The sequence below is a fragment of the Streptomyces sp. NPDC000594 genome (assembly GCF_040299965.1).
Taxonomy (GTDB): Bacteria; Actinomycetota; Actinomycetes; order Streptomycetales; family Streptomycetaceae; genus Streptomyces.
Window position 1 is genome coordinate 1 of sequence record NZ_JBEPCY010000013.1, and the last position, 112338, is coordinate 112338.

The 112338-nt window shown below is 72.6% G+C and carries 109 protein-coding genes (1 of these 109 only partly in view); 38 read left to right on the top strand and 71 right to left on the bottom strand.

All coding sequences use genetic code 11. The annotated features are described in order from the left end of the window. Window positions 1-262: 262 nt before the first annotated feature. Window positions 263-616: a membrane protein insertion efficiency factor YidD gene (yidD, locus tag ABT354_RS19335; RefSeq protein ID WP_351495276.1), complete on the top strand. Its 354-nt coding sequence runs from the start codon at window positions 263-265 to the stop codon at window positions 614-616. Window positions 617-653: 37 nt separating this feature from the next. On the opposite strand, the gene ABT354_RS19340 is transcribed toward yidD, so the two are convergent. The 4 genes from ABT354_RS19340 to ABT354_RS19355 all read right to left on the bottom strand — a co-directional run bounded on the left by ABT354_RS19340 (window position 654) and on the right by ABT354_RS19355 (window position 4107). Further along, the gene (locus tag ABT354_RS19340; protein WP_351495278.1) at window positions 654-1511 is read right to left on the bottom strand and encodes a hypothetical protein; all 858 of its coding nucleotides are present in this window, start codon (window positions 1509-1511) and stop codon (window positions 654-656) included. Between the two features lie 304 nt (window positions 1512-1815). Next, window positions 1816-2136, bottom strand: coding sequence for a hypothetical protein (locus ABT354_RS19345; protein ID WP_351495280.1), 321 nt, complete (start codon window positions 2134-2136; stop codon window positions 1816-1818). 67 nt (window positions 2137-2203) lie between these two features. After that, window positions 2204-2677, bottom strand: coding sequence for a GNAT family N-acetyltransferase (locus ABT354_RS19350; protein ID WP_351495282.1), 474 nt, complete (start codon window positions 2675-2677; stop codon window positions 2204-2206). After that, a complete protein-coding gene (locus tag ABT354_RS19355; RefSeq protein ID WP_351495284.1) occupies window positions 2674-4107 on the bottom strand; it encodes an NsdA family TPR-like regulatory protein in 1434 nt (477 codons plus the stop codon). Before ABT354_RS19355 ends, ABT354_RS19350 begins: the two co-directional genes overlap by 4 nt. A 179-nt stretch (window positions 4108-4286) precedes the next feature. Here ABT354_RS19355 and ABT354_RS19360 point away from each other — a divergent pair, with 179 nt between their 5' ends. After that, complete coding sequence (locus ABT354_RS19360; RefSeq protein WP_351495286.1) at window positions 4287-4793, top strand: NUDIX hydrolase; 507 nt, start codon at window positions 4287-4289, stop codon at window positions 4791-4793. Here ABT354_RS19360 and ABT354_RS19365 read toward each other — a convergent pair. Then, window positions 4753-5454, bottom strand: a complete 702-nt coding sequence (locus ABT354_RS19365) for a PIG-L deacetylase family protein (protein ID WP_351495288.1) — start codon at window positions 5452-5454, stop codon at window positions 4753-4755. The two genes, ABT354_RS19360 and ABT354_RS19365, sit on opposite strands and share 41 nt — an antisense overlap. A 99-nt stretch (window positions 5455-5553) precedes the next feature. Here ABT354_RS19365 and ABT354_RS19370 point away from each other — a divergent pair, with 99 nt between their 5' ends. Beyond that, window positions 5554-6606, top strand: a complete 1053-nt coding sequence (locus ABT354_RS19370) for an acyltransferase (RefSeq protein WP_351495290.1) — start codon at window positions 5554-5556, stop codon at window positions 6604-6606. Window positions 6607-6635: 29 nt separating this feature from the next. Here ABT354_RS19370 and ABT354_RS19375 read toward each other — a convergent pair whose 3' ends face one another. Genes ABT354_RS19375 through ABT354_RS19400 form a run of 6 tightly spaced genes read right to left on the bottom strand, consistent with a single transcriptional unit; the run spans window position 6636 to window position 12874 of the window. After that, window positions 6636-7598, bottom strand: coding sequence for an aldo/keto reductase (locus ABT354_RS19375; protein WP_351495292.1), 963 nt, complete (start codon window positions 7596-7598; stop codon window positions 6636-6638). Further along, window positions 7595-8509 (bottom strand): NAD-dependent epimerase/dehydratase family protein, encoded by a 915-nt coding sequence (locus ABT354_RS19380; RefSeq protein WP_351495294.1) that lies wholly within the window; start codon window positions 8507-8509, stop codon window positions 7595-7597. Before ABT354_RS19380 ends, ABT354_RS19375 begins: the two co-directional genes overlap by 4 nt. Window positions 8510-8531: 22 nt before the next feature. Beyond that, on the bottom strand, window positions 8532-9161 hold the full coding sequence (locus tag ABT354_RS19385; protein ID WP_351495296.1) for an HAD family hydrolase: 630 nt from the start codon (window positions 9159-9161) through the stop codon (window positions 8532-8534). After that, window positions 9148-10728, bottom strand: coding sequence for an AMP-binding protein (locus ABT354_RS19390; RefSeq protein WP_351495298.1), 1581 nt, complete (start codon window positions 10726-10728; stop codon window positions 9148-9150). The genes ABT354_RS19385 and ABT354_RS19390 overlap by 14 nt, the downstream gene beginning before the upstream one ends. Continuing rightward, window positions 10725-11822 (bottom strand): acyl-CoA dehydrogenase family protein, encoded by a 1098-nt coding sequence (locus ABT354_RS19395; protein ID WP_351495300.1) that lies wholly within the window; start codon window positions 11820-11822, stop codon window positions 10725-10727. Before ABT354_RS19395 ends, ABT354_RS19390 begins: the two co-directional genes overlap by 4 nt. Window positions 11823-11854: 32 nt before the next feature. Next, entirely contained in the window at window positions 11855-12874 is a 1020-nt protein-coding gene (locus ABT354_RS19400; protein ID WP_351495302.1) for an NAD(P)H-hydrate dehydratase, read from the bottom strand. A 63-nt stretch (window positions 12875-12937) separates the two neighbouring features. Here ABT354_RS19400 and trpD point away from each other — a divergent pair, with 63 nt between their 5' ends. Then, window positions 12938-13996, top strand: coding sequence for an anthranilate phosphoribosyltransferase (gene trpD, locus ABT354_RS19405; protein ID WP_351495304.1), 1059 nt, complete (start codon window positions 12938-12940; stop codon window positions 13994-13996). A gap of 8 nt (window positions 13997-14004) precedes the next feature. Here trpD and ABT354_RS19410 read toward each other — a convergent pair whose 3' ends face one another. Further along, window positions 14005-14880 (bottom strand): nucleoside-diphosphate kinase, encoded by an 876-nt coding sequence (locus ABT354_RS19410; protein WP_351495306.1) that lies wholly within the window; start codon window positions 14878-14880, stop codon window positions 14005-14007. 555 nt (window positions 14881-15435) lie between these two features. Here ABT354_RS19410 and ABT354_RS19415 point away from each other — a divergent pair. The 4 genes from ABT354_RS19415 to ABT354_RS19430 all read left to right on the top strand — a co-directional run bounded on the left by ABT354_RS19415 (window position 15436) and on the right by ABT354_RS19430 (window position 19578). Further along, window positions 15436-16824 (top strand): tetratricopeptide repeat protein, encoded by a 1389-nt coding sequence (locus ABT354_RS19415; protein WP_351495308.1) that lies wholly within the window; start codon window positions 15436-15438, stop codon window positions 16822-16824. 57 nt (window positions 16825-16881) lie between these two features. Then, entirely contained in the window at window positions 16882-17874 is a 993-nt protein-coding gene (locus tag ABT354_RS19420; protein ID WP_351495310.1) for a tetratricopeptide repeat protein, read from the top strand. Window positions 17875-17952: 78 nt separating this feature from the next. Beyond that, the gene (locus ABT354_RS19425; RefSeq protein ID WP_351495312.1) at window positions 17953-19062 is read left to right on the top strand and encodes an NUDIX hydrolase; all 1110 of its coding nucleotides are present in this window, start codon (window positions 17953-17955) and stop codon (window positions 19060-19062) included. 87 nt (window positions 19063-19149) lie between these two features. Continuing rightward, entirely contained in the window at window positions 19150-19578 is a 429-nt protein-coding gene (locus ABT354_RS19430; RefSeq protein WP_351495691.1) for a GFA family protein, read from the top strand. Between the two features lie 82 nt (window positions 19579-19660). On the opposite strand, the gene ABT354_RS19435 is transcribed toward ABT354_RS19430, so the two are convergent. The 35 genes from ABT354_RS19435 to ABT354_RS19605 form a co-directional block, all read right to left on the bottom strand. After that, entirely contained in the window at window positions 19661-20443 is a 783-nt protein-coding gene (locus ABT354_RS19435) for a PIG-L deacetylase family protein (RefSeq protein WP_351495314.1), read from the bottom strand. Continuing rightward, window positions 20440-21348 (bottom strand): hypothetical protein, encoded by a 909-nt coding sequence (locus tag ABT354_RS19440; protein ID WP_351495316.1) that lies wholly within the window; start codon window positions 21346-21348, stop codon window positions 20440-20442. Before ABT354_RS19440 ends, ABT354_RS19435 begins: the two co-directional genes overlap by 4 nt. Beyond that, window positions 21345-22388: an NUDIX domain-containing protein gene (locus ABT354_RS19445; RefSeq protein WP_351495318.1), complete on the bottom strand. Its 1044-nt coding sequence runs from the start codon at window positions 22386-22388 to the stop codon at window positions 21345-21347. Before ABT354_RS19445 ends, ABT354_RS19440 begins: the two co-directional genes overlap by 4 nt. Continuing rightward, window positions 22385-23461, bottom strand: a complete 1077-nt coding sequence (locus tag ABT354_RS19450; protein ID WP_351495320.1) for an NUDIX domain-containing protein — start codon at window positions 23459-23461, stop codon at window positions 22385-22387. Before ABT354_RS19450 ends, ABT354_RS19445 begins: the two co-directional genes overlap by 4 nt. Before the next feature lie 35 nt (window positions 23462-23496). After that, complete coding sequence (locus ABT354_RS19455; RefSeq protein WP_351495322.1) at window positions 23497-24873, bottom strand: phosphotransferase; 1377 nt, start codon at window positions 24871-24873, stop codon at window positions 23497-23499. After that, window positions 24867-25778 (bottom strand): NUDIX hydrolase, encoded by a 912-nt coding sequence (locus ABT354_RS19460; protein ID WP_351495324.1) that lies wholly within the window; start codon window positions 25776-25778, stop codon window positions 24867-24869. Before ABT354_RS19460 ends, ABT354_RS19455 begins: the two co-directional genes overlap by 7 nt. Before the next feature lie 45 nt (window positions 25779-25823). Continuing rightward, complete coding sequence (locus tag ABT354_RS19465; protein ID WP_351495326.1) at window positions 25824-27098, bottom strand: MFS transporter; 1275 nt, start codon at window positions 27096-27098, stop codon at window positions 25824-25826. Between the two features lie 55 nt (window positions 27099-27153). Further along, entirely contained in the window at window positions 27154-29148 is a 1995-nt protein-coding gene (locus ABT354_RS19470) for an ABC transporter ATP-binding protein (protein ID WP_351495328.1), read from the bottom strand. A 397-nt stretch (window positions 29149-29545) separates the two neighbouring features. Continuing rightward, the gene (locus ABT354_RS19475) at window positions 29546-32287 is read right to left on the bottom strand and encodes a DEAD/DEAH box helicase (RefSeq protein WP_351495330.1); all 2742 of its coding nucleotides are present in this window, start codon (window positions 32285-32287) and stop codon (window positions 29546-29548) included. 90 nt (window positions 32288-32377) lie between these two features. Next, window positions 32378-33673: an MFS transporter gene (locus ABT354_RS19480; RefSeq protein ID WP_351495332.1), complete on the bottom strand. Its 1296-nt coding sequence runs from the start codon at window positions 33671-33673 to the stop codon at window positions 32378-32380. Then, the gene (locus ABT354_RS19485) at window positions 33670-34989 is read right to left on the bottom strand and encodes a hypothetical protein (RefSeq protein WP_351495334.1); all 1320 of its coding nucleotides are present in this window, start codon (window positions 34987-34989) and stop codon (window positions 33670-33672) included. Before ABT354_RS19485 ends, ABT354_RS19480 begins: the two co-directional genes overlap by 4 nt. After that, on the bottom strand, window positions 34986-35156 hold the full coding sequence (locus tag ABT354_RS19490; RefSeq protein WP_351495336.1) for a hypothetical protein: 171 nt from the start codon (window positions 35154-35156) through the stop codon (window positions 34986-34988). Before ABT354_RS19490 ends, ABT354_RS19485 begins: the two co-directional genes overlap by 4 nt. Window positions 35157-35302: 146 nt before the next feature. Beyond that, window positions 35303-36187: a hypothetical protein gene (locus ABT354_RS19495; protein WP_351495338.1), complete on the bottom strand. Its 885-nt coding sequence runs from the start codon at window positions 36185-36187 to the stop codon at window positions 35303-35305. Then, window positions 36184-36807, bottom strand: coding sequence for an NUDIX hydrolase (locus ABT354_RS19500; protein ID WP_351495340.1), 624 nt, complete (start codon window positions 36805-36807; stop codon window positions 36184-36186). Before ABT354_RS19500 ends, ABT354_RS19495 begins: the two co-directional genes overlap by 4 nt. A 448-nt stretch (window positions 36808-37255) precedes the next feature. Next, a complete protein-coding gene (locus tag ABT354_RS19505; RefSeq protein WP_351495342.1) occupies window positions 37256-38305 on the bottom strand; it encodes a DUF6624 domain-containing protein in 1050 nt (349 codons plus the stop codon). Beyond that, on the bottom strand, window positions 38302-40176 hold the full coding sequence (locus ABT354_RS19510; protein ID WP_351495344.1) for a glycoside hydrolase family 15 protein: 1875 nt from the start codon (window positions 40174-40176) through the stop codon (window positions 38302-38304). The genes ABT354_RS19505 and ABT354_RS19510 overlap by 4 nt, the downstream gene beginning before the upstream one ends. A gap of 118 nt (window positions 40177-40294) precedes the next feature. Beyond that, window positions 40295-40786 (bottom strand): hypothetical protein, encoded by a 492-nt coding sequence (locus tag ABT354_RS19515; protein ID WP_351495346.1) that lies wholly within the window; start codon window positions 40784-40786, stop codon window positions 40295-40297. After that, window positions 40783-41604 carry a hypothetical protein gene (locus ABT354_RS19520; protein WP_351495349.1) on the bottom strand — a complete coding sequence of 274 codons (822 nt, stop codon included), beginning with the start codon at window positions 41602-41604 and terminating at the stop codon, window positions 40783-40785. The genes ABT354_RS19515 and ABT354_RS19520 overlap by 4 nt, the downstream gene beginning before the upstream one ends. Continuing rightward, window positions 41604-42353: a hypothetical protein gene (locus ABT354_RS19525; protein ID WP_351495351.1), complete on the bottom strand. Its 750-nt coding sequence runs from the start codon at window positions 42351-42353 to the stop codon at window positions 41604-41606. The genes ABT354_RS19520 and ABT354_RS19525 overlap by 1 nt, the downstream gene beginning before the upstream one ends. 107 nt (window positions 42354-42460) lie before the next feature. Then, the gene (locus tag ABT354_RS19530) at window positions 42461-43168 is read right to left on the bottom strand and encodes a helix-turn-helix transcriptional regulator (protein WP_351495353.1); all 708 of its coding nucleotides are present in this window, start codon (window positions 43166-43168) and stop codon (window positions 42461-42463) included. Beyond that, window positions 43165-43647, bottom strand: coding sequence for a hypothetical protein (locus tag ABT354_RS19535; protein ID WP_351495355.1), 483 nt, complete (start codon window positions 43645-43647; stop codon window positions 43165-43167). Before ABT354_RS19535 ends, ABT354_RS19530 begins: the two co-directional genes overlap by 4 nt. Then, window positions 43647-44705 carry an NUDIX domain-containing protein gene (locus tag ABT354_RS19540; protein WP_351495357.1) on the bottom strand — a complete coding sequence of 353 codons (1059 nt, stop codon included), beginning with the start codon at window positions 44703-44705 and terminating at the stop codon, window positions 43647-43649. The genes ABT354_RS19535 and ABT354_RS19540 overlap by 1 nt, the downstream gene beginning before the upstream one ends. Window positions 44706-44753: 48 nt before the next feature. Further along, window positions 44754-45161, bottom strand: coding sequence for a hypothetical protein (locus tag ABT354_RS19545; protein WP_351495359.1), 408 nt, complete (start codon window positions 45159-45161; stop codon window positions 44754-44756). A 49-nt stretch (window positions 45162-45210) separates the two neighbouring features. After that, on the bottom strand, window positions 45211-45654 hold the full coding sequence (locus tag ABT354_RS19550) for an NUDIX hydrolase (protein WP_351495361.1): 444 nt from the start codon (window positions 45652-45654) through the stop codon (window positions 45211-45213). Next, complete coding sequence (locus ABT354_RS19555; protein ID WP_351495363.1) at window positions 45651-46805, bottom strand: hypothetical protein; 1155 nt, start codon at window positions 46803-46805, stop codon at window positions 45651-45653. Before ABT354_RS19555 ends, ABT354_RS19550 begins: the two co-directional genes overlap by 4 nt. Beyond that, window positions 46802-47194: a hypothetical protein gene (locus ABT354_RS19560; RefSeq protein WP_351495365.1), complete on the bottom strand. Its 393-nt coding sequence runs from the start codon at window positions 47192-47194 to the stop codon at window positions 46802-46804. The genes ABT354_RS19555 and ABT354_RS19560 overlap by 4 nt, the downstream gene beginning before the upstream one ends. Before the next feature lie 107 nt (window positions 47195-47301). Beyond that, window positions 47302-47646, bottom strand: a complete 345-nt coding sequence (locus ABT354_RS19565; RefSeq protein WP_351495367.1) for a hypothetical protein — start codon at window positions 47644-47646, stop codon at window positions 47302-47304. A 103-nt stretch (window positions 47647-47749) separates the two neighbouring features. Next, a complete protein-coding gene (locus ABT354_RS19570) occupies window positions 47750-48937 on the bottom strand; it encodes an acyl-CoA dehydrogenase family protein (protein WP_351495369.1) in 1188 nt (395 codons plus the stop codon). A 38-nt stretch (window positions 48938-48975) separates the two neighbouring features. Next, window positions 48976-49509, bottom strand: coding sequence for a GAF domain-containing protein (locus ABT354_RS19575; protein ID WP_351495371.1), 534 nt, complete (start codon window positions 49507-49509; stop codon window positions 48976-48978). Beyond that, window positions 49506-50078: a GTP-binding protein gene (locus ABT354_RS19580; protein WP_351495373.1), complete on the bottom strand. Its 573-nt coding sequence runs from the start codon at window positions 50076-50078 to the stop codon at window positions 49506-49508. Before ABT354_RS19580 ends, ABT354_RS19575 begins: the two co-directional genes overlap by 4 nt. Then, window positions 50065-50451 (bottom strand): DUF742 domain-containing protein, encoded by a 387-nt coding sequence (locus ABT354_RS19585; protein ID WP_351495375.1) that lies wholly within the window; start codon window positions 50449-50451, stop codon window positions 50065-50067. Before ABT354_RS19585 ends, ABT354_RS19580 begins: the two co-directional genes overlap by 14 nt. Further along, window positions 50448-50882 carry a roadblock/LC7 domain-containing protein gene (locus tag ABT354_RS19590; protein WP_351495377.1) on the bottom strand — a complete coding sequence of 145 codons (435 nt, stop codon included), beginning with the start codon at window positions 50880-50882 and terminating at the stop codon, window positions 50448-50450. Before ABT354_RS19590 ends, ABT354_RS19585 begins: the two co-directional genes overlap by 4 nt. A gap of 47 nt (window positions 50883-50929) precedes the next feature. After that, on the bottom strand, window positions 50930-52546 hold the full coding sequence (locus ABT354_RS19595) for an ATP-binding protein (protein ID WP_351495379.1): 1617 nt from the start codon (window positions 52544-52546) through the stop codon (window positions 50930-50932). A gap of 385 nt (window positions 52547-52931) precedes the next feature. Further along, window positions 52932-53822 carry a DUF6302 family protein gene (locus tag ABT354_RS19600; RefSeq protein ID WP_351495381.1) on the bottom strand — a complete coding sequence of 297 codons (891 nt, stop codon included), beginning with the start codon at window positions 53820-53822 and terminating at the stop codon, window positions 52932-52934. A 49-nt stretch (window positions 53823-53871) separates the two neighbouring features. Beyond that, a complete protein-coding gene (locus tag ABT354_RS19605) occupies window positions 53872-54264 on the bottom strand; it encodes a hypothetical protein (protein ID WP_351495383.1) in 393 nt (130 codons plus the stop codon). 621 nt (window positions 54265-54885) lie between these two features. On the opposite strand from ABT354_RS19605, the gene ABT354_RS19610 reads away from it, so the two are divergent. Further along, window positions 54886-55350, top strand: a complete 465-nt coding sequence (locus ABT354_RS19610; protein WP_351495385.1) for an ATP-binding protein — start codon at window positions 54886-54888, stop codon at window positions 55348-55350. An 8-nt stretch (window positions 55351-55358) separates the two neighbouring features. Beyond that, complete coding sequence (locus ABT354_RS19615) at window positions 55359-56345, top strand: aldo/keto reductase (RefSeq protein ID WP_351495387.1); 987 nt, start codon at window positions 55359-55361, stop codon at window positions 56343-56345. Here ABT354_RS19615 and ABT354_RS19620 read toward each other — a convergent pair. The 8 genes from ABT354_RS19620 to ABT354_RS19655 are packed head-to-tail and all read right to left on the bottom strand — an operon-like array spanning window position 56338 to window position 63359. After that, complete coding sequence (locus tag ABT354_RS19620; protein ID WP_351495389.1) at window positions 56338-57078, bottom strand: 2'-5' RNA ligase family protein; 741 nt, start codon at window positions 57076-57078, stop codon at window positions 56338-56340. The two genes, ABT354_RS19615 and ABT354_RS19620, sit on opposite strands and share 8 nt — an antisense overlap. Before the next feature lie 9 nt (window positions 57079-57087). Beyond that, complete coding sequence (locus ABT354_RS19625; protein ID WP_351495391.1) at window positions 57088-58389, bottom strand: tetratricopeptide repeat protein; 1302 nt, start codon at window positions 58387-58389, stop codon at window positions 57088-57090. A gap of 38 nt (window positions 58390-58427) precedes the next feature. Further along, window positions 58428-58949: an NUDIX domain-containing protein gene (locus ABT354_RS19630; RefSeq protein WP_502983453.1), complete on the bottom strand. Its 522-nt coding sequence runs from the start codon at window positions 58947-58949 to the stop codon at window positions 58428-58430. After that, complete coding sequence (locus tag ABT354_RS19635; RefSeq protein WP_351495393.1) at window positions 58946-60205, bottom strand: NsdA family TPR-like regulatory protein; 1260 nt, start codon at window positions 60203-60205, stop codon at window positions 58946-58948. Before ABT354_RS19635 ends, ABT354_RS19630 begins: the two co-directional genes overlap by 4 nt. Before the next feature lie 27 nt (window positions 60206-60232). Then, complete coding sequence (locus ABT354_RS19640) at window positions 60233-60694, bottom strand: PPC domain-containing DNA-binding protein (protein WP_351495395.1); 462 nt, start codon at window positions 60692-60694, stop codon at window positions 60233-60235. Between the two features lie 30 nt (window positions 60695-60724). After that, window positions 60725-61732, bottom strand: coding sequence for an asparaginase (locus tag ABT354_RS19645; protein WP_351495397.1), 1008 nt, complete (start codon window positions 61730-61732; stop codon window positions 60725-60727). Window positions 61733-61764: 32 nt separating this feature from the next. Further along, complete coding sequence (locus ABT354_RS19650; RefSeq protein ID WP_351495399.1) at window positions 61765-63231, bottom strand: transcriptional regulator, XRE family protein; 1467 nt, start codon at window positions 63229-63231, stop codon at window positions 61765-61767. Further along, window positions 63228-63359 (bottom strand): hypothetical protein, encoded by a 132-nt coding sequence (locus tag ABT354_RS19655; RefSeq protein WP_351495401.1) that lies wholly within the window; start codon window positions 63357-63359, stop codon window positions 63228-63230. The genes ABT354_RS19650 and ABT354_RS19655 overlap by 4 nt, the downstream gene beginning before the upstream one ends. A gap of 209 nt (window positions 63360-63568) precedes the next feature. Between ABT354_RS19655 and ABT354_RS19660 the strand changes: the two genes are divergently transcribed. From ABT354_RS19660 to ABT354_RS19675, 4 genes are all read left to right on the top strand, one after another. Next, window positions 63569-64459: a helix-turn-helix domain-containing protein gene (locus ABT354_RS19660; protein WP_351495403.1), complete on the top strand. Its 891-nt coding sequence runs from the start codon at window positions 63569-63571 to the stop codon at window positions 64457-64459. Beyond that, the gene (locus tag ABT354_RS19665) at window positions 64456-64698 is read left to right on the top strand and encodes a DUF397 domain-containing protein (protein ID WP_351495405.1); all 243 of its coding nucleotides are present in this window, start codon (window positions 64456-64458) and stop codon (window positions 64696-64698) included. Before ABT354_RS19660 ends, ABT354_RS19665 begins: the two co-directional genes overlap by 4 nt. Window positions 64699-64855: 157 nt before the next feature. Further along, on the top strand, window positions 64856-65455 hold the full coding sequence (locus ABT354_RS19670; RefSeq protein ID WP_351495407.1) for a hypothetical protein: 600 nt from the start codon (window positions 64856-64858) through the stop codon (window positions 65453-65455). A 1-nt stretch (window position 65456) separates the two neighbouring features. Continuing rightward, window positions 65457-65720 (top strand): hypothetical protein, encoded by a 264-nt coding sequence (locus tag ABT354_RS19675; protein ID WP_351495409.1) that lies wholly within the window; start codon window positions 65457-65459, stop codon window positions 65718-65720. Between the two features lie 424 nt (window positions 65721-66144). Here the strand turns inward: ABT354_RS19675 and ABT354_RS19680 are convergent, their stop codons facing one another. The 6 genes from ABT354_RS19680 to ABT354_RS19705 all read right to left on the bottom strand — a co-directional run bounded on the left by ABT354_RS19680 (window position 66145) and on the right by ABT354_RS19705 (window position 72583). Further along, window positions 66145-67488: an NsdA family TPR-like regulatory protein gene (locus ABT354_RS19680; protein WP_351495411.1), complete on the bottom strand. Its 1344-nt coding sequence runs from the start codon at window positions 67486-67488 to the stop codon at window positions 66145-66147. A gap of 223 nt (window positions 67489-67711) precedes the next feature. Further along, window positions 67712-69658, bottom strand: coding sequence for an ABC transporter ATP-binding protein (locus ABT354_RS19685; RefSeq protein ID WP_351495413.1), 1947 nt, complete (start codon window positions 69656-69658; stop codon window positions 67712-67714). Between the two features lie 156 nt (window positions 69659-69814). Continuing rightward, on the bottom strand, window positions 69815-70240 hold the full coding sequence (locus tag ABT354_RS19690; protein WP_351495415.1) for a lasso peptide biosynthesis B2 protein: 426 nt from the start codon (window positions 70238-70240) through the stop codon (window positions 69815-69817). Continuing rightward, window positions 70237-70482, bottom strand: a complete 246-nt coding sequence (locus ABT354_RS19695; protein ID WP_351495417.1) for a hypothetical protein — start codon at window positions 70480-70482, stop codon at window positions 70237-70239. The genes ABT354_RS19690 and ABT354_RS19695 overlap by 4 nt, the downstream gene beginning before the upstream one ends. 50 nt (window positions 70483-70532) lie before the next feature. Further along, window positions 70533-72308 carry an asparagine synthase-related protein gene (locus ABT354_RS19700; protein WP_351495419.1) on the bottom strand — a complete coding sequence of 592 codons (1776 nt, stop codon included), beginning with the start codon at window positions 72306-72308 and terminating at the stop codon, window positions 70533-70535. A 101-nt stretch (window positions 72309-72409) separates the two neighbouring features. After that, window positions 72410-72583 (bottom strand): hypothetical protein, encoded by a 174-nt coding sequence (locus ABT354_RS19705; protein ID WP_351495420.1) that lies wholly within the window; start codon window positions 72581-72583, stop codon window positions 72410-72412. A gap of 643 nt (window positions 72584-73226) precedes the next feature. On the opposite strand from ABT354_RS19705, the gene ABT354_RS19710 reads away from it, so the two are divergent. Further along, window positions 73227-74231, top strand: a complete 1005-nt coding sequence (locus ABT354_RS19710) for an XRE family transcriptional regulator (RefSeq protein WP_351495422.1) — start codon at window positions 73227-73229, stop codon at window positions 74229-74231. A 249-nt stretch (window positions 74232-74480) separates the two neighbouring features. Here the strand turns inward: ABT354_RS19710 and ABT354_RS19715 are convergent, their stop codons facing one another. Further along, on the bottom strand, window positions 74481-75896 hold the full coding sequence (locus tag ABT354_RS19715) for a helix-turn-helix domain-containing protein (protein WP_351495424.1): 1416 nt from the start codon (window positions 75894-75896) through the stop codon (window positions 74481-74483). Between the two features lie 474 nt (window positions 75897-76370). Between ABT354_RS19715 and ABT354_RS19720 the strand changes: the two genes are divergently transcribed. The 7 genes from ABT354_RS19720 (at window position 76371) to ABT354_RS19750 (ending at window position 85132) form a co-directional block, all read left to right on the top strand. After that, window positions 76371-77471 (top strand): hypothetical protein, encoded by a 1101-nt coding sequence (locus tag ABT354_RS19720; RefSeq protein WP_351495426.1) that lies wholly within the window; start codon window positions 76371-76373, stop codon window positions 77469-77471. After that, a complete protein-coding gene (locus ABT354_RS19725) occupies window positions 77468-78382 on the top strand; it encodes a hypothetical protein (RefSeq protein ID WP_351495428.1) in 915 nt (304 codons plus the stop codon). Before ABT354_RS19720 ends, ABT354_RS19725 begins: the two co-directional genes overlap by 4 nt. After that, entirely contained in the window at window positions 78379-79293 is a 915-nt protein-coding gene (locus tag ABT354_RS19730) for a hypothetical protein (protein WP_351495430.1), read from the top strand. Before ABT354_RS19725 ends, ABT354_RS19730 begins: the two co-directional genes overlap by 4 nt. Beyond that, window positions 79290-80102, top strand: a complete 813-nt coding sequence (locus tag ABT354_RS19735; protein ID WP_351495432.1) for an IolE/MocC family protein — start codon at window positions 79290-79292, stop codon at window positions 80100-80102. The genes ABT354_RS19730 and ABT354_RS19735 overlap by 4 nt, the downstream gene beginning before the upstream one ends. Before the next feature lie 10 nt (window positions 80103-80112). Next, on the top strand, window positions 80113-81192 hold the full coding sequence (locus ABT354_RS19740; protein ID WP_351495434.1) for a phosphotransferase enzyme family protein: 1080 nt from the start codon (window positions 80113-80115) through the stop codon (window positions 81190-81192). A 71-nt stretch (window positions 81193-81263) separates the two neighbouring features. Then, window positions 81264-83993, top strand: coding sequence for a Gfo/Idh/MocA family oxidoreductase (locus tag ABT354_RS19745; protein ID WP_351495436.1), 2730 nt, complete (start codon window positions 81264-81266; stop codon window positions 83991-83993). After that, window positions 83990-85132 (top strand): hypothetical protein, encoded by a 1143-nt coding sequence (locus tag ABT354_RS19750; protein WP_351495438.1) that lies wholly within the window; start codon window positions 83990-83992, stop codon window positions 85130-85132. Before ABT354_RS19745 ends, ABT354_RS19750 begins: the two co-directional genes overlap by 4 nt. A 180-nt stretch (window positions 85133-85312) precedes the next feature. On the opposite strand, the gene ABT354_RS19755 is transcribed toward ABT354_RS19750, so the two are convergent. The 4 genes from ABT354_RS19755 to ABT354_RS19770 all read right to left on the bottom strand — a co-directional run bounded on the left by ABT354_RS19755 (window position 85313) and on the right by ABT354_RS19770 (window position 90452). Next, window positions 85313-85891, bottom strand: coding sequence for a P-loop nucleotide/nucleoside kinase family protein (locus ABT354_RS19755; protein WP_351495440.1), 579 nt, complete (start codon window positions 85889-85891; stop codon window positions 85313-85315). Window positions 85892-86187: 296 nt separating this feature from the next. Continuing rightward, window positions 86188-87537, bottom strand: coding sequence for a hypothetical protein (locus ABT354_RS19760; protein WP_351495442.1), 1350 nt, complete (start codon window positions 87535-87537; stop codon window positions 86188-86190). Continuing rightward, on the bottom strand, window positions 87534-88655 hold the full coding sequence (locus tag ABT354_RS19765) for a ParA family protein (RefSeq protein ID WP_351495444.1): 1122 nt from the start codon (window positions 88653-88655) through the stop codon (window positions 87534-87536). The genes ABT354_RS19760 and ABT354_RS19765 overlap by 4 nt, the downstream gene beginning before the upstream one ends. 1002 nt (window positions 88656-89657) lie before the next feature. Then, window positions 89658-90452, bottom strand: coding sequence for a hypothetical protein (locus tag ABT354_RS19770; RefSeq protein WP_351495446.1), 795 nt, complete (start codon window positions 90450-90452; stop codon window positions 89658-89660). 428 nt (window positions 90453-90880) lie between these two features. Between ABT354_RS19770 and ABT354_RS19775 the strand changes: the two genes are divergently transcribed. Next, entirely contained in the window at window positions 90881-92104 is a 1224-nt protein-coding gene (locus ABT354_RS19775) for an IS30 family transposase (RefSeq protein WP_502983454.1), read from the top strand. Window positions 92105-92187: 83 nt separating this feature from the next. Here the strand turns inward: ABT354_RS19775 and ABT354_RS19780 are convergent, their stop codons facing one another. From ABT354_RS19780 to ABT354_RS19795, 4 genes are all read right to left on the bottom strand, one after another. Next, a complete protein-coding gene (locus ABT354_RS19780; protein ID WP_351495448.1) occupies window positions 92188-92811 on the bottom strand; it encodes a phosphatase PAP2 family protein in 624 nt (207 codons plus the stop codon). Continuing rightward, window positions 92808-93980 (bottom strand): MAB_1171c family putative transporter, encoded by a 1173-nt coding sequence (locus ABT354_RS19785; RefSeq protein ID WP_351495450.1) that lies wholly within the window; start codon window positions 93978-93980, stop codon window positions 92808-92810. The genes ABT354_RS19780 and ABT354_RS19785 overlap by 4 nt, the downstream gene beginning before the upstream one ends. Window position 93981: 1 nt before the next feature. Further along, window positions 93982-94674 carry a hypothetical protein gene (locus ABT354_RS19790; RefSeq protein WP_351495452.1) on the bottom strand — a complete coding sequence of 231 codons (693 nt, stop codon included), beginning with the start codon at window positions 94672-94674 and terminating at the stop codon, window positions 93982-93984. Between the two features lie 219 nt (window positions 94675-94893). Next, on the bottom strand, window positions 94894-95409 hold the full coding sequence (locus ABT354_RS19795) for an XRE family transcriptional regulator (protein ID WP_351495454.1): 516 nt from the start codon (window positions 95407-95409) through the stop codon (window positions 94894-94896). Window positions 95410-95837: 428 nt separating this feature from the next. On the opposite strand from ABT354_RS19795, the gene ABT354_RS19800 reads away from it, so the two are divergent. From ABT354_RS19800 to ABT354_RS19870, 15 genes are all read left to right on the top strand, one after another. Further along, a complete protein-coding gene (locus ABT354_RS19800; RefSeq protein WP_351495456.1) occupies window positions 95838-97385 on the top strand; it encodes a SpaA isopeptide-forming pilin-related protein in 1548 nt (515 codons plus the stop codon). A gap of 188 nt (window positions 97386-97573) precedes the next feature. Next, window positions 97574-98203 (top strand): hypothetical protein, encoded by a 630-nt coding sequence (locus ABT354_RS19805; protein ID WP_351495458.1) that lies wholly within the window; start codon window positions 97574-97576, stop codon window positions 98201-98203. 8 nt (window positions 98204-98211) lie between these two features. Then, window positions 98212-99201: a bifunctional lytic transglycosylase/C40 family peptidase gene (locus tag ABT354_RS19810; RefSeq protein ID WP_351495460.1), complete on the top strand. Its 990-nt coding sequence runs from the start codon at window positions 98212-98214 to the stop codon at window positions 99199-99201. 83 nt (window positions 99202-99284) lie between these two features. Then, the gene (locus ABT354_RS19815; protein WP_351495462.1) at window positions 99285-99599 is read left to right on the top strand and encodes a DUF8827 family protein; all 315 of its coding nucleotides are present in this window, start codon (window positions 99285-99287) and stop codon (window positions 99597-99599) included. Between the two features lie 10 nt (window positions 99600-99609). Beyond that, on the top strand, window positions 99610-100380 hold the full coding sequence (locus ABT354_RS19820; RefSeq protein ID WP_351495464.1) for a DUF8175 domain-containg protein: 771 nt from the start codon (window positions 99610-99612) through the stop codon (window positions 100378-100380). Next, window positions 100358-102202, top strand: coding sequence for a hypothetical protein (locus ABT354_RS19825; protein ID WP_351495466.1), 1845 nt, complete (start codon window positions 100358-100360; stop codon window positions 102200-102202). The genes ABT354_RS19820 and ABT354_RS19825 overlap by 23 nt, the downstream gene beginning before the upstream one ends. Beyond that, window positions 102202-103737 (top strand): SCO6880 family protein, encoded by a 1536-nt coding sequence (locus tag ABT354_RS19830; protein ID WP_351495468.1) that lies wholly within the window; start codon window positions 102202-102204, stop codon window positions 103735-103737. Before ABT354_RS19825 ends, ABT354_RS19830 begins: the two co-directional genes overlap by 1 nt. Next, window positions 103734-105146 carry a putative type IV secretion/conjugal transfer ATPase gene (locus tag ABT354_RS19835; protein ID WP_351495470.1) on the top strand — a complete coding sequence of 471 codons (1413 nt, stop codon included), beginning with the start codon at window positions 103734-103736 and terminating at the stop codon, window positions 105144-105146. Before ABT354_RS19830 ends, ABT354_RS19835 begins: the two co-directional genes overlap by 4 nt. A 14-nt stretch (window positions 105147-105160) precedes the next feature. Beyond that, window positions 105161-105454, top strand: a complete 294-nt coding sequence (locus ABT354_RS19840; protein ID WP_351495472.1) for a hypothetical protein — start codon at window positions 105161-105163, stop codon at window positions 105452-105454. Further along, window positions 105451-106428, top strand: coding sequence for a hypothetical protein (locus tag ABT354_RS19845; RefSeq protein WP_351495474.1), 978 nt, complete (start codon window positions 105451-105453; stop codon window positions 106426-106428). Before ABT354_RS19840 ends, ABT354_RS19845 begins: the two co-directional genes overlap by 4 nt. Window positions 106429-106433: 5 nt before the next feature. Further along, on the top strand, window positions 106434-107915 hold the full coding sequence (locus ABT354_RS19850) for a type IV secretory system conjugative DNA transfer family protein (protein WP_351495476.1): 1482 nt from the start codon (window positions 106434-106436) through the stop codon (window positions 107913-107915). Continuing rightward, the gene (locus tag ABT354_RS19855) at window positions 107908-108432 is read left to right on the top strand and encodes a hypothetical protein (RefSeq protein ID WP_351495478.1); all 525 of its coding nucleotides are present in this window, start codon (window positions 107908-107910) and stop codon (window positions 108430-108432) included. Before ABT354_RS19850 ends, ABT354_RS19855 begins: the two co-directional genes overlap by 8 nt. 65 nt (window positions 108433-108497) lie before the next feature. Continuing rightward, window positions 108498-109280, top strand: coding sequence for a hypothetical protein (locus ABT354_RS19860; RefSeq protein ID WP_351495480.1), 783 nt, complete (start codon window positions 108498-108500; stop codon window positions 109278-109280). A 31-nt stretch (window positions 109281-109311) separates the two neighbouring features. Further along, window positions 109312-109746, top strand: a complete 435-nt coding sequence (locus ABT354_RS19865; protein ID WP_351495482.1) for a hypothetical protein — start codon at window positions 109312-109314, stop codon at window positions 109744-109746. 6 nt (window positions 109747-109752) lie between these two features. After that, entirely contained in the window at window positions 109753-110976 is a 1224-nt protein-coding gene (locus ABT354_RS19870) for a nucleotidyl transferase AbiEii/AbiGii toxin family protein (RefSeq protein ID WP_351495484.1), read from the top strand. A gap of 163 nt (window positions 110977-111139) precedes the next feature. Here ABT354_RS19870 and mobF read toward each other — a convergent pair whose 3' ends face one another. Next, a protein-coding gene (gene mobF / locus ABT354_RS19875) for a MobF family relaxase (protein WP_351495486.1) crosses the window boundary here: on the bottom strand, window positions 111140-112338 show its end. It continues 3811 nt past the right edge of the window; only the last 1199 of its 5010 coding nucleotides appear in the window; its start codon lies beyond the right edge, outside the window; it ends in the stop codon at window positions 111140-111142.

Genomic DNA, 112338 nt, shown 5'->3' on the forward strand with positions numbered 1-112338 from the left:
GGTAGAGCGACGAAGGAGCGGGCCGGCGAGGACACGCACCGAACGACCTTGCACGCAGCCCCCCGACCCCCAAAATCGAAAAGCAGGGAAGGCGAGATCCCGTACGGACGCCGAGGACGGACCCGCCCGTCTGGCCGGCGACGTCACCCCCTTACGATGCCGCGACCAGGCGAAACGAGGGGGAGTCATGGCCCGACGGGGCGCAGACCGGCAGCGGCGCGGCCACGGGGATGAGGAGGACGAGGGCTGCTGCATGACGTGCATGGACACGTACGTGGCCTACTGCGGTCCCTGCCCGCTCAAGATGATCTACGCCCTCACCGCCGCCGTCCGGCTGTCCGCCAGCCACGGGCCCGCCCCGGTGGACGCCGCGGCGCCGCGGCCCACCGGCCGGGTGGCCGGCACGCTGTACGGAGCGGTCCACCACTACCGCACCCGCATCAGCCCCACCAAGCCGCCGTGCTGCCCCTACACCCCGAGCTGCTCGACCTACGCGATCAAGGCCCTCCACCAGCACGGGGCGGTCAGAGGCGTCCGGCTCATCGCGGGGCGGCTTCTGCGCTGCCGCCCCGGCGCGGCCCGCCGCCGGGGCGGGCGCGACCCGGTCCCTCGCTGACCCGGGCGCCCGTCCCGTCGGCTACCGGCGAGCCCTGTCAGGCGGGGTGGTGCCGAGCGTGCCGCGCGGCCGCCTCGCGCCACCACTCCTCGCGCAGCCCGGGGTCGCCCTGGACCTGTTCGCAGAGGTCCGCACCGCCCTCCGCGCTCCCGGCGAGCGGCGCCAGGAGATGGGGCAGGTGCGCGGACAGGCGATCGGCGTACTCGCCGTCGCCGAGGAGGATCACGTCCGCGTCGGCCAGCGCGTTGTCCGCGACCACGCGGGCGGTCCGTTCCGGATCGGCCGCGTGGTCGTCGCCGATCTCCACGATCAGAGCCCAAGCGGTCAGGGCCTCCGCCGCGAGGCGCAGCGAAGGCGGCGCCGACGGCTGGGACCGGGCTGCCGGGATGATGACGACCCGGCGGCGGCCCACGGTGATGCCGCAGCGCTGGCGCGCGTACTCCCGGCCCGCGGCCGTCAGGTACAGCGGCCTGCGGGCCTCGGCGACGGGCAAGCTCCGCTCGCCCGGGAGGCGTCCGTAGTCCCCGTACTCCTCCTCCCGCAAGGCGTTGAGGGTGGGCGCGCGGAAGCACGCGTCGCGCGGCAGCGGATTCGGGTCGTGGTAGCCGGGGAGACGCTGGTCCGGGCGCAGGGCGGCCGCCTGGATCGCCGCGTGCTGGGTCTTGGGAAGGAGTCGCGGCAGTGCGGGGTCCTCCGGAGGGTTGCGGCGCAGCCACTCGGCTGCCGCTTCCTGGCCGTCCCGGGTGATCCGGTAGGGGCCTCCGGGGTGCTCACGGACGATCAGGCTCTCGCGCCGCAGGCGTACGAGCGCTGCTCCGGCGCCGGAGACAGCCCCGTCGTCACCGGCGGCCAGCAGGATCGCGGCCCCGGTCGGGGTAAGCAGTTCCTCTGTCATCCGGAAACCCGGGAACTGGCGGGGGCTGCGGTGGTCACGATTTCCTCCTCGGCTGGTGTGCGTGGTGGCCGACCAGGACTTGCCCTCCCTGATTCGACATGCATTATATTACCACCATGTGCGGGGCCGATGTCCGGCACGGGGCCTGCTGGAGGACTGTGTCCGCGTCCGCCAGGGACTGCCCCAGGTGTTCGGCACGCAGCTTGTCACGGTGGTTCATCGCACGCGGAGGTGTCTCTCCTCATCCAGTCCGGGGTTCTGCCGGGATTGAGCCGGTCCAGGGCGGGTGGCCCTGGGGTGATGGTTACTCGGTGCGCTGCCGCTGGTGGGTGATCAGCTTTTCGGCGAGGCGCTGGGCCGTGTCCCCGGTGGGCTCGCCGGGCTTCTCCTCGTACAGGCACCACACGTAGCGGCCGTGGCTCATGACGAAGTGGTCTTCCGGGCCTGCTCGCCAGGCCCGGTTGGCGCCCCGGAAGCCGCTGTCCTCGCCGGTGAGACGGTCCAGGGTCTCCTGCACGTCCAGACGGGCCGCCTCGTAGATGAGGTCACCGGGTCCGGAAGTGAACTCGGCTGCCTGGCCCGGCTTTTGGGCTCCGAGGTCGATTGCCAGATGGTTCCAGGTCATGGGGATGACTTTAGGGCCCGGGTAGGTCCTGTGATGCGGTGACGGCGCTGCCGGGGCCGTCTGAAGGTCACAGCAGTTTGTGAAGCGCGCGGTTGACCGAGGGGTTGCGGCCCTTGCGGTAGGAGGGGACGGGGCTGTAGCCGGCGGAGTGGTAGAGCGCGAGGGCGGCGGTGTTGCTGACGCCGGTTTCCAGCAGGATGCGGGTGGCGCCGCTGTGCCGGGCGTCGTGTTCGAGTCGGGTGAGGAGGTGCTGTCCGAGGGAGAGTCCCCGGGCCTCCGGTTGTACGTACATGCGTTTGATCTCGGCTGTACGGCTGTCGATCAGGTGCCATCCGCCGCAGGCGACGGGCTCCGTCGCGGGGTGGATGTGGGCGAGGAGGAAGAGCCCCCGGGGTGGTGCGAATTCTGCGGCCGGTGTGTCGGCGGGGTCGTCGGCATAGCCGTAGAGGGATGTCTGTTCGGCGTGGAGCTGCCGCATGAGCCGGTGCGCGTCGGGGTGGTCGTAGGGGACGACCGAGAGGTGGGGGTGGGGGTCGGTCATGGGGTTGATACTGCCCGTTCCAGGGCCTGGATCGCAGTGGCGCGGTCGGCTGAGCACAGGTGCCGCCGGGCGTGCCGGCCGAGCTGGGTGAGCAGGAGCCGGCAGCGGACCGACTGGACGTGGGGGAGCCGGTCGGCGACGGTGGTGAGGGACTGTGCGGTGGCGTGGGGGTCTTTGCTGAGGAGGCGGGCCCGGGCGAGGTGGATGGAGTGGAGCAGGGCGGAGCGCCGGTAGGCGGAGGTCTGGTGGGCGAGGGGGGAGAGGAGTTCGGTGGCTTCGGCCAGCAGGCGCCGTGCGCGGCCGGGGTGGGCGGCGGCGAGGTCGACGAGGGCCTGGCCGGACTCGGCGGCGACCTGCTCGGCGGTGAAGTAGTAGAGGGACGGGGGGTCTGCGGGGCTTCGGCGCTGGAGGAGGGTGTGGCACTGGTCGGTGGCCCGGCGGAAGTTGTCGATGTCTCCGGCGCTGGCGTGGGCGGTGGCCAGGCGTCCCAGGGCGCGGGCGCGGACGAGGGGCAGGCCGCGGGCGGTGTGCTCGACGGCTGCGGCGGCGAAGCGCAGCGCTGTGTCGGGCTGGGCGTGGGCGGCGTGCTGGTAGGAGAGCATGCCGAGGACGTTGGCGACGGTGTCGTGGTCGCCGGCGGCGCGGGCGAGGCGGATGGCGAGGAGCTGGTAGCGCTGGGCGGCGGCGGTGAGGTCGGCGTCGAAGGCCATCCAGCCGGCGAGCTGGGCGTGTCCGGCGGCGGTGCGCAGGAGCCGGGTGCCGGTGTGGGCGTCGTAGCGGCAGGTGCGCAGCAGGTGGATCACTTCGCCGAGGGCGAGGCGGACGTGGCGCTGGGACAGGGGGCCGCCGCCGGTGCGGTCGTCGAGCCGGCGCAGGGAGTGGAGCTGGTCCTCAAGGACGTCGGCTAAGGGGGGTGGTACGCGGTCCGGTCCGCTCGGGCGGGGCGGGGGCGGGGTGGTGTCGTGGTGGGTGGCGTCCCAGACGGCGGTGGTGAGGCGGTCGGGCGGGGCGGGGTGGGCGGTGATGTGCTGGTCGGGGCTGGTGACCCAGGCGGCGGTGGTGTCGAGGACGGCGGGCAGGGTCCGGGATCCGAGGAGGTGGTCGGTGGCGGTGGGTTCGGTGACGGGCTTGTGGCCGGGGCCCCACAGGGCGGTGGTGCACGGGGTGCCGGTGGCTTCGGTGAGGACGGTGGTGGTCAGGCGCCGTACGACGGGTGAGCGGGGGGTGGATCCGCGGAGCCAGCTGTAGGCGGCGGTGGGGTGGAGCCGGGTTTCACCGGCGGCGTCGAGTCGGGGGTTGAGGGCGCGGATCAGGTCGCGGGGTGTCCAGCCGGCCTGGTCGAGGGCGGCGGCCAGGAACTGGTTGTGGCGCGGGGCGGGTGTGGTGGCGGTCGGCGGGTGCGACCGGGGGACTCGGGGAGTCGTCGTCACGGTGGCGAGGCTAGGCCGGTTGACGGGCGGGGGCGGGTTTTCACGGCTTTTCACACGGCCTCCTCGAAGCTCGCGTTCTTCACGGTCTGCCGGGTCGCGGGGCTGGCGGATTCTGCGGTGTGCTGGGGGACGGCCCGCGGCGCCGCCAGGGCCGGTCGGCGCACTCCCAGGGGGCTCTCATGACACCCGACTTCGTCATCCGGCTGCGTGAGCGGGTGGGCAGTGACCATCTGCTGTGGCTTCCCGGGGTGAACGCCGTGGTCCGTGACGGAGAGGGCCGGGTGCTGCTGCACCGGCGTTCGGACACGGGCGAGTGGTCTCTGCTGAGCGGCATCCTCGACCCCGGGGAGGAGCCCGCCGACGCTGTCGTCCGCGAGGTGTTCGAGGAGACCGGGGTCCGGGTCGTGGTGGAGCGGCTGGCCGGGGTCACCGTCTCCCCGCGGGTGCGGCACCCCAACGGGGACCGCGCCCAGTATCTGGAATTGGTGTTCGCGTGCCTGCCGGCCGGCGCCGGGCAGGCGGCCCGGGTCAACGACGACGAGTCCGTCGAGGTCGGCTGGTTCGACCCCGACGGACTGCCGCCGGTGCGCGACAGCGTCCGGGAGCGGATCGCCCTGGCACGGTCCGGCCGGGAGCGGGCGTGGTTCACACCACCGGGGGCCGCGGCGGCTGACGGTGGCGGATGAGCTCGAACGCCTCCGCCTCGGGCACCCCAACCTGCGCGCCCCGCACCGCCGTCTGGGCGTCGAGGGCGCGGGTGGAGCGGGTGTGGGGCCAGGGCCGCATCTCGGAGCCGTACACCGCCAGGGCCCGGCGTTTCAGCTCTGCGGCTTCGGGCGTCAGCGTCTGGAACCAGGTGGGAGAGAAGACGCGTCCGCATCCCCACTCGGTGGCCGAGCGGACCTCGAAGGCGAGGACGGTCCGCACGGTGCTGCCGGGCTGGGGCCGGGTGGCGGCGGCCACCGCTTCGGCGGTGAGGCGGTGGTCGTGGCTGAGATCGGCGGTGCTGTGGGTGTAGACGACGGTCGGCGCCCAGGCGCGGACGGCGTCCTCGACGGTCTGGGTGATGGCCAGACGAGGGACGGTGTCGAAGGCGTTGTCGGGGAAGTCGGCCAGGCGCAGTTCGGCCCTGTAGAGGCCGGCGACCTTGCGGGCGCTGTCGGCGCGGTGCGCCCGGACCTGATCGTCGCCGGTGGGACGGCTGGTGGCGGAGTGGCTCAGGATCAGGGTCATCAGCGGGTCGCCGGCCAGGGTGTGGACGGCGAGGGTGCCGCCCGCGCCGAGGATCTCGTCGTCGGCGTGCGCCGCGACGGCCAGCACGCGCTCGGGCCGGTGGGTGTGGTCCACAGTTCGCTCTCCTGGGGGTTCGGGGCATCGTGCCCGTTGCTGAAAGGAAGGGGGATGTGCCGTGTTCGGTGGTCGGAAGTCTGAAAGGAAGGCCGGAGGATGACGACGGACGAGAACTTCCCGAGAATGGTGTTCCGGGTGGGGCGGCGGCGGATCGGGGAGGGGGTGCGGATCGGCGCGGGCACGGTGATCGTGGCGGACGACCTCGTGCTGGAGGACGGGGCGAGCATCGGGGAAGGCTGTGATCTGCGCTCCGCCCGCCTGCGTCTGGGGCGCGGGGCGGAGATCGGCGCCTCGGTGCGGGTGTTGGTGGCGGACCGGTTCACCGTGGGCGCCGGGACCCGGGTGGATACCGGGGCCGGGGTGGTCTGCCGCGAACTCGCGGTGGGGGACGGCTGCTATGTGGGGCAGCGGTGGCGGGTGGGGGCCGGGGCGTCGATGGAGGAACGGTCCAGGCTCACCGTGGGGGACCGGTGCCAGATCGCCCCGGACGTCGTCTTCAACGCGACCGAGCCCATCACGATCGGGTCGGACGTGGGGATCAGCGCCGACGTGGCGATCTGGACCCACGGCTACCACGCGGGACACTCCGTACGCGACGGGCACACCGCGGCCTTCGAGGGTGTGGTGGTGGAGGACGGGGTGTGGCTGGGCTTCCGGTCGGTGCTGCTGCCCGGCGTGCGGGTGGGCGCGGGAACCGTCGTGGCGGCGACGGCGACGGTGACCTCCTCCCTCCCGCCCGGGGTGCTGGCGGCCGGAGTCCCCGCGAAGGTCAAGCGCACCCTGCGGCCGCGCGCACTGACCGCCCCGGAGCGCGCTGAGGCGGTCGGAACGCTGCTCGCCGGGTGGCTTGAGCGCCTGGCCTACAAAGGACTGGCCGTCGACGGCGGCGAGGGGACGTGGACCGTCGCCCGGGGCGGTCGGCGGTGGAGGGTCCGTCATCTGCCCGCGGGGGGCGGCGAGGTGGTCGTCGACCCGGCTGCGGGGATTGCGGCGGTGTTCGCGTTCGGCGAGCCGCTGTCCGTTCAGGGCGAGCTGGACGAACTGGGTCACGACTGGCGGGACTTCTGCCGCCGGGCTACCTGGCTCTTCCCCTATGCCGGGAACTCGACCGGGATCGTGCCGCACCGCTTCGCCCGCCTCCTCGACTGACCCGCCCCCGCTCCGGCGGCCGGTCCGGGTCACGCTTCGTTCCCGGCCAGGTGGGCGCACAGGTCCGGGGACAGCCGACCGGCCCGCCCGGTGTCGGTCATGACGCTGGTGAGCTGGCGGATGCTGGTGGGCCCGATGACGGGAACGACGTGGGCCCGGGTGGCGGAGCGCAGGTAGGCGAGCGCGAGAGCGGTACCGCTGACGCCGAGCCGCCGTGCGGCGGCGCGGAGCCGGATGCGGCGCCCGGCGTTGCCCAGGGTGTCGTAGGTGGTGGTGTGGTGAGCGTGGTGGCGTCCGCTGTGCCGGTCGGCGAGATATCCGGCGGCCAGCGTCCGGTAGGGCATGACGACCAGCCCGTACTGCAGGGCGAACGCGAGGTGTTCGGGGTCGGCTTCGGTGAGCCAGGGCTCCGGACACCGGGTGGTGCGGCGGGCGAGGCTCCACAGCGGCTGGGTGATCCGCGGCCCCGTCCGGCCGGCCCCGGCCGCGTAGGCGCACCAGGCGTGCAGCCGGGCGGTGGTCCAGTTCGACGCCCCCACCCTCACCGTGGTGCCGGTTTCGATGAGGTGTTGGAGGGCGTCGGCGACCTCCCCGACGGGGACGGCCGGGTCGTCGCGGTGCAGGACCAGAGCGGCCGGCGGCGCCCCGAGGCGCTCCGTGGACTGTTCGGCGGAGCGGATCAGATGCTCCGGCCGCAGATCCGCCTGTCCGGGCCGGGCCGGGTCGAGCCCGGCCTTGGTCACGGTATACATCCGGGCGCCGGTCGTGGCGAGCCACCGCCCGATCAGCTGCTCGGCCCGCGGCCCGCTCGCGGTGGGGCCGTAGGTCGGGGCGGTGTCGAGGACTCGTCCGCCCAGGTCGTGGAAGGTATCCAGCAGCTCGAAGACGCGGCGGGCGGACAGGGCGGATCCGAACTCGAACGTCCCCAGCGCAAGCCCCACCGCCCCGTCGCCCGGGAACCCGGTGCCCTGGGGTGGGGTGGGCCGGTTCACCGGGTGCCCGCGGGGACGGTGAGGGCGCGGCGCAGGCGGTGGGTGTCGGCGAGGGCGTCGGCCAGGGGCCGGTGCGGCAGGGGCCCGTAGACGCGGGTGAAGCGGGTCATGTCGGCGGTGAACGAGGGGATTTCGTTGGGCCGGCCCGCGGTGTGCCGGATACCGGCTGCGCTGCCGGTGAGCGTGAGGATCGCGTCGGCGAGGTCCCGGATCGAGGTGGCGCGGCCGGAGCCCGCGTTGACGACGGGCAGGAGACGGTCGCGGTCCAGGATGCGGGTGAGCATGGTCAGGGCGTCGTCGATGTGGGTGAAGTCGCGGGCCTGGAGCCCGTCGCCCTCCACCGTCAGGGGGCGGCCGGCGGCCGCGGCGTCGAGGAACGCGGGCACCACCGCGTCCGCGCCCTCGGCGGGGCCGAAGGTGTTGAAGAAGCGGACGACCCCGATCTGCCGGCCCGCGGGCAGCAGCGGCCGGCATACGGCGGCGAGGTGTTCGGTGGTCCGCTTGCCCACCGCGTAGGGGGAACGGGGGGAGCAGGCGGTGCGCTCGGTGAGCGCACCGGAGCGCGGGCCGTAGACCTCGCAGGAGGACGCCAGCAGCAGACGCCGCGCGCCCGAGGCGCGGAAGACGTCGATCATGTGCCGGTCGACGGCGGTGTTGTGCTCGAAGGCGCCCGGCAGGAACGAGCCGGGGACGGACTTGTGCGCGGCGAGGTGGACGACGGTGCCGAACGGGTCGAGGTCGGCGGCCTGAAGGGTGCGGACATCACGCTCCTGGAGCCCGCCGGGGGGCGGGCACAGGGAGGGGACGGACAGGTCGTCGACCGCGGTGACCTTGATGCCGGCGGTGCGCAGGTGGTGGGTGAGGGCGGAGCCGATGAAGCCGGCCGCGCCGGTGATCAGAACAGGATCCATCCGAGAAAGCCCCGATCAGGGTTCAGAGGGTGGTCAGGAAGGCGGCGAGCTGGTCGGCGCCGGTGTAGTGGTGGGAGGCGATTCCCAGCCGTCCGGCGTCGGTGGTGACGGAGGCGATGTCGTCGGCGAGGACCAGGGAGCTGCGCGGGATGTGGTGGAGGTGGGCGACGTGGTCGAAGAACGCCACGCGGGGCTTCGTGGTCCCGATCTCGTGGGAGCAGATCACCGCGTCCAGGACGGTGAGGTCCTCGCGGTACAGGTCGCGCCAGAACGGGGCGTGCAGCGCGTTGGTGTTGGAGACGCCGACGACCGCACGGAAGGTGTCGCGCACCAGGGAGGAGCTGAGCAGGGCGGTGAGGCGGGTGTCGACGCCCTGGTAGATCGCGTTCCAGCCGTCCGTCATGTCCCGGTCCGTCAGGGTGAGGCCGAGGCGGTGGCGCAGGTGGTCGAGATAGGCGGGCGGGGTGATCTCGCCGCGTTCGAAGGCGTCGAACGGCCCGTCGATCTCCCACGCGGTCAGCAGCCGCTGCGGGTCGTCGCCCGCCAGGCGGGCCCAGTGCTCCAGGGCGCGGATGAAGGAGTAGGAGAAGAACACCCCGCCCATGTCGATCATCAGGACCCTGGGGGTGGTGTGCGGGTCAGGCGCGGGCATGGCGCTCCTCGGCAGTGACGTCGGGGGTGGGGTGGGGGAGGAGGTGGGCGTAGCGGTCGGTGATCTTGTCGCGGCGGGGTTTGCCGGTGGCGGTGACCAGGCCGGTGCCGGCCCACGGGTCGGGCAGGACGAGGACGGTGTGCAGATCGGCCCACGGCAGCGCCCCGGATTTCTGCGCGCGGGCGACGGCCGCGAGGAGGTCCCGCTCCAGGCCGCGGACCCTGTCGGGCGGCCAGTGGGCGGTGCCCGGTGCGGAGACGAGGGCGACGGTGTGGGGCAGCTGGTGGCCGGTGACGCAGGCGTGGTCGACTCCCGGGCGGGCGGTCAGGAACGCTTCGAAGGGTTCGGGGCTGACCAGGCGGCCGCGGGCGGTCTTGAACGCGGCGGACAGCCGGCCCGCGAGCACGATCTGCCCGTCCCGCGTCTCGGTGGCGCGGTCGCCGGTGTGCCACCAGCCGCCGGTGGTGACCGGACGGGTACGGGGCCAGCGGGTGACGTACCCGGGGGAGAGGTGCGGGCTGCGGATCAGCAGCTCCCCGCCGTCGCCGACCCGATGGGCGGCCGTGACCGGGATACCGAGGTGCGGGGCCGTGGTGTCGGGTTGGTGGTAGACGGGCACGGTGGTCTCGGTCGCCCCGTACGCCCCGGCCACCCGCAGTCCGGCCGCCGTCAGGGTGCGGGCGGTGGCGGGGGCGAGGGCGGCGGCGCCGTTGACCGCGAGGGCGATCCCGCCCACCGCCGTCCGCAACTCCGCACCGCCCGCTTCCTCTTCGGCGGTCAGGGCGTGGGCGAGGCGGGTGAGGGTGTGGGGGACGCCGAGGAGGACGTCGGGCCGGTGCCGGACGATCGCGCCGGTGAGATCGTCGGGGCCGGCGGTGTGGACGGTGGTGCCGTACAGGCACATCAGGCTGTGGCCCATGATGCGCTGGGCGATGTGGGAGACCGGCAGAGACGCCACGGTCCGCTCCGGCCGGCGCGCGGCGCTGGGCCAGTGCCGCATCCAGGCGGTGATGCCGTCGGTGAGCGCCCGGTCGGTCACCACCACCCCGCGGGGGGCGCCGGTGGTGCCGGAGGTGAACACCACGGCGGCCGCCGTACTGCTGCGGGCGCCTGCCCAGCGCCGGGCCTGCTTCCGCAGCGAACTCGCCCTTGGCGGCAGCTGTGCGTCGAGGTCCTCGGCGGTGACCGGATGGACGGGTATCCCGGCGGTGCGGGCGGCCTCGACCACCTGGTCGTCGTGTCCGGAGAGGGTGTCGAGGACCGCGGCCGGGCGGAGGGACCGGAGCACCGCGCGGGCCTGGCCGGCGGTCAGATGCTCGGGGACGACGGCGGGCACGGCCCCGGCGAACAGGACGGCGAGGTCGCAGGCCGCGAACAGCGGCCCGCCCGCGGTGCGCAGCAGGACGGTCCGCCCCTCGCACCCGCCCGCCCGTTGAAGGAGGCGGGTGAGGTTCCCGGCCCGGGCCAGGAGACCGGCGAACGACCAGGCCGTTCCGTCGGGCGCGGTGACCGCGATCCGGTCCGGGTCCTGGGCGAGGAACCGCTCCAGCAGCCGGGAGGCCGTCACAGGTCCTCCGCCGCGGTACCGGACAGCAGGTACGCGCCCGCGAGCTGCCGCCCGCGGCCGGCGACCAGGGCGTGCCGGGAGATCACCAGGGCGTCCCGCCAGCAGCCCTCCACCTCGCTGGCGCGGTGGACGGCCGCCGACCCGGCGGCCTCGAACAGCGTCCGGCACACCGACTCGGCCGTCTGCGCCATATGGCAGCAGGCGGCCCGCAACCGGGCCCGCTCCTCCTCCCCGACCGGGCCGTCCACGGCAGCGGACCAGGCCGCCGCCGTGGTCCGTTCCAGCAGACCGGACGCGGCGGCCAGCTGCGCGCCGGCCTGCGCGTACGCGTCCTGGGCACCGCCGAGCCGGGCGAGCGGCCCGTCAGCGTGCCGGGGCCGCACGGCGGGGGCGAGGCGGGCGAAGGCGTCCAGGGCACGCTGCCCGGCGGCCTCGGCGACCGTGGCGATCGTCGCGGCCATCAGCCCGTACAGCGGGAACCGGTACAGCGGATCGTCGACGAGCGCGGGCCCGGTGAGCAGGACGCTGTGCCCGGCGGGCACCGTGGTGTCGCAGCTGACGGAGCAGGAGGCGCTGCCGCGCAGCCCCAGCGCGTCCCAGTCCTGATGGACCGTCACCTCCTTGCGGGGGAGCAGGAACCAGACCGGGCTCCCGCCGTCCGGGGTGCGGGCGGCGAGCGCGAGGAGCGACGCGTGCTCCGCGCCGGTCACCAGCGGCCACCGGCCCGACAACCGCAGCACGCCCCCGGCCTCGCGGATCGTTCCGGCCGGCAGGGACGATCCGGCGATCACCGGCCGCACCCCGCCGCCGAGAACGGTCCGGGCGGTGGGCTCGTCCAGGCGGGACAGGAACGCCCCGGCCGGGGCGTGGACCGCGGCGGCCCATCCGGCGGACGGGTCCGCGTACGCCACCTGCCGCACCGCATTCAGGATCTGCGGGACCGCCGACTGTAATCCGCCGTACACGGCAGGCAGCGCGGCCGTGGCGATCGCGCTGTCGGACAGGTGCTGCCACACCGACGGGTGAAGGGTGCCTCGTCGTTCGCCGTGTTCGCGGTGCTCGCGGGCGGCCGCGCACAGCGCCGCGGTGTCCATGGCCCGCCCAGTAGTGGGGGAGAGGAGAGGGGTCATCGGTCACGGTCCCATCGCTCGGAGAAGGACAAAGGCATAGGAAAGGTGAGGAGTCGGGTCAGGGTGTGGGGGGTGTGGAGGTCGCGTACGGGGCCGGTGAGGGCGGTGATCAGTTCGCCGGGCAGCCAGCCCGGACCGGCGCGGGCGGCGAGACGGGCCCCGGCGGTGCCGACCAGGTGGCAGGCGAGCGCGGCGGCTTCGGCGGGCGGAAGATTCTGGGCGAGCAGGCCCGCCGTCACTCCGGCGACGACGTCGCCGCTGGAGCTCTTGGCCAGGGACGGGTGCCCGGCCCGCACCCGGAGCAACACCCGGCGGGGGCCGATCACCAGGTCGTGGGGGCCTTTCGCGGTCATCACCGCGCCGGTACGGCGGGCGAGCCCGGCCAGCGCGGCGACCGGCACACGGCCCTCGCGGCTGGCCGTGTTCTGGGTGAGTCCGACGGCTTCGGTCCGGTTCAGCAGCACCACGTCGGGAGCCAGTCCGGTGATCCGGGCGATCCCGTCCGGGCCGCCGCCGAGATGCCCGTCGACGACCACTCCGACCGGGCCCGCCGCCGCCCGCGCCGCGGCGAGCGCGTCCAGGACCGGACCCGGCTGCGGGCTGCCGCCCAGCCCGGGGCCGATCAGCCACACCACCCGCCCCCGCGCCCCCGACCGGGCCCGCCCCGCCAGCAACCCTTCGGTGACCTCCGCCAGCAGCCGGATATCCCCTCCGCCGAGTTCCGGGCCCGGCACCGTCAGCAGGTGCATCTCCAGGGCGGCCGCGCCCGCCGCCGGGCCCGCCGGGGCGAGGACCCGGACACCGTGCGCCCCGGCCCGCAGCGCCCCCAGCCCGGCCAGGAAGGGCGGCGCACTGTAGGCCGAGGATCCGCCGACCACGATCACCTGCCCGCCGTCGCCCTTCACCCCGCCCTGAGCCGGCAGACGCCACCTCGCCGCGGTGCGGCGCGCCCACCACCGCCCCGCGACGGTCACCCGGCGGCCCGCCGCCTCCCCGGATCGCGTAATGGGCCGCACCCCGGCGCGGGGGTCGATACGCTCAACACCACCGCCCGGACCATCTGTTGTGAGGGAACCGCTGTGACCGAGCCCGCCCGATCCTGGCCGCGCCTGCTCGCGGCCCTCCTCGCCGGACGCGACCTGACCGCCGGCGACACCCGCTGGGCGATGCGGCAGGTCATGGACGACGCGGCCGCCCCGGCCGAACTCGCCGGTTTCCTCACCGCCCTGCGCGCCAAAGGCGAAAGCGCTCCGGAACTCACCGGCCTGCTGGACGCCCTGATGGAACGCGTCGTGCCGCTGCCCGGCATCAACGGCGCCGACGTGGTCGACGTCGTCGGCACCGGCGGCGACGGCGCGCACACCGTCAACGTCTCGACGATGTCGGCGATCGTCGTCGCCGCCACCGGAGCCCCGGTCGTCAAACACGGCGGCCGTTCGGTGTCCTCCAAGGCCGGGTCCGCCGACGTCCTCGAAGCCCTCGGCCTGCCCCTGACCCTCACCCCCGCCCAGGTCGCCGCCTGCGTGACCGAGACGGGGATCGGGTTCACCTTCGCCCCGGTCTTCCACCACGGTCTGCGGCACGCCGCTCCGGTCCGCAGAGCGCTCGGGGTGCCGACCGCGATCAACTACCTCGCCCCGCTCACCAACCCCGCCGGTCCCGCGACCGCGCTCGTCGGCTGCTCCAGCCACGTGCTCGCCCCCCACCTTGCGACGGTCCTCGCCGCCCGGGGCACCCGCGCGTGGGTCGCGCGCGGCGAGGACGGCCTCGACGAGATCACCTGCGCCGCCCCCACCCGCCTGTGGATCGCCGGCCCGCACACGGTGCGCGAAACGGTCCTGGACACCGCCGGCTTCGGCCTCGCCCGCGCCGGAGCGGACGCGCTGCGCGGCGGTGACGCCGCCTACAACGCCACCGCCGTCCACCGCGTCCTCGGAGCAGAACGGGGCGCCGCCCGGGACGCCGTCCTCGCCAACGCCGCCGGAGCCCTCGCCGCCCGCACCCCCGACGCCGACCCGCGCGACGCGTTCGCCCACGGCCTGGACACCGCCCGGGCCGCCATCGACACCGGAGCCGCCGCCACCGTGCTGGACCAGTGGATCAAGCTCGCCCAGTCCCTCACCGGCCACCCGGCCTGACCGGCCGGTCACCGTGCCGTCCCGTCGTTCAGCTGCGGCACCTGCCGCGCCCACCCGCGCACCGCTCCCCAGCGCCGCGCCGGATCCGGCGCGCGCAGGTCCCGCATCAGACGGGTGAAGTCCCGCTCCCGCCCGCCGCCCGATCGCACCGGCGACCCGGTCATCTCCGCAGAAGCGGGGCAGGCGGACCGCACCGCCGCCACCGGCGGCCCCAGCACCCCCGAACCCCGCCCGACACCGCTCGCGCCCCGGCAGGCCGCGGCGACCAGCGCAACCCGTTCCTGCCAGGGAAGGAACACCGCCAGCTCCCGCACCACGTCCGCGCCGTCGTCGCTGGTGTGCACCATCGTCAGGATCCGGTTCTCACTCCCGGCCACCGACCGCAGCGAGTCCCCCGCCCGACCGGCCGGGTCGTTGCCGCCCTTCAGCCGGGTCAGCCGCTCGGCCGGCCGGCCCCCGGGGTGCCCGTAGAGCACCAGCAGTCCCGGCCCCAGCTCCGCCACCGCGTCCAGCAGCAGCAGCCGCTCCGCCGTGGCCCGTTTCAGCTGCCACCACCACAGCCCCCGCACTCCCGCCCGGTCCAGCACGACCGGCCGCGCCGCCCGGACGACGAACCCGTCCTCCTCGATCCGCACGAGCACCCGCTCCAGCCCGCCGGACGCCACCAGATCCGGCCGCAGCCACACCAGCCCGGTCTCCGTCGCGAACGTGTACGCGCCCGCCTCGCCCAGCAGCCCGCACAGCGACGCCCACCCCTCCCGCACGAAGGGATCGAGGCCGTAGACGGCGTGCTTGTCCGTACTGTTCGTCAGCCGCTCCAGCGCCGGGGCTTGTAAGTCGGCCCACACCGCCTCCGTGTTCACGGTCGCGCTGCTCGAAGTCATCACCACGCCCGTCCTCCCCTCCGGCCGGTCCCGGCCTGGACCACACCCAGGCGCCCGGGCCAAACCCGGTGCCGAGCGCGGACACCAGAACACAGCGCCCGCGCGCCGCACGGCACCCGGCCGGGCGTGAACGTCGTGAACATCCCGGCCGGCGTGCGAAGCGCCGAGAACACGCCCCACCCCCACGCCGCCCGCGCGTTCACCGGTCCGCTTCCGCGGACCGGCGCACCACCGGACCTCTGCTTCCCTCGGAGATGACCTGTCGTCACCGCGCCTCCCTCACCTGGTCGCAGCCCCGCCGCAGCGGCTGAACGAGTCCCCGGCCGGCGCACCGCAGCACACGGCGGCCCGGACGGCCCCCGCCTTCCGGGGCTGCCCCGCCTTCCCGGCCGGGGGACTCACAGGAAACCGCCGGACCCGCTGCGGCAGGAGGGCACACGAGGGGGCATACACATCGCAGAGAGGCTGCGCTCCGTGGGCCCCTGCCTCTACGCTCGAAACCCGGACGGGGAAACGACCGACCACCGGGGCGCCGCCTCGTGAGAGGGGTCCGAGATGCCCGCGGAACACCGCCGGCCCAGGAATCCGAACCGCGACCTCGAACAGCTCCTCGACGCCGCCGCCATGAGCAGAAAAGGACTCGCCAAACGGGTCAACGACCTCAGCGCACTGGCCGGAACTCCACGGGGATACACCCATACGAGTGCTTCGAACTGGATAGACCGCGGGATGATCCCCCGCCCGCCCGTGCCCGCCCTGATCGCCGCCACGCTGGGGGAACGGCTCGGGCGCCGGGTCACCCTCCACGAGATCGGCATGGGCGCGCCGGACACCTCGGGCCCGGACATCGGATTGGATTTTCCCCGGGACCCCGAAGAAGCACTCCGCAACGCCGCCCAGTATTGGAGCACCGTGGACCGCCGAACCCTCCTCACCCGCAGCGGCCCCTTCGCCGTCGCCGCGTTCACCAGCCCCGTCCACCGGTGGCTCGCCGACCCCGCCGACCCGCCCACAGCGCGAGAGGACGGACGGCGCGTCGGACGCGCCGACCTCGACGAGCTGTGGGACGCAGCCGAGGAAGCCCGCCGCTGGGACTCCAAGTACGGCGGCGGGAACTGGAAATCCAGCTCGGTCCTGGACTGCCTCCAGCACCGCGCAGCCCCCCTGCTCCGCGGCTCCTACACCGAGCACATCGGCGCGGAACTGTGCACCGTCACCTCCGAACTCGCCCGGATCGCGGCCTGGTCAGCCGTCGACATGGGCCAGCACGACGCGGCACAGCGCCACTTCATCCAGGCCCTGCGCCTCGCCCGCAGCGCCGGCGACGTCCAGGCCGGCTCCTACGTGCTGGCCACCATGGCCCTGGCCAGCTTCCTTCGCGGCCACACCGCCGAAGCGATCGACATGGCCGAAGGCGCCTACGAACGGGCCAAGCACCAGGCGGCGCCGCGCGTCCTCGCGTTCGCGAAACTTGCCGCCGCGCGCGCCTACGGCCGCGCCGGGGACGCCAAGCGCGCCATCACCGCCCTGGCGGCCTCGGAGAGGCTGCTGGACTCCATCCAGCTCCACACCCGCGACCCCCAGTGGCTCACCTACCTCACCCACGCCCGGCTCAGCACCGACGCCACCGAGATCCACCACCACCTCGGCAACCCCCAGGCCGCCCTGCGCTGGAGCCGGCAGGCCCTGCCGATGCCCGCCGGCGTCTACACCCGCGCGGTGGGCCTGCGCACCGCGGTCGTCAGCGCCACCCACCTCCAGGCCGGCGACCTCGACCGCGGCCTCGCCCTCGGCGAACGCGCCGTGGACATCCTCGGACAGGTCCGCTCCGCCCGAGCCCACGACTACATCCGCAACATCAACCACGCCCTGCAGCCCTGGCAGAAAGACCAACGCGTCACCGCCTTCCTGACCACGAGCAACCAGGCGCTCGCCGGAGCATGACACCCCAGGCCACCCGGCCAAGACTCCCCCTCCGCCCCCGCCCGTCCGGGAAGGTGAATGAACCCCGTGAAACGCCGCTCCGCCCTCGCCGCCATCAGCGCCGCAGCGCTCGCCCCCCTCGCAGCCGGCACCGCCCCGGCGCACGCCACACCACTGGGCCCCACGGACATCACCGACCTCGAGTCAGCCGTCCACACCTACAGCGCCCAGTACTCCACCCAGCCCCCGCACACCCTGCGGACCGCAGTGGCCGCCCACCGCCGCCACGCCCGCACCCTCCTGCGCGAACGCCGCCATACCCCGCGCCAAGACCGCGAACTGGCCCACCACGCGGGCATGCTCACCGTCACCGCCGCCTGGATCGCCCACGACCACGGCCACCGCCCACTCGTCCAGCAGCTCTGCGACGAGGCCCGCGAACTCGCCGACCGCGCCCGCGCCCCCCAGGTGGCCGCGTGGGCCGAGGACGTCCGCGCCACCGACGCCCTCTACGCCGGACACCCCCGCCACGCGCTCACCGCCATCACCCGCGGCCTCGCCACCGCACCCCGCGACAGCCACGCGGCAATCCGCCTCACCGCCCAGCTCGCCCGCGTCCACGCCCGGCTCGGCAACCGGTCGGCCTTCACCGAAGCAGCCGCCGCAGCGCACCGCCGCCGCGCCGCTCTACCTCTCCACGGCGCCGGGCTCTTCGCCGTCGACGCCGTCCGGATCATCTCCTACGACGCCTCCTCCCATCTCTGGCTCGGCGACCACGAACGCGCCCGCACCGCTGCCACCGAAGCCATCACCCATTACCAGGCCACACCCGGCCCGACCCGCGCGCCGACCCGGCTCGCCATCGCCCAGCTCGACCTCGCCACGGCCCAGACAGCGCTCAGCGAACCCGAAGCAGCCATCGCCACCGCCCGCCAGGCCCTCACCGGCGACCGGACCGTCCAGTCCGTCCGCGGGCGTGCCCGGCAACTCGACGCCCACTTGCACCGGCACCACCCTGGCCTCCCCCTGGTCAGGGACTTCACCGAGGAAGTCCGCGCCCTCGGCGTCTGACAGGGCCGCGCCCGCACCGTGCCCGCACCGGAAGCCCGAGAGGGATTGGGCGCTGCCGGATCCGGGGAATGAAGGGCCATGGCGCCAACAGAAGAACGGGTCCACGAGAACGCGTCCGCTCGGATCTCGCACGCGCAGTACGGGGCATCGCGTACGGACGCGGCACTGTGGGCGGGCGTCTCCGTCCTGATCACGGACACCTCCGGCAGGATCCTCCTGCAGTCCGTCGACTACCGGGACGTCAAGCTCCTGCCCGGCGGGGCCGTCGACCCTGGCGAGCCGCCGTCCCACGCGGCGAGGCGCGAGCTTCTGGAGGAACTCGGGATCGACCAGCCGGTGACCCGCGGGCTCGCCGTCGACTGGGTGCCGTCCACCACCCCCGGCTTCCACCCGGACACCCGATTCCCCGGCGAGATCCTCCACGTCTACGACGGCGGTACCTGGAACGCCGACCGCATCGCGGCGATCCGCCTCCCCGACAGCGAGATCACCGCCGTCCACTGGATCGAACCCGCCGAGCTGAACCGCCACATGGAACCGGGCGACGCCCGCCGGGCCCTGTCCGCCCTCCGCGCCCGGATCGACGGAACGACCGCCCTGCTGGAAGACGGCACGCCGACCACACCCGGGGTCCTGGACCGGCTGGAAGTCCTCCGTACCGCCCGCAAGCCCCAGCGCTGGCCATGGAGAGACAGTCCGATGCCGCCCGGACTGCCCCCGACGCAGTCCTGGGGCTGGCTCTTCGCCCCGGACGGCCGCGCGCTCGTCCTCATCGGCCTCGACACGGGATCCGCCTGCCTGCCCGGCGGAACGCTGGAGCCCGGTGACGGCGGTGATCCGGCGGCGGCGCTCCGCAGGGAAGCCCTTGAGGAGGCCCACGTGGAGACCGGTGAACTGATCGGCCTCGGCCACCTCCACGACGACAGCGCCCCCGGCGGCCGGCCTCGGGCCCGGATCCGGATGGCGGGGCGGATCATGTCCTTCGGCCCTGAACGCCGTGACCCGGTCTCCGGCCATTCCTATGCCCGTCTTCTGGCCACACCCGAGCAGATCCGGGAGCTCTTCGACTGGGGGCCGGAAGGCGTCCGTCAGCTCGACGCTGTCCACACCGGCCGTGAACGGCTCGGCCTGCCCATGGCGGCCCGGCAGCCGTTCACCGAACTCCCGCGGTCCGGGGAGCAGCTGTAGGCCCCTGCATTTCGCCCTCTGTGTCACCAGGTGGGCGATGACACACTGGGAACGCCAACTGCACTGCAGAACAAGAAAGATGCGCTGATGAACGATACTTCCGACATTGCTGCCGTCCGTGCCGGTGGGTGTCACTGCGGGAAGATCCGGTTCACCGCCAGGGGCGTGCCGGACTACCCTCACACCTGCAGTTGCCCCGACTGCCAGAAACGCGGCGGCTGCCCCATGATGTCGTGGGTCGCCTTCCCTCTCGACGGCTTCACCTGGACCGGCCAAAGCGGCGAGCCGAGGTGGTACGACACCTTCCCCGGCGAGACGAAGCGAGGTTTCTGCCCCGACTGCGGCAGCCACGTCGCCGCCCACGACTACGGCGACACCTGGATGGGCGTCAACCTCCCCGCCCTCGACCATCCCGACGGCGACGACCTCGTCCCGGTGAACCAGTCCTTCCGCGACACCGCGGTGACCTGGCTTCCCCAAGTCCCCGACACCCAGCAGCACACCAGCGCCGGCTGACCCCCCGGCCCTGCGAGCCGACCAGCCACCGGACCCGGGCCCGAAGCGCCCTCGCCTGAGCAACCGCGCAAGCACGGCGGGGTCAGAGCTCCCGGAGACGGACGGCGCCCCCGCCGGGGGCCGGCCCGATGCGGGTGTAGAACTCGGTGCCCAAGATCCGCGTCCGGGTTTCCTCGTTCAGGCGGTCCAGGAGGGCGGGCAGCGGCCTCGGCCGCTCCAGCTGACTGCGGTGCGCGCGGACCGCCCGCCACTTCCGTCCCACCTCGGGCGTCACGTCGACCGCCGCGGTAACGTACGCGTCCGGGACGGTCAGCAGGCTCTTCCCCACCCCGGCCAGCAGCGGCGCGAGATCACCGACGCCGGAGTCCGGGTGCGTCGCCGCATACAGCGCGCCCACCGTCCACGGCTCCCCGGCCTCCGGATGGAGGGCGCCGAGAGCGGCGGCTTCGACCGCGAGGACGGTGACCTGGTGGGTGCGCCGGTGGTCAGGATGCCCGGTCATCTGCCCCAGTGCGTCGTGTCCGATGACGATGTCCGGCCGAAATCGCCTGATCTCGGCCACGAGCCGGCCGACCACATCGTCCAGCGGCGCGTCGACCAGCCGGGTACTTCCGGGCGCGGCGTCCGGATTGCGGGCATCGCCGTAGCCGAGCATCCGCGGCGGTCCGGCACCGAGAACGGCGAGCGCGTCGGCGAGTTCGGCGGCGCGGGGGCTGTCCTCGGCCCAGGTGGCGGTGACGACGGCGGTGCGCGCTCCTCGGTCGGCGTGCCGGGCGAGGACGCCGCCGGCGAGCAACGACTCGTCGTCCGGGTGCGCGAACACCCCCAGCACGGACGGGAGCGACGGGGGCGTGGAAGAGGTCACGGTACGGGGTCCTGTCTCGCAGAAGGAGCCGGATGCGGCGGGACGGGAACGCCGGTGAGCTGTTCGGCCCAGGACGCCAGAAGCGACCCGAGGTTCGGGTGGACGCCCCGGGAAGAGGCTTGGAGAAGTTGCCCGAGTGCGACCAGCTCTCCGATACGGCCCTCCGGGGTGTCGAGGATGTGGGCGAACTCGTGCCGGATCCGGGCGGCGACCGCCGGTGTGGGCAGGGAGTATGCATGAAGAATGCCCAGGTCGTAGCCCACGGGAAGGCGGCCCCAACCCTCCCAGTCCAAGATCGTGAGGACTGGGTGGGTGAGGTTCGCCCAGTGCACGTCGGCGTGTCCGGTGGTCCAGGCGGTGACCCTGATGGGCGGGATGCCGAGGAAGCGCTCGAAGTTGCGGTCGATCCAGCTCTGCCGCACTGCCGCCCGCTCCGTCGGCACGCGCGCGAGGATGCCGAGGGCGGCCTTCAGCTCCGCCCACCAGGCGTCCGGCAGCACAAGGCCTCGGTCGAGAACTGGGGTGCCGGAGGTCACGGTTGGGACGGGGATGTACTCGGTGAGTTCGGCCCGGTAGGCGTGGCCGCCATCGGTCCAGTCGAGCACGTCGTGAACACGGGGCCGGGGCACCGACCGCGGCACCAGCGTGTCCGCCAGGACGTTGCCCTCCCACAGCTTCCCGCCCCGCTTGTCCTGCGGGGCGCTCACCACGCGAAGCCAGCGGTTGGCGGCCCGGCGGGACAGGGTGCGGCCCTGCCACCCCCACACCTCCCGCCCCCGCACGGTCACGCCGAGGGTGCGGGCGGCCAGGGCGTGGGCGCGCCGCATCCGTACCCGGTCCGCGTGCTCCTTCGGCGCGGTGAACACTGCCACCGCACTGCCCGGGGTCTCCGCCGGGGTGCTCATGACCGCGCTCCGGGAACGGGCGGCCGGATGCCCGGAGCCGACGGTCCGGTACCGGACCGTTCTCCGGCGGTCGCCGGCTCCGCACCGGAGTACGGGCCACCGGGCGGGGAGCTGGTGGTCCGGGGCGGGGTGCGCAGGGGGTAGTGGCGGGCCGGGGGGTGGTCGATGGGCAGGTCGGGGCGCCACAGGGTCAGGCACTGGGCGCTGGGGATGAACAGGCCGTCCGGGAGGGCGTCGAGGGGGTGCCAGCGCCAGGTGCCGACCTTCTCGCCGGGCTGGTCGGAAGGTTCACCGGACCAGGTGGTGACGAGGGCGGCCACGGTCGCCCGGGGGACGCCGACGGCGGTGTCGAGGAGCAGCCCGAGGAGGTGGACGTCGTCCTCGCGGGCGGTGAGCCCGGTTTCCTCGGCCAGCTCGCGCACCACCGTCCTCTCCAGAGGCTCATCCGGCTCGACCGCGCCACCCGGCAGCTCGATCGCGCCGCTCCGGTGCCGTCCGAGGAGTACCCCGGCCGGGCCGTGGACGATGACCCCGACGCCGAGCGCGGCGTGGGCGACGGGCGGCCGGCCGGTGCGCGGCCGGGACGACACCCGGAGACCGGTCTCCGGCGAGGACGGGGTGGTGAGAGCGACGTGACGGCAGATGAGTTCGAGGGTGGTGGCGGCCATCCGCAGCCGGGGCATCGTCTCCGGCCGGAACCACCGCAGCATGACGCCCTCCGTCAGCCGGAGCCTGTCCGGGTCGCCATCCCAGCGGCCGGTGAAGATCTGGATCGGCACCGTCGTGGTGCCGTCGGCGCCGGTGGCGTACTCGACGGCGAAGGGCTCCAGCGGGCCGGGGTCGAGCCCGGCCTCCTCGCGCAGTTCCCGGCGGACGGTGTCCTCCAGGCTCCGGTCACCCGGTTCGCGTCCGCCGCCGAGCAGCGACCACGCGCCCGGCTCCCAGATACCCGGGACGTCGTCCCGCAGATGCAGCAGATACTCGCCTTCGCTGTTGCGGAGGAGGGCGGAGGCGTTCACCGGCAGGAGGCCCCGGGTCATGAGCCCTCCACCGGGAGACGCAGGGGCGGGTCGATGGCGAGCGGGTAGGAGGTGACCGGCGGCAGGCCGGGGATGATCCCGGGCCAGATGGCGTCCAGCGCGTGCGCGGCCGGGGTGAACACCTCACCCGCGGTGTCCAGGGTGTGCGGGGCGTGCCACTCCCACCGTGTGAACAGGGCCGGTTCGAGAAGGGTGGGGGTCCCGGTCCAGGCGGTGACGCGGACCACGGCGGTCAGCCGCGGCACCCCTGCGATGGAGTCGAGGAGCATCGTCACCACGACCGCGTCGTCAGGTGCGGCGACCAGCCCGGTCTCCTCCGCCAGTTCCCGTACCGCCGCGGCGGCGAGACTTTCCGATCCCGTGCTCTTCCCGCCGGGCAGCTCCCACGGGCCTTGGGCGGACCGGCCGAGGAGAACCCGGCCGGTGCTGTCGGTGACCACGGCCAGGGCACCGATCAGGGCGTGCCCGGCAGGTGTGCCCTTCTCCACCGCCCTCGTGCCCGCCGGCCGAGGGCCGCGCAGGATCAGCATGGCGAGCCCGTCCGCGTCCATGCGTTCGGCCGTCTCCCAGCCCTCACTCAGCAGAGCGATCTCGTCCTCGTCGAGCGCGATGTCCCGCCGGTCCTCCGGAACGTCCTCGGCCGTGGGGGTGATGACCACCAGCGCGCCGCCGGGCCGCAGCCGCTCCCCGAACTCGCGCAGCACCCGCGTGCGGTCGTTGAGGAACGGATACACGAGCCGGAGCGTGATCAAGTCGTACCCGTCGAGGTTCAGCCCGGCCGTGTCGTGCTCGATGTCCAGCACAAGCCGGCGCACCCGCCCGTCGCCGGGATGGTCCTCGCGGGCCCTGGTGTGAGCGCTGGCGGCGAAGTCCACGGCGTCCACCCGGTAGCCGACTGAGGCGAGATGGGCGGCCAGCTCACCCGTGCCGCTGCCCACGTCCAACGCCCGCCCACCTCCGGCCGGGGCCGGAACGCGCGCGGCCAGCAGCGCCCGCTCACGCTCACCGAGCGGCCGGAAACCCTCCCTGCGGGCGAAGTGCCCCTCCCACTCGTCCTGTCTCACATAACCCATGGCACTCCTCTTGCTCGGTATGTCCTGGTCGGGGGTCAGGTGGTGCGGCCGGCGCGGAGCCGCACGAGGGTCCGCAGCCCGCGCTCGGCCAGCTCCGGGTCGTGGTGGCGGGCGCCGTACTGGATGCCCGAGACGGCATCCAGCATCGACTCGACCGCGAGGTGCTGCTCCTCCGCACCGGTGAGCGGGCGCCCGTACCCCGCGGTGAACGCCTCGTGCAGATCGGGCCTGTCCGCCCAGGAGTCCGCGAGGCGGACGAAGTCCCGTACCGCCGGGCCTTCCTGGGCACGCTCGAAATCGACCACCCGGACGGCGTCGCCCTCTCCGAGGAGAAGATTGCGCGGCTGGAGGTCGCCGTGGGTCGGGACCAGGTCGAGGGCGGGCAGCCGGGCGGCCTTCTCCGCCACGGTGCGGATGAACGCCTCGTCCCCGGGGACGAGGCGGGTGCGGGCACCGACGAGGTGCCGCTCCAGCTTGCGCAGCGCCGCCGGGGCACCACCGGTCCCGGGCCGGGGCGGGGCGCTCGCGTGGATCAGGGCGGCGAGGCGTCCGATCCGGTGGAAGACCCGCCGCTCCCGGCCGGGTTCGAGGACGGCGCCGTACAGCGGCCGGCCGGGGACCGCGGTGAAGACGACGGCCCGCAGCCCGGGGTCGGCCGCGACCAGCCGGGGCGCCGCCGCCCCCAGAGCGGGGACCCAGGACCGGTACGCGGCCGTCTCCCGCTCCTGGAAGCGGTCGGACTGGTGCACCTTCACGCACCACGTCCCGCCCGTGGTGGTGCGGGCGCGCCAGACACGGCTGTCTTCCCGGGCCCAGGACAGGTCCGTCCAGGAGGTGACGCGGCCGACCGCCCGCTCGGCGAACTCCCGCACCGCCGGCGCAGGGCCGCCCGGCTCCGGGGAGCCGATCGCTTCCAGCCGGTCCGCGTCCGGGTCGTAGACGATCGCGTCGATGGGATCCTGGAAATGGACCGCCAGCGGGGCGCCAATCCGGTAGGCGTCGAGTCCGGCGCGGCAGTACGCGACCATCGGCACGGGCAGGGCGTCCAGCGGATACCAGCCCATCGCGTCGCACACGGCCAGCTCCCGCACCGCCGGAACGCCCTCCCACCGCCGCACTTCGAACAGCACCCCGATCCGGGAGCCGCCGTGCGGAGCGCGGTGATGGACGGTGACCGCCGCGCGCACATCCTCGCGGGCGATGACCACGCCCGTCTCCTCGGCCGCTTCGCGGATCACCGCGGTCACGACGTCCTCGTGCGGCCCGTCGAGCTTCCCGGACGGAAGATGCCACAGCCCCGCGGCGTACACCGTTCCGGCCCGTCGGGACAGCAGCACCTCCGGACCGAGGGCGGTGTCGCGGCGCAGGACCAGATGGACATCGACCGGCTCCCGGTACACCCCCGTCACCATCCCAGCTCCGTGCAGGCGCGGCCGGCGGCGATGCCGTCGATCGCCGCGCGGGTGTAGGGGACGAGGTCGTCCGGGAGCGCTTCGCGCGGCCACCACTCCCAGACGGTGGTGCACTCAGGCTCCATGACCTGCGGCTCCCCCTCCCAGCGCCGGGCGCGGAAGAAGAGCTGGAGCCGGGGCGCGGCACCCGGGGCGCCGGGCATGTGGACGGTGTGCACCAGAGTGAGGTCGGCGGGGTCGATGGTGAGTCCGGCTTCTTCGCGGGCTTCGCGGACCACGCAGTGCCGTACCGGTTCGCCGTCGTCGACGTGCCCGGCCAAGGTGTGAAGCAGGTCCGCGCCGAAGGCGGCGTCCGGGTGGCGCCTGCCCAGCAAGACGTGGCCGTCGCGCTCCAGATAGAGGTGCCCGCCGACGATGTGGAGCGCGGTCCTCGGCCGGCCGGGGGCCGGCGCGGCCGAGGGCCAAGGCCCGGGCCCCGTACCTGGCTGGGCCTGGTGGAGGTCGATGACCTCCTTCGTCCACGGACACATCGTCAGCCACCGCATCGTGGCGGCGTCGAACCAGCGGTACATGATCCCTTCGGTGACGGGGATCGTGTCGGCGTTCCCGTCCCAGGTGCCGAGGTAGACCTGGATCCGGCTCCTGGTGCGGCCGTCGGGTGCGAGGGTCTCGACCACGGTGAACGGCACGAGGTCCTTGAAGGCCAGTCCGGTCTCCTCCATCAGCTCCCGCTCGACCGCGCGCCGGGACGGCTCTCCCTCCTTCCGGTTTCCGCCCGGGATGCTCCAGGTTCCGGGGTCGCAGATCCACGGCTTGTTGGCGTCGCGCAGATGCAGCAGATACTGACCGGCCGGGTTGACCAGCAGCGCAGCGGTGCCGAGGGGTTCAAGGGAATCGTCGGACACGGGGTTGCCTCCTCCAGGGGGATGAACGTACGGACGGGGTGGTGGTCACGGGCGCGCCTTCTCCACCGCGGCGGCCTGCCCGCCGGGCAGGGGCATCGCGGCCAGGTACCGGACGGGCGAGCACCACAGGACCAGGACGGGCACGGCCGACACCACGACGCCCGCGGTGAGCACCGCCGGGACGCTTGACACGGCCACGAGGGCCCCGGCGGCGAGGGCGGCGAACGGTCTGGTGCCGGTGATGAGCCAGGTCGAGGTCTGCTGCGCGCGGCCCTGGAGCGTGGGAGGGCAGATCGCCTGCCGTACGGAACGCTGCGTGCAGCCGGCGCACGCCGCCCCCGCCATGTGCACGGCCCCGGCGGCGGCCAGAACTGCGATCCAACCCGGCCCCGAGTGGGCCAGCAGCAGCGGCAGGTGCGCGAGCGGACAGAGGGCGAACCCGGCCAGCAGCACCCGCCCCGGTTGGTGGCGTGCGACGAGCCGGGGCGCGGCCAGCGCCCCCGCGAACGCCCCCAGCGCGGACACCCCCATGATCACCCCGAGGCCGGTCGTCCCCATGTCCAGCGCGGTGAGGAGGTGGTAGGCCCAGAAGGTGGAGACGAGCCCGGCGCCGGCGCTCGTGATCACGAGGGCGAGGACGAGGATGCGGGCGAGCGGGGTGCGGGCGGTGTAGGTGAGGCCCTCGCCGATCTCCTGGACCAGGGACCGGCGTTCGGCCGGGGGCGGTCCGGGTGCGGGGCGCAGTCGGGTGGCGCACCACGCCCCCACCAGGTAGGAGACGGTGTCGGCGATCAGTGAGCGGGCGGGGCCGAGGGCCGCGACGAGCGCCGTACCGAGGTAGGTGCCCGCGCTGTCCGCGACGGCGAACGTCGCCCCGACCTGCGCGTTGGCCCGGTGCAGTTCGCCGGGGGCGGCGAGCTGGGGGACGAGGGCGATGGCGGCGGCCTGGTGGAGTACCCCGGCCGACCCCGTGGCCACCGTGACCGCGTACAGCACCCCCATCGACAGGGCGTCGAGCGCGGCGGCGACCGGAACGGCGGTGACCGCGCCGGCCGCCGTGAGGTCGGACCAGATCATCAGATGCTTTTTCGACGTGCGGTCGGCGATCACCCCGGCGGGCAGGGCCAGGACGAACGCGGGCAGATGGTTGAGGGCGGCGAGGACGGCGACCTGGCCGGGTGTGGCGTCCAGGTGGAGGATGGCGAGCGCCGGGAGCGCGACGGCGGACACCGCGCTCCCGGCGAGGCTCGCCGATTCACCCCACAGGTAGGCGGTGAACCCGCGCCCGGGGGGCGGTGCGGCGGCGGCCTGGTGTGTCACCGGTGGGCTTCTTCCGCGAAGGTGCCCACCCGGGGCGGGATTCGGGGTTCCGGGATCACGTTTCCTCCGCCCCGGCCGGTGCTCCCTGATATCCGGACGCTTGAAGGGCGAACATCTGCGCGTATTCGCCCCGCTTCTTCATCAGCTCGGCATGTGAGCCCGACTCCACGATCTTCCCGCCGTCGAAGACGTAGATCCGGTCGCATTCGACGACGGAGGCGAGCCGGTGGGAGATGAGGACGGTGATCTGCCCGGGCCGCCGGGTGCCGCTGAGGACGGCCTGGTACACCGCGTGCTCGGCGCGGGGGTCCATGCTGGCGGTCGGCTCGTCGAGGAGGAGGACGGGCGCCTGTTTGTAGAGGCCGCGGGCGACCGCGATCTTGGCCCACTGGCCTGCGGAGAGTTCCTGGCCGCCCGCGAACCGTTTGGACAGCAGCGCCTTCCAGGTGCCGGGCAGGGAGGCGATGACGGTGTCGGCGCCGGACGCGACGGCCGCAGCGTGGGCTTGTGCGGGCTCGGCGGTGGTGATCGTGCCCCGGGAGACGGCGATGTTCGCCAGCGCGGTGAAGGGCAGGTGGATCGGGTCCTGGAGGACCATGGCAACCTGCTGGTGGAGCTGGACCGGGTCCAGTTCGCGCGCGTCCGTCCCGTTCCAGGACACGGTGCCGGCCGTCGGGTCGTACAGCCCGGCGATCAGTTTCGCGCAGGTCGACTTGCCGGACCCGTTGGCGCCGACGAACGCGATCGTCTCCCCGGCCCGGAGGGTGAGGTTGATGCCGTCGAGGGCGGGGGTGTCCTTGCCGGGGTAGGCGAAGGTGACCTCGTCGAGCCGGATCTCCTCCACTTCCTGCGGGGCGGGGAGACCGCCGGTACGGGGCAGCCGGGTGCGGCAATGGGCCTGCACGGCTTGCAGGTCCGACACCCACAGCGCGTTCTCGAACACGAGATGAGCGAGATTGACGAACGTCGTCAAGGACGCGCGGCCGGACTGGATGGCCAGGACAGCCCCGGCGCCGACCGCGAGGGGGATCCAGCCGTCCAGCAGCATCAGGCACAGTGCCGTGTAGGTGAGCCCGGCGCCCAGCCCGCCGAAGGCGCGCCCGGCGAGGGTGACGCGGGCCGCGCTGACCCCGAGCCGGGTGTCCTCGGAGGCGATCTTCTCCGCGATCCGCCGGTGCTCGTCCAGCAGCGCGTCCTGGGAGGTGGTCGAGCGCAGCTCGGCGGCGGAGTCCTGGTCGAGCAGCAACCAGGTGAACACCCGCAATCGGCGCTGCATCGCGTTCCACCTCATGTAGGAGTGGAAGCGGTCCCGGGCCGAGCGTACGGCGGCGGCGCCGACGGGGAGGACGGACAGGGGGAGCATGAGGATCAGCAGGGGGTGGAGCACGGCGAGAACGCCCGCGGTGGCGACGATGTCCAGAGCGGCGGCGGCGACCGCGACGACGTTCCCGACGATCTGCCGCGCGTAGAACAGGCCCCGGTCGGAGGCGCGGTGGACGGCGTCGTGCCACTCGGGGTCCTCGACGGCCTCCAGCCGCACCCGCCCGGCCAGCGAGTAGAACTCCGACTCCAGCGTGATACGGATCTTCGGTGTGAGCCGCGCCTCGGTGGCGGCGACCCCGGCCTCCAGCAGCGCCCGCAGCGACAGCAGGGCGACGACGAGGCCCAGCTGGGGGACCGCGGCGCGGATCCGGTCGGGCGTGGGCCCCGCCCCGAACAGTTCGCGCAGGACACCGACCGAGGCCACCAGCCCGAACGCGGCCATCGCCGCCGACGCGAGCTGGAGAACGACCACCAGCACGGTGGCACGGCGGTCGGCACGCCACGCCAGAGCGCCGACCTGCCGCACGATCTGCGGCAGCCGGCCGAGGATCTGACCGACGCTCGCCTTCGCGGACGCCCCGTCATGGAGCGCCCAGAACGCCGTCGTCATCCCGTCCGTCACATCGCCGTCGTCGTCCGGGCCGGCGGGAACCCGCGACGGCGGCAGGCCCAGCCCCTTGGAGCCCCGCGGGCCGGGAACGGTGCTGTTCACCACGCTCTCGCTCACCGGCGGGCTCCCTCGGCCGCCACGCCCTGACGTTCTGTTCCTGCTCGGTTCGTGGACTCCACGTATTGCTCCTGGTCCGGTGCGGGATGGGTGTGACGGGCGGTCTCCGGGGTCGGGGGATACCGCTGGTGCGGCGGCATCCGGAACAACGAGACGGGGACCTGTTTCGAACACACGTGTTTCGGTCGGCAACCTCTTCCGGCGGTGCTGGGGAGCACGGTGCCGGGGGTGTCCGGGGCCGTGTCCCGCCTGGTCCGCATGGAGAGGGGGAGTTGGCCGAAACGCCGTTCTTGCGGGCCGGGTCCCGGCGCGGTGCCAGCAGGCCGGTGTCGCGGGGCGTGCCGGGGCCGGGGACACAGCAGGAGCGCCGGCGGGTGACGTAGGCCGGGGCGGCTGGTCACGTCGGCCATCGCATGCCGATCTTCGTGAGTGCCTTGATGCGGTTCACCGAGAGTTTTCCCTTGAGGAAATCGGTCCGCTGGCGGCTGAGCCAGGAGCCGAGCCGCAGTTCTCCCGGGGGGCCGGTGACATGGCTGTGGGGGATTCTCAGGTGCCGGTGGGTCCGGTAGAACGCGGTGGCGGCGGCCAGATGTACTTCCCAGGTCCCTTCGGTCACGCTCCAGACCATGCCCAGGGCGTCGAGTTCCGCGATTCTCCCGGCGGTCAGCTTTCCGCGGATGCGGCGGTCCCGGACTTTCGAGATCCAGGCCCCGAGATTGAATTCCTCGCCATCGCCGTCACGTATCACATGGCGCGCCGGAACGCTGATGTTCTTGAACTCCGCGTGATAGGCGCGCGCGGCGGCCATGCCCCGCTGCCAGGACCGTTCGTGTGTTCCCATCAGCTTCACGCCGAGTCCTTCGAGCGCCGCCGCGCGCTCCGGGCTGAGGGTTCCGTTCTCGATCTCGGCGCGCTGCCGGGACAGCCATGCTCCCAGGTCGAGATCGCCGTCCGGGAGCTGGACGGTGTGGTGTGCCGGGAGGTCGAGGTGGCCGTGACCAGCGTGGAAGGCGCGTGCGGCTTCGAAGGAGCGGCGCCACTGGTCCTCCCACTTGTTCCAGATCATCCCCAGCGCGTCGAGGTCGGCGATCCTCTCCGGGGACAGCTTCTTGTGCTGCTCCCGCTTTCCTGCCAGCCAGGCCCCCAGCGGGAAGCCCTTCTTGCCCCTGCCGTCCGTTTCGACGTGATCCCGGGGGACACGAAGATGGCCGTGGCGCTGGTGATATCGCCGCGCCGCCTCGATTCCCTTTTTCCAGTCCTCGTCGAAGACCGCCCAGATCATGCCCAGTTCATCCAGCTTCTTGTGCTGCTCCTTGCTGAGCTTGTTCTTCCGGGACCGGAGATTGTTGATCCATCCCCCGAGCGCGAGCCTGTCGGGTCCCGGGGCGATGTAGCCGCGCGGAATGCGCAGGTCGCCGTGCCGGGTGTGATAGGCGGTGGCCGCCGCGAGGAACCGGGAGAAGTCCGCGTCGAGGACGTCCCAGACCATGCCGAGCTCGTCGAGCTGATCCTGCCGGGCCGGGGACAGCCTGCCGGTCGTGTTGAGCCGGCGCGCCCACTGCACCCACTGCCCGAGCGCCAGGCCGGCCGTGTTGACGAAGGCGGTGGGCACCAGCAGATCGCCGTGCTCGGCACGGTAGGCCGCCGCGGCGCCGAGGTGCTCCTCCCAGGAGGCCGTCGTGGAGCGGACCGTGGCGACGCTGATCGCCTCCGCGAACCGGGGCGGCACGGGAATCCCGTCGAACTGGAGCCACCGCGGCAGCTCCCGCAAGGTGCCCTCCCCGCCCGCCGGGCCGCCCCGGCCCAGGTCCCGGCGCCGCGCGTCCAGCTCCGCGCCGAGAGCCTCGTCGTGGGCGGCCAGCGCACTGACGACCTGCCACACCGGCGCGTACGCCGAACTCTGCAATGCCTCCACCGGGTCCTGCCCCGGCTCCATCACGACGGGAACGAAGATGTGCGCGACCTTGTCCTTCTTCCCGCCCAGCCGCAACGCCCGCCCGACCGCCTGCACCGTGTCGATCGTGGACTTGCGGGCGTCGATGAACGCGATCCCGTCCACCGCCGGTGCGTCGTACCCCTCGGACAGGACCCTGGCGTTGGAGATCACCACCCGCTCCAGCCGGTCGTCCACCAGCTTCGCCAGCTCCGCCCGCCGCTGCGCCCGCCGCTGGGAACCGTGGACGAACCCGGTCGCCAGCCCGTCCGGCCGGCCCAGCAGCGCACCGGCCCCGGGCAGGGTCTGGGAGAACCAGCGCGCGTCGGCCACCCGCCGGTGATAGGTGAGCATCCGCCCCACCTGGTAGGTGTCGGCCCCCCGCAGCACCGCGACCTGCCGCGCCAGCATGGACGCCGACACGGCCGTCCGCCCGACCTGGAGGAACGTGTCCCGCCGGGTGGCGAGACGGTGCATCTCCTCGTCCGTGACCACGCACACGACGACCCGGTAGTCGGCCAGCAGACCCCGCTCGCGGGCCCGCGCGAAGGACAGCCGGTGCGCGACCCGCCCGAAGACCTTCTCGTCGTCCATGCTGGCGACCTCGGACAGGTCACCGTCCCCCACCGTCACCAGACGCGGGGTCGCCGTCAGGTACAGGCGCCGGGCCGCGGGCACCCGGACATCGTCATGGATCACCGACCACTTCCGCCCCGCACGCCCCGCCGACCGGTGCGCCTCGTCCACCACGGCCAGCCCCCACGGCAGCACGCCCCTGATCTCGTGCGCCGCGACCAGCTTGTCCAGGCTCTGATAGGTGATGGCCGCGGTGACGCGCCCGCGGTGCTCGCGCAGCAGCTCCGCGAGACGACCGGGGTCGGAGGTCACTTCGATCTGGAGACCGGCCAGGTCGTCGGCCGCGTCCCGGTCCATGACCTCCTTCTCCCCGCACACCGCGATGACCCGGCCCAGCGCCTGCCGCCCGACGCCCTCCAGCCACGCGGTGACGGTCTGGGCGACCAGATCCAGGGTGGGGACCACGATCAGCACCGGCCGGCCGGGCGACACCGCCTGCGCCGTCTCCGCCCCGACCCGCGTCTTCCCCGTGCCGCACGCCATCACCCCGGTGGCCCGGTTCCGCGCGGCGAACTCCGCCCGGAGATCCTTCAACGCCTCACGCTGGTGCTGCCACAACGGCCTCGCCACAACAACCACAGTTCCTTCTCCGCCTTCTGATCTTCGATGCCGCTCGGCAGGCCGTCCCGCCGCCCGCCGTACTCAAGGTGGTCGGACAGGTCAGCCACCCGGCGCCCCATGCCGTCCGGACCCCGGTGTCTCCGGCATCACGGCCAGACCCCTCAGCGGGGAGGCCAGGAGAATCCCGGCCGGGATCACATGGAGCACGGCTCCGGCCGTCAGCGCCGTCCTCACGTCGGTGGCGGACGCGAGAGCGCCGGCGGCGAGCGCCGCGAACGGTCTGGTGCCGGAGGTGACCCACATCGACACCTGCTGTGTCCGGGACTGGAGATGGGGCGGGGTCAGGTGCTGGCGGAGGGTCCGCTGGGTCGTCCCGGCCGCGAAAGCGATTGCCATCTGCACTGCCGCCGCGGCGGCGAGAATCCCGGTCCAGCCCGTGCCCGGTCCCGCTGCCAGGAGCAGCAGCCCGCCGAGCGGGTAGGCGAGGTGCCCGGCGATCAGCAGCGGGCCGGGCCCCCACCGGTCGGCGAGGCGGGGCGCGGCCAGCGCCCCGGCGAGCCCTCCGGCACCTGCCGCGCCCATGATGAGTCCGAGCCCCGTGCTCCCCGTCTCGACGTGGGTCAGGAGCCAGTACGCCCAGAACGTGGCCACGAAGCCTTCGGCGATGCCGTAGACGACCAGGGCGTGCATCTGGGGCCGCAGCAGCGGATGGGCCATCACGAAGGCGATCCCGCCGCGGATCGAGGCGACCATCCCCGGGCGTGGCCCGGAGGCCGGGTCCGCGGCGGGGGGCGTGCGCGGCAGCCGGGTCGCGCACCATGCGCTGACCAGGTAGGAGACCGCGTCCGCCACGAGCGCCCGGACCGCTCCGGCCAGGGCGATCAGCGCGGTGGCCGCGACAGTGCCCGCGGTGTCGGCAACGGAGGTAGCCGCGACAAGGCGCGCGTTCGCCTCCGGCACCCGTTCCAGGGAGACGAGTTCGGGCACCGCAGCGAGCGCGGCGGCCTGATGGAACACGGTCAGGGCGCCGAGCAGCAGCGCTACCGCGTACAGCACCGGCATGGTCAGGGCGCCGAACGCCCAGCAGAGCGGGACGGCGGTGACGGTGGCGGCGGACGCGAGATCAGTGGCGATCATGATCGTCCGCTTAGGCCGGTCATCGGCTATCGCCCCGGCCGGCAGCGAGAACAGGAACGCGGGCATGGTGACAAGGGCCGCGAGCACCGCGACCTGGCCGGGGGTGGCGGCGAGTTCGACGACGGCGACCACGGGGAGGGCGACGGCGTGCACGGCCGAGCCCGCCCAGGAGGCGGCCTGCCCGGTGCAGTACGCGAGGAAGACGCGGTCCTGCCCCGGCGGCGCGGGCCTTGCCGTACCCGTGACGGAGGTGGTCACCGGCGCTCCCCCTCCGCCCGGGCCCCGGTGCCGTTACCGGGGCTGGGATGGTCGGGGGCGGGCGGCACCGGGGGCGCTGCGGGGGCATCCGGCGCGAGGGCGGGACCTTGGCCGGGCGGCAGGGCCTTCCGGGCCTGGCTCAGCCGGGCCCGGGTGCGGGCGGGCCAGGTCGAGGTGTCGTCGCCGGGGAACTCGCTCTGGGCCGTCTCCAGGTCGGTGAGCGCGGCGGCCGGGTCGTCGGCGAGGAGAAGGGCGTGGCCGCGCAGCGCCCGGGCCCGGACCCGGTGGTGATCGGAACCGGGCTCGGCGCCCAGGGTCTTGCGCGCGCAGGTCAGCAGGTCGACGGCCCGCCGGGGCTGATCGCCCATCACGCATTGGGCCAGGACGATCTGGGCGAGCGCTTCCCCGCGCCGGTAGCCGCACGACTCCCACCGCGTCAGCGCTTGGGCGACGAGCGCCGTCGCGTCCTCCACTCTCTGTTTGGCGAGGCGGACCAGGGCGAGCCCGTACAGGGCCTGGCCCTCGTCGCGCGTATCCCCCTCAGCCTGCGCGGCGTCCCGTGCGGCCGTGTTCCAGTCGGCCGCCTCCCCGTGCTGCCCGGCGTCCAGCAGGCCGATCGCGCCGGACAGGAGCATCCGGCGCTCCCCGGCGCGGTCGCCGTCCGTACGGGCGGCGGCCAGCCCCGCCCGGTGCGCGTCCGCCCACAGCGGATGCGGGCGGCGGCGCTGGAAGAGCGGCCACCAGCCGTCGACGATGCGCCAGATCAGATCGGGCCGGCCGCGTTCCTCCAGAGCGGCCAGCAGAGGCGGGAGGTTCGGGCCCTGGCGTTCCAGCCACTTCAGCTTCGCGGGGTGGTCGGTCGGGTGGAACGGGAAGTCCAGCCCGGCTCCGCCCTGATGCGCACCGGGCGGCGGAAGACCGGGCTGGAGCTGGTGGGGGGCGAGTTCGCGCTGTGCGGCGCGGGCGCAGACGAGGATCCACGCGGCCAGCCGGTCCAGCGCGGCGACCTCTTCCCCGTCGGACAGTTCTGCGGCGTGCGTCCGGGCCGCCTCTGCGTACCGGTACTGCGGTAGCCGGTCCTTGCTGTCCCCCGGGTGCTCGGCGTGTTCGATCAGCTCCTCCTCTTCGAGGACCTGGAGGATCCAGTCGGCCTCGGCCCAGGAGAGGGAGCAGGCCGCGGCGGCGACCTCGGCGTCGACCACCGGGAGGGGCAGGGCGCCGAGGATCCGGTAGACGCGCTGCGCTGCCGGTTCCAGCTGGGCGTAGGCGGCGTCGGGGCCGTCCGCAGGGGTGCCGTTCGTGGCGGGGTTGTTCACGCCACCAGCTCCCAGTGGTCGAGCGGGCTGTGCCGGCGCGGCGCCAGGAACTCCCGGTGGGTGCGCAGCCACCGTTCCGGCAGGACCCAGGAGACCGCTTCCGGGCCGCCGTCGTGCTCCAGGTTGAGCAGCATCAGCGTGATCGTCTTGGGGGTCGTGATGGCCATAGGCCGGTTCTCCTCGTACGGTCATCGGTCGAGACGGGCGGGGCGCCGCGTCGGCGTTCACGGTCAGGGGCGGCACTTCGGCGTTCACCCGGACGGGCCGCCCTGGGCCCTCGGGCGCGGGCGTTCCCGGGGCGGTTCTGCGGCGGTCACGCCGCGCGGCAGTAGTCGTCGGGGGACGGGTGCAGGAGGATGACGAGTTCGGTCGGCCGGTGGTCGGACAACTGGTCGAGCTCCGGGTCGACGTGGGTGCGGTAGTCCACGACCTCGATACGGGGCCCGGTGACGAGCGACTGGTCCAGCCGCATCGGGACCTGTTCGTTGGCGTACCAGTAGCCGGTCGTCGGTTCACGGACGGCCGCCACGTCCGCCTGGGGGTCGCGCCAGCCCGAGGCGAGCAGCAGGTTCCGGGGGCTGCGGTCGTAGTCGTCACCGAACAGGCCGTCCGGCCCGATGGTGCGGTAGCGGTGCTGGAGGTTGAGCGGGATGTCGCTCCACTTCGCCGGTTTCCGGTCGGTGTGGTCGGCGCAGTTCATGTCCCCGACGAGGACCGCGTCTTCCGGCCAGTCACCGAAGCGCTGTCCGTAGTCGGCGAGATGATGCGCCTCGGCCAGGCGGGCAGCGCCGGAGGCATGGGCGAGATGGGTCCCCAGGAAGAGGAGCGGGGTCCCGGCGACGTCGAACTGGGCGCGCGCCCAGCCGTGATGGAACGTGCCCGCCGGCCCGGGGCGGCTCCTGTCCACGCGCAGGAGCCCGGGCCGGTAGTACAGGACGGAGTGGTTGAATCCGTCGCCCGCCCAGCTGGTGATCGGCGGGAGGAACGCCATTCCCGTGCGGTCGGCGAGTTCCTGGAACCGGAAGCCCCCGTGCTGGTGCCATCCGGTGGCCTCCGTGACCCACAGGAAGTGCGAGCCCCAGGAGGCCATCCTCTCGACCTGGGCCAGCCGCCGCCTCTCGCTGGCACCGTCGATCCCGCCGTTCAGAAGGTTCCACGCGTGGACCGTGAGCTTCGTGACGGTGGCCTGTGCGGTCATGCTCCGTGATCTCCTGATCCGTCCGGGGCGCCGGACACGGGGTGAGGGAAAGGCGGCAGGCCAGGCACTGCGTCGGCCGGCGCCCATTCCGCATCGGGCCCGTGCTGCTCCAGTGCGCCGGGGACGGCGCACAGGACATGCCGGGGCGTACCCGCCGGGGTGTCGAGGTGATGGGTGACGACCGCGGCGTACCCGGTCTGCTCCCACACCGCGCGGGCGGCGGCCTGGGCCACGGACTCCCGTTCGCCCCGCACGGTCAGCGGCGGGCGAAGCCCCTGCGGGCCCGGAACCAGCAGCACGTCGTGCCTGTGGCGGACCACGGCGACCACCGTCTCCAAGCCCCGCACCGTGGCGTCGAGAAGGCCGTTCATCGCGGCGCGCGTCGTGCTCCCGGGGGCGCGGTAGACGGGGTCGTACCCCTCGGCCACGTACAAGGCCCGCCCGCCGGGAAGGGTGACGCGGGAGTTCAGAGGGCCCAGGGCGCCCGCCAGATGGGTCAGCTCCCGGCTGAGGAACGGTGCGATGCCGACAACGAGGGCGGTGGCCTCGGCTCGGTCGGCGAGCGCGGTGAGGGCCGGGGCTCCGGCCGCCCGGCGGACGGGGGAACCGGAGGGTCCCACGCCCACTGCGCTGGCCACAACGGTCCCAGAGCGACCGCGACGATCTCCTCGGCGATGGCCTCCACCCCAAGAAGCCGCTCCCGTGCCCCCGGGCGGCCGTCGGTGAACGACGGCTCGCTGTACTCCGCGAGGTCCGCCACAACGGCGAGCCGGGCCTTGTCGCCGATCCCGACCGCGCGGGCGAGGGCGAGCGCCGCGGCGACGGAGAGCGGGGCGTGCCCGGCTTCCATGCGCTCCAGCCGCCCGCCCCTCAGCCCGCCCCCGACCCTACGGGCGACCTCGCCCGCGGAGAGCCGTGAGGCCAGACGCCGCTGGCGCAGCCACGCGCCGAGGATCAGGGCGCCCGGGTGACGGTGCGGCATGCCGTCGCCCGGCGTCAGGACGGCCGGGGTACGGCTTCCGGCCCCCGCGGTCTCCGGGTCCGGCTGCGTACTGGTGGGGTTCGCGGTCACCGGACCATCACCTCGGCATCGGGGTGCGCGTACGCACTCGGGAACGACGGCTCCAGTGGAAGACCGGCCGCCGCCCGGCGGGAGTTGAGCAGCTCGGGCGCCGGTGTCAGGTGGCGCGCGTGGTCGGTCGCGGGATAGGTCATGAAGAGCTGAGGCTGCCCTGTGGCCACGCACACCTGGTCGTAGAGCCGCGCCCACTGCGCGCGGTCGGCTTCGCCGTGGCCGACGGCGACGGCCATCGCGGTGAGCAGGAAGCGCTGCTCCCTGACCGAGGGGGCGTGGAGGGCCAGGAGCCAGGCCGCGCGGGATCCGGTGCGGCCGACCAGATGGTCGCCGGGCCAGCCGTGGCGGTCCACAACGCCCAGGAGCCAGGCGGTGTTGACGCGGTCGGTCTCCCGCAGCGCGGCCCGCTGCTTCGCGGGCATCTCGTCGGTCAGCAGGGCGGTCCACCCCGGCTGGGCGCTCGTCGCCCGCTGGAACAGGTCCCGCGCGAGCACGGGGTGGGTGAGGGTGGCCAGATCGGTGTCCGGATCGTGCGGGTTCGGCCGGCCCAGGATCCCCAGGGCGTGCCCGCAGGTGACCAGGTGCGCCGCGGTCCGGGCGCCGGTCCGGCCGCGCAGGGAGTCGATGGTCTCGGCCACGGCGGCCTCGTCGCGGCCGAGTGCCTTCGCGATCCGGCTCACGTCCGGATGGGCGGTGAGCGCCTGCCAGATCCGCAGGTCCAGCGGGCTCCACCCGCCGGTGTCCGGACGCCGGGTCGGTCTCGGCAGGACATCGAGCTCGTACGCGATGTGCACCGCCTCCGCCGGGCTCTGGGCGCCCAGGGCCCGGACCGCTTCCCCCAGGAGACCGGTCACCTGGGCCGGGGTCCAGTCGTGTGCGCGGGCCATGTCCTGGTGAGCGAAGCCCCAGCCGGTCATGGCCAGGACGGCGGCCTGGTCCGGTACGAGAACGGGCTCGGCGAGGACGGCGACGGGTCCGGACCCCGCGGTCGCTTCAGCAGCTCCGGACGGCGGCCCGGGGAGTGCCGTGCCGGGCCCGGTCATGCGACCACCGCCGGATTCACCCGCTGGGCGGCGGACGGGAGGTGGGCGCGCTGGCCGGGGACGAACGGCCCCGTGCCCCGGGCGAGCGCGACGGCACTGTCGCACAGCGCCCAGTGCGAAAAGCCCTGCGGGAAGTTCCCGACCTGCCGCCGCCGCTGGGGGTCCCATTCCTCGGCGAGGAGCCCGACGTCGTTGCGCAGCGCGAGCAGCCGCTCGAACAGGACGCGCGCCTCGTCGGCGCGGCCGATGGCGGCCAGGGCGTCGACCAACCAGAACGAGCAGGCGAGGAAGGCGCCCTCGTCGCCCTCCAAGCCGTCGACCCCGGCACCGGGGCCGGCTGTGGGATAGCGCAGGAGGAACCCGTCCTTCGTGGACAGCTCGCGCTGGACGGCCTTCACGGTGCCGACGACGCGCGGGTCGGTGGGCGGCAGGAAGCCCATGGCCGGGATGAGCAGGAGGGACGCGTCGAGTTCGGGGGACCCGTACGACTGCGTGAACGTCCCCCGTACGGAGTCGTATCCCTTCTCGCACACCTCGCGGTGGATCTCGTCCCGCAGCCGGCGCCACCGCTCCAGCGGGCCGGTGGCGTCGCCACACTCGACCAGCCGGATCGCACGGTCGAGCGCGACCCAGGCCATGACCTTCGAGTGGACGAAGTGCCGCCGCGGACCGCGGACCTCCCAGATCCCCTCATCCGGCTCGCGCCACCGCGCCTCCAGCACCTCGACGAGCCGGACCTGCAGCTTGGAGGCGCGCGGGCAGGGCTCCAGACCGTGGCGGCGGGCGGCGTCGAGCGCGTCGACGACCTCGCCGAACACATCCAGTTGCAGCTGCGCGGCGGCGCCGTTGCCGACCCGTACCGGCAGGGAGCTCTCGTAGCCGGGCAGATGGCTCAGTTCGCGCTCGGCGAGGTCGCGCTCACCCGCGATGCCGTACATGATCTGGAGGTTCTCCAGATCGCCGCCGACGGTCCGCACCAGCCACGCCCGCCACGCCCGCGCCTCCTCCAGGTACCCGGACCGCACGAGGGTGGTGACGGCGAGAGCGCTGTCGCGCAACCAGGTGAAGCGGTAGTCCCAGTTGCGGGCGCCGCCGATCTCCTCCGGAAGCGAGGTGGTCGGCGCGGCGACCATCGCCCCGGTGGGGGCGTAGGTGAGGGCCTTGAGGGTGATCAGGGACCGGATCACCGCATCCCGGTCCGGCCCGTCGTACGTACAGCGGGCCGCCCAGCCCTTCCAGAACGCCATGGTGGCGGCGAGTTCGGTGTGCGGGTCGGGCGGCGGGGCGCTGCCGGCGTGGGAGGGGTGCCAGGTCAGCGTGAACGCGAAGCGCTCCCCCTCGGCGACCGTGAACTCGGACGCGAGCACCCCGGACTCGTTGTACTCGGTGGGGGGTTCGGCGTCCAGCCACCAGGCGTCCGCTCCGAAGACCACCGCGATGCGGTCCCCGTCGGGGAAGATCCCGGGGAGCTCGGCGCCGTAGCCGGGGCGCGGGCGCAGCTCGGACCGCATCGGCACGAGGCCGGTGATCCCTTCGACGATCCGCACCAGCCGCGGCGGCTCGTTCCGGTCGCTGGTGTGCGGGGGCATGAAGTCGGTGACGCGCACCGTGCCGTCCGGGGTGTTCCACTCGCTTTCCAGGACGAGGCTGTCGCCGCGGTAGCGGCGCCGGGACGCGGCCAGGGGGGCGGCGGCTTCCGGGACGGCGGGTCCGAGGGTCCAGCCGCCGTGCTCCGGCCTGCCCAGGAGGCGGGCGAAGACGGCCGCCGAGTCGAACCGGGGCAGGCACAGCCATTCCATCGTGCCGGTGCGCGAGATGAGGGCGGCGGTGCGCATTCCGCCGACGATCGCGTAGTCCTCTATCAGGGCCATGGGTGGTGCTTCTTTCAGGGTTCTGGGCGGACGGCGCCGGGATGAGAAAGGGGAGAAGACGAGGGGGGTGGCGAGGCGGATGCGGGCGGCGGGTCCGGCCCGTGCGGGCCGTGGATGTTCACGCCGGGACCGGTGCCGGGGCGGGGACGCCGTCCGGCCACGGGCTGCCGTGGGCCGTGAGGTGGGTAAGGAGCCGGGACAACGGGATGCGCACCAGCCCGCCGGGGTCACCGAGGCCGGGGCCGCCCGTGCGGACCAGTACCGGATCGGGCGTCGTGGGTTCGTCGAGATCGACGAGCCAGTACCCCCCGGCGTGGTCGTGGCCGACCGCCAGCCACGCGCCTCCGTCCGGGACGTCCCGGGGGGCACGGTCGCGGCACGGCAGCTCCATGACGTTTTCGCCGTCGTACAGGTCCCCGGCGACGGTGCGCAGGGTGTGGCCGTCGGGCCAGCTGAGGGCCAGGAGCGCGCGGACGGGCACGGGGACCGGGCGTCGCCCGGCGGGCGTGATGACGGTCTGGTGTTTGCGGGCGTAGATGTCCGGGATGGTGCCGCCGAGACGGGCGAGGCGGGCCCGGATGTCGGGGTGGAGGTCAACGGTTCGTGTCATGAGGTGGATCCGTTTCGGTGGCCGCCGCGGCCGGCGGCGGTGGGGTGGAGGGGAGGGGAGGCGCCGTCGGGGTCCGCGTGGACGGGGATGCGCATCCAGGTGTTCCGGCCTTGGCCCGGCCGGGTGGTGGAGCCCCACGCGGTCGCGTGGCGGTTGACCAGGGTCAGCGGCGCGACGGGCAGCGGAACGGTCGCAGGGCCGCGCAGCCGGACCAGGACCTCGCCCGGGCGGTGTTCGAGGGTCACCCTCAAGCAGGCAGGGGTATCGGTGTAGGTGATGCAGTGGGTGGCCAGCTCGTGCAGGGCGAGCACGAGCCCACCGGTGCGGTCGCGGAGGAACGCCCAGGTCAAGAGGTCCCTCACGCACCGTGTCAGGGCGGGGATGTGGCCGAGTTCCGCGGGAACGGCCGCGTGGACGAGGCGCCGGTCCACCGTCCCGGGACGGCAGGGCACCGTCGGCGGCGCGGCCCCGGTCAGGCCGCCGTGGTGCCGGAGCACGGACTGGGCGGTCCCCGGCTCCGGGTGCAGGGCGGCTACCGTGACATCGCGCTGGTCCAGCCACCGCCGGAACTTCCCGCGCTCCGCGCTGGCCCCGAGATCGGAGGGCGCGTTCACCAGCAGGAGATCGGCGTGCGGAAGGAAGCGCTCCAGCGCCCGTATGCCCTTGCGTTCCCGTACCGGCTTGCCGGAGATGTCCGCCACGGCGGCCAGGACGTGGTAACCGCGGTGGGCGGCCTCCCGTGTCAGGCCGGGCAGCCGTCGAAGGCTCCGCCCGCTCCCCTCCGCATCGTTGGCGTACACGAGCGCGCGCGGGGCCATCACCGCGCACCCCCGCGCTGCGTCGCACGGGTGGGTGCGGTGGTGAGGCGGTCGGTCAGGGCGCGGATGTGGTCGAGCGGGGCGGGCCCGATGCGGACCGTGTCGGTACAGGAGTGCTGTCCGCACCCGGGCGCGGCGGTGACGGCGACGCCGGGCATCACCCGCCGCACCCGGCTCTGGACCAGCCGTCGCAGGGCTTCCAGTTGACGCCAGTCCGTGTAGCGGAATGCCGGGCCGCCGAGCGTGCGCTGGAGGGCGATGGCCTGGGGGACGGTCAGGGGGCCGATCTCGACCTGCCCGTCAAGCGCGCGGGGGAGTTGTAAGGACCTGAACAGGAACGGACGGCGGCGGATCGAGCAGAGCGCGGCCCGGAGCTCGACCGCGGCCTGGTGCTCCTGCGGCATCTGCGACCACACCAGGTTCGCGAGCCGTCTCATGGCCTCCGGGCACGTCAGCGTGAAACGGGGGCCCCGCACGAACGGCCCGCCAACATCGACCCGTACCTCTATGCCCCGCTCTCGCAGCGCCTGTTCGAGCGTGCCGGCCCGGGGCTCGGCGAAGTCGTCCAGAGGGATGCCGGCAAGGGTGCCGCTTGCCCGGGTCAGGGTGATGACGAGCGTCTCGTCACTCCGGCCGGCGTGGTGATGGCGTGGAAGCGGGCTCCACTGCCGGACGTTCAGTGCGTCAATCAGAGCGCGGGAGGGGGTGTCGTGGTCGGCCGGATCCGGCCCGGGGGCGGGCGTGGTCATCGGGACATTCCTCATGGGGGACGGACGTGCGGAGCGATCCGCGGTGGGGCGGCGGCAAGGCTCCGGCCGGGTGCCGCCGGTGCGACGGGTGGGGGCGGCGGGCTGCATCAGATCAGCCCCTTCCGCAGGGCCATGCCGACGGCGTGGGTGCGATTCCGGAGCTGATACCGCCCTGTTACGCCGTGGAGCGTGTACTTGACCGTGCGCACGGAGAAGTTCTGGCGTTCAGCGATTTCGGCGATTTCGTGCCCATGCGACAGGTCCCGCAGGACCTCCCTCTCCCGCTGGCTCAGTTTCATCAGGGCAAACACCGTCAGGGCTTCCGACTGGCGGTGGCTCTGGTACAGACGTCCGATCTGGCCCAGCAGGGCCCCCTGTAGATCCGCAGGCAGATAGCCCAACCCTGACCCGACCGTCTTAACGGCATCCACCAGTTGGTGGTGGGAGGTGATCTGTCCGCGCCGCAGAATCCCGAGAACGCCGCACTCGGCCGCTTCCGCGATCTGGTGGGCCTCAAGGTGTGTCACCACCAGCATCAGATGTGCTGAAGTGGTACGCCGGATCGTGCGCAGCGTATCCAGCCTGGCTTCGTCCAGTGCGTCGACGACCAGCACAATCACCGCAGCCGGGTCGTCCGATTTGTTCTGGATCCGGATCTTGGGGCTGGAGCGCAGCAGGTTGGTCATCCCGGTCTGCGACACCAGGTCGTCGGCGCGTACGTCCACCGTGACGAGGTTCTCCGTCCCTGTCTGCTGACGGTGCTGCGGCGCCCCGAGGAGGGCAGGGGAAGCCGAGCGTTCGGCGGGATGGCTCATCGCGCCGGCTCCGGGACTGGTCGGGTGGTCAGGACGTTCAGGGTGTGCCCGAGGGCGACGAGCTGGGCGTTGGTACGGGCCCTGGCCCGTACACGGAGCCGGCCGATCCGGGACGGGAGATCGCGCGGGTCGAGCCCGGCGGCCCGGGCGATGGCCAGGTTCTCGGAGCGGGTGGCGAGCGCATGCCACAAACGCGCCTCACCCTCGGTGAACACTGGCAGGTCCCCGCCCCGTGCGGGTTTGGCGGCGGTGAGGTCCCCGGCGGTGATCGCGGCGTGCACCAGCGCGGGCCGGGCACGGACCCCGTACCGTGCTGCGGCCTCCGTGAGGAGCGTCTGGACGTCGCCGACCGGGATCCGCAGACGGTTTGCCGCTTCGGTCGTCGTCAGGCCCGCCGCCAGGGTCATCAGCAGTTCCCCGGCAGTGGCACGGGCGTAGACGGGGCGGGCGGCGGAGAGGCTGGTTCGGGTTCGGGGCATCAGGGGTCCTGCCGGTGCGAGGGCTGCGGGCGGACAGCCGGATCGGAAGAGGACAGGGAGGTGGCGTGGAGGAGGAGCACGGCGGCAAGGTGCGCCCGGTTCGAGGCGGCGGCCCGGCGCTGCAGGGTGCGTACCGCGTCCGTGTTCTCGTCGGCGGTGCGGCCCAGTCGGCGGGCGATCTGCACGTCGCCCAGCCCGCCGGTCACGAACTCGGCCAGTAACCGGTCCGCGCCGTCAAGGACCAGCGGGCCCTCGGCGCCGGCGGGCGCGGGGACATGCTCCGTGGTGATCAGCCCCCGGGCGACCGCACGGGTCACGGGGCGGACGAGCCACCGCGGCACCGGAAAAAATGTACCCATCAGGGGCAGTTCCGGGCACAGACCGCGGGCTGTCCGGAGCAGCGCGTCCCGCACGTCCCAGTACGCCGTCCCCAGGGCGCGGGCCGCCTCCCACAGGCTCCCCCCGGCGGCCGTGTGCCGGAGCACCGCCAGCCCCAGGTCTCCACCGGACGGCAGGAACAGCGCCGGGACACCGACCCGTTCACCGGTACCAGGGGTGCGGGTCCGCAGACGGGGCGGGGCGGCCGGGGTCCCGCCCGGCCCGGTGTGCACTGTTCGCCGGTCCAGGCCGAGGTACCGCCGTACGGGACCGGTGACAGTGGCCGCGAGGTAGCCGTCAAGGTCTCCGTCGGCGATCCAGGCCGTCCCGGCGATCCTCTGCGGGGCAGCAACGTAGGCCGCGCGGCTGCTCGCCGCCAGCGAGCACCCCACATGCACGACACCCTCCGGGGCCCCGGGCCGGCCGTGGTCACCGAGGACTTGGACGGCGACGGCGTCGACCCCGGTCACCTCCCGCACCCCGCGGACCGCCGCCTCCTGCGGCTGTTCCCCGTCCCCGACGCGTCCGGCGGGGAACTGCCAGACCAACTCGCCCCGGGCCCGACGGCCCAGGACGAGCAGGGTCCAGCCCTGGTGGCTGACGACCGCGGCGGCGTCGCACGGCGTCCGCGGCGGCGCGGCCGTGCTCGGCGGTGAGGTGTTCGTTGGCGCGGTGGGCATGGCGGTGGTTCGTCTCCGGTGGCTGAGGGCGGCGGGCATCCGGTGTGGTCAGAGCTGGGTCTCGGGGCGGAGGAGGTAGAGCCCGCCGCCCGACCTCTGAATGCGGTCCAGCTCCCGGTCGTAGAGGGCGGGGTGGGCGCTGACGGTGACCTGGCTGACGGCGGCGATGGCGTGGGCACGGCCGTCGGCCAGCCGCCGCACGGCACAGGTCCAGCCCCGGCGCAGGGCGGGGTCGAGGTCGCCGCAGTCGTCCCGCTCCGTGTCGGTGAGCTCCCACTCGTGCCGGGCGGCCAGGCCCTTCAGCTCGGCGAGGTGGTCCTGATGACCGCGGCCGGGGAGGGCGAGGGTGTAGGGGACGACGACGAGGCGTCCCTGGACGCGGGCTTCGAGGCCGCGGTTGATCCCGGTGCGGCGGGCGGCCAGGAACGCGGGCGTCGGCGGGGTGGTGGTCAGCATGACGGGCGGGGTCCTTCGGGCGAGGGTGCGGGGCACGACTGCTCCCGGGCTACGGGGCGGCGAGGAAGTGGTGGACGGGCTCGAACAGGCCGGGCAGATAGGTGCCGAGAGCCAGGTGGCGCGGGATCCAGGCGACCTCCGCGACTTCCCGGGGCGAGGCCCGGTAGGCGGTGCCGCCGGCCGGGGTGCAGGCGATGTAGATGAGGTGCCGGCCCGTTTGCGGGTGGATCCGGGCGCCGATCAGCTGCCCGGCTTCGACGAGGAGGCCGGTTTCCTCGCGGGTCTCGCGCGCGGCGGCCCGCTCGGGCTTCTCCCGGGGCTCGACCTTCCCGCCGGGGAACCGCCAGCGCGGCTCGCTGTCCTCCGGCGAGCGGATCAGCAGGACGGCCCCGCGCAGCTGGATGACCGCGAGGGCGACGCTCACCGCTCCGGACTCCCCGGCGGCCGGCCCCGGCCCGGTCTCTCCGGCGGCATCAGGACTGGGGGTGGTCATGAGGTTCCCGACCGGGCGACGGGCCGACGGCCGGTCGGGGCGGCACCGGCGTGGACGCGCTCCCCGGGAACGGCGCGCAGGGCGGCGGCGAGGACGGCCAGGTGCCACGGGCGCAGCCACACCGTGTCGGGCAGAGCGGCGGCGGCGAGTTCCGCGAGCGCCCGGGCTTCCCGGCCGTGCGCGGCGTTGCGGCGTGCTGGCACGCGGGCGGCGGCGAGGGCGCGGAGCTGGATCCACTGGGCGTGGACGTCGGTGTCGGTGACGGGGGTGCGGCGCAGCCACTGCTGGCGGACGGTGTGGATCAGCCGGTCCGCGGCCGGGCCGGTGGGGTGCGGGGTGCCGGGCGGGAGCGGGTCGGCCCGCGGTCCTGGGGGCAGGGTGCGGGCGGCGGGCAGGATCTCGGCCCGGCCGGAGACCGGGAGGTCGATTAGAAGGTCGTTGGCGAGGAGGTGCAGGGCCGCGGTGACTGGGGGGTGCTGGCAGACGAAGCGGCGGGCGAGGACATCGGTGACCGGCAGCCGACTGCCCGGTGGATGGAGGCCGGCGGCGATCTGCGCGCGGAGCCGGTCGGCGATGCAGTGGGCCTGCGCGGTGAGGGCGTCGTGCGTGGTGGGGACGAAGTACCGGGTTCCGCGCACCTCCAGCCGCCGGTCGGCGGCGAGGTCGTCGAGCGCGTCCTGGACGCGGGCGCGCGGGGCGCCGAGGTCGGTGGTGAGCTGCTTCGGGGAGAGCGCGGATCCGGCCGGGTACCGTCCGCCGGTGATGCCGGTGGTGAGGTGCGCGGCGATGTCGGCGATCGTGGGGCCGGGCTGGGTGGTGAGGGTGACGGCGCGCAGGAGTTCCCGCAGCGCGGTGGCGAGGCGGATCACGCACTCGGTGGTCGGGGCGGTCTCCGGCGCGCGGTCCGCTTCGGCGAGGAGGGTGTCCCACCGGGCGGTCGCGGTCGGGGATCCGGTGTCGGCGTGGCGGCAGGATCGGGCCACCGGGGCCCAGTGCCGCAGGCGTTCGGTGAGGCCGGCGGCGTCCTGGGCGAGCGCGGGCGCCGCGGTGCGGCCGGGCTGGGGCAGCCGCCCGGCCCGGGAGATGTCGGCCCGGAGCGTCTCCCGGGCCTTCGTGTCCAGCACCGGCACGGAAGGGGTGACGGTGGTCATGCGGCGGCCTCCGTCCCGGGCGTGAGGGCGGTGGCGACCTGGTGCAGCAGGAGCGGCGCGGTGAAGACCCGGTCCGGCGCGGGGTACCGGACCCACCGCCCGGGCAGGGAGCCGGTGCTGCCCGGCCCGGGCGATACGGGGAGGGTGACCCGGGTCCCCGCGGGCCGGTAGTCGGCGCCGTCGGGCCAGACCGGTGTGCCGGATCCGGGCGGCACCACGAACCCCCACACCGGGCCGTCGGCGAACACGGCACCGAGCGGCGCCTCTCGGCGGACGAGATGGTCCACGGCCCGGCGGGCGCGGTCCGCGGGCAGCAGTACCGCCTCCCACTCGGGGCCTACCCGCACGGGACCGCAGGCGGTGGTGAGGAACACGAGCGTCTCCCGCACCGCGTCATCGCACGACGCGGGAGCGGATACGGGTAACGGTGCGGGCGGGGCGAGCAGCACGGTCATGTCGGGTCCAGGAGGAAGAGGGTTCAGCGAGGGCGGGGTGGTCAGAGGCTGTGGAGCTGGACGGCGACGGCTGCGGTGATCAGGAGCGCCGGGCCGCCCAGCCACCAGCGCGGCATCCGCAGGCCGGACGCGAGCGCGGCGGTCAGCGTCACCGCGAACGCCTCGGCCGCGACGGCGATCAGGACGTGGAGGGTGGCCGTCTGCCGGGCGGCAATATGGCCGTCCGGCGGCGGTGCGGGTTCCGCGAGGACCGCGGTGAGCAGCGCGGTCGCGGCGATCAGGTGGAGCGTGCCCAGGGTGAGGGCACCGGCCGCGGTCAGCGCGGTGTGGGCGAACGAGGATGGTGGCCGCCACGGGCGGGAGGCGGGTTCGCGGGTGTCGCTCACCGGCCCCGCCCCAACGGGTGGGCGAACATCGGGGTGCCGGGGTGGCGTACGGGGTGATGGTGCACGGTGACTTCCGGGTTCGGGGGCCGATGGTGGCGGCGGGTCAGGCGGAGGGGGCCAGGGCCCATGGACGAGGGGTGGGCGGGGTGAGGGGCCGGGCGAACCGCTCGGACCACTGGACGTGCCGCCCCGGGGTGAGGAGCTCCTCGGCGAGCCGGTGGAGCTGGACGTCGCCGGTCCCGGCGGGGGGTTCGACGCACTGCGCGTCGCGGAAGAAGCGCTCCATCGGAAGGTCGGCGAGCAGGCCGGCCGCGCCGTGGTTCCGCATGGCGAGGGCGGTGCCTTCGAGAACGCCTTCGACGGCCTGGTACTTGGCCGTCAGGAGGTCGGTATCGCAGGGCTCGCCGAGGTCGAGCCGGCGGGCGGCGTGGTGGACGAGGTGGCGGGAGGCCCGCAGACCGGCGTCGATCCGGGCGAGCCGTGCGCGGACCACGCCCTGTCCGGCGACCCGGGGCCGCCCGTCGAGATGGGCGGTGGTCTGTTCCAGCGTCGCCGTGTGGATCCCGACCGCGACGGCCGCGAGGTTGAGCCGCCCGTACAGCACCGAGCTGGAGTAGGCGGCGGTGAGCCCGTCGCCGACCTCGCCGAGCCGGTTCTCGTCCGGGACCCGGACGTCGTCGAGAACCAGTTCGCCGTAGGAGAAGCCGCGCAGGCCGAGACGGGGTTCGTGCGGCGTGCTCCTCACGCCCTTGCGGTCGTCCTCGACGAGGAACGCCGTCAGGGTCTTGCCGGTGCGGACCACCACGCAGTGGACCTGGCTGATGAGCGAGTTCCCGACGAACACCTTCCGCCCGTTCAGCACCCACCCGCCCCGGTTCCTGCGGCGGCCGGTGGACTCCATGCCCAGGACGTGCCCGCCGGAGTGCTCCTCGGTCACCGCGATGGAGGGCAGGCACGACCCGTCGGCGAACCCCGGCAGCCACCGGCGCTGCTGCTCCGGGGTTCCCAGGTGCAGCGCCATCGCCTGGCCGAGGACGGCGGCCTGGAACGCGGCGCCCATCGCCGCGCTGACCCGGGCGATCTCCTCGATCACGACACTCTTGGCCTCGTGGCCGGCGCCCAGTCCGCCGTGCTCGGCGGGGATGGTGACGCCGAACCAGCCCTGGGCGGCCATGGACTTCACGAGGACGTGCTCGATCTCCCCGCTCGCCTCCATGTGGGGTATGCGGGGGGTGATCTCGGATCTGGCGAAGTCCCGAACGGCTGTGCGCAGGGCGTCGTGGGCGGGCATGGATCTCCTCTCGGCGGGGGCTGCGGGGCGCGCGGGGGTCACGGGGTCAGGTCCGGGTGGAAGAGGCGGGGGTTGAGGTGGTCGCGGCGGGTCTTGATCACGCGCAGGAGGTCGTGCTCGGTCTCCTGGGGGCGGGGGTCGGTGTCGATGAAGCAGACGGTTGCCAGGGTCTGGCCGGTGGCCGGGTCGAACAGGGGGGCGCCGACGTAGGTGCGGGCGCCGAGCTCGTCGACGACGGGGTTCGCGCGCAGCCGGGGGTGGTCGTGGGTGTCGGTCAGCACGAGCGCGTTGCCGTTGCGGGCCATGAGGGAGGGGCAGAACCCGTGGGTCAGCGGCATGGTGCGTGGCAGGAGCGGGAGGTCGGGTCGGGGAGCCCGGTACAGGCCGGCGAAGTACTGCCCGTCGTCGCCGAGGAGGTTGACGAACGCGAACGCCGCGCCCACGAACTGTCCGAGGACGGCCGCTGCTTCGTCGAGGTCGCCCCGGGGAACGGAGTGGAGCCCGAGTTCGGCCAGGCGCCGGGTGCGGGAGAAGCCGGCCGGGAGGGCACCGGGGTCGGGGTGGCGGGTCACAGGGGTGCTCCACAGGACGACGGGCTGGTCAGGGAGGTGAGCAGGGCGGCCAGCACGTGCGCGACGGACTCGGCTTCGCGGGCGTCGCAGGCGACCACGGGCACATGGGCGGCGAGTTCGAGGGCGTCGCGGATCTCCGCGGGGGTGTACCGGTTGGGATCGTGCTCGAACTGGTTGACCGCGACGACGAAGGGGATCCCGAGCTCCTCGGCGAAGGTGAGGCTCGTGAAGCTGTCCTGAAGGCGGGAGGTGTCGACCAGGAGGATCGTGCCGACGGCGCCGTAGGCGATATCCGTCCAGCCGTGGGAGAAGCGGGCCTGTCCGGGGGTTCCGAAGAAGAAGACCTTCATCGGCGGCTCGGCGAAGGTGAGCCGGCCGAAGTCCAGGGCCACCGTGGTGGTCGTCTTGCCCTCGACACCGGTCAGGGAGTCGGTGGCGGCGCTCGCCTGGGTGAGGACGGCCTCGGTCCGCAGCGGGGGGATCTCGCTGACCGCGCCGACCAGGGTCGTCTTGCCGACGCCGAACCCGCCGGTGACCACGATCTTCACGAGCCACTCAGCATCCGGCACCGCTGCTCACCCCCCACCGGGTCTGAAGGCCCGTGAGGAACGCGTTGATCAGCGCAGGGCGGTACTCCTCATCGGTGGGATGGGGGATGACCATGCGCAGCGCCCGGTCCTTGATGAGGTCGGAGACCATGACCATGACCAGCGGCACCGGCAGGTGAAGCGTTCCGGCGAGTTCAACGACCGAGCGGTCGGCGTCGGCGCACAGGTCGAGCAGCCGCCGCCGCTCGTCGGGCAGTCCTGCGGCCGGGGGTTCGGGGAGGGCCCGGACCTGGGTCTCCAGCCGGAGGGTCAGCTCGGGTGTGGTGCGCCCGTCGGTCAGGGCGTAGAGGGGGATGCGGGTGGTGGGCTGCCATCCGGGCCGCACGCCGGTCACCGGCCTTCCGGCGCTGTGCGGTTCGGGGTGGCGAGGTGCTCGCCGACCTTCTTGACCAGCTGGGTCATCTCGTACCCGACGCGGCCGACATCGGCACCGGGGTCGGTGGCAACGGTGAGGACACTGCCCTCGCCGGCGCCCATTACGAAGATCATGCAGTTCTTGTGCTCGATGATCACCTGCCGGACGGCCTCGTCCTCTATGGCGGCGCCCGCGGCTTTGACGGTCGCCTTGCTGAGGCTGAGGAGGCTGGACGCGGCGGCGGCGAGGTGTTCGGCCTCGTCCTCGCTCAGGGACTTCGTGAAGGAGGCGACCAGCCCGTCCTGCGAGGCGAGGGCCGCGCGGGCGTTGTTCCCGATCAGGGACGCGAAGTCGTCCAGCAGCCACTCCAGGCCCTTGAGCTTCCACTGTGCGGTGTCATGGCTGTTCATCGAGCACTCCTTGGCGTTCACGGACAAAAGGGGGGAGGGGAGGGGGGTCAGCTCTGCGGCTGGGGAACGGCACCGTCGCCCGTGTCGCTCGCGCCCTGCGGCGCAGGCTCCCCGGCGGGCTGGCGGGCGCCGGTGAAGAAGGCGCCCGCGAAGGTGGGCGACGGCGTGGCCGCGGCGGTGGCACGGTCCGGCCCGGAGGAAGAGGAAGAGGAAGCGGTACCGGTGCGGCGTGTGCGGCGCGGCAGCAGGGGCCTTGCCCCGGCCACTTCCGGTGCCGGTGCGGGGTCTGGCTCCTGGGCGGTGGGCGCGGCGGCGGCGCGGCGGGGCAGGCCGGGACGGCTGCCCCCGTCCGCCCGCGGGCCTGCGGGGACCGGCGGCGCGGCGGGAGGCGTGCTCGCAAGGACAGGGCGTGGACGGGGCGGCCGGGCGGCGGGCGGCAGCTGGGACCGGGTGAGCAGCAGTTCCGCCGGCAGGACGACGGAGGCGACGACGCCGTGTTCCGGAGCGGCCTTCGCCCGCAGTTCGACGGCGATGCTGTATTTGGAGGCCAGCCGCGCGACCACCGCATGGCCCACCTTGTTGTCCCGCAGCCGGTTCAGCACGGTCCGGGGCTGGGGGTCGGCCAGCAGCCCGTTCTCCGCCGCCAGCGCGTCCGCGCCCATGCCCAGCCCGTGATCCTCGATCTCGATCCGCAGACCCTCCGGGCACCGCTCCGCCCGGATCTCGACACCGGTATCCGTCGGGCTGAAGTAGAGCGCGTTGTCCATCACAGCGGACAGCAGATGTGTCACCGCCGGACCCGCATACCCCACCAGCCACACGCCTTCCGGGGGCAGCGGTTTCACCGCCGCCCGCCGGTGGTGCATGGTCTCCGCGCTCGCCTGCCGCACCACCGTCCCCAGCGGCACCGGCTCCCGGCTCCCCGCGAAGTTCTCCCCGCCCAGCACCATCAGGCTCTCGCAGTAGCGTCGTGCCAGCGTCGCGTACAGCTCCGCCCGGAACACGACCCGCAGCAGCTCCGGGTCCTCGATCCGGTGCTCCAGCACCTCCAGCACGTCCAGGAGCTGGCTGATCGTGCCGTGCAGCCGCGGGGCGACGCTCAGCACGACCTCGGCCTCCCGGTCGGCGCCCGCCTCCCGGCCGAGCTGCTCCACCGCCGCCGCGGTCTCGGACAGCACGGTCGTCAGCGCCCGGTCGACCGCGCGGAAGGGATCGGCATCCGCGGCGTGCGCGGGCGGCGCGGGGTGGCCGAGCGCGGTGTAGAGGGCAGTCCTGCCCTCCGCGATCACCGCGCGGTACCGGTCCGTCCACGCGGACGCCGCGGCCCGGGCGGCATCCCGCTGCCGCTCGGCCTCCCGCAGCGCCGCCGACTCCCCGGCGCGTTCCGCGACGATCTTCGCCGCGTCACCGCGGGCCAGCCGGGCGCCCAGCAGCACGACCCCCGTACCGGCCGCCGCCGCTCCGGCCGCCGTCCACGGCCAGGCCACGGCTCCGGCCGCGCCCGCCGCCCACGCCCCCGTCGGCACCGCCGCCCCGGCCAGCGCCGAGCCCCAGCTCCGGGAGCGCAGCCGTAACCGCCACCCGCGCGTCACGCGGACGGCCGGCGGAGCGTTGTCGCGTTCACGGCGCGCGGACCGGCGAGCGAACGGCAGGGACAGTCTCATGAATCCTCAAACGTCAACAAAGCGGATGAATAGGGTGGTTGGTTGGCAGGGTGAGGCGGCTGCCGCAGGTTCCCGAAGTCCTGCGGCAGCCGGGAGGACACGGCGCCACCGGCACCGCGGTCCTCGCCCCCTTGGATCCCCGGGGCGGGTCCGGTGGTCTGGCGCGGTGACGGATCGCCACCGCCCCGGACCCGGACTGGGGATACGCGAGGGTCCCTGTCGGGCCCGCACGTCGTTCAGCCGTTCCGGCGTGCGGCGCCGGTGGCGACGTGCGGGCCCGCGGACCGTCCCGGGCGCCTCCGGACCCGTGGCCACGGGGGGGAAGCCTCCGGGGCCGGAGCAAAGGGGCGCGCTCCGGGACGGCCGTCCTAGGGGCCGGGCCGTCTCACGGACCCCGGCCCCAGCCGGCCACCGCCGCGTCCCGGGTGAGGAGACCGGCCTCGTGGCCGCGCAGGACGGCGTGCAGATCCGACCGGGCGCCGAGCTGCCCGAGCACCGTGGTCTCCAGCCTCAACGCCGCGCCCGCCGCGGTGCCGGTCAGGTCGGGGATCCACTCCCGGGGCGCTCCGTTCGCCCAGGCGTTCAACAGCGCCAGCCCCGCGGGTCCCAGGTTCACCGGCACGCCCGGCCTGGCCGGGACCACGCCCCGGCACACCGCGGCGTGCGCGACGGCCGTCCACGTCATCCCCCGCCACCCGGCCAGTGCTTCACCGGCCACGGCGAGCCGCTCGTGGACCTCCCGCTCACTGGCCACCAGCCCGCACGCGAGCAGCGCCCCCACCGTGCTGCCGTGGGCGAGCGCGTCCACTAGCACCACATCCCGCAGTGCCAACGGCCCGTCCTTCGCCCGGCCCGAGCCCGCGCCCCGGTAGAAGCGGCGGCGGCCCGCGTCGCTGATCCGCTCCGGGCACATCGCGCCCCACACCACCATCAGACCGCCGCGCCCGTCCGGAGCCGTCCGCGCCTCTGCGAACCCCGGCAGCGCCGCCAGCACTGCGGCGGCCTCCCCGGCGAACAGACGGGGAACGGACACATGTCCGCCGAGCCGGCCCTCGCCCACGGGAACCGCGAGCAGCGGCTCCCGGCAGCCCGGAACCCTCAGCGCCACCGCGCCCGTCAGCAGCGCCGCATCGGCGAGCGAGCAGGCCGCGACCGGGTAGGCGGAGGCCGCCTGCGGCGCCTCGACCGACACCACGCTGGCTGCGCCGTCGTACGAACCGCCCGACACAGTGCGGGCGATGCTCACCGGCTCGGTGGTGCAGACAAAGGGGGTCATGACCGTTCCCATCGAAAGAGGTGAGGACAACACGGACGGCGCCGGGGTGCTACACCCGGGCGGACAGAGCGCTCTCCAGGACCGGGCGGAGAGTGCTCCCGGCCGGGAGCACCGCGGGCTGCCGAACCCGGGGGTGCCAGGGAGGGGTGCCCCACACCGCCTCCCAGGTCGGAGGCAGCGGAATCACCTCCGCGCCGGTGGCGATTCGCACGCCGCGCAGGTCCGCCAGGACGGTTCCCGTGCCCGCGAGGACCAGCAGCGTCACGCTCTCCGAACCGCGCAGGAACGGCACCGGCGCCGCCACGGGCTCGAAGACCGCATCCTTCTCCAGAGAACAGATGGCCTTGCGGCCCTCCCGTACCGGCACCACGACCGCGTCGAGACCGGCGTCCCGGCACCGGGTGGCAACGAGTACCGGGACGGGCGAGACGTACTTGCTCATGTGGAGGCTCCCGACGGTGGACATCACGAGCTGGGGCAACCGAGGACTGGCGGTGCGCCTTGGCTCGGCAGTGATCCATCTGTCGAGTAGCTTCGCAAAGGTCTGGCTGTTGTCGACGGCGGAACAGGCCCCCACTTCACCCCACTTCCGGGGGTTGCTGCGGGGCCGAAACCAGTGGCACTCCACTCGCTAAAGCGGAGCATTTAGGTCAATTTGAGCGACGGGATCCCTTCCCGGTGCGGTAGGGGCATGCACCTTGCCCACTTCTCTCCACTTCACTCGAAGCGGTTGACAAACTTGGCTATGGCTGGTTAAAGGCTTCGTCTGTGGATGGGCGGGTGAAGTGGCCCAGATGATCTCCGCAGGTCAGGTGAGTACCTGCCGGAATCGAAGGGCCTTGAGTGGAGTAAGGAACCGGTATCTGCGAGGCGACGGCTCGTCTCGCCTCGGCGCGTCCCGTTGCGTCTTAACGCGGTGTTGTCCGCAGATGCTCGAATTTCCCGGTGGTGAAGTGGGGGGAAGTGGGCAAGCGGAAGCCGTATCGCGGCGAGGGGTGTCGGCGTAAGTCTGGAGTGGGCCGAACACGGTCCCGTGAGGACCAGAGGCTTGTCGAGGTGTTCAGTGCTGACGACCAGTGAGGACCGCCGTGCCGTACGGCTGGGGGAGATGGTTGGTGCCGAGCGGCGCGACCTGGCCAGCTGCTCTCGTCCCGCGAGGGAGGCCCGGTGCCTCGCGCACACGCTCCTGGCGGGCCGCGGTAGTGAGGACGAGATCTGCGAGGTCGCCTTGGTGGTGGACGAGATCGTGGCGAACGCTGCGGCTCACGGGGGCGGGGTCGGGATGATGGAGTGGGAGTTCTTCGAGGAGGGGGCCGTGGTGGGCGTTCTCGACCCGGGCGTCTGGCGCGGGCCCCTGCCCGGTGCTGCTTCGCCGGGCAGCGGTGACGCGACAGTGGAGGCTCCGCTTGCGGAGTCGGGCCGCGGTCTGACGCTGATCGCCGGCTTCACAACCTGGTGGACCGTGCGGGAGGTGACGAGCGGGACGCTCGTCCTGGCCGCCTTTCGCCTGACCGGCGGTAGCCGGTGATACACCCGGTGGACCTGGAGCCCCGACACCTCGCTCGCGGCCTGTGGACCCGCCCGCTGGGACTGCACTGCGCCCGGCTCGGCGACCCCGCCCCCGGGCGGGGCGGCGATGGTCGGGCACTCGCGGCGCTGCGCCGCGGAATCGAGTGCGGGGCCATGCTGGTGGACACCGCGGACCACTACGGGAACGGGCACGCCGAGCGGCTCGTCGGTCGGCTGCTGAGGGAACTCCAGGAACCGCCCCATCTGGTGAGCAAGGTGGGGCGCCTTCGGGGGTCCGCGCCGCATCCGTACGCCGGCAAGCGGATCCAGCACCAGCTGGAGCAGACGCTGGACAACCTCTACACCGACCGCGTCGACGTGTACGTGCTCGACTCGCACGACTTCGGGCCCCAGGACCGCTATCTGGACATCGTCGCCGAGCAGATGGGGGCACTACGGGAGCTGGAGTACATCGGTGCGGTCGGGCTGCGCGGCCCGTATGCCCCGTACGGGGCCGGGCCGGCTGAGCGGAGCGCCGCCGCAGACCGCTTCGTCACCGTGTTCCGTGCGATCCGGCCGGACGTGGTCTGGACCCGCTGCAATGTGCTGCTGCCCATGGCCGAGGTGGAGGGCGAGGACCTGGCCGCCTTCACCCGGCGGCACGGGACCGGGCTGATCCTGGCGTCCCCGCTGGCTCATGGCCTGCTGGCCGGCGGGGCGGGCGGGGACCGGCTGCTGTCCGATCTGCCGACCGGTCTCCGGGACGCGGTCGGCGGTGGACTGGCGGCGCTGCACCGGCGTTTCGGCGATGCACCGGGTGTGCTGGTTCGGGTGGCACTTCGGTGGTGTCTCCAGCGCGCGCCGCACGCGGTCACCCTGGTCGGGTTCAGCACCGCGCGCCAGGTGGACGAGGTGTTCACCGGCCTCGGGCCGCCGCTGGATGACGAGGAGTTGTCCGCGTGGGAGGAGTGCTCCGCCCTTCTGCGCTCCGACGGGTCCCCGGTGCTCAGGTAGTTCGCCCAGGCGCCGGGTCGGGCCGGAGTGGGGCGAGGGGCACCGTGTGGAGGACGTCCCACCGGTAGCCGGCGTTCTCGCGCCTCAGTTCGACGAGATCTACCCGCTCTGCCCGCAGGAGTGCAGGGCGAAGACCGCGGAGTTCGGCGACGGCGTCGATGAGTGGCCGGGCTGCGCGGTGGCGGTTGTGGTAACCGATGCCGAGGTGGGGACGGAAACCGGTGGTGGGGCGCCCCCCGGGGAGCCCGTGCTGCCGGGTTGCCTGGGTCAGGGCCGCGTGGACGCAGATCAGCGGGCTCCAAGGGGTGAGGCTGTAGCGCACCGCGCCGCGGGAGCCGGTCAGCGGGTGGGCGAGCACGTCGAACGCGGGCGGCGGGTCCGCGGCCACCGTCCGTGCCAAGGCGTCAAGCCGGTGGGTGGCGACGTCGGTGCGGTTGCCGATCTTGGCCATCGTGATGTGGAGTCCGTCGTCCGGGACGAGGTCCAGCGCGAACGGCGCGAGGTGGTCCTGGCAGTGCCGGGTCAGGGCGGTGAGCTGGGGCGAGTGAGGCAGGAGCATCCAGTAGTAGGCGCGGTGGCCGGGCGGCCAGCCGGGGCGGTCCCAGTGGTCGCCCATCTGCTGGAGCGTGGTGAAAGCGGTCCAGTCGTTGCCGAGGATGGACTCCGGGTCGTCGGGGTCCGCCGGCGGGTCTGCGGGGAACGACCTGCTGTCGGTCTTCTGGTCGATGAGCACGAGCCTGTCCTAGAACCGGGGTGTGGTGGCGGTGGCCGCGACGACGGGCGCGGCCTGGGGACGGGAACTCCAGGAGTGCAGCATGTCGGCATAGTCCCGTACAGAGGGTTGGGTGTCCCAGCGGGCCGCTTGCTGGTGGAGTTCGGTGGCGCGCTGCCAGACGGAGCGGATGGGGGCGGAGGCGCCGGCTGTCAGGGCGGTGCGGCCGAGATCCATCGCCTGTTCGACCTCGGGCGTGGGCTGGTGGAGCAGCGCGGTGGCGACATCGAGGCCGACGAGGGCGCGGCTCCAGTCCGAGGAGGAGCGGGCGAGGAGGGTGTCGATCTCGGCGGCGTGGTGCAGGACGTCGGGGGTGTCGCCGAGGGAGAGCCGGGCCGTGATCGCGTTGGCGAGGGTGCGGGCCATGGAGTAGGGGGTGAAGGCGATGCATGAGGTCATGCCGCCGGGGAGTACGGGCTGCTGGTCGGACAGGGCCATGGCCTTGCCGATGGCCGCTTCCGCGCCGCGCCGGTCGCCGGTGCGGGCCAGGGCTCGCGCGCGGCCGTTGACGAGGAGGCGGATGGCCTGCGGGTGGTCGGGCGCCAGGTCGATGCCCGCGCGGGCCGCGACGTCGGCTTCCGTGTAGCGGCCGGTGTAGTAGAGGCCCAGCGAGCGGGTTCCGGCGGTCCACATCAGCGTGCCGGTGTCGCCGATCTCGCGGGCGAGGTGTTCGGCCTCGGTGCAGTACGCGTCGACGGTGGCGAAGCCCGCTCCGGCGTTCACGGCCATGTAGCCGAGGAGCCCGGCCGTCTGGGCGGCGAGGCGGAAGAGCTCGGCGCGTGGCCCGGGTGGCTGCCGGCCGGCGAGGAGGGTGTGGAGCATGGAGCGCATCAGGCGTGCCTCGCCCGCGAGTTGGTGGGGGCCCAGCGCTTCGTACCGGTCGATGATGCCCGTCAGCGAGGTGTCCACCATGGTGAGCAGTGCGGGGTCCGCGTTCGAGCCGGTGAGCAGATGGGTCTGGGCACTGATGTGCGCCGGGCTGTCGAAGGGCTCCGCGCCGGTCCCTTGGCCGGTCTCCTGGAAGAGCTGGTCGACGGGCATGTCGAACAGGTGGCGCAGGACGGTGGCCGCCTCGCGGCGGGGACGCCCTTTGAGCTGACCGGCCGCCCAGCGGTCGAACGAAGAGCGGGAGACGATGACGCCCGCCAGACGCGGATCACGCTCCGCGACGGCGGCACGGGCCGCCGCCGTGCCGAAGGCGATGCTGAACTTCTCGAACGTCTCCAGACCGCGTTGCCGGAGCTGGACGGCGAAGACGGTGGTGCGGGACATCGGGGCGGCTCCTTCCGTGCCCGGGAGGGCGGGCGGCGTCACCAGGCGGGTACTCCGTTGTGGAGGTAGGCCGTCTGCCCGGTGGCGAGCGCGGGCAGGGCCTGCTCCAGGCGGCGGCGCTGCGGTGCAGGAAGATGCCGCAGTGCCCGGGCGGGGGCGAAGAACGCGCACGCGGTCAGTTCGTCGTCGTGAGGGCGCACGGTGGCGGCTCGGTCGGGGTCAAGGATTCCGGCGTCGAAGACAAAGGCGACCAGATCGTCCCAGGGCGTGTGCGGGGCGACCCAGTCGACGACGAGGAGCCGTTGCACGGGGATGTGCAGACCGAGTTCCTCGCCAAGTTCGCGGCGCAGCGCGTCGAGCGGGGACTCGTTCGCCTCCGCCATGCCGCCGGGAAGGTCCCAGCCGGCCTTGTAGTTGGGATCGACCAGGAGCAGACGGCCTTCGGGATCGCGGATGAGAGCGTCGGCGCAGACCCGCTTGCGGGCCTGCTTGGCATTGCCTTCGGCCAGATAGTCCATCCAGCCCGGCTCGCCGGGGCGCGGTGTCCTCATGCTCGTCATAGAGGGGATTGTTCCCCGCCCGGGCCTGGTGGGGGGAAGAGCAGCCGCCGGTGCCGGGCGGTGTCGGCGATGCGGGTCAGCAGGTCACCCACGGTCCTCTGGGCCTGCCGGGGGAGCAACGCGTTCTGCAGGCCGCTGAGCTGCTGAGTGATGCGTACGGAGCCGAGGTCGGCGCACGCGTTCAGCAGGTCGTGGCCGACCGCGCACGCCGCGTCCAGTTCGTCCTGGGCGAGGAGCACGCGGGCGAGGCAGAGCTGGGAGAAGGCGAGGCTGCGGCGCCGGTCGGGTCCGCGGAGAGTGACCGCGCGCTGGGCTTCCACCGCGGCGGCGGTCAGGTCGCCGAGATCGTGGTGGGCCCAGGCGGCTTCGCTGGTGAGCGCGGCCTGGTCGAAGGGGGCGACCCAGTCGGCTACGGGCTCTGCGGGAACCCGGTCGAGCTGGCGGCGGGCGGCATCCAGGGCCCGGTGGGTTCCGGCACGGTCGTGCCCGTGCGCCAGGGCGCGGGCCTCCATGGCATGGAGCCGGGCGGCCAGTATCGGGACCGGAGCAGACGTATTGAGACTGGCGAGCCCTGTCCGGGCGAGCTGGAGGGCCTGGTCGGAGCGGCCGTTCTGCAGGGCGAGATGGCTCATCGCGGAGAGGACGTTCGCCGCGACAGACGGGTTGGAGACCCCGCGGGCCAGGCGCAGCGCGTGCGTGAAGTGGTCCAGGGCGAGCGCGTCCCGGCCGCTGTCATGGGCCATCCACCCGGCCATCTCGGTCAGCGCCGCTGCCGCACGGAAGGCCGTGTCCCCGCCGGGGAGAGCCGTGGCGCCGACCAGCGCGGGGGTGAGGGTGGTGCGCAGGTAGTGCAGCACGGCCGGATACAGGTGCCCCCCGCCCTGCTGGCGGTCGGTGTTCCTGAAGCTCTCCATCGCCGCCAGGTAGGGATCGTCGGTCATCGGCTCCGGGACGTCGAGGACCAGGACGCCCAGGCCAGGCAGATGGGAGGGGACATCGGAACTGGAAAAGAGGACTGCGGCCGGTTCGCCGAAGAGGTGTTCCAGAATCCGGCTGGCGGCACTGCGGGGCACGTTCTTGATGTCGCCGGAAACCCACCGCTCGAAGGTGCTGCGCGAAACCATCAGCGAGGCCAGCCGACGGTCACCCTCGCGCTGCGCGACGTCCCTCGCGGCGCGGCCGAAGTGCACGCAGAACGTCTCGTACGTCCAGCCTCGCTCCCGGACCACCTGTCCGAACCGGGTCGCCCTCGCCATCTGCCGCTCCTCTCCGCCGGTCCGCTGTCAGGTGTCGAACCCGAGGAGCGGCACCTCGTAGAGCCCGGGGTTGCGCCGCCGCAGGAGACGGGGGTGGGCGACTTCCACGATGTGGATCTCGTTAATGAACTGGACCTCGGCGCCCAGCAGATGCCCGACCCGTCCGTGGGCGCTCTCGTGCTTGAGGCCGGTGGAGATGTGGATGTGCGGGGCGAGGGTCCCGGTGTCGGGGTCCCAGGCCAGGGTGCCGCTGCCCTGGGCCTCGGTGTACTCCACCACCGTCTCGGCCCAGACCGGCGCCTCCAGGTCGGCCGGTGGCTCGCACGCGCCCACGAGACGGGCGGAGCGGAACGCCCCGATGATCACCGGGACGAACGCGGAGCGGACCTCGTGCTCGGTGCAGAACGCGGTGAGCGCGGTGTAGAAGTCCTCGCCGTGGTCGAGGGCGAGAGCGAACTCGCGGCCTCTCGTGAACTCGGTGGCGCGCACGCGGGGTTACCTCACTTCGATCGGTGATGCTCAGGGCAGGGTGGTGAAGGCGTCCGAGATGGCCGACCGGCTGGTGCCGGACCGCAGAAGGGCGAGCAGCAGCAGCCTCGCCTTGAGCGGGTCGAGGTCGCCCGCGCTGATGAGCCCGCGGGACAGCAGGTCCGTCTCCGATCCCGCGAAGCCGTAGGTCCCGGACAGCACAGGGCCGGCCCCGGTCCGGGAGGCGAGCACGAGCGGGATACGGGCGGCGATCTCCTCCAGGCGGGTCACCCACCCGGCCGGGACGTGCCCGGCGCCGAAAGCCGCGACGACCGCGCCGTCCAGGCGCTCCTCCAACCCGTCGAGGAAGACCCCGCCGCTGCCCAGGGACACGGGGATCACCTCGACCTCGGCCCGGCGCACGAACGGCACCCGGATGTTCCGGGTGCGGGTGAAGGAGAAGTGGAACCGTACCCGGCCCTCCGTGATGTGCCCGACCGGCCCGGCCGCCGGGGAGGCGAAGGCGCCGGGGCTCGTGCTGTGCGTCTTGCGGACATGGCGCGCGGCGTGGATCTGGTCGGCGAAGACCACCAGCGCCCCGCGGTCTCGCGCCGCCGGGTCCGCGGCCGTCCGCACGGCCGCGAGCAGGTTGGCCGGGCCGTCCGCCCCCGCCATCGTCGGGTTGCGCATCGCCCCGGTCAGCACCAGCGGCGCCGAGCCCCGGTACAGCAGATCCAGCAGCGCGGCGGTCTCCTCCAGCGTGTCCGTGCCCTGGGTAACGACGAACCCGGCCGCCCCGGCGGCCTCGCACGCGTGAAGCGTCTCGGCGAGCTCGGCAATGTCGTCGATGCCGAGCGAAGCTCCGGGCACCTGGCGCACGTCGCTGAACCACAGCTCCGGCCCGTTCACCAGATCCGGTACGGCGGCAACGAGATCAGCGCCGGTCAGCCGGGGAACCACTCCGTCCGGGCCCGACGCGGGCGCGTGGGCCATGGCGATCGTGCCGCCGAGGGAGAGCACACCAACGGCGCCGCGCGGCACCGCAACCGAAGACGACACAGACGAACCTTCCGGGAAGGAGACCAGGGACATCACGAGAGGACCGCCGCCCTGGACAGGCTGCCGACGTACCGCAGAACCCGGTCCAGCGCGGACAGCGTGAGCAGACGGCTCCGCGGCCGGACCACCCCGCCGACGCCCGCCTCCCCCAGAGCCTCGCACCGCTGCAGCAGCCAGGACCAGTCCAGGGCCAGATAATCCGCCGCCGCACGCAGCCTCCCGGCCGGATCCGCACCCTCGATGATCCCGTCGCGTACCGCGTGCCGGAACGGCTCCTCCAACTGCCGCACCGCCGCGCGCTCGCTCGTGGTGTACGCCTGCCACACCGCATCCGTCCGCACCCAGGTCGCCACCACCGCCCGCTCCCCGGGCACCAGGACGAACCCGTCGACCGCCGCGTACATCGGCTCGGTGACCACCTGCACCCGCACCCCGTGCAGCTCCATCAGCGCGAGCGTGAGGAACAGCAGAATCCTTTCGTACCGCGGGCAGGCGGACACCGACGCCTCCGGCAGACAGAACACCCGGCACAGCGGGGCGCCCGCGCCGGCGAACCGCGCGGACAGCGACGCCAAGTAGTCGATCTTGTGGCGGAAAACGAGCCACGGCGCGCACTCCTCGCCGCTCTGCTCCCGCGTCCAGAACACGGGAAGCCCGCTCTCCCCCTCGATCTGCCGCTGGATGTAGCGGGCGCAGAACGCCGACCCGGCCCACTGACGCCCGGCGGCCGACAACTCCTCCAGCCCCAGACGGCTCGGCGCCGACCGCGGAATCCCCAGATGAGCCTCGAACGTCGGCTCCGCCTCGTACAAGGTCCGGTCATCCGCGAGCAGCGCGTCGTCCAGCTGCACCACCGACCACACCAGCCCGTACGTCAGGTCGTCCAGCTCATACGCCTCCGGCACCCGCAACGCCGCTCCACCCCTGGCCCCTCCGGGCGCCCGGTGGGCCGAGGCGTCCGCCAGGAACAGGCGGCCGGCTTCCTGGTCGGAGCCGACGACGAACCCGCGGCGAACCGGCCGGAGAAACGACTCCAGCACGCCCGCCTCCCCCAGCTCCACCAACTGCCCCTCCGCAGTCGCGGACTGGAATGCCACCGCTGCCGTCGTCCCGTCCCACGCCAGACGACCGGACAGCTCCCACACCCCGGTGTCGGCGCCGGATGTCCACAAGCGGGACGTCGGCCACGTCTGCTCCAGCACCGTGCCCATGGCCCGGCTCCCCACTGCAACGGGACCCGGCGCGGAGGAGAACAGCGCGTCGCACGGGTACCCGAGCAGTCGCTCCAGAATCATCGCGGCGTCCCGCCGGGGGCGCGAGCCGCCTGCCAGCCACCGCTGGAAGGTGCTCCTCGGCACGGTGACCCGGGCGAGCTGCGCGACCCCCGTCTCCCGCGCGAGCTCCACGGCCGTGCGGTTGAAGTGAAGGCTGAAGACCGGCCAGCTCTCCCACCCCCGCTCCTGGAGGAACACTCCAAGCAGGATCGGACGGCCGATCATGACACCGCCACCGACCCGAGCTCCGCGCCCACCTGCCGGGTCGTCTCCTCGAAGCGCGTGTCGAACACGGCCCAGTCGCCCCAGAGGAGCTGCTGGAGCGGCACGCGGGACAGCGTCTGGCACGGCATTCAGCCCTCCTCGCACAAGGGGCCCGGACCGTCACCGGCACAGCGATCAGCGGCATATGCCAACACGAGGCAACAGCGGCAACACACACGGTGACTCTCGCTAGAATGCTCCTGCATCACGCAGTTGGCAACCTCATGGCGCAATCTGCTTTGTAACTTGCGTGGTTGACCGGTTGTAGCCCTTCGCCGGACCGGGCAGACTACCGCTCATGCCGCAGACCAACGAGCCCGCCGCCTCCCTCCCGGGCAGCCAGATCGGCAGTGCGCTCAAGGAGTTGAGAGACTCCTGTGACCTCAATCTCGCGCAGGTCGTCGCCGACCTCCGCGAGCGCGGCATCAGGTCCGACACGGGCACCCTGAGCCGAATCGAGCAGGGCAAGCGGCGTGTCACCAGGGAACTGGCCGAAGCTCTCCTCGACCACTACGGCGCCGGCCCCGACAAGACAGCCCAGGTCCTCGGCCTCATCAGCGTCGATGCCACCCGCCGTCGGCGCCCCGCTCTCTGGCGCACGCACAGCGCACTCATCACGAGCATGCACTTCGAGCCCTTCCTCGGCCTCGAACGCCGCGCCGACCAGATCACCAGCTACCAGACCGACCTCATCCCCGGCCTGCTCCAGACCCACGGCTACGCCCGCCGCCTCATCGCCCTCCTGCGCCCCGACCTCGCCCCGGACGAGGTGGAGGGCCTGGCCACCCTGCGCATCAGCAGGCAGAAGACCTTTGCCCAGGGCGACCAGCGCTTCCGCGCGTTGATCTGCGAGCGGGCCCTCACCCGCTCCGTCGGCGACCCCGCCGCCATGCGGGAGCAGCTCGAACACCTCCTCGACGCCGCAGGCGAGCAGCGCCACGAGATCCGTATCCTGCCGTTCGAACCTCTGATCCACCCCGGAGTAGCCGGGCCGTTCGTCGTCTTCCACTTCGACGACACGACCCCGGACCTGGTGTGCGTGGAGACCATGACCCACTCGGTGTACTTCGAGGGGAAGACCGATGTCCGGACCTACACCGAGGTCCACTCCGGACTGTGGGACCGGGCCCTGCCGCCCGACCACCCGCGCATCGGTCTCCAGCACATGATCAAGGAGCTGCGGACATGACCCACCACCCCAAGCCCGACCCCGCCTGCCTCGACCTCACCCAGGTCCACTGGGTGGTCTCCTCCCACAGCGGAGGCGGGGGCGACTGCGTCATGATGGGCACCGCCGCCGGCCACGTCCTCATCGGCGACACCAAGAACCCCAGCCACACACCGCTCGTCTTCACCCCCTCGAAGATCCGCTCCTTCCTCCGCGGCGTACGAGAAGGCGAGCTCGATCACTTCACCTCGACCGGCTGACCCGCAGCGCCCGGCACCGGACCAACGTCATCGGGGGCGCCACGCTTGGCACGCCCCCGATGACTGTCGTCTTGCCCGGCCGGGGTGGTCGCCCGATCGTGTGAAGGAAGACCGATTCACTCTCTTCCGGAGCGATCCGTGCCGCTACGGTGGCCCCTTGACTTCCTTCACCGTCGCGCCGCCCACCAGGGAGAAGAACATGGATCCGGAGCCGTTCTGGAGCCTTCCACTGGCAGGGGGACCGGTGCGCGTGCCGCCCACACCGGACGGAGTCCGGGCCCGCCTGAGCCCTGACGAACGGACCGCTTTCGAGGACCGGCTCGCGCGAACCCCGGGACAGCATCTGGTCTTCGTCGTCCTCGACGCTGCTGTGCCGCCCGCCGCCCGGCAGCAGGACCCGGACACCCTGGCCCGGCTTCTGGGCGGCGATTTCACCGGCGTCACCGACGAGACCGGACAGCAGGTCCACCTCCCCGACATCGAGGGCGACTCCCCGGTCTGGTTCATCCCCTACACCGGGCAGGGCACGGTGGAGATCCCCGCCACCATCGCCGGCGTCCACGCGCGGCTCGACGACGGCCGGCGGGCCGAGTTTGACACGGAGGTCGGCGCCACACCGGCGCACCTGCTGCACTTCACGATCCTCCAGTACGCCACCCCTGACGAGGTGACGGCCGAGACCGACGCCGTCGTGGCCCAGCTCCGCGACAACACACCCACCATCCCCGGCGGGCACGGCGACGAGGCGGTGGCCTGACATGGCCCAGTACCGAATCCAGTACGCCGGACAGGCGGAGAAGGTCCACGCCGGGATGGACGCCACCTACCGGCAGCGCTTCGACACCGAGATGCAGCGCAGCCTGGGACGGAACCCGTACGGGCACGGCTCCAGCCCAGTCCGCAGGGGCCAGGAGGAGCACCATCGGCAGATCACCGTCGCCGGGTCGATCGTGCAGTACTACGTATCAGACGCGGTCGCCGTCGTCACCGCCGTGCAGGTCGTGCGCGGCCTCTGGGGCTGATGCCCCTTCGTCGCGTTGCTGCGGCGAACCGGCACTACAAACCGCTCCCCGCAGCATCGGGTTTATCCGGAACGCGAGCTGACCGGGGGCATACGGTTCGTCGGCTCGCTAACCGGCACGTCAGTGGTTTCCGGTCCAGACGATCCGGGCGGAGAATCCTCCGCGCACCTCGGCCTTGGCCTGACGGGTTGTCTCCAACCGCTCGTCGTCGATGCCCAGCGCTGCCGCGAGCGCCCGTACGACCTCCAGGACGTCCGCGAGCTCGGACTCGGCTTCGGAGTCCTCTGCGGCAAGGACTTCCCGGCCTCTTCGACCAGCTTCTCCCAGCGCCGACGCCGGTACTTCTCGGGGTCGGCGGTGTAGGTGATCGGCTTGGCACCGTCCCGCTTGGCCACGTTGGCGTTCGCCTGATCGGGGCGGGGGTTCAGGCGGGGTCGATCTGTTCGAGGGCGGTGCGGACGAGGCGGGATGCCCGGTGGGGTGCGAGTTCTGTGGCGAGGTGGGTGAGGAGGCTGGCGCAGCGGCCGGATTCGACCACCCGGGCGGCGTTCAGGGCCTGAGTGGTGGCGTGGGCGGCGGCGTCGAGCTGTCCTCGTCTGACCCGGGCGGTAGCGATCCAGACGTGATAGAGGACGCGGTCGCGGTGGGCCTCGGGAGCCAGGGCGGTGAGACCGTCGGTGAGGAGTTGCTCGGCGGTGGCGGGCTCGCCGAGGTCGAGGAACGCCCGGCCGGTTTCTGCCATGTGGGTGGGGCGCACCATCCAGTAGGCCCAGGCGGGGTTGTCGTCGCCGGTGCGGGAGCGTTCGTACTCGGTCTCCGCTTGGGCGAGGAGGTGGGCGGCTTGGCGGGCGTCGCCGGTGGCGGCGGCTCCGCGGACCTGCCAGGTGGTGATCATCGCGGCGACCAGGGGGGTGGTTCGGGTTCCGGCGAGGTCGCGGGCGGTGGCGAGCATCCGGGCGGCGGTTTGGGCCTGGCCGTCGTAGATACAGGCGAGGGCGAGGTTGGCCAGCAGGTAGGCACTATGGGCGGGGTCGGCGACCTCGGCGGCTGCGCGCAGCGCGGTGTGCCAGGCGCGGTGGGCGGCGCCTGGGCGGCCGGCGTCGAACTCGGCCCAGCCGAGGAAGCGGGCGTACTCGGCGGCGAGGTAGTGGAGATCGGTGGTGCGCTGGCCGGTGTGGCGGGCCTGGCGGAGGATGCGGGTGATCATGGTCAGGTCGGTGCGGGCGCTGTCGGTGCAGGGGGCACCGCCGAGGCAGTCGTCAAGGTGCCACAGGGCGGTAAGGCGGGCGTGGAGCGCGGTGGAGACCTCCTCGCCGACATAGCCGCCGTTCGTGCCGCGGGCGATCTGATTCCGGACGTGGCCGGTCCAGCGGGTGGTGAGGTCGGTCAGGACGTCAGGGGGCAGGAGAGCGGCGAGGGCGGGGTCGGAGGTGAGGTCGTCGAGGGCGGACAAGGTGGCCTCCGGGGTGAAGGGTGCCCGGACGTCGGTGCCGGGCAGCGCGAGCAGGAGCCAGCCCGGCCATCCTCGCTCCCACACCCGCGCGTGGTCGACCCCGTGGAGAGAGGCCATGGCGAGCTGCGCAGGCATCTCCGGCTCCACCCCGCCTTCCCACCTGGCGACCTTCTCCCGCCGGAACGCCATCCCGGGATAGCCGATCGCTGCAGCGCTCACCGCGACGGCACGGGCGTAGGTGGCCAGCGAGTGCCCGGCGGACTCCCGCACGGCGGCCAGGAGATGGCGGGGCGGACGGCGGGTGGGTAAGAGCATGCGGCGTGCACCCCCGGGTGTGGGAGAGGGCCTGCGTCGACAGCGGTGCTGTCCAGGGCAACGCTAGCGAGATCCGGGTCCCGGCCGCCTGGGAACGGCACATTGAGGCAACACCGGGGCAACACCCCGAATCCGGCCTGGGACAGGCACCGCACGAGATCGAGGGCGCCCTCGCCCCGCCGCTGTGCCGGGGCACGTCGGCGGGGCCGGGCCGCGCAGAGTGTCAGCGTGCTGCGGCGTCCGCGGTGGCGGGCTGGTCGTCGGCGCGGCGGTCCTGCAGATGCTTCATCTCGGCGAACGGGCCGCCTGCGGCGAGGAGCTGGTCGTACGTCCCCGATTCGGTGACGCGTCCGTGGTGGAGGACGATGACGCGGTCGGCGACGGCGGCGTTGGCGAGGCGGTGGGTGATGAAGAGGGTCGCCGCGCGGCCGTGGGCGAGGGTCCGCAGGCGGGTGAACAGCTGGTGCTCGGCGCGGGCGTCGAGGGCGCTGGTGGGTTCGTCCAGGACGACGACGGGCGCGTCGCGGTGGAAGCCGCGGGCGACGGCGAGGCGCTGCCACTGGCCGCCGGAGAGGTCGTGGCCGCCCCACCAGGAGCGGGCGAGGGAGGTGTCCAGGCCCTGGGGGAGCTGCGCGAGGACGGTGTCGGCGCCGGCGTTGCGGGCGGCTTCCTGAACCGACTGGTCACCGCCGAGGCGGGGGCGGCCGAGGGTGATGTTGTCGCGGGCCGTGAAAGACCAGCGGGTGTAGTCCTGGGGCACGAGGGCGATCGTCTGCCACAGACTGTCCGGGTCGAGATCCCGGGTGGGGTGCCCGTCCCAGGTGACGGCTCCTTCGGTGGGGAGGATGAGGCCGGTGAGGAGGCGGGCGAGCGTCGACTTCCCGGAGCCGTTCTCACCGACCAGGGCGATCACCTCGCCACGCCGGATGGTCAGGTCAACTCCGTTGACAGCCGGGGCGGTGCCGCGGGGGTAGGTGAAGGTGAGACTGCGGGCCTCGATCACGTCCGGACCGCCCGCGGGCGCCGGGTGGGTGCCGCGGTTCATGGCCCAGGCGGGGGCGGAGTCGACGAAGGCGGCCCAGTCGGTGACGTACAGACCCGTGGTGAACAGCGACGCGGACGCCCTGACGCTGCCGGTGAGGGCGGTGTTCGCGGTGCGCACGGCGAGGACGGTGGTCGCGGCGGCGGCGACACTCATGTGCCCGTTCAGCAGCAGGAACACGATGCACGCCCACACCGTCAGGGTCGCGGCGGCGGCCAGGAGGTCCCCGGTGCCCTGGGCGAGCGCGCCCCGGCGGGCCCCGGAGTACTGCTCCTGTTCGAGGCGGTGGGAGGTGGCCCGATACTGGTCCAGGAGGAAGCCGCCCATGGTGTAGGCGCGGACCTCGGGGGCGGTGGAGCCGTCCGTGGCGTACTGGGCCAGCACACCGCGCAGCCGGCTGTCGGCCAGGTTGCGATGGGCGGTGGAGTGCTGGATCTGCGCGGCCCGCACCGCCCCCCACACCCGCGGGACGACCGCCAGCAGCATCACCGGCAGCAGCAGAGCGTTGAGCGAGGCCACGACGATCGTGGCGGCGGCGAGCTGCGCGGTCGCGGCGACGAACCCCTGCGCACTGTGGACGAGTTCACCACTCTTCTTCGCGCCCTCGGTCGCGGCGAACCTCGCCTTGTCGAACGCGGGGTCGTGGTAGGCGCCGAGCTCAGCCCGGGTGGAGGCGGTGATGACGGCGAGGTCGGCCTCCCGGTGCACCTGGGGGGCCAGCCGGGTCGCGGCGAGGCGGGTGCCCGCGTCAGCGAGGTAGGCCAGCCCGGTCGCCGCCGTGACCACGACCAGAGCCGGGACCGCGTCCTGAAGACGCCCCGCGGCGCTGCCGGGGGCCAGCAGATGGGCTAGGAGGTCGGCGGTCGCGCGCAGCGCGGTCGCGGTGAGCAGCGCACACGCGACCGTCCCGACCAGCAGGAACAGAACGCAGCGCCGGTCAGCCTGCCAGCCCAGGCACCAGGCCCGGACGAGCGCGCCCGGCAGACGGGCCGCGATCGCCCGGGCGGTCACCGAGGACTGCCGGGCCTCGTGCGCGTCTTCCTTCAGACGCATCACCGGCGGCGCGCCCGGCACCGGTGCGGCCCCGGCGGCCGGGCCCTGGGCGGGGAGGGGAGTTGAGGGAGTCACGGAACAAGCGAACGGCGTCCGCCGTAGCCCCATCAACCCGATTCCGCCTGGCGGTACCCGCGTTGTCGCTGCTCCCGGCCTCAGGGAGTCAACTTCGGCGGGGCCGGAATCCACTCGTTCGGGTGAATCTCCGCGCGATGGCCGGGTGTACCGGGTTCAGGTGCGGTGGATGGCGGTCCACGGGTGGTCGCCGCCGTTGTCCTCCTCTGTGCCGACCGGTGTCCCGTCGAGGGTTTCGGCCCAGGAGTGGAAGCCGGAGGGAAGCGCGCGGGCGCCGTGGACGAGACGGCAGCGACGCCCGGTCAGAGCGGTGGCCAGCACGGTGGCCGCGGCCCGGTCCTTGCAGTCCAGCTGTCCCCTCCACCAACCCAGTCGGCAGGACGCGACCGCCCGGTAGACCGCCCGTACGCGTCCCGCGCTGGCGGGCGGGAGCGGGCGGGCGACGCGGGCCAGCGCGATACGGACCCTGATCCGCCAGCCCGGCGGAAGGACCCGGACGGCGACCACCACGGTCAGGGCCACGGCGGCGGCCAGCCGCAGCTGCCATCGGGACCGTTCGGGCACCACGAGGACCCGCGTCACCGCCACCACCTCCACCGCGCCGCACGCAGTCCCGGCCTCCTGCCGCTGGTGTCGGTGAGGAGGCCCGCGGACCGCATCTGGTCGAGCGCGGCGCCGACGGCCGTGCGGGTCGTCGCCAGGTCGCTGCCGGGGCCGGTCAGCTCCCCGGCCAAGACGTCCAGGTCATCTCCCCCGACTACCGCGTCCCAGATCCGGGCCACCGCTCCGTCGAGGATCCACCAGGTGTCGGTCCGCAGGCTCAAAACGGCCGTCGCCCCTGGTATCCGGGCCCAGTGCACCCCGCGGGCCGGGCTCAGCACGCGACCCTCGCCCGGCTCCCGGACCCGTCCAGGTGTTCGCGGGCGGCGAGCCAGTGACAGGCCATCACCAGCCGCTGCACGCTGAACAGCGCCCTCGATCCGTGCCCGCCGAGACCGGCGAGCGCCGCCACGGCCCGGGAGGCGTCCACCAGACCGCCCGTGACGAACGGGCTGGCGGTGATCAGGTCGGCGAGTTCCCGCTCCCGCCGCAGCGCACCGGCGATCAGCTGACGGGAAAAGGATCCCTTCGACGTCCGGCCGGCCAGCCACCCCGGGACCTCCGTGACAGCGGCGGCCAGCAGCGGCTTGAACGCGGTGACGCTGCGCCGCTGAAGGGGGTCGACGGCGAACGCCGCCCGCACGACCCGGTCGTCCAGATACGGATGGGCAGGACGGATGCCCCAGTCGGCGGCCAGCGGCAGCGTGTCCCGGCAGTCGGCGCCGACCATCCGCAGCGCGTCCCACTGCGCCGCGACATCGGCCCGCTCCTCCACCACGCCCGGCGCGGCCTCGTCCAGGAGCGCGGCCACCCGCTCCCGGCCCTCGCCGGTGAGCCACCCGGTGAACGGCGCCGGGCGGCACCACTGCCACCACGGCGCCGGCACCGTGAACGTATCCGGCCCGGCCCGGCGGACTACCGCTGCGGCCTCCCGCAGGGAGCCGGCGTGCCCCAGGTCCGCCGCCCGCACCACAGCCCGCCACGCCTGCCGCGGCGAACGGTTCCGCCCCCGGGCCCACCCGGTCACCTCCCGCCGCGCCTCCCGGCGCCGCCCCGACTGCACCAGGGCCGTGAACCCCGCGCTGCACGAATCCAGCACCACATCACCCCCGTGTCCGGAAAGGTGCACCGGCCACCCGGCGACCGGCTCCAGATACAGCCGTTGCTGGCCCATCACCAGGCTCATCGCCGCCGGCCGCTCCGTCATCGGCTGCCCCGCCGACCACGAGAACGGCAGTTCGTCCAGCGCGCCCTCGCCGACGCGGAGCGGGACACCGAGGTGTTCGGCCACGCGCCGCGCGTACTCCAGATCCTCGGCGCTGCAATACGGATCGTGATACGTGACGGCGCGGATCTCCCCGTGCCCGGCGGCCAGGATCGCCACCGCCGACGAGTCCAGCCCACCCGAGATGTCCACCCCCGCCCGGCCACCGACGGCTCCCATCCGGTCGCGGACCGCGTCCCGCAGCGCCTCACCGAACACCGGCGCCCCCTCGGCCAGGGACAGATGCGCCTGCGGGCCGCGCACATCCACCAGCTCCAGCCGCCCCGGGGCCAGGAGCAGCCCGTACCCGCCGGGCACCGCCCGGACGCCCTCGTACAGGGTCCGTCCGGGCCAGTGCTCCGGCCCAACCGCCATCTGCGCCGCCATCATCGAGAGGTCGACAACTGCACCGACTTCGTCGGCGAGCCGCCCGATGCTGGTGGACCAGACGACACCGGAACCGCTTGGGGCGTAGAAGACGGGGTGCGCCCCGGACAGGTCCCCGCACATGAACAACTCCTCACCACGGTGAGCGAGCACCCAGCTACCACCGGCCCGGCCCGCGAGGGTGGCCAACTCCGCCCACCGGCCCGCACCCGCCGCGCTCAGCAACGTCTGCCGGAGCTTCCCGACGTTCCCGGGACCGGCGGTCACGGCCACCCGGACCCCGTCGCCCGTCACATGGACGGTCCGGCACCGCAGTCCGGTACGGACACCGGGCACGCCGTCCACGGGCCCGCCCGCGGCGCTCGGAGCCCGCCCGGCCTCCGGCGGCCACCCGCCCATGAGCCACCTCTCCTGCACAGCCCCCACCCTTCCCTTCCACGGAGACGGACCCGGGCGGGCCGGTGAACCACCGGCCCGCCCGGGAAGAACACCCCGCTGTGTCAGTTGGAGCTCTCGAAGTAGTTGGTCCCGCCGGTGTCGGCGTCGTTGAAGTTCTGCTGCCCCAGCGTGGACTCCTCCGCGCTGAACCCGGCCGGCAGGCCGAAGACGGGACCGGGGGAGACCGCCACCCCGGGCTCGGACGACGGGACGGAAGGACTGATGTGCGTGAACATGGCACTTCCTCCAAACAGAAGATCGCATCCGGATCGGTCGACCACGGCCCACTCGTGCTCCGGCACCCGGCCGACGGACCGTGGCCTGACCTCCACCGTCCCCCGCACACCCAACCCACGGGAAGCCGTGCGCTGTTGCCTCGCGTTGCCTCCGCCACCTCGGCCCGCCGAAGCCCCGGCACGAGCAGGTCCCACCAAGCCGAACCGGTCCCACCCTCTTCCGGAAGAACGAAGCCGCTGTGAACGGCGGCAGGCCGTTGAGTAAAGCGGCCCACGCCGAGATGAAGGTGCTGGCGAACAGGCCAGGATGGGCCCGGCGTACCGGACGCGGCTCTTCCTAGCTTGCTAGGTTCATCCGGTCCGCGAGCCCGGTGAGGGCACGCCGACCGGCAGCGGTTCGGGAGCGGCCGAGGTGGTGGACGACGGTGTCCCGGGCGACGGGATCGCCGAAAATCCGCTGAGGCGCCTCGGCCTCGACCCACGTCGCACCTCCCGAACCCCGACCACACCCGCCCCGGGCCGCCCACTCCTCCAGTCGGCAACAAGGGTTGCGGCCCACACCCGGCGGCCAACCTCTAGGCTGGGCGCCATCGCACGGGAGGACGGTGAAGATTCTTTGCGGCGAAGGAAGCTGCTAGCGGGCTTGGCCGCCACGGTCACCAGCTCCCCACTCACCGGAACCGGACCGGCCCACGCCGACGAAGCCCTGCTCGGGGAACTGATCGTCACCCGCGTCCGCGACGCCCTGCTCGGCCCCGTCCCCGCTCCCACGAGCCCGTCCGCGCCAGCCGTCGCCGCGGACCTCACCCGCGCCCGCGCCGACTTCGACGCCTGCCGTTACACCGCTCTCGCCATCCGGCTGCCCCACCTCATCCACACCGCCCGCGCCCTCGCCGCTCCCACCGACCCGGAGCACTGCACCCTCCTCGCCCAGGCATACCTGCTGGTCACCCGCACGCTCGTCAAGCTGGATGCCATCCAGCTGGGCTGGCTGGCCGCAGACCGCGCCCGGCAGGCCGCGGAGACCGGCGGCAACACCCTCACCGTCGCGGAGGCGGCCGGGCAGAGCGCCGTCCTTGCAAGGAAAAGTGGCTGGCACCGCGAAGCCCTGTCGATCGCGCTGACCGCCGCCGACGACCTCAGCCTCCGCACAGCCGGGCGCGCCGGGACCGCCGCACGCGGACGCCTGATCCAAAATGCGTCATACACCCTTGCGCGCCGGGGCGACCGGGACGGAATGCGCGTGCTGACCGACGAAGCCGCCGCCATCGCCCGCGAACTCGGCGACACCCCTCTGCTGCGCGACCACGGCGGCGGCTTCACCCCCCTCACCGTTCAGCTCCATCGCGTCAGCGCCGAAGTCCATGCCGGAGACCCCCTGACCGCGCTCTCCGCCGCCTCCGCGATCCCCCTGGACGCGCTGCCCAGCCTCGAACGCCGCTCCCGCGCGCTCGGCGACATCGCCCTCACCTATGACCGTCTCGGCCGCCGCACCGAATGTCTGGATGCCCTCCTCGCCGCGGAGCGGCTCGCTCCGCAGGAGACGCATGCCCGGCCCGCCACCAAGTCGCTGATCGTCAGCTTGCTGGCCTCCGGATCCGCCTCGGCAGAACTGCGGGGCCTCGCCGGACGCAGCGGCGTGGACTGAAGAGTGCGGTGTGCCAGTGCGGACCGGGAGCCGGTCATCTACCGCGCGAAGTCGTCCGCACGGCGTCGCAACGCCGGTCCGTCGCTCCCGCAGGAGCAGCCGGCGAGGGCTGTCGCGTGCCAGGGGGACCCCCGGCGTGCAGCACGGACCCGCCTCACGGAGGAGACGGCGCTCTTGGCCATCATCGCGGCGCAGCCGCAGTAGAGCACCGCGGTCACGTACCCAGTCGGCCCGTGATGCTCGGCCTATTCACAGGAGAGCACCGTGGCGGGCGGCGAAGGCACGGATACCGGGCAGCGCCTGGGACTGCCGGGTGTAGAGGAGGTCGGTCGTGACCGTGCGAAGGGAGGGGCGCCGGAGTTCTTCCGGTGCGACGTGCTCAATGGCGCGCAGATGGGTGTAGACGCGGTTGGGGCGGCCGATTCGGTGCCACATGCGGGCTGTGTCGGTGTGGAAGCGGGCCTTGCGTTCGGCGGTGGGGAGCCGGGCGGGGGCGACGCGCTGGGCGTAGGTAATGCCGTCGTCGGGGGTGCCGAGCTGGGTGTGGACGCCGATGCGGTAGAGGTCGACCTGGGCGGGGCTGGCGGTGATGGTGAACAGGCCGTGCCCGGGCTGGTCGTGGGGGATGCGGTGGGCGCTCTGGTCGGCTTCGCCGACGAGGTCGAGGGCGGTGGTGCGGTGTCCGCCGCAGGCGGCGGTGTATCCGGCGGTGAGCAGGAGGCAGGTCTTGGCGGCGAGGGCGGCCGGGGGCGGGTCGCCCCGGTAGCCGTCGAAGTCGAGGGCGGTGCGGGTGAGGAACCCGACGGCCTCCTCACCTTGGCCGGCGCGGCGCATGGCGATGGCGACCATCCGGGCGGCTTCGCTGATGACCTGGGGGTCGCCGCTGGCCCGGGCGGCGACGAGGGCACGGTCGGCGGTCACCCAGACGGCCTCGGAGGCCTCTTTGACGGCGAGTTCGGCAGCGAGGACGTAGGCGCGGGCGATCAGGGCGTGGGCCCGGTCGCGGGCGTGCCCGGGGCGGGCGTGGTCGCGGGTGGCCTCGGCGGTGGCGATCAGCGCCGGCAGGGCGCGGCCGAGGGCCTGGTAGCGGGCGGCGCTGAACGCGGCACGGGCCCGAGTGAGGTCCTGGGCCAGATCGGCATGCGAGGCAGGCCGGGCGGCGGGTGGTTCGAAGAGGGCCCGTTCCAGGGGTGCGGTGGGCGGCCCGGAGGGTGTGGCGTGGGCGGGTGTGCTGGTGAGGAGCGCGGCGCTGATGCCGAGTGCTCCGTTCACGAGGTCGCGTCGCTTCACAGGGTCCTCCGCGTCGGCCGGGCCTGATGCCGGGCCCACCCTAGTCCCGTCCGCGGGGCCCGTGGGGGCGAAGCGCAGGGTTCCACCCGGCCGGGTCCCGGCGGCTGCGGTGGCCGGGGTGGTGAGGCCGTTCGGTATGTGGAGCCCGGAGGTGATGCGGTCGAGGACGTCGGCGCTGGTCACCGTCCGGGCGCCGCGTTCGATCGCGCTGACGTCGGACTGGGCCAGGCCGGTCACGGCGCCGAGGCGGGTCTGGCTGACGCCGGTGTGCTGCCGGACGAGACGGAAGACGGCTCCGATGTCGCGGTCGGCGAGCGCGCGGCGCATGGCGGGGCGGTCCCACAGCTCGTGCGGGACGGTGAGGTCGAGATGCACGAGTCCTCTCCCAGAACGAGGGTGCCGGACAGGGGAACCGGTTCAGCGTAGGCGTGCCCGGACGGGCTGTCAGGGGCGCGAAGGGAGCGTTCAGGGCGCGGTCCTATAGGGCCTTCCTCTGGGCGCGCGCCGGGCCGGGGCCCACTGTCGGTGGTGTTCGGCCAACCCGCCGGAGCCATGACCCCGGCACGGATCCGCTTGTTCTGGAAGGAGAAGCCCGTGGTCCCTCAACCGCCTCCGCCTCCGCCGCCTCCCCCGCCCCCCGGGCCCCTGCCCACCCCGCCCCCGCCCGGCGGCTGACGCACAACGCACCAGGACCGTCCCGCTGTCGCGCCGTGCGGCGGCGGGCTCCGGTGCCCGGGGGTGCCGGTGGGTTCAGGCCAGGTCCGGCTGTTGATCGGGCGGGGCAGCGGCCGGGCCGGTAGGACAGACCGGGCCACCGCCCCGGACGACGAGACAGAGAATCAGGAGGAGATGACCGTGTCCCGACCAGGCGTTGCGGGTCCGGAGGTCAGGGTGCTGGCCCTGGAAGGCTTCCGGCTGCTCGTACGTTCCGGGGTTTCCGGCGCGGCGGACGCGGTGGTGGCGATGCTCACGCCGCCGTGCGCCGACGAGACTCCTGCGGTGGGAGCTCAGGACTGGACGCTGGAGATCCTCCATGGCCCGGCCGCTGCCCCGTACGACGACACCGGAGATCTCGTCGTGTGTCTGCCGTACTCCGGGCGCCGTCTCGCCGTCCGGGACACCGCGGGCGCGGTGCTGCGGCTGACGGCCTGCTACCGGCCCGGCGCCCCTGCCGCCGGGATCGAGGTCGATGTCCGTGCCCGCACGACCCGGCTGCTGGTGGCCGAGGGGGACGGGGTGGGGGTGCGGTGGGCGGACTGGCTGGCCCGGGTGTTCTTCGCCTCCCGGCTGCTCGCCGCAGGGTGGCGGATGCTGCACGCCTCCGCCGTCGAACTTGAGGGCCGCGCGCTGGTGTTCCTCGCCGCCAGCGGCGGGGGGAAGTCGACGCTGGCGCATAGGGCGGTGCGCGAGGTCGGGGCCCGGCTTCTCGCCGACGACCTCGTCCTGGTCCGCCCCGGGCGGCCGGTGATCGGCTGGCCCACCCGCATTGCCCTCCCCGCCGATCTGGACGGCGTCGCCCCGGATACCGGACGGCGCGAGCACCGCATCATGAACGGCTGGAACAGGCAGCGGGTGCTGTTCACCCCGGCCGAGCACCGCCAAGTTCTCGGCGTCCGCAGCACGGGACCGACTCCCTGCGGTGTGCTCATTGTGGTGGAGAACCCCGGCGACGACGCGCCGGTGACCGCTGGCCCGGCCGCGCCGGAGACGGTGAAGGAGGCGTTGCGCCGCGCTGCGGCGGTGACCCGCCAGCAGGTGTATGTGAGTGATCCGATCGGGCTGATGGGCGGTCCGCGCCTCGCGGACCACGCCGTCACCCCGCCGCCGGAGGAGGACCTGGCCGAGGGCCGGCCGGTGGCCCGGCTGGCGGTGCCCGCCCGTGTGCTGCCGACGGCCCAGGTCTGGGACGTGCTGGCCCCCGTCATCCCGGCGATCGGGGACCGGCGATGAACCGGCACCGGCCGACCACCGGACCACCCAGCACCGAGACCGACTGGTGGGAGCTCGTGAGCGCGGGCCGCGCGCTGACCGTGCACACCGGACCGGTGCCCGCCGGGGTCTGGGACCGGGTGCTGCCGCACCTCCCCGGCGTCACCGGACCCCCATGGCCTTACCCGGACGCGGACGGTTCGCGCCCGGTGGCACATGTGCCTGACGGGGCCGGAGTGGGTGACGTGCGGCGGCTGCTGAACGCCCATCTCCACCTCCTCCACCTGGCCGCCGGGTGTCTGGCCCTGCACGCCGTGGCCGTCGAACGCGACGGAGTCGCGGTGCTGCTGCTCGGCCCGCACGGCGCGGGTAAGTCCCTGACCGCACTCGCCCTCGCCGAACGCGGCTGGCGGATCCTCGCCGGGGACGTCACCCTCCTCGACACCCCGTTCCCCGACAGCACCACCGGGTACCGGCTGGTGGGCGGGACGAGCGCGTTCATCGTCCGCCCCGGCGCCGTACACCGCTGGCTCCCCGGGCTCCCGCTGCCTGCAGACCCCGGCGACCGGATCGACCTGGCCGGCCACCCCGGCCTCCTCGACCGTGCGCCTGGCGGGCCGGTGCCGTTCACCGCCGCTGTGACGGTGGACGTCGACGGCGACCCCCGGACGGGCGACGCCCCGGAACTCCTGGACGCGCACACCGCGGTGTCGGTGTGGTGGCGGGCCAGTTCCCACCTCCTCGACCGGGTCCTCGACCACGGCGACCTCGTCCTGCGGACCCTGGAAACCGAACCCCTCGCCCACCACCGGCTCCTCATGGTCCGCGCCCTCGCCGACCAGGTGCCGCTCCACACGGCACGCGGCACACCCCAGCACCTGGCCGACCGGATCGACCACCTGACCCGCACCCACGCTGGAGGAACACCATGACAACCGAGCCGCCCGCCCGGTCCCGGTACAGCGGTGCCCGGGTCCATCTCGCGCATGGCCGCGCCCACCTCCGGCCACGGTTCGCGGAGCGGCTCCCGGACGGCTGGGCGCGGGGCGAGTTCAGTGTGCTGAGCCCGGGGACCGAGCGCCGTCACCTCGCCGGGCCCGGCCGGGACGCCGGATACATGAACGCCGGCCGGGCACCGGGAGATGGCGGCGGGCCGGAGGTGTGGGTGCTGGGCCCGGTCCCGCACGGCACGGTCTTCGACCCGGCCGCCCCCGGCGTGCTCACCGCGCCCGGCACGGTGCCGGTCACCGCTCTCGGCGTCGCCCGCTTCCAGCACATCGCCCGCCTCGGCCTCGACCGCCTCCCCCCGGCCGCAGACCTCGACCTATCGGTAGTGATCGGCTCGGGGCCCGTCGCGCTCGGCTGCGTCCTGGAACTCCACCGTCGCGGTGCCGACCGGATCACCGTCGTCACCGGCCGCCGCTACCCGCCCATCGGCCGCGCCCCGTACGTCACCCTCACCGAACCGGAGGCGGCTCGGCCCGCCGGGCTGGTGATCGACACCACCGGGGACGTCCACCGGGCGGTCGCGCTGACGGCGCCCGGCGGTGTTCTCGGCCTGCTCGGCACCCCCGGTCCCGACGCGGTCCTGCCCGCGCGGGACGTGCACCGCAGCGGGGTGACGGTTGTCGGGATGCACGAACTCGTCCCCGTCCCGCCGGGGGCGTACGAGGCGGCGTTCACCGGATGCGCCGAGTGGATCAGCGCCATGGTGGACCCGGGCCTGCTGGCCGCGTGGTGCCGGATCGTGCCCGGCGAGAAGGCCCCCGAGGTCTACGCCCTGCTCAACGCGCCCGGCCGGCCCGCCGATCCGGTCATCCTGTTCGACTGGAGGACCCGGTGACGGTGCCGCCGGTCGGGCTCTACAGCATCGGCGTCCGCAGCCTGGACGTCCCCGCCCTCCTGAACTGGGCCCGGGAGTCCGGGGCCGGGTTCGTGCACCTGCGCGGCGGCCCGCGCGGCTACGACCTCGCCCACCGCCCGGCCTCCGTGCTGGACAACTGGGCGCGGGCCGCGGCCGAGACGGTGCCGGTGACCGGGGTGACCGCGGATCTTGACCTCGCTGACCTCCTCCACCCCGACCCGGCCGTCCGGAACCCCGCTCGCGGGGAACTGGCCCGGCTGGCGGACGCCGCCGTCCGACTCGGCGCCGGCTGGGTCCGCCTTCTCGCCGCCCGCCCGCCGACCACCCCCGAAGCATGGGCGGACCGCGTGCTGCCAGCGGTCGCGGTGCCGCTGCTCGCCGAACTCCACCACCGAGCCTGGCTCACCCCCGCCCCGTATGCCGCCCTCCGGCCGCTGCTCGACGGCGGGCTCGGGCTGCTGGCCGACACCGCCCAGCTCGCCCCCGCCCTCCCGAACGCAACAGGGGAAGCCGTGCTCGCGCGGGTGTTCGGCGCGGTGCGGGTGCTGCACCTGTCCGACCCCGGCACCGGCCTCGACGGCCCCGGGCCAAGGGCCGTCGCCGCGCGGACCCTCGGCCGGATCCGGGCCGGGCGGACAGTCGAGACCGCTTTCGAGTGGACCGGCACCCCCCGCACCCCGGCCGAATGCCTGGCCCGATACCGGCAGGCCGCCACCTGGTGGACCCATCTCGCCACGACCACCCCGCCCGCGGGCCTAGGGTGTTCGTCCCCCAGTCCGCAACCTTGAGGAGCCCTCTGTGCCCACCCCGACTCCGACCCCGCCGGCCCAGGCCGGCGCCCTGGATCCGGCCCAAGGACTCGGCGCGCTGCTGGAGCACGCCTACGGCCTCGGCGAGGTCCGCCTCACCCGCCTTCCGGCCGGGCAGAACACCATCAACTACCGCGCCACCCGCGGCGGCGAGACCCTGTTCGTGAAGCACTACCTGCCTGGGACGGACCTGGCGGCGGAGCGGGCGGCGATCGGCCAGAGCCGCCTCGCGGGGGAGCACGGCGTGCCCGTCGCCGTCCCGCGACCCACCCGGACGGGCGACATGATCGCCACCAGCGGGGACCTCGCCGTCTCGGTCTGGGAGTGGGTGCCCGGCCGCAGCGTCGACGGGGGGCTCGCCCCCGGGCAGCAGGAGGCCGCCGGCCGCGCCCTGGGTCTTGTCCACGCCGCCTTCGCCGACCACCCGGCCGCGACGGTCGGTGAATCGCGGCGGCTGGCGAAGTGGCGGACAGCCGACCCGGCGGCGAAGCTCACTGCTGCGGTCGACCAGCTCCTCAACCTCATCGTCGACCGCCCCGCCCCGGACGGGTTCGACGAAGAGGCGGTGCGGACCCTGACCGAGCGCCGCGCCGCCCTCAAGCGCTTGCCGGAGCTGATCGCGGACCTTCCTGACGGGCTGACCACCCAGGTCCTGCACGGCGATTACTCGGCCGTCAACATCCTGTTCGAGGACGACGTCCTCACGGGAGTTCTCGACTTCCTTCCGCCCGCACCGGAGTTGGTCGCGTACGAGCTGGGGAGGATCGCGTTCGACCCGCGGACGGTCGTCCACGACTCCGACTGGATCAGCGCCGGCGTCCGCCTCGTCCACGCTTACCAGGCCACCAACCCCCACCACACAGCCGCGGACGTGACCGGCTGCGCGCGGGTCGCGCTGATCCAGCTCGTCACCAGCCTGTACGGGGTGAAGGAGCACTACCTCAAGCCCGGCCTCCTTCAGGACGACCTGGACCGGTTCTGGCTGCTGCGGCATACGGCGGCCACCCGGCTCCTGGACGCTCTGCCCGACGTCGAGCGCGCCCTCGCCGAAGCCGCCGGGTCCTGGTAGCCGCACGGCGCCCGCCCCGGGGCGGGCGCCCCCTCCCCTTCCCTTCTGCGTCTGGAGTGATCCCGATGGGTGTGACCAGTACAGCGGCTACGAGCGAGCAGCCCGACGACCGGTGGAGCACCGTACGCTTCCCCCTGTCCTGGGAGGAGACGCGCGCCGCGGTGACCGCGTTCGCCCGCGCGCACGGGCTCACCACCGACCCGGCCGGAACGCGCGCCCTGTGCCTGCGGACGGCGGCGGGGGAGGCTGCGGTGAGCGTCCGCTGGAAACCCGCCATCTCCGCTTGGCAGACCACCACCAGGCAGTCGCAGCAGTCCGATGCCGGGGCGGAGGTCCTGATCGAGCCCCGCCCGGGCGGCCGGTTACCGGCCGAGGCACTGCACCAGCACCTCACCGACCGTCACGCCCTGCCCTACACCCCGGCCGAACTCGACGCGATCCGGTCCGGGATGCCGCTCCTCGACCACTACAGCACCCCGGATCCGCCCTTCTCCGGCTGGGCGATGATCTTCCGCGACCACTACCTGGAGCACTCCGTCGGCTTCGTGACGGCGATGGAACGCGCCGGCATCCCGGCCCGCTGGATCCTCGCCCTCGACAAGGGCGACCGCACCCTCGGCCGTACCCGCGTGCACGCCACCTTCCGAGCGTGCGGCTACACCTCCGCCCTCCTCGACAACGCCCACGTCAACGACCCGGCCGCCCACACCCGGGAACTCGCCTCAGCGGGAGAGGCGGTCGACGGGTTCATCGACGCCGCGCACCAGGCGGGGCGCCGGGTCCTCGTCGTCGACGACGGCGGGCTGCTGGCCCGCGGCTACGGCACCCGCACCGCGCGCCACCGGGTCGACGCCGCGCTGGAGCTCACGGTCAGCGGCCTCAAACGCATCGCCGCCGCCCCGCCGCTCGCCGTCCCCGTCCTCAACCTCGCCCGCTCCCAGGTGAAGACCAGGCTCGGGTACCGGGAGATCGCCGACTCCTGCCTGCGCCGCCTGCGCACGATCCTCCCGGAGCGCAAGCTCATCGGCCGCCCGATCCTTCTCCTCGGCTACGGCACGCTCGGCTCCCGCCTCGCCGCACAGCTGCACGTCCTGGGGTGCCGGGTCACGGTCGTGGACACCGACCTGCCCACCCTGATCGGCGCCGCCGAGGACGGCTTCGCCACCTGCCGCACCCTCACCGACGCCCTCCTGGCCACCACCCCCACCGTGATCATCGGCACCACCGGCGAACAGGCCCTCGCCGCAGACGACGTCCCCCTCCTGCCCGACGGCGTCCTCCTCGCCCCGTTCGCCACCGCCGACTTCTCCCACCTCACCCAACACCCGCGGTACGACCGCACGGTCATCCCCGGGACCGGGGTCCGCTTCACCCTCCCCGGCGCCCGCGCCGTCACGCTCCTCGGCGACGGGCGCTCCCTGAACCTCTTCGAGGCCGACTCCATCCCTAACGGCGGCTACGACGCCTACCGCGCCGCCACACTTCTGGCCGCCCACGCCCTGTGCACCACGAAGACGCCCCCGCCGCCGGGCGTGCACACCGCCTGGGCCGACACCGCCATCACCAACGCGGGTCTGTGGGAGGCGTATTACCGGCTCCACTGCACCAGCCACCCCATGCCCGTCTCCGTGCCGCCGGCCGGTCCCGCGCCCCGGACCGCAGCCGGCCCGCCGCCGCGGCGGGCGGCGGTCGTCGGCTACGGCACCGCCGGACGCCTCCACACCCACGTCTTCGCCCAGCTCGGCGCCACCCTCGCCGTCATCGACCCCAAGCACCAGGACCTCCCCGCCGCCTGGCGCACCTTCCCCACCGAGGTCGCCGCCCTCCCGCCCGGGATCGCGGCCGGCATCGACCTGTGGACCGTGTGCTGCCCCACCGCCGACCACCTCCCCGTCCTGCGCGCGATCCTCGCCCACCAGCCGGCCGCCCGCGTGCTGCTGGAGAAGCCGGCCTGCCAGGGCCACGAGATCACCGCCTTCCTCCAACTCCTCGACCAGCACCCCGACGCCCGGGTCGTGGTCAACGACCAGTACCGCCACACCACCACCCTCCCCGCCCTCCGCCGCGCCCTCGACCCGACCGCCCCGATCACCGGCATCGAGATCGTCTTCACCAAGGACCGCCGCCCCGACCACGCCCGCGGACGCTTCACCGACCCCCACTACGGCGTCCTCGGATACGAGTGGCTCCACATGCTCGCCGTCCTGCGCGAAACCCTCCCCGAACACCTCTGGAACACCTACCTCGCCACCGACCCCGTCACCAACAGCCGCCTCGAACCCGTCTACCACCCCGGTCTGTTCGTCGCCGCCCTCACCGAACACACCACCCTCACCCCACCCGGCCGGTCTCCGATCCGGCTCACCCTCACCTCCTCCATCCTCGGCCCCACCGACCAGCCCACCGGACCCGAACCTGATCCGTCCCCCGGTGGGCCGTGGGCACGGGGGCTGCGCCTGGGCGACGACCGGCACCGGCACCTCACCATCCACACCACGACGGGCCGTGCCGCGCTCCATCTCGACCCCGTCACCACTCCCGGAGGCTGGCAGCTGGAGCGCAACCACCACCGCCTCACCACCCACACCCCCGCCGGCCGCCTCCTCGACGACCAGGTCCTCTACGACTCCCCGCTGGAGACCTCCCTCCAGCACGGCGCCACCACCCTGCTCAACACCGGCCCGCTCCCGCCGCCCGATCTCACACCTCTGCGGCGGATCGCCCGGATCGCCGGCCACCTCCGCACCCGCACCCCGCACCGGCCCCCCGACCACCGAGACGGAACCGGAGACCGCCCGTGAACACCCTCACCCTCACCCTCACCACCGGCGGACACCACACGACCATCAACACCGACACCGCCCACGTCACCGACTGGGCCCGCGCCTACTTCAGCCCTCACTGGCCCGAAGCCACGGCGACCGCCGCCGCCACGGCGGCCGGGCCGCAGGTCACCGCACTCCACGACGGACCGCCCCTCGACCACGACCGGCCCCACACCCACCGCGCCGTCTTCGCCCGCGACCACCTCGCCTACACCCCCCACCCCGACGGCACCGTCACCGCTCGCAACCTCACCCACCCCACCCTCACCTACCGCTACACCCCCACCCCCCAGCACCTGGAGATCACCCACACCGGCCCGCCCCACCCTGGACACCACCATCCCTGCAACCTCGCGGTCGCCACCACCCGCTTCACCCGCCATCTCCTCCACGCCCGGCTTGTCAACGACGGATGGACCCTCCTCCACGCCGCCGCCGCCGAACTCCCTACCGGACACGCCGTTCTCGCCCTCGGCGGACCCGGCGCAGGCAAAACCACCACGGCCCTCACCCTCGCCACCACCGGCGCCACCCTCCTCGCCACCGACTGCTGCTACGCCCGCCCCAACCCGGACGGCAGGCTCGACCTCCTGCCCTGGCCCTCCGCCGCCACCATCGGCCTCGGCCTCCTCAACGCCCTCGGCTGGACCCCCACCGTCCGAGCCCACCTCAACGCCGGGGAACCGCCCCACCCCACCCAGCATCCGGCCGTCACCCACGCCCTCACCACCGACAGGGACCCGGGCCCGCTGTTCACCTCCAGCGGCCGCGAACGCAAGGCCCAGCTCTGGCCCCACCAGCTCCAGAACTGGTTCCACCTCCCCCATGCCCTCCAGGCCACCGCCGACCGGATCCTCCAGACCCGCATCAACCGGCCCGCCGGCACACCGGCCATCAGCCCGCCCGGGCCTATCGGACCTGCCGTCTTCACCACCGGGCCCAACCGGTATCCCGACGTCCTCGGCATCACCCGACACCCGGCGACCAACCACCAACAGCGCGTACTGCAACACCTCCTCGCGCTGCCCCACCACGAACTCACCCTCGGCCACGACCACGACTCCAACGCCCACCTCATCCACCAAGCGAGCACACCGTGCTCCTCGCCCGGGTAAGAGTCAGCTCCGCGGAACGGCTTGCCCCGCAGGAGAAGCACGCCCGGCCAGCCACCAAGACACTGATCGTCAGCCTGCTGTCTTCCGGACCCACCTCCACGGAACTGCGCGGCCTCGCCGAACGCAGCGGCGTAGTTCACTGGTCTGGAGATACCCGACCCGCCCCTCAGGGCTGGTTGTTCAGGGGGCTTCGGGGTGGAGGAAGCCCCTGATCTGGGCCGCAAGGGCAGGGAGGTCGAGGGCCTGGAAATCGGTGGTGTCGACCGTGAAAATCGGTCCGGGCAGGTCCAGGGGCTCGTAGCGGCCGGCCAACAGCTCGTCGCGGAACTCGTCGGCGTTCTGGCCGTCGCAGTGACCGGGGTGCCGTTCGGTGGAGGCGGAGCGGGCGGCAACGCGGGCCAGTAGTAGGGGGCCGTCGACGACACACTGAACCTGGACCACGGCGCAGCCGGTCTGTTCGATGAGGTGGCGGAAGTCCGGCGTCGAGCGGCTGCGGCGGAAGTTGGACTCGGCAAGGCAATCCGAGCCAGCAGTCAGCGCATCTTCCAGAAGGGCGAACAGTACGTTCGCAGAGGCGGCCCCGAGCTCTCTGGAGCGCTGCCGGTCGGACCAGCCCAAGCTGTCGAAGAGGGCCTCCTTGATGGCGTCGCGGCTGTAGAGGGGAAGGGTCAGTAGCGCGGCAAGCTTGGTGGCGAGGGTGGACTTCCCGGCGCCGGGGGGTCCGGACACGATGACGACGACAGGCTGGCGGGTGGGCACAGGATGGCCTTCCGGGACGGGTGAGCGTGCGGTCGACCAGCGGCTGCGCTGAGTCGACCGCCGCTGAACTCGTGGAAACCTAGCGTCTGGTGCAGGAGTGACGCCCGAAGTCGATCGTGCCACCTGATGAGACCGATGGCAGTGCGGGAGTCGGTTCCACTGCCGCTGGAGAACGCAGCAGGCCGCCACCGAGCAGCGGTGCTCGGTGGCAGCCCGAGAGTGGGACCGATGAGGTGCAAACTCATCCGGTGCTCCCCTGCTGGCTCTTCTTCCCTTGCGCTCCAAGGGAGCCAGGATCAGTGGATCGAGGTCATCAGGTGCTTCTCGAAGACCTTCTTCATACTGTCCTGCTCCGTCGGGAGCTTCTCCAGGTAGCCAGCGACAATGGCGCTAACGATCTCAAAGGGCTTGGCGTTTATCCCGGCAAGCGAATCAATCAGGTTGAGCATGCGAGTAAACCGCTCGTTCACGGGCGTACGCAGAAGGCTCTTGGCCCTGTACTTGGGCAATGCCGCAGTCTGCGGGTCGCTGAGCACGTACCTACGGTACTTGAGGGCGCCCTGCGCCAATTGCCACACGTAGTCGCGCTCGTCTTCCATCTCCTGGCGATCGGTGCCCGAGGGGTTAAGCGGAGCAAGAGCGGGCTCCAGCGCCGCATCCACGTAGTGCGCGAGCGTCAGCTTCGGCTCGTGACCGGAGATGGTCTTCAGCAGCGCCTTGTCCGAAACGACTTGGAGACCTGCATCGTCGGCGGTGAGCCCGTACAGATGGATGTTGCGGTCGCCGAAGGGCTCCATCTTCGTCTGCGCGGCAGAGTAGACGGTAAGCAGCGCCGCGTAGCCCGGTGCCCGCTCGGCCATCTCCAGCATGGCCGCGGTGGGGCCGCTCGGCTGCAGTTCAGGGTTGAACGGTTCGCGGACCCGTCGTCGGCCAGGACGGCGGACTTGCAGGCTCCCACCGGTAGACCCGCCGTAGACCTCCGTGGCGGTTGCGTGCCCACCACGGGTGCCGTCCGAGAAGCGCGTCGGGGCCAGTGCTGAGCCCGGTACCGTTGCCCCACCGACCTGACCAGCCAAGCGCTGGACCTGGTTGTCCACGGAGGCAGGCTGCACAGGATCTCCCAACAGCACGTCGGGGTGCTTGGGCAGCGGCTCCGAGGATCCCTCAATCGCGGCGGTCGGCTCGGGCTCGGCACGCTCCTCCTGCCGCGGGGCGCCCTCGATCACGGGCTGGTGCTGGGGTGCTGCGGGCGCGGTCGCCCTCTCGGGGACGTCGACGGCAGCCGGCTCTTGAGGAGCCTGTACTTTCTCCGGCTGCTGCGGGATCCCGGCCTCTCCCAAGACGGCGACAGGGGCAGCCGGTTCGGCTACTTCAGGCTCAGCTACCACCGGGAGAAGCTGCTCCTTCTCGACCTGCTGAGGCAGAGCAGGAGCGGGGGTCGCGGTGTCCTTCTTGGAAGGCTCGAACTTCGGCGGACCGTAGTCGTCGTCATCGTCGTCATCGTCGCCGCCATCGAAGTCCAGGTCGGGAACGATGAGGTGCTTGTTCGGAGTGGCGGCCTTCTTCGAGGGGCCAGTGGTCTCCTTCTCCTGCTTGGACCCGCCGGTCACAGCCTTCTGGTTGGCCCTTCGCGCAGTGCTGCTCATGCGGATGCCTCCTCCATCTTCGACGCCTGACGCTGGTTTTCCGCTGCCTTCAGCTCGTTATTGCGGGCCCGTACACGCGCAATCATCTGAACAGCCACGGTGCCGTAGTCGCCCGCGAGCTTCACGGCCATCTCCGGGTCAATGAGACGCCCCTTCTCATCGCGTGGACGCGGGACCTGTTGTTCCGTCTCATGATGGACAAGGGTTCCCGTGGCCGCGCGAGCCATCTCGCGCGCAGGGCGACCTTGGTTACGGCACTGGGTGGCGAGACCCTCGGCCCTGCGGATGTGCTCGCTCAGCATCAAATCGGGGTCCATATTGGCCTTGCTGAGCTGGTTGAGGATCTTCTCCCGGACGAGCTCCAGCTTCGATGTCTGCTTGTCGTGAACCTTGGGGAAGCCCAGGAAGGCGATGGCGGCGAGAGCAGCCTCGGGGTTGAGCAGCTTGTTGATCATGCGAATGAGACGGGCGAGGGCGGAAAGGCCGTCCAGTGTTCCGTTGTCGTCGTCCATGATCGGCGCAACGAGATGGGTTGTGGTGGCCAGGCCGAGCTTCTGGATCTCCTTGTCGCCAGGCGAGAAGTCGAGGACGATCCACCGGTAGTGGTGCGAGATCTGTGCAAGCAGCAGTGCGAGCAGCAGGAAGGCGCTCTTACCGTGCGCCGAGTGCAGTCGGTTTACGTGCCGGTTCAGGTCACCGATCTTCGGCCCGCCGATGGTCGTGTCCAGGTACGGGCGGACGTTCTTGACGACAGTAAACGGCCCGTCGGCGACGATCGACTGGACGAACCGGGCACCACTGTCGTCGAATTCGCCGCCTTGCAGGCCGTACTCGCGGCGACCGTTACCGTTGGCGTCGAGCTCTGCATAGAGAACCGGCTTGGCGGACTTGCCGTTCCTTGCTCGTTTCTCCTGCTCTTCGGCGAGCATGTAGGCGATGTTCGACGAGAGCGTGGTCTTACCCTGGCCACCCTTGCCGATAGTGACCCCTATGACGTTGCGCAGATGGGGTCGGAGCTTTTCAACGAGTTCACGAATCTCGTCATCTGTCGTGTCGTCATCGAAACCGGCGATCTCGGGAAGTCGATCGCTGAGGTCCGCGAATTCGAAGAGTTCCAAGACGTCTCCGCAGTCTTAGGGGCGGTCGGATGCATGTGCTGGACCTGCCTCAGAGGGTTCCCCCCTCCGGCAGGGGAGACGTCCCCTGCACGACAGATCGCACCTCAGCCAGGCTGATCTCGGCGTGAGACTACACGACTCCCGAGCGGCTGGCTGGGATGACACATGAAGTCAGTTGTCAGTGTGACGTGCTCCTTTCAGATCCCCCTTCCAGCTCTCTACTGCCGATGACACCCTCACCAACCATCCATTCCGGCGATCACTTCTCGTAACTGAGTGTTCCCCTAATCGCCAGTCAGCAAGGGATGAGCCCTGCACAGATACTCCCCCCGGCGCCCTACCCGTCGAGCGCCCCAGAGCGACTCCGTCAGCATCCTCGCTTCGCTCCACACGCGCCCCACCGAAGGGCTGAGTTCTGGGGTGAGTAGGTGAGTGAGGTATGTGATTTTGTGAAAACCGCAGGTCAGGGGGCTTGCGTTGCAATTTCGTTACCTTTAGAGAGTGTCATGCCGAGACGTCGAAGCGAGACGCTACGTCTCATTTCAGGATCCTAGACACCCCGGCCGGCCAGCAGCCCGTCAGCACAACCAGCTCGCTCCACGGGCAGCACGCCATCAAGACCAAATGCCAGGTCGCAGGTATGCAGCAGACAATGATGGGGGCCGCAGAATTCCGGGACAGGCATTCCAGGAAATGCACAGTCACCGACACCGCGCGCGTTCCCGGCAGGTACGAAGCGTCACTTCGCCCCGCCAACGTTGCTCCGACACGGTAGTTACCAATCTGAATGTGCTGCGTTGCAGGACGGCTGGCCCGGCTGCTCGCCGGCCCGATCTCCTCAGGCGGCCCGCCTTCAACCGGACACTTACGCGGCCTACCCGCCCATGGCTCCTGTCAGCCAGCTGGCTGCGCATGGGGAGATGCCTCTCAGCATGCGCCCGCAGACGGTCAGGTGAACTGCGCACCTATACACGGTCCTTGATGGGGGGGCAGCCATCAAGGTCACCACTTCGTCACTGCTTCCGCCTCGGCGAGGGACTGGAGCGCTCGCGCGTCGGCGGACGGGGGCATCGAGGCCAGGATGGACTGAGTCCGGAGGTCTCTGACGATCAGTCGCAGGTGGGTGAGCACGCTCGCTTGCGCCAGGGAGTCCGAGTCGTTGCCATCGAGGTACCACTGAAGGTCGTCCCACCACTCATCCAAGTCCTCGACCTCGATGAAGGCAGGACGGTGGGAAAGGAGGTTCAACGCGACCTCGCGCACGCGGGCGTGGCCCGACACAACCTCTTCCCTTTCCTTCGCCTCTTGCTGCTCTCGTTCCTTTGCGATCCGGGGAGTTCGTACTTCCCATCCGGAGGCAATCGCCAGGCGCAGGCGCTCTCGCCGGAGCGCTGGGCCGCCGCGCGACTCCAGGCCCATCGCCTTCGCCACGGTCTGCCCCGTGATCTTGGCGCGGGTGCAAGCGTCGAGAACGGCGGCCTCCTGGACGTCTAGCAGCTGGCGCATTCGTCGGATGAGCAGGACACGGTCGAGGGCGTGCTCCTGAAGCGCTACCCGGGCTGCGGTGAGCCGTTCCTCTTCTTTCTCGGTGCGCTTCCGCAGCGCCTCCAGCCGCTCGACCGGCTTCTCCAGGAGTGACTCGTGTTCCCGGACGTAGACCAGTACCCCGTACACGTCTTCGGGCGCGGGGAAGAGCTCCAGGTCTCCGTCGCCGGCCTCGGCGAGCCGCTTCCGTATCCGCCTCACGATCGGTGTGGTGTCTCGGTCTACAAGAGGTGCTGCACTTCCCTTGGGCATACCCAGCACTCTGCCAGATCTGTCTTCATAGTAATGACAATGCCCTCAGGGGCATGGATCGAGGGTTCAGCGGCCGTCAGACCGCACCGAAGATTTCAGTACCGCACGGATGATTTCAGTGAGGTGCCCGAGTGGGCATCAGTGCTGGTCAGCGCGTCGGAGACTCCCGCGCGCCGCCGACCACTTGAGCGTTCGGCGCACCGCCCGTGACCCACGGCACGGCACGAAAGATTTCAGTGCCCAGGTCAGGGCCCTGTCCACTGAAATCTTTGGTACGGTCCGACATCTCCAGCGGCTGTGCCAGCCCGCCGGGGCCCAGACAGGCGGAGGCCGACCGCCGGCACGGCACGGCCCCCGCAAGCAGACGCCCCCGTCGACCGATTCCTGAGTTCTAGTGATCGTCGCAACACCCCAGCTCAGGGGATGCAATGACGTTCGAGATCCGACCCAGCAAGCAGCACCCAGGGGTCGTCAAACTCCACCGCGAACGGGCGGAATACTTCCGCCTCATGAAGCTCGGCTACGGCAACCTGGAGGCGTCCCGCCTCGTCGGCATCAACCCTCGGACCGGCCGAGAGTGGAGGAACGGCCGGCCAGAGGGACGGAAGAAGCGCCCTGTGGCACCCGCGCGCAACGTGCGGGTGCCACAGGGCGCTGCGCGTTTTCTCGGTGAGGACGACCGCATCCACATCGCCGATCGCATCCGCGAAGGCGCGGCGATCCGCACCATCGCGGCCGAGCTCGGCCGCAGCCCCTCCACCATCAGCCGGGAGATCAAGCGCAACCGCACGATGCTTCCGAGCGGCAGCAGCTACTACCGCCCGCACGCCGCGCACAGACGCGCCGAGGCACGCAGACCACGGCCAAAGGTCGGCAAGATCGGACAGAACCCTGAGCTGCGAGACTTCATACAGGACCACTTGGCGCTCCGCTGGAGCCCCGAGCAGATCTGCCATGCACTGCGCCGACGCTTCCCCGATAGACCGGAGATGCACGTGGTCCACGAGACGATCTACCAGGCCCTCTACGTCCAGGGCCGCGGCGAGCTACGCCGGGAACTGGTGAAGGCCCTGAGGACCGGACGGGCGATGCGCCGCTCGCACGCCCACTCCTACAAGCGCCAGGGCCGACCGATCAAGAACATGCTCATGATCAGTGATCGCCCAGCAGAAGCCGCCGACCGCGCTGTCCCGGGGCACTGGGAAGGTGATCTCATCATCGGCAAGGACCACAAGTCGGCGATCGGCACACTCGTCGAGCGGACGACGCGCTACCTGATGCTGCTCCACCTGCCCACCGAACACACGGCTGCAAGCACACGGGACGCGCTCATCAACGCAGTCCGCGGCCTGCCGTCTCATTTGGTCCGCTCCCTCACCTGGGACCAGGGCTCCGAAATGGCGGCACACCACTCGTTCACCCTTGCCACCAACATCCCCGTCTACTTCTGCAACCCGGCCAGCCCCTGGCAGCGCGGCTCGAACGAGAACACCAATGGCCTGCTCCGCCAGTACTTCCCCAAGGGATCCGACCTGTCCCGCCACACCCGTGAACGGCTGGACACCGTCGCCGCAGAACTCAACAGCAGGCCACGCAAGACGCTCGGCTGGGAAACCCCAGCCGAGCGCCTGTCTAGACTGCTCGCTGCCTGACCACCCGCCTGGTGTTGCGACGATCACTGGAATTCGCCATTCGGTCGACGGGGGCGTGGTGGCGTTCGGTTGCCGCCGGGAACTTATCCGAGCAGCCAGAAGACGGATCCGGCCGTCGCGGCTCCTGTGGCGGTGCCGGCGAGGACCTGGCCGACCGTGTGGTCCTTGAGCTCCACCCTGGACCACCCCACCAGGGCAACGAGCCCGTAGGCGAGGAGGGCCCAGGGCCCGTACGCGAGGGCGAGCATGGCGACGCTGCCCGAGGCGACGGCCGCGTGGACGCTGATCTTGCGCTTCCAGGTGCGGCTCGACTCCTCCTGTTCTCCGCTGCCGGCGGTCACCGCGAGGAGTACCGCGAGCGTGGCGAGCATGGCCGCGATCAGCGCGATCATCGTGCGCGGGGCGCCGAAGGCGGCCATCAGGCCGATCCCGATAGCCACCGAGGAGAGGATGAAGATCATGACGGCGATGCGCTGCCGCTTCTGCCCGAGATGGCGGTCAGCCCAGCGTCCCCGGCGGATGCCGTACTTGATGAAGAGGACGGGGATGACGGCGGCGAAGAGGCATCCGAGGAGTCCCCATCCGATTCCGGTGACCCCGTCTGCGTGCCATCCGATCAGGAGGGTGTCGGCGATGATCCAGGTCTTCGGGTCCAGGCCGTCGGTGATGAGTCGAGCCGCCCGCGACTCGTGAGGGGCGTGGGTCACTTCTGTTCCTGACGGACGCTGGAGACAAGGGCGCTGTCGCTGTCGGGCGAGTAGAACGCCTCCGAGAGCCGGCCGAGGCGTGCGACCTCGGCGTCGAAGTCGGCGCCCGCGATCTCCTCGTCTTCGGCCTGCTGACTGGTGGGGGCCGCTTCGGTGACGGGTTCGGCGCCGCGGGCCTTGTTCTCCATCGCGGCCTTGAGCCAGAGGGCTTCGGCGGCCGCTTCCGGGTCACGGGCGACGCCGGTGCGCGCCGCCGCACCGGCCCGTTCCTTGAGGTCTTCGTCGGCGTAGGGGGCGAGCGCGAGCGCGGCGTCGCGGAGTTCGATGACCGTTCGGTGCAGGCGCACGCGGGGGCCGCGGGGGAGGGGGGCGTTGAGAACGATGTCCGGGGTCGCGGCGGTGAGGTCTCGCCACAGGGGCTGGAGGTCTCGGTGCGAGCGCCAGTCCTGGAGGGATCTGCGGGCGACGCCGAAGGCCGGCAGGCTGCTGCCGACGAGGATGAGGCCGATGGAGACGTACTTGCAGAGGTCGGTGACCGCGTCGGCCGCGGAGTCGCTGGAGCTGTCCGCGAGGCCGGTGAGGCGCAGGACCATGTAGGTCGCACGGGTGGCGGCGTACAGGACGCCGATCGCGGTGCCGATGCCCATGAGGCGGACTCCGACGCGGAGGGGCCGGGTGCTGGCGTGGCGGGCGCTGTCCCAGAAGAGCCAGGTTGCGACGGCCATCGCGTAGCCGAGGTAGACGATGAAGACCGCGTAGTACAGGGAGGCCCAGACGTTGCCGACGTTCTCCTCGTAGAACTCGATGACCCGGTGCTCCGGGACGAAGGCGAAGAGGACGCTCATGGTGGCCACGGCGGTCAGGCCGACCAGGTGCCGGGGGCGGATCCTGCGGTCGGTCTCGGGGCGGCTGATCGCGATCACGAAGTCGACGACGGCGCCGGCGGCGATGATGCCGAAGACGTGCTTGAGCAGGGTGGCGACGTTGGGGATGCCGCTGCGCGCGTTCACCCAGTCCATGACGTCGGGGTACCGGAAGGTCATGGACAGCGTGAGGCCCGCGATGGAGACCCACAGCGCTCTCTGTTTGACGGTCCGTATCGCCGAGGGGACACGCCAGAGGGTGACCGCCCAGAGCATGACCAGGACGGCGATTTCTATTCGTTTCACTTCACGACCATGTGTTTCGCACGGGGTGCCCGAGGGCGTCATGGAGGCGCACGAGACGGTCCTCCGCCTCGGTGGAGGTGGAGTGCGTCATGTGGCGGCTGGCTCGCTCGTGGATGAGAGTGGCCAGGGTCTCGGCTTGGCGCTCCTGCGGGCTCGCGAACTTCGAGCGGCCCATCAGGCTGGCGATGCGGTCGATGTCGAGCCCGAGCTCGTCGTCGATGGGCTGTGCCTGGGTGGCCATGGAGCGGATGCGCGCGGCTTCCGCGCGGATGATGGAGGCGACCGGCAGTTCGGGCAGGTCGAGGGTGGAGACGGCGTCGTGGGTCCGGGCCAGCAGGGTCTGGAAGTGCTGGGCCGCGAGGTCGACTTCTTCCTCGGTCGCGTCGTCTCCGAGGGTGAGCTCGGGCGCGACGTGGCCGAGGAGCATGTGGGAGATCTCGTGCAGGATGATCTGCACCTTGAGGATCTCGGCCGCTGCCGCGTCGTAGAAGACCAGGTCGGCGGCGTCGAGGCCGATCCAGATGCCGCACGGGAGCGAGGGGTCCGGAGGGCCGTCGAGGGGGAGGAGGACGAGCGGCCGGCCGCGCTGTTCCGCGATGCCCGCGCAGAAGGTTGCAAGATCGAACGGCTGGGGGATGACGAGCTGGTCGGCTATGGCGGCACAGTGGGCGTCTGCCCGCCTCCACCAGCGCATACCTGACCCTTTGTCCTCCACATCCGGCACCGTGGACGGGGCGCCCAGGCAGGGCTTTTCCGTTCACGGCCGCGAAGCGCATCGGAGCGCTACTCGCCGGTTCGCAGCTTAAACGGATCACCCCGACGGCCGGAATGGCCTGTTTGGTGCATGACAAGACATCGGGGCACTTCCGTGCCGAAAAGGTCTTCTATGCACCAAATGGGAGTGAAGTTCCTCTCACGGCTTCCTCCGGCGCCCCTTCTTCGGCGGGACCTCCGGCAGCCCTTCCACTTCGCGCAGCTGCTTGATGAACGCCCCGACGGTCTTGATCGAACGGGCCGACAGGCCCGACAGCCGGAACGCCGCAGCCTTCACGTTCTCGTCCTCCAGGGCCTGAGCGAACTCGTCGGTCGCCTGGGCGCGCTCCATCTCCTTGCGCAGCTGCGCCACGCGCTCTTCGATCCGCTTCTCGACCGCCTGGAAGTTCTCTCCGTCGGCGAGGTATCCGACGGTCACGCCGAAGAACCGGGCGATGGCCCGGAGCGAGTCGAGGCCGGGGTTGGTGTTGCTTCCGCGGTGGATCGTCTGAACGGTGCCGTGCGAAACGGAGGGGCCTTCCCCCTTCCTGCTCCCCTCGGCGATCTCGGCATAGGTGTAGGGGCCGCGGCCCGCCGGGTGGATCGTCTCGATCAAGAAGTCGAGGCGCCCTGCCAGGGTGTTGGCGTGCCGACCGCTGGGGTTCGCCTCACCCATCGCGATCACTGCTCCTTCTGCCGTTGATGTTCATCATTGAACCACCTCCATTGTCTACCCGGCTAGATAGGGAAGGCGACCAGCGGGCGCACAGCAGGAGAGGTTCCCACACCCCAATCTACTTGACATCCCACGTGTGATCAGGCGTATGTTCATCACGTCCGTCTAGCAGACTAGATACAAGCCGCCAGTAAATGGCGGCAGCAATCGTCTAGCTCGCTAGACGCCCGGTGTCTGACCGGCACCGGAGGGCACGGGAGGATCTTGCGGCGACCGCTGCGGGGGAGCCCCGTTCAGCAAGACCGGCGCCCTGGAGGAACTTCCTCCAGGGCGCCGGGACGCGGCCTTGCAGGGCCGCGGTTCACCGGGTGCTGGACCACATCGCCGTAGGAAGCCGTGGTCCAGTACCCCGAAGAGGGCATCTTTCCATGCGATCTTTCATAGGCAAAGGGTCATCGGCCTTCGCCAGCGCCGGAACCGCCGTCGCCGTACTGGCCGGCCCGGTGCTTCTCGCCACCCCCGCAGCAGCGGCCGACCGGGAGGGGAACGAGGGCCGGGCTGTCGGCTGGCACCTCCAGACCGGGCGCAGCGCTTTCTGGGGCGGTACCCACACGCTCGACAGCGGCTCTCCGGCGTTCTGTCTCGACTTCAACCTGTACGGACCGAAGGAGGAGACCGACAACGGCTACCGGCCGGCCAAGGCCCCGAACGAGCTGAGCGAGGACACGAAGGCGCAGCTCGCGCACCTCGCGGCCCGGTACGGCAAGCTCCCCGACACCTCGGCCGGACGGAACACCACCGCCGCCGCCTCACTGCTGTCCTGGGCCCTGGCCGACCGCGACGGCGTGGACGAGGCTGGCTTCAACGGGGAGAAGATCCCGTGGAAGTCGTGGCTGGACAAGGGGATGCCCAAGGGGGCGGTCTCCGGGTACGGCGCCGACTCCAAGGTGGACACCGCGCCGGTCGTCGAGGAGTTCAACCGGCTGCGCGCCGAGGTTGATGACATCGACGCGGCCCCCTACGCCCTGACCGTGCCGGACACCGGCAAGACGTTCCCGTACGAGCGCACGCCCGCCGAGAAGAACCTGACCGTCAAGCTCGCCCAGGGCTCGAAGCCGGTTCCCGGCGTCCAGGTGAACACGACGCGGCTCGACAATGTGGCCAAGCCCCAGACGCCCGGCGCCGTCGGCGCGACCGACGCCCGGGGAGAGACGGCGTTCGCCTTCACCCCGGCCAAGCCGGGCCTGGAGGCCGGGGCCGGCTTCACCGCCGACGTCACCGTGAACACCCCGACGTTCTGGGCCACCGACAAGAAGATGGCCGGGCACCCGATGCAGCGGCTGATCTACTTCGCCGCGGAGAAAAGGACGCTCGCCGTCTCCGGCTCGGTGAGCTTCGAGCCCGCCTCGGTCGTGATCGCCCAGAAGAAGGACCGCGAGACCGGCAAGCCCGTCGCCTCGCCGGCCACCTACGAGATCCGCGGCAACCGTTCCACCGGGGCGAACGGCGCGCCCGGTGACCTGATCACGACGGTGACCACCGGCAAGGACGGACGCTCGGAGCCGGTCGACCTCGCCGCGGGCGTCTACTGGATAGTCGAGACCCGGGCCCCCGACGGGTACGAACTCGACCCGAAGCCGCAGCGGTTCGAGGTGAAGCCGGGGGACCAGGCGGTGATCACCGTCCTGAACAGCCCGGTCACCCGGCCCACGACGCCGCCGGTCACCCCGCCGGTCACTGCCCCGCCGACGACACCTCCGGTCACCACCCCGCCGACCAGTCCGCCGAGCACGCCTGGGTCTCCCTCGCCGTCCGACGCACCGCCGGCCACGCCGCCTTCGGACGGTGAACTCGCCGAGACCGGGGCGAGCCGGACCACGCAGGCCGCGGTGATCGCGGGTGGTCTCCTCCTCGCCGGTGGCATCGCCCTGATCGCCGCCCGCCGCCGCAGGAACGTTTCCCCTTCCGGATCCTGACCTGACCGTCCTGCGCTACGCGACGCGAAGACTCCGTCGCGCTCTCCGCCGCCTTGACCTCCGGGACCGCGTGCACTGACCACGTACGCCCTGGAGCAGCGGCCCGTGGGGGAGCCCGCCTTCGACCCAGCGGGCTTCCCCCACGGTCTCCTCTCCTCGTTCTGTCCGACGACAGCAGGCAAGCCCTCATGACCATTCAGTCACGTTTTATACGTAAATGCGGCATCGTGCTGTCCGGCGGCGCGCTGACCACCGCCACGCTCACGGGCTGCTCCACGGCCCCCTCCTCTCCGTCCGTCCCCGTCCCCGACCCCGGGCCCGCGACCGTCTCAGCTCCTCCCGAGGGCGTCCCGGTGCCGGGCACCGGGACGATCCCCATCCCGGACGGCGCCGGCCACGACGCCGACGCCGAACTCCCGGCAGCGGCCCGGCGGGCAGCCGCCGACTTCACCGTCGCCTGGGCCTCTCACGACGCACGACCCGGTAAGGACCGCTCCTACACCGACGCGGGCAAGCGCGCCGCCGCCTTCGCGTCAGCCGACCTGGGCGCAGCGATCAGCACCCCCCGGCCGTCCACCGCCTCCCTGTGGGCGCGCTGGACGAAGGACCGGACGCGGGTGACGGCGACGGTGACGAAGGTGTCCGTGCCCGACGGCGCCCCGGCACCGACCCGGACCTCGGCGCTCGCCCGGGTGCTGTACCGGCTGACCACGGCTCCGGCCAAGGGCAAGCCCACCAGCGAACTCAAGCAGGTCGCGCTCCAGCTCGAACTGGGCGGCGACGGCGAGTGGCGCGTCATCGCGCTGCCGTACGCGTAGGGGCGGGGATGAAGACGATCATTCAAGCCCTCTGTGCCTTCCTGGCCCTCTGCTGCACCGCGATCCTCGGCCTGCTGGTCGTCATCGGCGGCGCCAGCGGGGCGAGCGCGACGAACACCGGACCCGGCGGGTCCATCACGAACGACGCCCCCGTGCCCGACTGGCTGCGCGTGCTCATCAAGGACGCGGTGAAGGACGCCTGCCCGCAGGTCACCGCGAGCCTCCTGGCCGCCCAGCTCTACACCGAGAGCAACTTCAACCCGAAGGCCCGCTCGCCCGTCGGCGCCCAGGGCATCGCGCAGTTCATGCCCGGCACCTGGGCCGCGCACGGCGTGGACGGGAACAAGGACAGGCGGAAGGACCCGTTCGACCCCGAGGACGCGGTGCCCGCCGCAGTGGCCTACGACTGCTACATCGCGGGTCTCGTCAAGAACGTCTCCGGCGACTCGGTCAAGCTCATGCTGGCCGCGTACAACGCCGGCCCCGGCGCGGTCCAGCAGTACGGGGGCGTGCCCCCGTACGACGAGACGCGCAACTACGTGGAGAAGATCACCGAGCTGGCGGCGAAGTGGGCGGCGCTCGACAACGGCCAGGTGCCGCTGCCGCCGGGCTCCGGCGGCGCCGCGCGGGCCATCGCCGCCGCGAAGACCGCACTGGGCACTCCCTATCAGTGGGGCGGGACCTGCAAGGCGCCGTACCGGGGCTCGCAGGGGTGTGACTGCTCCTCGCTGATGCAGATGGCCTGGGGCGCAGCCGGTGTGAACATTCCCCGGACCACGTACGACCAGGTCAAGTCCGGTACCCCGGTGCGGAGCGTCAGCCAGCTCCGGCCCGGTGACCTGATCTTCAGCCGGGGCACAGCGGCCGTGCCGGAGCACGTCGCCATGTACATGGGCAACGGCCAGGTGATCGATTCACCGAGGACCGGCAAGTCGGTGCAGATCACGCCCCTGTCGTACTGGACGCCGCAGATCCTCGCCATGCGGCACATCGGCTGACCCCCTCCTCCTCTTCTTCTTTCCCTTCTCCGCGCGGCGGACTCGCCGGCGCGGCAGCACTTCCCTGATCCAAGGAGCACCACATGTTTTCCGGCGACTCGGTCACCCTCGCCAACGTCAACGACGTCATCGGAGGCGTCGAACCGACCTGGGGCCCCTTCGGCGCCCTCGGCAACACGGCGAAGATCATCATCGGCGTGATCGCCGCACTCGTGCTCGCGATCAGCGCCGGGGTGTTCCTGGTGGGCGTCGCCAAGAGCAAGGGCTGGCTCGGGTCCGGCAACAGCACCATGCAGACGGACCAGGGCAAGGGCATGATCGTCGGCGGGCTGACCGGGATCTTCCTGGTGGCGAGCGCGGCCACCATCTTCGGTCTCGTCTACGGCATGGGTATCTGAGGTCGTCATCATGAGCAACGAGCACAGCAACACCGATCACGGCTCCTGGTCGGCCGGTCCGGCCCCCCGCCACTTCCGGCCCCTGAGCATCGCCGTCGCCGCCATCACCGTACTGACGGTCTCAGGGCTGCTCATCGCCAACCTCGTCTCCGGCGACGACGAACCGGCTCCGGACTCCCCGGGCATCAGCGCGCAGCACCCTCAGTCGGCCGACGGCCCGGGAGCGGCACGCACTCAGGCCGGAGTCCCCGTGGGCTACCCGCGCACGAAGGCCGGGGCGAAGGCTGCCGCCAGCAACTTCCAGATAGCCCAGAGCACGACCGCGTTCCTCGCCGACCCGGACGTCCGGCGGAAGGTGACGAAGGCGGTCATGGCCCCCGACGTCGCCGATCAGCGCCTGGCCACCTTGAACGCACAGACCGACAAGCTGATGGCCCAGCTGGGAGTTCTCAAGTCCGGCCGCACGGCGCAGGGCGCCCCTCTGGTCAACCGGCACGCCACCCTCGCCGCCGAGGTGACGAGCTTCAGCCAGGAACTGGCCACCGTGGAGCTGTGGAGCGTCGCCGTAACCGGCGTCGCGGCGGCGGAAAGCCAACTGCCGCCGACCGGCGAGTTCACGCAGTGGAACTACACGCTCCGCTGGGTGGACGGCGACTGGAAGGCCGCGACCATCACCCGGTCCGCCGGCCTGGTACCGCAGACCAGCACCGGCCAGCCGTCGGCGCCGGGCGCCTTCCAGGATCTGGGAGGTGACACCGATGCCGCCCCGTACGCGCGCTGACCGCTTCCGGCTTCCCGGCGCGCACCGCGGGGCGGCGGTCGCCGCCGCGGCCGCGCTGCTCGCCCCCTTGTGGGTCCTCCTCACCGCTCCCCGGGCCCAGGCCGTACCGTCGCCCTGTGACCTGCCCGTGGTCACGGTCGCGTGCGACCTCTGGGACGGTGCCGGTACCGCCGCCGACTTCCTGACGGACCCCCTGGGCTTCATCGCCACCAAGATGGGCGAGGCGGCGGCGTGGTTCCTGGAGCAGATCATCAAGCTCATGGAGTCGACCACCACTGTCGACTTCACGAACCCCGGCTTCCTGAAGTCTTACGGTCTGATGGCCGCCGTCAGCGCCATCTTCACGGTCATCCTCTGGCTCATCGCGGTCGGCAAGCGCGCCGTCGCGGGCGTCTCACCTATGACCGCCATGTCGGAAGCGGTCGGCCTGCTGCTCGTGCAGGTCCTCGTCTCGGCGTTCACTCCCGCCGCCCTGCTGTACGCGAACAGGGCCGTCGATGAGATCACGAAGGTGTTCGCGGGGAGCGCGATCAAGGACGGGCAGCAGTTCGTCGAGAAGATGACCAAGGTCATCGGCACCACTCAGCCGCTGAACCTGCCGGTCGTGATGATCGCCGTCTTCCTCCTCCTCATCGTCGCCGCGCTGCTGGTGTGGATCGAGCTGCTGGTACGGGCCGGTGCGCTGTACGTAGGAGCACTGGTGGGCCCCCTGGTGGCCGCCGGTCTGGTGGACCGCGACCTATGGCCCCGCTGCAAGAAGTGGGTGGGGATGCTGCTCGCTCTGCTGTTGGCCAAGCCCGTCCTCTTCGCGCTGTTCGGGATGGCTGCGGCGATCATGAACTCGGAGAAGTCCGACGGCGCCGACGCGGTCCACACGCTCCTCGTGGGAACGCTGCTGCTCTTCCTGGCCGTGTTCTCCAGCGCCACCATCTACAAGTGGCTGCCGGCGTTCGGGGATCAGATGGGCGACCTGATGAACACCCGCAAGGGCGCGGCGCAGTCCGGTCCGCTGGCCGCCGTCCCGGGCCCGGCCCAGGCGGCTAGCTCGGCGATGAACGCGCGGATGATGAGCTCGCCCGTCGTCGGGAAGGGCGCCGCCGCAGCCGGGCCCGCCGGGGCGGCCGCAGTCGCCGTGAAGGCGGGAGCGGACGCGATGCAGAAGAAGGCGGAGTCGGCCAACACGATCGCGGACCACGGTGCGGGGGAGGGGAGTTCCACCTCCTCGGGCGCGCCGTCCGATACGCAGGCACCCAGCACGGTGCCGTCGGACCCCGGCGGAAGCTCTGTGGTGCCGACGGACGGGGACACCGCCTCTGCGGCGGGGCCTTCGGGCTCCGGGGGAAGCACTCCGACCGGGCCGTCGGTCGTCCCGGGCGACGACGACGCCGATACCGGCTCGATGCCGTCGGATACTCCCGGTGCCGCGGCGAACCCCGCGGGTCCGTCGGTTGTCCCGGTCACGGGCAGCAGCACCCCGGGCACCGGGTCGGCGTCGCCGGACAGGTCCGCCGCCGCGGCGAACCCCGCAGGTCCGTCGGTCGTTCCGGGCCCGGACGGCACCACCCCCGGGTCCGGTCCGGCCACCGCGGACACCACCGGTGCCGCGGCGAACCCCGCCGGGCCCTCCACCGTCGCGGTTCCTCCGGCGGCCCCGTCTTCCGAACCGGCCCAGGGCACCGCTCCTGGGGAGCCCGCAGCACCGGCCGTCGCCTCGTCGAACCGTCCGACAGGGACGGCCTCGCGCGCGGTGCCGTCCACCGTCCCCACCCCGTCAGCCCCGGGCACCCCGTCTCAGCCCAGCAACCAGGGAAGTGAACAGTAATGGCCGCAGACCGCACTTACGTCTTCGGCAAGGAGAGGCCGACCGGCCTGGTTGGCAAGCGGGACCTGGGCGAACAGATCCTCCTGGTCGGTGCACTCGGAATCGCGGTGGCACTGGGCTGGGTCCTCTCCGCCGTCCCGGTTCTCGCCATCCTGGCCGCCGCCGTGCTCGTCGGCGGCGCCGCCGCCGCGGTGTTCGTTCCGTACAAGCCCCGCGGCGCCTCGTCCCGGCGCACCTTCTACAAGTGGTGGCGCATCCGGCGCGACCACAAGCAGATCCTCAAGGCGACGGGCGGCGTATGGACCTCGCCCGCCATCGAGGCCGGTGTACGAGAAGACGGCGAAGCACCCGACGAAGCACTGGAGCCCGCCCCCGGCGTCACCAGAATGCGCCCGCTCACCACGTCGGTCCGCGGGCAGGACATCGCGGTCGTCCTACAGCCGGAGAACGGCTGCGTGACCGTGGCCCTGGAGATCGCCTCTCGCGGGCACGCTGGCAGGGACCGCTCCGACCAGGCCCTGGCACTCGACCGCTGGGGCGGCTTGCTCGACAGCTTCGGCAACTCCGAGAGCCCCATCGACCGGATCTCCGTCCTCGCGCGCCAGCTCAAGTCCGACCCCGAGGCACACCAGCTGCACATCAACTCCCGCGCCCAGTCGCCCGCGACAGACCAGGTGCCCGAGTGGCTCGCCCGCTCCTACGACGCCCTCGCCTCCGCGGTGAGCACCAGCGCAGAGGAGCACCGCTACTACGTGGTGGCGCACGCCTCCTGGACGAAGGATTTCGCGGCCGAGTCCTTCGAGCACGGTACGGGCGATGACGGAGTCACCGCGGTCATGGCGTCGGCGGCCGAGGAGCTGTGGGCCCGCTGCGAAGATGCGGAACTGCGCGTCGTCGCTCCCGTCGATCTCGGGGCGCTGACGGCCCTGGTCCGCAACGCGTACAACCCCGACCACCTGATCTGGGACGACGCACTCCCGCTTCAGCACGCCTTCCCCCGCCAGGTGGACGTCCGGGGCAAGCGGCACTTCCGCGCCCGCGCCGCGGGCTCCGCGGAGGGCTGGTACCACGCGACGGCCGCCGTCGTGAAGTGGCCCACCTCTCCGGTCGGCCCGGACTTCCTCGCCCCGCTCCTGATCGGACTGCCGGACGTCATCCGGACGGTCGCCATCACCAAGCACCTGGAATCCAACGACCGCGCGGTGGACCGGATGATGAGCGAGGACACCAACAACCAGGCCGAGATGCAGAGGAACGCCCGGCTGGGGCGCAACCTCGACCCGCGCGACCTCATCGCCACCCAGGCCACCGCCAAGCGCGGCATGGAGCTGGCCGCCTCCGGCGCCTCCGGCTCGGCGATCGTCGGCTACCTCACCGTCTCCGCCCGCACCGAGCAGGAGCTGTCCAAGACCAAGCGCAACACGGAGGCCAAAGCCCGCTCCTCCCACCTCCGGATCGAATGGCTCGACCTGGAGCACCACCGGGCGTTCGTCAACACGCTGCCGTTCGCGGCCGGAATCCGGGGCACGAAGTGACCCTCCTTCCCCCCGCGAAGACCACGACGCGCCGCCCCCTCTACACCACGACGCGCGCCTCCCAGTCCCTGTACCTGCCGATCTCCCCGCCCACCCTCGGCACCGCCGGCGCGGTGATCGGACGAGAGCTGTTCAGCGGGAAGGCGTTCATCTACTGCCCCTTCAACTGCTTCGGCGACGGACTCCCGGGCGGGAACGCCCTGGTCATGGGGGACACCGGCCGCGGAAAGTCCGCGCTGACGAAGACGTACGCCCTGCGGCAGGCCCGGATGGGACGGCGGCTGGCCGTCCTGGACACCAAGGAGCAGAAGGAGTCCGGCGAGGGCGAGTGGGCGGCCGTCTGCCGCGCCCTCACCGGCAAGGACCCGATCAAGTTCGTTCCCGGCGGCGGCCCGGGGTCGGCGTGCATCAACCCCTTGGACCCGTCGATCAGCGGCCGGCGGCAGGTCGAGCTCGTGCGCACGATCGTCGAGCTCGGCCTCGGCCGGGGCCTGGACGAGTTCGCGGGCTCCGCGCTGCGGATCGCGGTGCGCCGCGCCAACGACCGCGCCGCCGCCGAGGGCCGCACCGCGGTCCTGTCCGACGTCGCCCACGCGCTCCGGCATCCGACGGCCGAGGACGCGGCCGCGAAGAAGAGGACGGCCGAGGAACTCCTCGCCGACGGGCTGGAGGCGTCCTACGTCGTCGACCGGCTGTGCGGCGGGACCGAGGACGATGTGGCTGGGGGCGGCGACCTGGTGGGGATGCTCGACGGCCCCACCTCCCTGAGCATCGACCTCGACGCGCTCATGATCGTCTTCGACCTCGCCCGGGTCCCCTCCGGCGGCGCGGCCATGACCATCCTCATGGCGGTGATCGCCGTCTTCCTGGAGGAGGTGTGGCTCCGCGGCGAGTGCGAGTGCGGCACCTCCCCCGAGGAGCACGACCGCGTCGTCACCGACGCCGCCTCCGGCGCGTGGAAGCGCGGCGCGAACCCGGCCACCGGTTGCCGCGGGTACACGCAGGTCAAGAGGATTCTGATCTTCGAGGAAGCCTGGCACATCCTCGGCACACCCGAGTTGGCCCGGCTCTTGGAGAAGTTCCTCAAGTTCGCCCGCGGATACGGCCTCTCCTGCATCTTCATCGTCCACCACCTCTCCGACATCGACGACTCCGCCGAAACGGCGGCGGCGCTCAAGATGGCGGACACCCTGATCGTCTACTCGATGAAGGCGGACGAGGCCCGCTCCGTCGTCGCCCGCCTCGGCCTGCCGACCTGGACCAGCGACCACATCCCGCGCCTACGGCGCGGCGTGGCCCTCTGGAAGGTCGGCGAGACCGTCTACCCGGGCGTCCAGCACCTCCTGACCAGCACCGAGGAGCAGCTCTGTTTCTCCTCGAACGCCATGGCCGAGACCGCCGCCGCGTAACCCCCAGGATCCCGATGAGCACCTCCGCCTCCGCCGCCGCGGCACCCCACGCCCCCGGCGCCCCCATGCTCGGCCAGCTCGTCTTCGAGCCGCCCCGGGTGACCGCCCCGGTCACCCGGGGCGGCTGGTGGGCGTTCTTCTTCTGCCACTGCTGCGGGGAGGAGCGGTACGAGCCCGCTGTACCGCTTCCCCTCGACGCCCCGGTCGACTCACTGACCGCGCACGCCGCGCGGTTCTGGGGCCGCCCCTGCCTGCTGCGGCGCTTCCGCGACGGCTTCATCGTCCACCCCGCCGAGGCCGGCCCATGAGAATCTTCCACGGCCGCCGACCGGACACAACCGACCCCGACGACCCTGCCCGCCCCGCCGACACAGCGGTCCAGCTCCTGCTGGACGACCTCCGGGGACGCACCGACGGTGAACAGATCACCCTGGCCGGCATCGCCGACCGGCACGGTCTGCCCGTGCGCCGGATCCACTCCGCCGCACGGGCCCTGACCTCGACCGGACACCTGCTGCGGGTCAAATGCGAGACGGACGGTCGGTGGGCCACCGATCTGTACGTGTACCCGACGCCAGTGACGGACGACGAGTTCGAAGCAGTCCGGGCCAACCACCTCAGCGCCACGTCCCTGACGATCGAGCACCCTCCCGCCACCCGGACGGCGCCACCGGCCGCCGCTCCCGCAGGTCCGGCCCCGCTGCCCGAAGACGTCGAGCTGGCCACCGCCACCGCCGTCCGCCGCGTACTCGAATCCCTGCCCGGCCAGCTCACCCTCCTGCTCCCCACCCCTCTGCCCGTCCCCGTACAGTCAGCCGCTGCGGCGGCCCTGGCCGCAGGCCGGACCCCTGACGAGCTGAGCGCGCGCGTCCTGCGCCGCTGGTGGAAGCACGGCTACGCGACCAAAGCGACGGACCTCCAGCGTCCCGTCGGAGTTGCGATTGCGCTGCTGCGCCCCGGACCGTGCCCGGACCCCCGGTGCGAGGACGGGACCGTCCTCGACTCGGACACCCCTTGTACCCGCTGCGCGGAACGGCGCCAGGACCACCACCGCGCCCGGGCCGCCGAGGACGCTGCGCACCCCCGCGGCCCCGGTTCCTCTGCTCCCGGCCCCCCGACGCCGGTCCCGCCCCCGTTCACTGAACTCCCGGCCACCGGAGCGGTGAACCCGGCCACCGCGTCGGCCGGCGCTGCCCGCGTGCGCGCCGCCCTCGCCGACGCCAAGGACGGCCCGGCCCAGTCCCCTCGTTCCCCTGCACCCCTCACCCGGAGGACACCGTGACGGACATGCCCTCACTCATGGGAGGCGGCGGCCTGGTCCAGTACGCCCCCTGGGCGCTGCTCGGCGTGGCCGCTCCGGTGGCCGCCGCCATCCTCAAACCGTGGAACCGCAACAACACCGACGGCGCCATGTGGGGCGGGCGCCCGGTGGAGAAACGGTTGCGCGCCGAGCCCGACCCCGCTGCTCGCGCTGACCGGCTGATAGCCGGCCGGGGCACCGTGACCCGCAAGCTCATCGCCGGTGAGCCGTGTCTGTCGGGTCTCGCCTTCGGCGTCCCCGGCTCCGGGAAGTCCATGGGACTTCTGCTGCCCAACGCCCTGGAGTGGGCGGGCCCTTTGGTGATCACCACCGTCAAGGCGTCTGACCTCGACATGGTCTACGCCCGCCGGGCGGCGCTCGGCCCGGTCTATGTCGTCGCTCCCAAGGGGATACCCGGCCGGTCGACGGCGCGGTGGTCCCCGGTCGAATACTGCAAGACCGAAGAAGACGCCGACCAGATGGCCAAGTGGCTGACCGAGGCGTCGTCGAACAGTGCCGACCCGAAGGCTCAGACCTGGCTGGAGCAGGCACAGCCCATCATCAAGGGCCTCCTCCTGGCCGCCCGCGTATCGGAGGAGGGCATCACCGCCTTCCGGCGCTGGCTCTCGCTCGGGAAGGACGCCGTCGACACGGTCGAGGGCATCCTGCTCGATGCCGGATTCACCGAAGCCGCCGAGGACTACGCCTCGCCGTGGCGGCGACTGCACGCCGACGGCCAGGGCTCGGTCCAGCTCACCCTCAACGTCATCGCAAGGGTCTACCAGGACAAGGCCGTACGGGAGACCAGCTCGGGCAGCGACTTCACCGCCGAGGACGTCATCGCCCAGGGCGGCACCATCGCGATCGTCGCCTCCGCGTCGGACAGCAAGCGCTTCGCACCGCTGATCACCGCGCTGATCGCCTCGGTGATCCACGCCGCCGAGACCCAGTACGGCCGTACCGGCAAGCCGCTCTCGCCCGCCCTCGGCCTCCTGATCGACGAAGCCGGCAACGTCTTGCGATACCCGGACCTCGCCACCGTGCTCACCACGGGCCGCGGCCAGGGCATCGTGATGCTCACGATCTGGCACGACCTCTCCCAGCTGCGCACCTCGCTGGGCGACGACAAGGCGAACACCGTCGTCTCCGCCTCGCCCTTGAGGATGCTGCTCCCCGGCGTCGCGGACCCGGAAACTCTGGGGTACTTCAACACCATGCTCGGACGCGCCGAGGTGAAGCGGGCCTCGGTGACCCGGGCCAGCGACGGCGGGCGGTCCAGCACCACCTCCACCGGCGAGCGCGACCTCGCCCCCATCCACGAGCTCCAGCAACTGGAGGACGGGACCGCCGTCGTGCAGTACGGCAACCAGAGACCGGTCCGGGTCCGCCTGCGGATGACGTTCAAGGACGAGGACCTCCAGAAACTGATCAACGAGGCCCCCACCCGCGAGGAGACGGCACATGCCTGACGGACTGCCCGCGGACGATCCCGCCGACTTCCTGGTCGACGAGGACACCGGGGAGATCCTCGACGACGCCGAGGACGGCGAGGCGGACCTCGCCGGGTGGGTCTGGGAAGCGATGGAGCCGCCCGTCCGCCGCGAGCGGCTGGTCGAGCTCCGGACCTGGGTCCACTGGCTGGTGCGTACGTACCCGTGGACGCATTCCCACGTCACGCCGTGCTGGTACCGGCACCGTGACGTCCGCGAGCACCTCACCGCGCTGTTCGTCTCGTGGGTCAGGACGTACACCCCGGGGAGCAAGCGGGACACGGCGGAGGTGGAGTGGATCGACGCCCTGTACCGGACGATGCCCCGGCTCGCACTCAAGGAGTGCGGCCCTCAGCAGCACGTCGAGCAGCGCCCGCGGGACTTCAAGGACACCGACCACGGGTTCCTCGTCCATTCCAAGACCTCGGACGACATGACCGCAGAGGCCCGGCATCCCGCCATCGCCGAGTTGATCCGACAGGGAGTGGAGCAGTGACCGACCCCGTACCGCCGACGAAGCCCGCCCCTCCGGCCGGGCGGATCTGGCCGCGGTGGGCAGCCGTGGCCGACCTCCGGGGAGAGGGGGGCTCCGCCCTCCGCGGTCAGGTCGAGAAGCGCCTGCGCCTTCCTCCGTCCGCGCAGTCGGTCGCCCTGCTCCTGGGCAGGGACGCCGTCGGCGCCCGGTTCACCCAGGTGATGGACTGGCCTGGCGACGGCCCTCTGCTCGACCGTCCCGTCGAGTGGTGGCGTATGGCCGATACACGTCCGGCGCAGCCCGGTTGGCCGCTGCGGGACGGGCTCACCTCGACCCTCGACATGGCAGGCGGGTTCCCGCTCTTCGCCGTTCTGCCCGACCGGCCGGCGGCCGTCGCCTACGGCGGAGAACAGCACCGGTGGCACGAGGCGCGGCGGGCCGCGCTGTCCACCGCAGTGGCTCGGCAGGACGAGCTCCATGGGGAATGGACCATCTCGGTGCCGGAGCCCGTCGCGCCCTGGCTGACCGTTTCGTGGTCCGTCCCCTATCCAGCGCGCAACGCCGCCCCGTCACGCGATCTGGCGTCCATCACCCTCGGGGCGACGAGCACGTCCCCCCTCCGGCAGCGGCGGGCGCGCACCATCGAACTGTCCGGGGTGCAGAGCGACATCGCCGCCCTGGCGCACGTCCTGGTCGCCGCCGCCCGGGACTCCAGCACGGCGGCGGCGGAGACCGCGGCCGGGCTGCACGCCCTGCTGGTGCGATTCGCCCAGGGGGACGCCACGTTGGTCGAGAGCGAGATCATCGTTGCCCACCGCCGGGCCTACCGATGGCTCGTCAACGCGATTCCCGCAGACCAGGCGCCCTAGCCGGCGCGCACGACACAAGGAGAAGAGCTCGATGAGCACCCCCACCCCCCGCAAGCGCGACGGCCGCGCTCGTACCGTCCGGCAGGTGCAGCTCCAGCGCGCGGTCACCGAGGGCCGGCTCGCCCCGGACATCGCTCAGGCGATGAACGACCCCGCCCTCAGCCGCTGGCGGGCCTCGCTGGGCTTCGCCGTTGTCGATGACATCGACCGGCTGGCCGGGCCCGCTTCCGGGACGATCCGTGTCCCGCAGGCCCTCGTACGCGAGGCGGTCCCGCCGGAGGTCGACCTGTCGAACGCGGGAGAGGTCCGGGAGCTGTACCGGGCCGTGCTGGCGGACGGAACTGCGGAGCAGCAGTACGGCCTCCTCAACGCCGGTCTGCTGGAGCGGCTGTGGGACACGGGGCTCGCCGAGGGGCCGGTGATGGGCGTCTGGGAAGGCCGGTTCCCCCGGCTCTCCCGCGGGTGATCGGGCATGGACGAGACGGAGAAGTGGCGGATCGCCACCATCGCCCTGGACGCAGTGGGGGAGCGGTACGACTACGCGCTCGCCGGAAGCATGGCGCTACGGGCCCACGGAATCATCGACCGCCCGGTCGACGACATCGACCTGTTCAACCAGCCGGACATCGGATCGGACGCGATCCAGGCCCGCGCGGAGGTCATCGCCGCGCTCACCGACGCCGGTTACGAGGTCGCCGTCGAGCGGGTCTTCGGGATGGACCAGGCCGCCAATCTCGCGGTGCGCACCCCCACGGGTGAAGCCGTGACGGTGCAGATGGTGCCGATGGAGATGGCGTATCTGCCCGAGCAGATCGACGGCCTTCGGGTGATGTCCGTGCAGGACTGTGTCCAGATGAAGGCGGAGGCGATCGCCTGGCGGACGGAGGCCAAGGACTACATCGACCTGTCCGACATGAACGTCCACCTGGGCGCCCCCTTCGTCGACGAGTGCCTGGCGGCCAGCCCGTCGCCGCTCAACGAAGTGGTGTTCCGGTCGCAGCTCGGCAAGGTCGCGGAGATCCCGGACGAGACCTTCGCGGCCTACGGCACGGACTCGTACAAGGCGGCGGAAGTGCGCAGGAACGTTCTTGCGTGGGCCGACGATGTCGCCACCTCGAAGCCCGACCCGCTCGCGGTACGGGCCACAGGGCCGGCGTCCGGCATCGAGCCGCTCGTCCAGGACCAGGCGGAACGGGCGGCGGACCGTATCGCGGCGAACTCCCCTCAGTCGCTGATGAGCGACAACGAGCTGATGGTGACGGCCGCCAAGGCCAAGCAGCTCGCCAGCGCCGCAGACAAGGTCGCCGTGGAGACCGAGCGGGAGGCCGGGTGGCTCCGGCAGCAGTTCGAGGAGACCGGTGGGGGATCGCTGGCAGCGGCCCTGCGGGACATGAACGCCGACGACGAAGTCGTACGCCGGGCGGTCACGAGTGAGCGGGAGGATGTCGAGCGGCTGGCGAGCCGGGCGGTGGAGGCCCGGGGGCAAGCTCGGGAGCTGCGGGAGCAGGAGGGCACCGTCCGCGGTGAGGTCCAGCGCCGGGCCGGCCTGACGCCGGGGGAGCGGGCGGCGGAGACCGTGATCCGGCGCGAGATTCAGGGGCAGGTCGCGGCTCAGGCCGACCCCACCCGGGCGTCGGTGGTGGCCCGTGCGACGGCGGCCACCGCTCACCAGCAGCAGGCCGCCGCCCGGGCCTGATCCGGCCGGGCGCCGCACCGGCGCGGCGCCCGGCGTGGAGCGCAAGACGGGGCATCCGGGTCGCACGGCCGGGTCCAGGAGGGGCACTTCCTCTCTGGACCCGGCCGCCGTCTTTCCCGGGGACGGCCGCACCAGCGGCGTGTCGCCGACGCCGAAAGGCGTGTCAGTACCTGTTCCCGTCCCGGCGGTTCTGCTCGTCCCCGAGCTGGCGGCGAGCCGCCGTGTCGGCGCTCTCGGCGGCCTGCCGCTGGTGCGCAACGCGGCCGTCGCCCGCCCGCTCCGCTGCTTCCGCCCGGCGGAGGTCCACAGGCAGGGCGGCCCGCACGGCGCGTTCCCCGCGCAGCCCGGCCGCGCGGTCACGCTGCTCCTCTGCCCGGCGCCGCATCCGGTCTCCCTGCGTACGAGCGGCGGTCGCGTCGCCGGCCGCGATCCTCTTCTCCGCCGCGACGACAGCGTCGGCGCTGCCGCCCAGTCGCTGCCACTCCTCCAGCAGGAGGCTGTGCTCATGCTCCGGTCCAGCGAGGTCGGCGAGCCGGTCGATCAGGTCCCGGGCCTCCCGGGCCTGCCGGTCGGCTTCGGCGTGGCGGTCCTCCGCCTGTGCCGCTCTGAGCTCCATATCCCGTCGGGCAGCGCCGCGCAGGGCCAGCCGTCCGAACGAGCCGCGTTCCTCCAGCCGGGCCGTGAGCACGCCGAGATCGTCCCGCGCCGCCTGCCCGGCTTCCACTGCCGCGGTGAGGTCGAGGTGGGCCTGACGCCGGGTCTGGATGGCGTCGATCCGCTCCGCCCTGGCAGCCGTCTCGGTCTCGATCCGGCCGCCGTCGGCGGCGTCGTGGTCAAGCCGGTCCGCGCGGGCGTATGCCTCATCCGCTTCGGTGTCGGCGAGGCGAGCACGGGCGAGCGCCGACGACTCCGCGCCGCGCAGTGCCCGGTCGGGCAGGATGCCGAACGGGCGCTCGCGCCACGACGGGGCCGCGGGGGCGGTCGCCGAGTCGAGCGCTCCGAGTGCCCGCTCAGCGTCCTGCCCCTCGCGGGCGTCCGCGCGCGCTTCCAGCGAGCGGGCACCGTGGAGCCGAGCCCGGTCCTCGGCCTCTTCCGCATGCTGACGGGCCTCCTGCGCGAGTTGCCGTGCGTGCTCGGCGGCACCGGTCAGGTGGGCGGCGCGGGCTTCCGGCACCTGGACGTCGGTGCGCCGGCCGTTGCCGGCCGCGGCGTCCCGGGCGGTCGCCGCCCGGTTCTCGGCGTCGGCCGCCTCCTGCTCGGCTCGTCGGGCTTCACGGCGGGACGTGTGTGCGGTGTCCTCGGCCCGGGCCGCCTGCGCTGCCTGGATCGCTCCGAGTTCGCCGCGCTGGACGGCGCGCTGGA

What these genes read in the sequence shown, in the direction of transcription:
- ABT354_RS19800 (WP_351495456.1), top strand. Translation starts at nt 95,838, where the DNA reads ATGCGATCTTTCATAGGCAAAGGGTCATCGGCCTTCGCCAGCGCCGGA.
- ABT354_RS19520 (WP_351495349.1), bottom strand. Translation starts at nt 41,604, where the DNA reads ATGGCCCCGCGCGCGCTCGTGTACGCCAACGATGCGGAGGGGAGCGGG.
- ABT354_RS19605 (WP_351495383.1), bottom strand. Translation starts at nt 54,264, where the DNA reads ATGAGCAAGTACGTCTCGCCCGTCCCGGTACTCGTTGCCACCCGGTGC.
- ABT354_RS19410 (WP_351495306.1), bottom strand. Translation starts at nt 14,880, where the DNA reads ATGACTTCGAGCAGCGCGACCGTGAACACGGAGGCGGTGTGGGCCGAC.
- ABT354_RS19865 (WP_351495482.1), top strand. Translation starts at nt 109,312, where the DNA reads ATGAGCACCCCCACCCCCCGCAAGCGCGACGGCCGCGCTCGTACCGTC.
- ABT354_RS19730 (WP_351495430.1), top strand. Translation starts at nt 78,379, where the DNA reads ATGACAACCGAGCCGCCCGCCCGGTCCCGGTACAGCGGTGCCCGGGTC.
- ABT354_RS19705 (WP_351495420.1), bottom strand. Translation starts at nt 72,583, where the DNA reads ATGTTCACGCACATCAGTCCTTCCGTCCCGTCGTCCGAGCCCGGGGTG.
- ABT354_RS19510 (WP_351495344.1), bottom strand. Translation starts at nt 40,176, where the DNA reads ATGGCCCTGATAGAGGACTACGCGATCGTCGGCGGAATGCGCACCGCC.
- ABT354_RS19775 (WP_502983454.1), top strand. Translation starts at nt 90,881, where the DNA reads ATGACGTTCGAGATCCGACCCAGCAAGCAGCACCCAGGGGTCGTCAAA.
- ABT354_RS19420 (WP_351495310.1), top strand. Translation starts at nt 16,882, where the DNA reads ATGAACCCCGTGAAACGCCGCTCCGCCCTCGCCGCCATCAGCGCCGCA.
- ABT354_RS19760 (WP_351495442.1), bottom strand. Translation starts at nt 87,537, where the DNA reads ATGAGCAGCACTGCGCGAAGGGCCAACCAGAAGGCTGTGACCGGCGGG.
- ABT354_RS19805 (WP_351495458.1), top strand. Translation starts at nt 97,574, where the DNA reads ATGACCATTCAGTCACGTTTTATACGTAAATGCGGCATCGTGCTGTCC.
- ABT354_RS19545 (WP_351495359.1), bottom strand. Translation starts at nt 45,161, where the DNA reads ATGCTGACCACCACCCCGCCGACGCCCGCGTTCCTGGCCGCCCGCCGC.
- ABT354_RS19650 (WP_351495399.1), bottom strand. Translation starts at nt 63,231, where the DNA reads ATGATCGGCCGTCCGATCCTGCTTGGAGTGTTCCTCCAGGAGCGGGGG.
- ABT354_RS19540 (WP_351495357.1), bottom strand. Translation starts at nt 44,705, where the DNA reads ATGCCCACCGCGCCAACGAACACCTCACCGCCGAGCACGGCCGCGCCG.
- ABT354_RS19665 (WP_351495405.1), top strand. Translation starts at nt 64,456, where the DNA reads ATGACCCACCACCCCAAGCCCGACCCCGCCTGCCTCGACCTCACCCAG.
- ABT354_RS19455 (WP_351495322.1), bottom strand. Translation starts at nt 24,873, where the DNA reads ATGGTGACGGGGGTGTACCGGGAGCCGGTCGATGTCCATCTGGTCCTG.
- ABT354_RS19855 (WP_351495478.1), top strand. Translation starts at nt 107,908, where the DNA reads ATGCCTGACGGACTGCCCGCGGACGATCCCGCCGACTTCCTGGTCGAC.
- ABT354_RS19385 (WP_351495296.1), bottom strand. Translation starts at nt 9,161, where the DNA reads ATGCCCGCGCCTGACCCGCACACCACCCCCAGGGTCCTGATGATCGAC.
- ABT354_RS19675 (WP_351495409.1), top strand. Translation starts at nt 65,457, where the DNA reads ATGGCCCAGTACCGAATCCAGTACGCCGGACAGGCGGAGAAGGTCCAC.
- ABT354_RS19445 (WP_351495318.1), bottom strand. Translation starts at nt 22,388, where the DNA reads ATGACCCGGGGCCTCCTGCCGGTGAACGCCTCCGCCCTCCTCCGCAAC.
- ABT354_RS19820 (WP_351495464.1), top strand. Translation starts at nt 99,610, where the DNA reads ATGAGCAACGAGCACAGCAACACCGATCACGGCTCCTGGTCGGCCGGT.
- ABT354_RS19350 (WP_351495282.1), bottom strand. Translation starts at nt 2,677, where the DNA reads ATGACCGACCCCCACCCCCACCTCTCGGTCGTCCCCTACGACCACCCC.
- ABT354_RS19425 (WP_351495312.1), top strand. Translation starts at nt 17,953, where the DNA reads ATGGCGCCAACAGAAGAACGGGTCCACGAGAACGCGTCCGCTCGGATC.
- yidD (WP_351495276.1), top strand. Translation starts at nt 263, where the DNA reads ATGGACACGTACGTGGCCTACTGCGGTCCCTGCCCGCTCAAGATGATC.
- ABT354_RS19450 (WP_351495320.1), bottom strand. Translation starts at nt 23,461, where the DNA reads ATGGGTTATGTGAGACAGGACGAGTGGGAGGGGCACTTCGCCCGCAGG.
- ABT354_RS19720 (WP_351495426.1), top strand. Translation starts at nt 76,371, where the DNA reads ATGACCGTGTCCCGACCAGGCGTTGCGGGTCCGGAGGTCAGGGTGCTG.
- ABT354_RS19770 (WP_351495446.1), bottom strand. Translation starts at nt 90,452, where the DNA reads ATGCCCAAGGGAAGTGCAGCACCTCTTGTAGACCGAGACACCACACCG.
- ABT354_RS19850 (WP_351495476.1), top strand. Translation starts at nt 106,434, where the DNA reads ATGCCCTCACTCATGGGAGGCGGCGGCCTGGTCCAGTACGCCCCCTGG.
- ABT354_RS19815 (WP_351495462.1), top strand. Translation starts at nt 99,285, where the DNA reads ATGTTTTCCGGCGACTCGGTCACCCTCGCCAACGTCAACGACGTCATC.
- ABT354_RS19595 (WP_351495379.1), bottom strand. Translation starts at nt 52,546, where the DNA reads ATGAGACTGTCCCTGCCGTTCGCTCGCCGGTCCGCGCGCCGTGAACGC.
- ABT354_RS19370 (WP_351495290.1), top strand. Translation starts at nt 5,554, where the DNA reads ATGACGACGGACGAGAACTTCCCGAGAATGGTGTTCCGGGTGGGGCGG.
- ABT354_RS19490 (WP_351495336.1), bottom strand. Translation starts at nt 35,156, where the DNA reads ATGGCCATCACGACCCCCAAGACGATCACGCTGATGCTGCTCAACCTG.
- ABT354_RS19725 (WP_351495428.1), top strand. Translation starts at nt 77,468, where the DNA reads ATGAACCGGCACCGGCCGACCACCGGACCACCCAGCACCGAGACCGAC.
- ABT354_RS19550 (WP_351495361.1), bottom strand. Translation starts at nt 45,654, where the DNA reads ATGACCACCCCCAGTCCTGATGCCGCCGGAGAGACCGGGCCGGGGCCG.
- ABT354_RS19555 (WP_351495363.1), bottom strand. Translation starts at nt 46,805, where the DNA reads ATGACCACCGTCACCCCTTCCGTGCCGGTGCTGGACACGAAGGCCCGG.
- ABT354_RS19680 (WP_351495411.1), bottom strand. Translation starts at nt 67,488, where the DNA reads ATGCTCTTACCCACCCGCCGTCCGCCCCGCCATCTCCTGGCCGCCGTG.
- ABT354_RS19830 (WP_351495468.1), top strand. Translation starts at nt 102,202, where the DNA reads ATGGCCGCAGACCGCACTTACGTCTTCGGCAAGGAGAGGCCGACCGGC.
- ABT354_RS19590 (WP_351495377.1), bottom strand. Translation starts at nt 50,882, where the DNA reads ATGAACAGCCATGACACCGCACAGTGGAAGCTCAAGGGCCTGGAGTGG.
- ABT354_RS19630 (WP_502983453.1), bottom strand. Translation starts at nt 58,949, where the DNA reads ATGACGAGCATGAGGACACCGCGCCCCGGCGAGCCGGGCTGGATGGAC.
- ABT354_RS19700 (WP_351495419.1), bottom strand. Translation starts at nt 72,308, where the DNA reads ATGGGCGGGTGGCCGCCGGAGGCCGGGCGGGCTCCGAGCGCCGCGGGC.
- ABT354_RS19430 (WP_351495691.1), top strand. Translation starts at nt 19,150, where the DNA reads ATGAACGATACTTCCGACATTGCTGCCGTCCGTGCCGGTGGGTGTCAC.
- ABT354_RS19505 (WP_351495342.1), bottom strand. Translation starts at nt 38,305, where the DNA reads ATGACCGGGCCCGGCACGGCACTCCCCGGGCCGCCGTCCGGAGCTGCT.
- ABT354_RS19600 (WP_351495381.1), bottom strand. Translation starts at nt 53,822, where the DNA reads ATGACCCCCTTTGTCTGCACCACCGAGCCGGTGAGCATCGCCCGCACT.
- ABT354_RS19810 (WP_351495460.1), top strand. Translation starts at nt 98,212, where the DNA reads ATGAAGACGATCATTCAAGCCCTCTGTGCCTTCCTGGCCCTCTGCTGC.
- ABT354_RS19440 (WP_351495316.1), bottom strand. Translation starts at nt 21,348, where the DNA reads ATGAGCACCCCGGCGGAGACCCCGGGCAGTGCGGTGGCAGTGTTCACC.
- ABT354_RS19345 (WP_351495280.1), bottom strand. Translation starts at nt 2,136, where the DNA reads ATGACCTGGAACCATCTGGCAATCGACCTCGGAGCCCAAAAGCCGGGC.
- ABT354_RS19825 (WP_351495466.1), top strand. Translation starts at nt 100,358, where the DNA reads ATGCCGCCCCGTACGCGCGCTGACCGCTTCCGGCTTCCCGGCGCGCAC.
- ABT354_RS19660 (WP_351495403.1), top strand. Translation starts at nt 63,569, where the DNA reads ATGCCGCAGACCAACGAGCCCGCCGCCTCCCTCCCGGGCAGCCAGATC.
- ABT354_RS19530 (WP_351495353.1), bottom strand. Translation starts at nt 43,168, where the DNA reads ATGAGCCATCCCGCCGAACGCTCGGCTTCCCCTGCCCTCCTCGGGGCG.
- ABT354_RS19415 (WP_351495308.1), top strand. Translation starts at nt 15,436, where the DNA reads ATGCCCGCGGAACACCGCCGGCCCAGGAATCCGAACCGCGACCTCGAA.
- ABT354_RS19840 (WP_351495472.1), top strand. Translation starts at nt 105,161, where the DNA reads ATGAGCACCTCCGCCTCCGCCGCCGCGGCACCCCACGCCCCCGGCGCC.
- ABT354_RS19870 (WP_351495484.1), top strand. Translation starts at nt 109,753, where the DNA reads ATGGACGAGACGGAGAAGTGGCGGATCGCCACCATCGCCCTGGACGCA.
- ABT354_RS19495 (WP_351495338.1), bottom strand. Translation starts at nt 36,187, where the DNA reads ATGACCGCACAGGCCACCGTCACGAAGCTCACGGTCCACGCGTGGAAC.
- ABT354_RS19655 (WP_351495401.1), bottom strand. Translation starts at nt 63,359, where the DNA reads ATGCCGTGCCAGACGCTGTCCCGCGTGCCGCTCCAGCAGCTCCTCTGG.
- ABT354_RS19515 (WP_351495346.1), bottom strand. Translation starts at nt 40,786, where the DNA reads ATGACACGAACCGTTGACCTCCACCCCGACATCCGGGCCCGCCTCGCC.
- ABT354_RS19380 (WP_351495294.1), bottom strand. Translation starts at nt 8,509, where the DNA reads ATGGATCCTGTTCTGATCACCGGCGCGGCCGGCTTCATCGGCTCCGCC.
- ABT354_RS19535 (WP_351495355.1), bottom strand. Translation starts at nt 43,647, where the DNA reads ATGCCCCGAACCCGAACCAGCCTCTCCGCCGCCCGCCCCGTCTACGCC.
- ABT354_RS19790 (WP_351495452.1), bottom strand. Translation starts at nt 94,674, where the DNA reads ATGCGCTGGTGGAGGCGGGCAGACGCCCACTGTGCCGCCATAGCCGAC.
- ABT354_RS19795 (WP_351495454.1), bottom strand. Translation starts at nt 95,409, where the DNA reads ATGGGTGAGGCGAACCCCAGCGGTCGGCACGCCAACACCCTGGCAGGG.
- ABT354_RS19525 (WP_351495351.1), bottom strand. Translation starts at nt 42,353, where the DNA reads ATGACCACGCCCGCCCCCGGGCCGGATCCGGCCGACCACGACACCCCC.
- ABT354_RS19340 (WP_351495278.1), bottom strand. Translation starts at nt 1,511, where the DNA reads ATGACAGAGGAACTGCTTACCCCGACCGGGGCCGCGATCCTGCTGGCC.
- ABT354_RS19570 (WP_351495369.1), bottom strand. Translation starts at nt 48,937, where the DNA reads ATGCCCGCCCACGACGCCCTGCGCACAGCCGTTCGGGACTTCGCCAGA.
- ABT354_RS19360 (WP_351495286.1), top strand. Translation starts at nt 4,287, where the DNA reads ATGACACCCGACTTCGTCATCCGGCTGCGTGAGCGGGTGGGCAGTGAC.
- ABT354_RS19395 (WP_351495300.1), bottom strand. Translation starts at nt 11,822, where the DNA reads ATGGACACCGCGGCGCTGTGCGCGGCCGCCCGCGAGCACCGCGAACAC.
- ABT354_RS19625 (WP_351495391.1), bottom strand. Translation starts at nt 58,389, where the DNA reads ATGTCCCGCACCACCGTCTTCGCCGTCCAGCTCCGGCAACGCGGTCTG.
- ABT354_RS19635 (WP_351495393.1), bottom strand. Translation starts at nt 60,205, where the DNA reads ATGGCGAGGGCGACCCGGTTCGGACAGGTGGTCCGGGAGCGAGGCTGG.
- ABT354_RS19845 (WP_351495474.1), top strand. Translation starts at nt 105,451, where the DNA reads ATGAGAATCTTCCACGGCCGCCGACCGGACACAACCGACCCCGACGAC.